We start from the raw sequence: 115343 nt of genomic DNA, 5'->3' as shown, positions 1-115343 counted from the left end.
AAGCGGCACCTGGGAACGTAACAGACCTTCTAAGAATTGCTTTAACCCGCAGAACAACTTCACGCGGACTAAAAGGCTTCACTATGTAATCATCAGCTCCAGACTCAAAACCAGTTACTCTGTCTGACTCTTCGCCTTTTGCCGTCAGCATCATGACAGGCGTCATAATTTTCTTTTCTCTCAGTTCTTCTAGCACTTCTAATCCATCTTTTTCAGGCATCATTAAATCGAGTAAAATACAATCATAGTTATTCACAAGCGCTTTTTCGAGTGCATCCGCGCCATCGACAGCCTCTTCGACTTCATACCCTTCACGAGTAAGATACATATTTAACAGACGACGGATTCTTTCCTCGTCGTCTACTACTAACAACGTCACTTTTTCTTCCATAAATGATTACCCCTTTCAACTAGCTACTATCTTCATTGTACAAGTCGTTGTGCAAAAAAGAAACAGAAAAGCCGTAGCGACGTTCTTAAGCGCAACTTCAAAATGGCGAACCGGTGTCTAGTTAGATCAAAAGTGAACACACAACCAAGCATATACTTTCGCCAACCGACCATAATCGACGCACACCGAGCATATAACCTTGCCAACCGATCATAAACCCCACATGAACGAGCATATAACCTTGCAACCGATCATAAACGGCGTACGAACGAGCATATACCCTTGACTACCGATCATAATCGATACACACCAAGCATATACCCTTACCAACCGATCATAAACGACGCACACCGAGCATATAACCTTGCCAACCGATCATAATCGACACACACCAACCATATACCCTTACCAACCGATCATAAATGGCCCCAAGCACTTGACTTGAAACCTAGAAGTTACAACACATTGACATTACCGAATCTTATAATTCCCCTTTATATATGTTAAGCCAATGTATAGCATAAACTAAGCACCGAAGTAGATTTGAAGGGATTTTTTATTTCCACTTATAAAACAAAAAAACTGCCTAGTAGTTAGCTAACTACTAGGCAGTTTTCGATTAAGCGTATGAATGCAACCCTGCGATGATCAAATTCACGGCAATCAAGTTAAACATAATGATGACGAAACCGATAACCGCAAGCCATGCCGATTTTTCGCCATCCCAACCGCGTGATAAACGCACGTGAAGGAATGCAGCATAGAATAACCATGTGATAAGGGCCCATACTTCTTTTGGATCCCATCCCCAGAACCTTGACCACGCTTCGTGAGCCCAGATCATTGCGAAAATGAGAGCACCTAGTGTAAAGATAGGGAAACCAATCATAACCGCACGGTATCCAATTTCATCCATTAGTTGCGAATTCGCTTTTTTAGCGAATGGCTGCAACAATGCCGCAATTGGACGACGGAAAATGAGTCTAAGAATCAAGTAGAGAATGATTCCGCTTGCGATTGACCAGACGAACGTCGTCAGTGTCTTCGCATTGACGATTGGTGGCATTTCAGCCCAAGGCGTCATCGCGTCCGGTGTTAGCGATTCATAGCCAGACATACCGAAAAGTGGTGGATAATTGTACTCAATTTTAGCAGCTTGTTCATTTTTATCAATATAAGTGAAATGTGCTTCATAGCCAGTCAATTTAAACGTTGACGAAGATAATACGAAACCGACTACTAAGATAAGCGTGAAAATAACCGCCTCTAGCCAGAACCGCTGTTTCGACTTTTTCGTCAAATCGATATTCTTCAATAAATAGATTAACCCAGCTACGGCACTAATCGCGAGGATCGATTCACCAAGTGCAGCTGTAATTACATGAACTGTCAACCAGTAACTTTTCAGTGCTGGAATAAGTGGTGTAATTTCCTTCGGGAACATACTTGCATAGCCGATAATAATAATCGCAATCGGCAAAGCAAACAAGCCGAGTGATGGTGTTCTATATAAGTAATATAGAAGAATGAATGCCCCAACGAGCATCATACCAAAGGCAGTCGTAAATTCGAACATATTACTTACTGGTGCGTGACCTGATGCAATCCAGCGTGTGATGAAGTAACCTACATGGGTAATGAATCCGATGACCGTGATGGTAATCGCAATTTTTCCCCAACGGTTATTTTTATAAGATGCTTCAGATTTAGCGCCTTTCACCGCGCCGCCAAAAAATAGCGTCGCGACGAGGTAAGCGATAAATGAAACTAACAGCAAGTTAGCGCTTAACGATGCAAGTCCCATTATACTTTGTCCACTTCCTTATCTCGCAAGATAGATTCCTTGTCCTGTCTGTCTTCATAGGACGGTAAATTAGCAACGTCTTTCACTTGATCTAACTCTTTTTTCAAGGAGAACCAGTTTTTATTTGTATGTCCTGCAACTAGTAGCTCGCCATTAGGTCCTTTTTGAATCCAGATTCGTCGATGATTCCAGTAAGATCCTTGCGAAACACCAATCATAAAGATAATTCCTCCTAGTAAAAGGAGATATAATGTTTTATCTTTGCGTACTGTCAGCCCAGATATATCACGGGTTTCTGCACTAACGAATTTCACCTTATAATCGTTGACTTCCGTTTCAAGCGTTTGTTTGATGGCGACGAAACTCATCTCGCCGTCCGGCTTGGCTGGGGTCACCATTTTAAAGATGAATGCTGGATTATTCGGTACTGGAGATTTCGATTTCGGTTCTCCGTCTTCAATCCCGTCATAATCCGGATAATAATCGCTCAAAATAACGCGCGCGCCATTATCAAGTTCATATTCACGTTCCGGATTAGTAAGATCGACTGTAAACTCCCCAAGTGAAGATTCCGTAGCTTTTTCAGTTAATTGGAATGTCATCGATTTTAATTCATCTAAACGAAAATCCATTTGGAAAACGTTGAATCCATCAAATTTCAATGGCTTATTAACAATGATAGAGTATTCTTTAACGAAGTCCATTTCATCAGATCCTGGAAGACCGCCTTCAGGTGTCTGATATAGAGCGACATCCGTCTGATAGTTTTTCGCAATCATGCCGACACGTTCAAGCGCATCGCCGAATACCTCATCAGCTTCCTCTTTCGTGTAGTTTTCCATAATGAAATTTTTGCTTTCCAAATAATAACCTTCTGCACCTGGAATAGAGCGTGTTTCCCCTTCGCGAATCCACATTGTTTCATCAACATAAAACCCAGGGATACCGCGCAGTAGAATACCAAATAGAAAAATGATAAGTCCTAAATGATTGACGTACGGACCCCATCTTGAAAAACGATTTTTCTCTGCAAGCAAAGCTCCGTCTTCAATTTTCACATTGTAACGAAGTTCCTTCAATTTCCCCTCAGCTTTTAGAAGTGCAGCTTCTGGGTCTTCCGACGGTCCTTCACCATAGACTCGTTGTTTTTTCATGAATGAAGGATGGCGTTTTGTACGTTGCCTTTTCAATGATTTATAAAGCGGTATAACTCGGTCGACACTGGCAATAATGATGGAAGTTCCAAGCATCCCGACCAACGTGATGAACCACCAGCTATTATACATGTCATGAAAACCAAGTTTGTAATAAATCGTGCCTGCCAATCCATAAAGCCGTTCGTAGTAAGCTGCATACTCCGCCTCAGTTGACGCGGCTACATACAGTTTCTGTGGAAAAATAGTGCCTATCGCAGCTGTCGCGAGAACGGCAACGATAATACTAATTCCAATTTTCACACTCGAAAAGAAATTCCATATTTTATCGATGATCGACCGTTTATATGTCTGCGATCTTCTTGCCGCACCTTCGTAACGCATGTCGACAAGTTTGCTTTCTTTCGCTTCTTCAGTTTGCGGTCTACCACATCGCTCACAAAGCACTGTGCCAAATGGATTATCATGACCGCACTGGCATTTGATTTTGCTCATTTTGGATTTACTCCTTATTAGGGTTGAATGCTTTCCATGAATGTAACAATCTCATTTTCAGTCATTTCCCTGGTTATGATTTGTTCTATTCTGCCATCTTTATTAATGAGGTATGTCGCCGGAAGTATCCCGACATTATAGACCCCCATGACACTCTTACCTTTATCAATCACAATTGGGAATGTCATTCCATACTGGTCCCTGAACGTCTCAACTTTCAACCGTGATTCCGCGATGTTAACGCTCAATACATGGACGCCTTTTCCCTCAAAAGCTTTGTGTTGTCTTTCAATATAGGGCATTTCTTTTTTACAAGGGGGACACCAAGTTCCCCAAAAATTCAAGAAAACTCCCTCACCTTTATAATCAGAAAGTCGTTGTTTGTTACCTTCCAAATCGACAAGCTCAAAATCGGGTGCTTTATCTCCAACTGCTAATACCTTCACTTTATCTTTTGAAGCGATTGTATAGACAACTGCCGAGACGAGGATTAACAGGACGATTGTCCTTATAATAAGACGTGTTTTCTTTTGATCCGCCTTAGCCATACGTAATGCCTCCTTACAATAAATAAGTTCTGCCTTTAATTATAACAAATAGACCTTTGTATAAACGCATCATAATTGAAGGGATTGTGAACAATTGCCGTAATCAGCAGAAGTCTCATGCTGATTACGGCAAGCCCCAGGCGGATGTCACAAATTTTGAAAGGAGTTTGGGAAGATAACCTGAGTTCGCCGCGTCCTGCGGCCACAAGCGCAATTCAAAATTTAGACGCAATTAAATCGAGGCGCAATTGACTCACAATCAGCCTATTTTACCTGTTTCCGCGAGTACACGTAGCTGTTTCACTTCATGTTTTGTTAATTCCCGAGCTTCTCCAGCATTCATTCCGTGAGTTGTTACGTTACCAAATGATTCCCTGCGAAGTTTTTGGACCGGACATCCAATTGCATCGAACATACGGCGTACTTGACGATTTCTTCCTTCATGGATCGTAATCTCAATAAGCGCAGTTTCAGTTTTTTTATCTACTGACTGCATTTTTATATGTGCAGGGGCAGTTTTGCCGTCTTCTAGGTCAATTCCAGTCTCAAGTTTGCGCAGCGCTTCACGACTAGGGATTCCTTTTACTTTTGCAATATACTTTTTCTTAATACCGAATTTCGGATGCGTCATTAAGTAAGAGAAATCGCCATCATTCGTCATGATAATAACACCGGATGTATCATAGTCAAGTCGTCCAACCGGAAAAATCCGTTGTTCGATTTGCGGGAATAGGTCTAACACCGTCTTCCTGCCTTTCTCGTCATCCACTGTCGAAATAATTCCTCTTGGTTTATATAATAAGAAGTAGACGTAAGTCTCTTTAACAAGCTGAACGCCTTCAACTTCTACACGATCCGAACTAGATACCTTTGTTCCAAGCTCTGTTACGACGACACCGTTCACCTTCACTTTTCCTGCAACAATTAGTGTTTCTGATTTTCTACGTGATGCCACACCTGCTTGTGCCAACACTTTCTGTAATCTTTCCATTAAGTCACCCCATCTTCATTCTGTAAGAAAAGCGGCTGGCGCCTGAAGTCTAGACACTGGTCCATGTCAAGAAACTTATACTTTCTTACCTTTGAAAAAATTATGTCACACTTTGTAGCAAATGAAAAGAAGACTGACCTATATGGCGTCAGTCTTCCCCAAACCGTCACAATTGCATATTTTCGATTAATATTCGCTTGAAGTTTGCTGTGTTTTTTGCCACTGGTAACAAGTTCATTGTTTTATAAGTACTTCCGTCGTAATAAGTGGCTCATTACTGAGTGACACGGTCCAATGCCCTGTACTTTTTTCATTTTTTCCACGAGGGATAATTATAACATTTGATAGTTGCGATTTCTCCCCTTTTTTCAATAACAAACGGATTGGCTTGGCCAGTTCTGCTTCTACACCGGGAAGAATATCATATACCCCTTTTTTAGCAACAGTCACCAACTTGAATGAGGAAAACACGCTATTGGCCAAACTTCTATGTGTATTCCAATCGTCACCATCGTTCAGAGTGACAACGATGATGTTTTTGCCGTCTTTCTCGAAATAAGTTGCAAGCGTTCTGCCCGCGGCTTTTGTAAAACCAGTCTTTCCTGCAATCGCAGTCGATTCGGAATGTAGGAGGCGGTGTTTGTTACGCCAGCTATAGGCTTGATCCTTCCCCTGATAGCTAAAATTCTTTGTGGTAGCAATAGTACGAAACTGTTCATTTCCCATAGCATAATGTAGCATGAGCGCTGTCTCGTATGCAGTAGACAAGTGACGTTCATCATGCAGACCTGAAGGATTCGAAAAGACAGTATCATTCAATCCATACAACAGTGCCTTGTCGTTCATCAGGTCCACAAATCCGTCCATTGAACCACCCGCGTGTTCTGCTAACGCACGCGCTGCATCGTTGCCTGACCGTAGCATTAGACCGGTTAGCAGGGCATCTGCTTCAATCTTCATCCCTTGCGGTAAATAAAGGGACGAACCTTCGGCCGAAGCAGCTTGTGGCGAAATTATGACGTCTCCGGGCTCTGTAACACTTTCAAGGAACGTAAACGCCGTCCAGATTTTTGTTAGACTGGCTATCGGCAGTCTAACGTTTTCATTATGACCTTCCAACAATCTGCCTGTATCAGCGTCAATAACGGCCCATGCTTGGCCGGACGCAGCGACTTCTTTCAAACCTCCGCCAACAAGTAACGTGAAAAATAGGACAACGATTATCGCCCGTTTCAAGAAATGCTTCCTCCTCCGTCATTTTCCATCGCAAACGCTTCTTGGAACTTTGTCATGAACAAGTCTGTTTCAACTGTTTCGCCTTCTTCTTCCTGCGAAAGGGGTGGCAATCCATTTAGTGATGCCAAACCGAAACGGTCCAGGAACAAGTCTGTTGTGCCAAAGAGAATCGCTCGTCCACTTCCTTCCGATCGACCTTTTTCCATTATGAGTCCCTTAGCAATTAGCGTATTGATAGGTCCCTCGGATTTAACACCCCGAAGATCGTCAATTTCAACACGTGTCACAGGTTGCCTATATGCGATAATTGCCAATACTTCAAGTGATGCCTGGGTCATAGATTTCGGAGATGGATTTTCCAACAACCGTTTTATATCTTCCGCGAAGTCAGCTTTCGTCACAAGACGATATGCCCCTCCAAACTGCTTCAGCATAATGCCGCTCTCTTTGCGCTCTTCATAACTCACACGTAGCCAGTCAATTGCCTCAGTAACCTCTGATTCTTTACGCTCAGCTAGAGATGTTAACTGTTTAATCGTTAACCCTTCATCCCCTACTATGAATAAAAAACTTTCGATCATCCCAGGCAAACGGTCTTTAAATTCCATTTCACTCATCCTCCCGTCGGTACGATACTGTCAAATCGTCAAAATTACCTTCCTGATTGACAATGATGTCCCGCCGTTTCATCAATTCAAGCAACGATAAAAAAGTTACGACAAGATCTGTTGTTTCACCTTTGTCGAATAAGGAGTAGAAATCACATTTCCCGCCGCCCTTTTCTAGTATTGCCATAATTTCATCCATCTTTTCACTGATAGAAACTTCCGTCTTAGATATACTTGCTATCATAGGTGCCTTCAAACGTTTTCTGTTAAGCATCTTTTGAAATGCGCCAATTAAATCGAAAACGTTCAAACTTTCATCTGATTCACTCGCCACAATTTCACCAAACTCCGTAAGATCTTCGGGTGGTTTGGTAAAATGACCGGATCGCTCATCTGCAGACTCTTTCAGACTAATTGCTGCCTCTTTATATTTTTTGTATTCAATCAGGCGCGCAACTAACTCGTCACGTGGATCGTCTTCCATATCAAAATCAAAGTCGTCATCAAACTCATCTCCTTCGTGGACTGGTAGAAGCATTTTGCTCTTAATTTCAATCAGCGTCGCAGCGAGGACAAGGTATTCACTTAACTCATCTAATTGCAGTACTCGCATCGCTTGGAGGTGTTCTATGTACTGCGCTGTCAGTTCCGCCATCGGGATATCATATATATCAATTTCAAGTCGGTTGATTAAATGCAATAATAGATCTAGTGGCCCTTCAAAAGCCTCTAATTTTACTTGATATGTCATTCGTGACACCTACCTATCTTTCAGACTATGGAAAGGGCTGATTACATGCATCCGTATCATCATCCGCTATTCGTAAATTTTATTGTTTATTTCAATGGCAATCAAGACTATTTTGAATGCCACGAAGTACTAGAGGAGTATTGGAAGTCTATTCCTGACAGCGATAAAGATCACCCGTTGACAGCCTATATCCTCCTTGCGACAGGAATGTATCATTGGCGTAGAGGCAATGAGCCGGGAGCATCCCGTACACTTAACAAAGCAATGACAAAGTTTCCGACTTTCCTTGCTAACTACCCTCAATACACGGAAGAAATTGATTTTGACCAATTAGTTTACGATGTTACAAAAGCAGTCAACCGTTTGGAGCAAGATCTGCCATTCGAATCGTTCCCCATCACTATCCTATCAGCTAACGTTACTGACCTGGCTAGTAAGTTGGAACAATCTATGACACTTCTACCATTCGGCAGTGATGCTGTCATTCATAAACATATGCTCAGAGACCGTAGTGATATTCTTCGGGAACGCGAAGAAAAGAAGAAGGGCAGACGTTAATTAGTCTGAACCTTCTTCTTTAGGCTTACATTTCTGTATGAATAAATCAGTTTCTTCAGTTCCAATACATGTTTTATCAGGGAAGAGCGCTTGCAGCTTCATGACCATTTCTTGACCAATTCCTTCACCACGGAAAGATGGATTGACAGAGAGATGCTGTAAAGTGTAGTCTTCTTCCCCTAATTCGATGCCTATCAAACCGATGAAGTCCTCATCTTTTTTCAAAAGATATAGTTGCCAACTATCATCTGTTTCATATCGTTGAATCCATTCCTGCAATTTCTTGACGGTTTTATCGCCGGGCATATAAGAAAGCAGCCCCATCGCAATTTTTTCGTACGTTTTCTTATAACGCAAAAGTATCAATTGAATCCCTTCTTTTCTGAAAACACTTTGGTCATTGGATAGAACTAACTACGTTTTCCAATGATAAGCAGTTTCCTTTATCGCGCAGTAATGGGCAGTAAGAGCCCATTTAAGGCCTATATATATTGACATAGAGAAATCCCATCGAATTCGCCGCGGCGCTAGGGGATTCCTTCCGCCATCAGTCAGGCAGCTGCGCAGCCATTCTTTTGGCTTCTGCTCCCCCTTAAAAGGCCGCCTTCGCTCAGTTTATATAGGTATTCATTTGTTCAATATATATAGTGATTTAACACATTAAGTGGAGGACCCACTTCCGGAAAAGCCAGATCAATCGGAACATAATCCCTGTGGCCGCAACTAACAATCAGTGGAAGAAAAGCCCCCTACTGATTGAAGTTTCACTTTATCGCGGATCAATGATTGGCATGACGAACTTCCAGTATACCGCTCCCCACATAATAGCTGCAACTACAATGAAGATGAAAAGGAGGATGTTGCGTTTTCTCAAATCCTCTCCTCCCGTCTTACTAGTTGCAACGGAATGTCTAATCTGACAATATCTTCATAAGTTTCCCTGCGGACGACAAGCTGATGTTGTCCATTTTCACAGAATACAACTGCCGGTTTTGGAAGACGGTTGTAATTACTAGCCATTGAGTAGCCATAAGCACCTGTGCAGAAAACAGCGATGATGTCTCCTTCAGTTGGATCAGCGAGTTGAGCCTCTTCAATAAGCTTATCACCGGATTCACAACATTTCCCTGCAATCGTCACTTTATCGACGTGAGGTTCGTTCATACGATTTGCCGAAACGGCAGTATATTTTGCACCGTACAATGCCGGTCGAATATTATCCGACATTCCACCGTCAACTGCGACATATTTCCGAATACCAGGAACTTCTTTTGAGCTGCCAGCAGTATACAGAGTTGTACCTGCATCTCCGACTAGCGATCTGCCGGGTTCAATCCAAATTTCTGGCAATGGGTAGTTATGGCTCCGCGTCATTGAAAGAACAACCGTCGCCATTTCTTCGACGTATACTGACGGTTCAAGCGGTTTGTCTTCTTCAGTATAACGAATACCAAATCCACCACCCAAGTTCAGAACAGTGCAGATGAATTCATAATTATCGCGCCAGGCGACCATCTTATTCATAAGCACCTCTGCCGCTAAACGAAAAGCATCTGTTTCGAATATTTGAGAACCAATATGGCAATGCATACCTAACAAATTGATGTAAGGATGATTGTATAACTGAAGGAAAGCCTCATCCGTCTGGCCATTTTTCAAATCAAAACCAAACTTCGAATCTTCCTGGCCTGTCGTAATATAATCATGTGTGGAAGCTTCAACTCCCGGTGTTACACGGATAAGTACGTTCATAGACTCTTTACGAGATTCTGCGATTTCCTTAACCAGTTCGATTTCTGAAAAATTGTCAATAACAATACACCCTATTTTTTCATCAAAAGCATATTGTAATTCGGTAAAGCTTTTATTGTTACCGTGGAAATGAATTCGATTACGCGGGAAGTCCGCAGACACCGCTGTAAACAATTCCCCTCCAGAAACAACATCTAGAGAAAGTCCTTGCTGTTCGGCGATTTCGTAGATAGCAATAGACGAAAATGCCTTACTCGCATAAGCGACTTGCGCACGGATGCCCATCGATTCAAATGTTTTCTTAAAGGCGCTTGCCCGTTCACGGAACAAGGCAATATCATAGACGTTAAGTGGTGTTCCATAAGTATGTGCGAGATCAACCGTATCTGTGCCACCAATTGTCAGATGGCCACGTTCGTTGACTGATTGTGTTCCATATAAATGCATGTTGCCTGCCCCTCTCGAATTAGATAACTAAAATTTTATCATATAAAGAAGGGTTGAGGCAATGATCTAAGAGACACGGTCTCGATCAGGAGAATCCGTTATAAACGGTCTAGGTGCATCGGCAGTCATTGGAAACCTAATAAGAACACGTAACATTGCCTTTGGAAAAAATGGTACAGCGGGCCACAAATACGGTACCCCCATTGGCTTCAATGCACATAAGTAATAGAAAAGTACGGTGATGGACAAGAAAAATCCAGGTGCTCCTAATAATGCAGTCGACAACAGAATACAAATCCTGAAGATTTTTGTCGTAAGACTTAATTCGTAAGAAGGTATTGAGAATGTGAAAATTGCACTTACCGCCACATATAAAACAACTTCTGGGGTGAAAAGACCAACGTCTATCGCTACTTGTCCAATGACAATCGCTGCAACAAGCCCCATCGCGGTCGACATCGGTGTCGGTGTATGAATAGCCGCCATTCGAAGTATTTCGATTCCGCCATCTGCGATAAGAAGCTGAACAAGTAATGGGATTTCCCCGATATCTTTCGGTCCTATATAACTGAGGAAATCGGGTAAGTAGTGTTGGTTCGTTGCGAGCAAGTACCAAAATGGTAAAAGAACAAGACTCATGGTAGCTGCAAACAAACGCATAATCCTGACAAATGTTCCAATAAGCGGGGCTTGACGGTATTCTTCAGCATGTTGTAAATGATGAAATAGTGGAGCCGGAACAAGTATAACAGAAGGTGATGTATCAACGATGATAGCGACATGCCCTTCCAATAAATGCGCCGCGCATATATCAGGACGCTCTGTAAAACGAACGAAAGGCATTGGATGAAACCGCTGTTTGAACAAAAATTCTTCAAGCGACTTATCCGTCATTGTCAGCCCATCATGGTGAATAGCATCCAGTCTTTCACGAATATAATCAAGATGTTCTTTACTTGCTGCTCCTTGCATGTAGGTGATTGTTACATCTGTTTTCCCATTCATCGTCACTTTATGCATTTCAAATCGTAAATCCTCAGTACGAAGCCGCCTTCTAATTAGCGCGGTATTTTGAATAAGATTCTCCGTAAATCCGTCTCTCGATCCTCTGACGACTTTTTCATTGTCAGGCTCTTCAGGTTGCCTGCCTGGATAAGACCGAATATCAATGGTAAACACATAGCCATCAGGCGTGATGAAGGCTGCCTGTCCACTTAATATTGAAGTAAGTAATTCGTCCCTATCTTTCACATTGGAAACGGCGTGATACGGGAAAAAGGAGAGGAATCGTCCCCCTCCATCCTCCTGGTTTTCGTCCTCTTTTCCTCTAGCCCCTTGCATTTCAGTCAATAAAGTCGTGATTGTTTCACTGTCTATGAGTCCATTAATATAAAGCAACAGAGCAGGCATATCCCAAAGATGCAATGATCTGGCAGTAGCATCGAACGTCTTGTCTTTACCGAAACAGGTATAGAACCACTCTTCCCCTTCATTCACCGATTGGAATAGCTTTTCCATTAGTTCAATCCGTCCTCACATTTAGTATAATTTCTTCCGAATCAACGCCCATCCATAATTTCAATTGGGCTAAAATTTTCTTTTCAAGCCGTGACACCTGGACTTGTGATATGCCAATTCTTTCTGCAATATCACTTTGCGTGCAATCCAAATAGTAACGCATATAAATGATTGTTTGATCTCGTTTATTTAATTTAGAAATGACATCCCGAAGTGGGATATGGTCGAACACTCTTTCAGACCGATCATCTCGCAACTGATCCATCAGCGTTAAGCTATCCCCTTCGCTTTCATATAGCTGTTCATGAAGTGATGCAGGATCACGTAAAGCATCAGATGCGAGAACAATATCGTCGACGGATACCTCCAAGACTGCTGCAACCTCTGAAATCGATGGCGATTTTCCATGCAATTTAATATAATCATCAGTTGCATGCCGGATTTTGAAACTAAGTTCACGGATGGATCGACTCACTTTCACCATTCCATCATCCCTTAGAAAACGCTGAATTTCTCCGACAATCATAGGTACCGCATAAGTAGAAAATTTCACTTCATACGACAAATCGAATTTATCAATTGATTTCATAAGCCCAATACAACCAATTTGGAACAAATCCTCGGGATCTGCGCCACGGGAAGCAAACCGCTGGACAATAGACCAGACAAGCCGCGTATTTCCCTCCACCATCATTCTTCTCGCTTCTTTATCACCTTCTTGAGAAACTTTAATGAGTTCTCTCATCTTTTCTTGGGTCAACAATGCAGGTTTCACTTCAACGGATGCGTCCATGGGTCACCTCATTCTGCTTGCTTCCGGGACCGGAGAAAACGTTTTCTCGAACTTGACGATTGTTCCATTTCCCAATACTGATTCGACGGACAAACTGTCGGCAAAGCTTTCCATTATCGTAAATCCCATTCCTGAACGCTCCATGAAGGGGCGTGTCGTAAACATCGGTTCCATCGCCTGTTCTACGTCAAAAATACCCATTCCTTCATCGCGGACCGTCATTGTAACTTTGTTTTCTTCAATCACAGCGCGGACTGTGACAAGACTCTTCCCATCACATTCGTAGCCATGAATAATTGCATTCGTCACGGCTTCAGACACAATGGTCTTAAATTCTGAAATTTCTTCAATAGTCGGGTCCAACGGCGTTATAAAACAAGTCATTGCCATCCTTGCCAGTGCTTCGTTTTCCTCAATTGCGACGAATGATAACGTCATTTCATTGTTCATGTAATACCCCTCCGATTTCACCGATCGCTAAATCGACCGTACTATGTCTTATATTTGGTCCAAGACCGGAAAATGTGAATATCTTCTCCATTGTCGTGGACGGATTCAAAATGAGCGTTTCCCCTTCCACAGGTGCTAAATCGCGCATCCTTCCAAGAATGAGCCCGATTCCTGCGCTATCCATGAAACCAAGCCTCGACAAATCCCAAATAATCGCTCGGACTTGTCCGCTATAAATAGATGAAGAAATGTGGGACCGGATTCGATTTGCCTCATGATTGTCCAATTCCCCTTGCAGTGTTGCAATTAAAATCCCATTGTCAATAATTTCGATGTCAGCCATGCTGAACCCCCTCCTTCCTGCGAAATATTCCACATTTGGAGGCCGAAACCCTTTCGCCTGACAGAACTAGTCACAGTCAGCGTAAAGTTCTTATGTTTCGACATTGCCCACTACTGATGAAAGTATGTACGTCTTCCATACGATTTACACATCCGATAAAAAAAAGAAATGTTTGGGGGAAGATATGCTCGGGTGGGCTGCGGGTTTGATTGCGTGGGGACGGATATGCTCGGTTGGCTGTGGGTTTGATCGGGTGGGCTCGGATATGCTCGGTTGGCTGCAGGTTTGATCGGTTTGGGACGGTTATGATCGGTTGGCTGCGGGTATGATTGGCTTGGGCCGGATATGCTCGGTTGGGTTGCGGGTATGATCGGTTTGGCTCCGATATGCTCGGTTGGGCTGCAGGTATGATCGGTTTGGCTCCGATATGCTCGGTCGGGCTGCGGGTATGATCGGTTTGGGACGGTTATGATCGGTTTGGGACGGATATGCTCGGTTGGCTGCAGGTATGATCGGTTTGGGACGGATATGCTCGGTTGGGCTGAAGGTATGATCGGTTTGGCTCGGATATGCTCGGTTGGCTGCGGGTTTGATTGCGTGGGGCCGGATATGCTCGGTCGGGCTGAGGGTAGGATCGGGTGGGCTCCGATATGCTCGGTCGGGCTGAGGGTAGGATCGGTTTGGATCGGATATGCTCGGTTGGCTGCGGGTAGGATCGGTTTGGGCCGGATATGCTCGGTTGGCTGCAGGTATGATCGGTTTGGGACGATTATGATCGGGTGGGCTGCAGGTATGATTGATTTGGCTCGGATATGCTCGGTCGGGCTGCGGGTGTGATTAATTTCAAAAAGCTACCCTACCAACCAAATTCGGTTGATAGGGTAGCTTTTATTTTCAACTACTATTTAGCCCGTAATCATGTCGCCTATAAGGCGCGGGCTTTCCACTGCTTCTTTTCCAATCGTTATATGTTTCTGGATCAGTGTCATGGATTGTTCTACAGCTTCAGTATTCGAATGGATAATGGCAAGTGGTTCTCCCTCTTGCACAGCATCTCCGATTTTTTTAGTAAGCACAATACCTACCGCAAGATCGATTTCATCATCTTTTGTTGCTCTACCCGCGCCAAGAAGCATAGCGGCAACACCAATGTCATCCGCTTCCATCTTCGTTACATAACCCGATGAAAGTGCAGGTACTTCAATCTGATATTTCGCTGTCGGTAATAGAGATGTATCATGAATGATTGCCCCATTTCCGCCTTGCGCTTCAATCAGTTTACCAAACAGTTCAAGTGCTGAACCGTCAGTAATGACCGCTTTTAACATTTCCCTAGCTTCCTCAACTGAAGTAGCTTTTTCGCCTGCAACAATCATCTTGCTACCAAGAACTAGACATAGTTCCGTCAAGTCTTCAGGACCATTCCCTTTTAGCGTTTCAACCGCTTCAATCACTTCAAGCGAGTTCCCAATTGCAAACCCAAGCGGCTGGCTCATATCCGAAATAACCGCCATCGTATTTCTACCGACTTGTTTACCAATCGCCACCATCGAATGAGCCAGTGCTCTTGCGTCTGCCTCTGTCTTCATGAATGCACCGTCACCCGTTTTAACATCAAGGACAATCGCATCTGCACCCGCCGCAATTTTCTTACTCATAATTGAGCTGGCAATTAGCGGGATACTGTCAACAGTTGCTGTCACATCGCGCAATGAATAGAGTTTTTTATCAGCAGGCGTCAAGTTGCCACTTTGGCCGATGACCGCTAATTTCAAATCATTCACTTGCTTGACGAACTGCTCTTCTGTCAATTCGATATGGAACCCTTCTATAGCCCCCAGCTTGTCGAGTGTCCCGCCTGTATGACCAAGACCCCTACCACTCATTTTCGCGACAGGAACGCCACACGCCGCGACAAGGGGGACGAGAATTAACGTAGTCGTATCGCCAACTCCGCCCGTAGAATGCTTATCGACTTTAATCCCTTCGATTGCGGATAAGTCAATCTGATCTCCAGATTCGACCATCGCCATCGTCAAATATCCCTGTTCTTCTGCAGTCATCCCTTTAAAGTAAATTGCCATAAGGAATGCACTCGCTTGATAGTCCGGAATCGAACCAACTGTATAGCCGTTCACAAAAAAGGTGATTTCTTCTTTTGTAAGGACTTCACCGTTTCGTTTTTTCTCAATTACATCTACCATTCTGAACAATTTCATCACACCTTTTCTTTTAATAAACGTAAGAAACTCTTACCAAACTCAGGCATTTTCACCTCAAAGTTTTCCGCAATCGTAGCACCAATATCTGAGAAAGTCTCGTTCAGTGGCATTTCCTCACCAGTTTTGAATGAAGGCGAGTAGACTACGAGTGGGACATATTCACGGGTATGATCCGTTCCAGGATAAGTTGGATCATTACCGTGATCAGCTGTAATAATAAGTAGATCGTCATCACGCAGTGATTCTAAAATTTCTGGCAACCTGACATCAAATTCTTGTAGTGCATTGCCGTAACCAAGCGGATCTCTCCGATGTCCAAATAACGCATCAAAATCAACGAGATTCGTGAAACTGAGACCCTTGAAATCTTTTTTCATAACATCAAGTAATTTGTCGACGCCGTCCATATTACTCACAGTGCGAACGGATTCTGTAATGCCTTCACCGTTAAAGATATCAGCAATTTTGCCAATCGCCATAACATCATAATCCGCAGACACCAATTCATTCATCACTGTACGATTAAATGGTTTAAGTGCATAATCATGTCGATTTGTTGTTCGTGTAAAGTTGCCCGGTTCTCCAATAAATGGACGTGCAATGACGCGACCAACTAAATATTCTGGTTCCAATGTCAACTCACGTGCGATTTCACAAATCCGGTATTGTTCTTCAATCGGGATGATCCCCTCGTGCGCCGCGATTTGTAGCACAGGATCTGCAGACGTATAGACAATAATTGCGCCCGTCTCCATATGTTCCTGTCCAAATTCATCAATGACTGCGGTGCCACTAGCCGGTTTATTGCCGATCACTTTACGTCCTATTCTTTGTTCAAGTTCCGCGATCAATTCCTGTGGAAAGCCGTTTGGATATACTTTAAATGGCGTGTCAATGTTAAGACCCATGATCTCCCAATGCCCCGTCATCGTATCTTTCCCTACAGAAGCTTCCTGCATTTTACCGTAAAAAGCAAGTGGTTCTTCTGCAACTGGAATACCTTTAATTTCACTAATATTAGAAAGACCTAGTTTGCCCATGTTCGGCATATGCAGGCCCCCCATTGCTTCCCCGATGTGTCCCAGCGTATCAGCACCTTCATCGCCGAATGCAGAAGCATCCGGTGATTCTCCGATGCCCACAGAGTCGAGCACGATTAGATGGATACGTTTGAATTGTTGTTTCCCCATAAGTTAGTCCTCCTTAAAAATAATCTTTCTTGTAGAATTCTATGCTCTTGGATGGAATTTCACATAGACCTCTTTCAACCTTGAACGGCTGACATGTGTATAAATTTGCGTAGTGGAAATATCGGCGTGTCCGAGCATTTCTTGTACTGCCCGCAGATCCGCCCCGTTTTCGATGAGGTGAGTAGCAAAAGTATGACGCAATATATGTGGCGTCAACTCTTTCTGTATACCCGCTTTTAGGGCATGTCCATTCAACAGTTTCCAACAACCCTGTCTCGTAAGTCTTGTTCCCCTCATGTTGACAAATAATGCCTCGGCACCTTTTTGTTTTTCTATAAAAATTGGACGTGCTTCTTCGATATAACGCTTACACGCCGTAATTGATTTCCCCCCGAGAGGGATAATTCTTTCTTTCCCACCTTTACCGAATACACGGACGAACCCCATCGAGAGATGAATATCATCCATATTAAGTCCAATCAGTTCACTTACACGCATACCTGTCCCATACAAAATTTCAAGCAATGCAGTATCTCTGACGCCCTGTGGCTTTGAACGATCTGGCGCCTCGATTAGTCTGTCTACTTCCTCCATTGATAAAACACGTGGTAATTTCTGCTCAAGTTTCGGTAGTTCCAAATGGACTGTTGGATCCTGGGTCGTGATCTTTTCCCGAAGAAGGAATTGATGAAATGAACGGATTGATGAAATATGTCTAGATATGGTCCTAGCCGATTTCCCGCCTTCTTTCAATTTATGTAAATGCCCCACTATAACAGGACGATCTACATCATCCAATGATTCGTAACCCGCCTGTTCCATATAGTCTAGATATTCGGCAAGGTCACGCTTATATGAAATAATTGTATTTCCTGACAACTGCCGCTCCACTTGTAAAAAGTGCATGTAATCTTCAAGCGCAAAACGGATGTCTTTCATAACAAGCGGGAAACAGAAAAACCGTTTCCATTTGCCTTTAATTTGAACAAATCCCTTCCCCCCTTCGATTGTTACAGGTTTATGTCCAAGACAAAAGTGCTGGAGTCTGAACGTGGAATAGCTTTTCCGCGGGTTTTCTACAGGCCTAGAATTTTATAATTTCCTATCCAACGACAAAAGGGACAGCATTATGCCATCCCTCTTCTCACTTCTCACTTTCATCTACATCCGATTTACACCTTTTGCAAATACCGTGAAACGTTAACCAATGGTCCTTAATAGCGAATTCAAAGCGACTTTCAACAATCTTTTCGACATCTCCGAGAAGATCTTCTTGAATTTCATCCACTGTTCCACATTCGATACAAATAAGATGATGATGGAAATGGGCAGCACCTTCCTGCCGCAGATCATACCTCGATACTCCGTCACCAAAATTGATTTTATCGACTACCTTAAGATCTGTCAGCAATTCCAACGTACGATACACGGTAGCAAGCCCGATTTCCGGTGCTTTCTCTTTGACTAGCAAAAATACATCTTCAGCACTCAGATGATCTTCCTCATGCTCAAGGAGGACCAAAACCGTCGCTTCGCGCTGAGGTGTCAGCTTGTAGCTGGCCCCATGCAATTGTTTTTTTATCCGATCGATTCGGCTCTCCATACGACGCCCCCCTCAAACTGTATCCATTATAACAAATGGGCTTTCCTTATGACAACAGAAAGGGAGCAGACAGATAATTAAAGACGAAAATATTCTACTTTAAAATGAATTGAAAGACGATAATTTCGATAGCAAGTATGGCAATCGACATGCCGACAATCATCGGTAATGCGCGTGTATTAGGGCCTTTCCCCATCGTTGAACGCATAAAATAAGGTGGACTTAGGATTGCGCAATACACTAAAAACAGAAAACAAATAAGAAACTGAAACGGAAACCACCAAATTGAATAAGCCATTATTTTCGTGCCTGAAGCTAGTAAATAGGAAGAAGACAATCCGAAAAGAACACATTTCACTGCTCCGAAAAGTAATACGGTGAATCTTGTTTTCCTAAACATCGCCAGTATAAACGCAATGATAAAAAAGAGTGCTGCCATACCCACAGGTTTTATATAACCTGCATCATGACCTAGAACGACCCGAGCATCATAAAATGTAACTACCCTCTCTACCGCAGTTGTAGGCATCTCGCGAAATAAGAGCGCTCCACCGATAAAGCCAATTGCAAGAATGACAAATAAGTGGATGAACGATAAAGAACGGACCAAAGCTTCACCTCCGCATAGTTTATCCTGCATTAACGGTGACGGACAAGCCGACTAGAAACACCACTTCCTGTGGCATCATCGGCAGTAGTACGTCAAAAGAACCCCATTTAAGTTTTGGCGTAAGAATAAACGTAAATGGGGGTCAACTGTCCGTAAAAGCCCGATTGGTTCGGGCCAACGAGGAGGAATTGCACTTCATTCCTCCCTGTCGGTCACTCAGAAGAGAGGGATTGAAATTCATCCCTCCTTTTTGCCATAGAACACGGCGTAATAAGTCTGAGTCCTGCCTCAATCCGCGGGGGGATAAGACTTCCCCCATCGATTGAAGTGTCACCTTATACAACATATGCTTGTCCGTTCAAAATTAGGTCACTTTGTTAAAAGGTTTTTGGCATAAAGAACAGCGAACGCAGTTTTTGCATCGAAAATTTCTCCTGACACAACCATTTCTTGCGCTTCTTCGAGTGTCACTTCTAGTAGTCCAATGAATTCATCTTCATCTCCCGCTGCCGGGTTTTCGATTTTATATAGATCTTGTGCTAAATACATATGAATTACTTCATCTGCAAAACCAGGGGACGTTGCAAAGGACTGGATATAAGTAAATTCTTTCGCGCCGTATCCCGTTTCTTCTTCCAGTTCGCGGACCGCCGTCACTGCCGGTTCCTCTCCCGGATCAATTTTCCCCGCTGGAATTTCAATCAGCGTACGTTCCAGCGCTTTTCTATATTGTTCAACGAGTACAATTTTTCCATCAGCAGTAATCGGAATGATGGAAACTGCCCCCGGATGTTTGATCAATTCACGTGTCGCTTTCTTACCATCCGGAAGTTCCACTTCCTCAACACGCAGTGTGATAATTTTACCTTCATAAAGTGTTTCACCTGAAATTGTTTTTTCTTCATATTTATTCATCGTTTCCGACTCCTTTTTATGGATAATAGTGTGACGTCATTGTACCATGAACAAAACAGGGGGTGCTTTCATGAAGAAAAGAGAATTGGGTAAAAGCGGTCTATACATTTCCGAAATCGGACTCGGATGTATGTCACTGCCAGATGATTTAACCGAATCGAAAAACATCGTCGACGCTGCGATTCACTCAGGCATCAATTACTTTGATACAGCCGATTTGTATAATGGCGGTAAAAATGAAGAACTTCTGGGGTCTTCGTTAAAAGGAAGACGGAATGATATTATCCTTGCGACGAAAGCCGGCAATAAGATGAATCCGGATGGTGAAGGATGGACATGGGATTCTTCAAAAGAGCATATTATGGAGGCAGTCAAACAGAGTCTATTTCGCCTCGACACAGATTATATCGATGTCTACCAGCTTCATGGCGGGACAATGGAAGACAATGTGGAGGAGACAATTGATGCATTTGAAAGCTTAAAAAAAGATGGACTTATTCGTCAATATGGCATTTCTTCGATTCGTCCGAATGTTATTAAGCGATTCTTGGATACTAGTTCAGCAGTCTCTGTCATGATGCAATATAACCTGCTTGACCGCAGACCAGAAGAATGGTTTCCAACGATCCACGAGGCCGGTGCCTCTGTTATTACGCGTGGAACCATTGCCAAAGGTTTTTTGACATCTGAAGGTTTATCAAGAGCTGCAAAAGCGAATGGATTTGTCGAATATAATGCGAGTGAATTAACACATACAGTCCAAGCGCTGAGTGAACAATCAGAAGACCTTCACGCGGCGGCAATTGCTTTCGCCCTTCATGATAAAACAGTAGCGTCAGCCCTCGTTGGTGCGCGCACAACTGAGCAATTGCTCGATTCAATCATCGCTTACGAGAAAAAAACGACTGACGAAGAAATCACTCAGTTAGGGCATATCGCAAAAATACACAATTACAAAGAGCATCGCGTTTGATTCACTCCTGAAGGAACAAACAATTAACTAAATACGTTACTGCACCTCAGATTCAAGGCATTTCTTGCTGTAAAAGCGACCGGCCATCTGATTATGACCGGCATAGAGCTCGTTATGCTCGCCATAGGCACACTTATGACCGTCATCTGCCGTATTATCACCGCCACGGGTTACCTACACAAAAAAGGAGCTATAAACCGCTATGGTTTTAGCTCCTTTTTACTGTTCAATAAATATCTCTCATTTAATAGCATCAACAAACCTTTTTGTAATATCCATAGGTCTTGTTATTGCTGTTCCAACAACAGCAGAGTAAGCCCCTAGTTCGAACACGCGCTTAAGTTGTTCTGGTGTCCAAATACCGCCTTCTGCGATAATCGGGATAGGAAAATCCTTCACTAGCCTCTCAATTAACTTTAAATCCGGCAAACTTGTCCCTCGCGTATAGTCGGTATAGCCACTAAGTGTTGTTCCTAGGCAATCAAATCCTAATGCATAAGCTTCTTTCGCTTCTTCATACGTTGAGCAATCAGCCATGAATAGTTGATCACTATATTTTTCGCGAATAGTAGGGAAAACCTCGCTTATGAGTTTACCATCCGGCCTGATTCTATTAGTTGCATCTAACGCAATAATGTCCACACCTTCTCGATAAAGTAAATCTATTTCTTTTAGGGTTGGTGTGATGAAAACATCAGATCCCTCGTAAACACTTTTAATGATGCCAATGATCGGCAATTCCACATTTTTTTTAATCTCTTTAATATCTTCAACGCTATTCGCTCTAATTCCTTTAGCCCCGCCCTTCATTGCGGAATATGCCATTTTCCCCATTATAAATGGACTGTGCATTGGTTCTTCTGGAAGTGCCTGACAAGAAACAATTAGTTCATGTTCTATAGCAGTAAAAGTTTCCGCTTTAGTTTTCAGTTAGATACACCTCCACTAACCTTGCTTTCATTTAAAAAATTCCTTAAACTCATTTGCAAAATTATGCCCCATCAGCTTATAGCCTTCTGCATTCGGATGAAGTTCGTCCGGTAGTAAGCCGGCGTGGTCTTCCCCAAGGATATCCAACCCGTTCACATAAAAAAGATGATTATCACCATTTCTTCTAAATATCTCTACAATTTCTTGTATTTGTTGTCTCATCTTAATAAGCGTAAAGCCGACTAGATTAGGAGTTCCCTCTCTAAATGCTCCATAAATAGGAGAACTTAAAACAATTGGAACAGTCGACTGTTTTTCACGAATAATTTTTATGAATCCAATGATAATCGCTTGAAATGTTCGTTCATTGTAACTGTTTGCACCGTATATATTTATGCCCGCACAAAGGGAAATGAAGTCAACAGGCGTATCCCTAATCGTCCTAGCGATCATCGGCTCAAACTGACATTGTCCACTGAATCCTAGGCAAGTTAAATCCATATCTAATTCGGCCGCAGAAATAGCCGGCCATGTCTGTGAAGGGCTTTCTGCCGCCTGGCATTGAGTGATGGAACTCCCATAAGCCAGCCATTTCCTCCTTAAAGAAGGGTGAGCGTTCCAATTCGCTTCTTCAGCAATATAAACATTCCTTACGGCCATTTTTTGTCGTTGCGATAAATAAATTTCAACAACTTTATTACTTGCTAAAAGACCATCTACTGTAAAAGACGTATCCTTAGGATTAACGATTATCGTTTTCACTAATTCCCTATCAATCACAACATCGAATTCTACTTCAACTTCAGATGCTGCAAATTCCACTTTAATCGTTGGGGAGTTTGTTTCAAACGTTATTCGAACGCCAGCAGGTATCTCTGCTGTTCGGTTAAGTTGATTTGGCGTATAAAAATCTTTATCTTCATGAAAAATTCTCCAAGGACTAATAAGACCTCCACTTTTTTCAAGTGATATAGCGCCCAAAATCGTTTCTGAATTCAATACAATTGGTTTCATTTGTCCACCGCCAACATTTTAATTTTGAGTCTGATAGTTCATTATTACTTCGTCAATCCTAGTCTTAATACCTTCAACTTTCTCAATATCGTCTCCAGATACCGGCTCTAATGGGCCTCTAACGCTACCAATATTTACACCTCTTAGTTTATAGATTTCTTTAATAACGGAATACATTGAACCATTCAATGAACATAATGCCATAATGATATCATTAATGTCATGTTGAATTTTCCGCGCTTCTGAGAAATTCCCGGCTGATACAAATTCTTCCGCTTTCAGGAACAACTCCGGCATCACACCATAAGTTCCGCCAATCCCGCTATCCGCACCAATTAACCTTCCGGATACATATTGTTCGTCTGGACCATTAAAAACAATAAAGTCTTCATGTGCTGCCGCTTTAAATCTTTCAATATCCATGACTGGCATCGAAGAGTTTTTCACACCAATTAGCTTGTCGTTCTGCACTAACTTCTTGAGTAAATTAATGGAAAGATTGTATCCGGTCGTTTGAGGGATGTTGTAAATAATAAACGGCAGGTCCGTTGAATCCATAATTTCCGTCCAGTATTTTTCAATTGCACTTTCAGGCAGTTGAAAATAAATTGGCGGTATAGCAGACAACGCATCATACCCTAATTCTTCCGCGTACTTCGCTAATTCAACGCTTTCGTTTGTTGATGGTGCACCAATATGGGCGATCAACGTAAGTTGCCCTTTCAGGCTTTCGGCAACATATTTCAATGTCGCCTTTCTCTCCTCAAGATTTTGATAAATACACTCCCCCGAACTGCCACCAACGTAGAGACCTTGTACTCCTTTTTCATAAAGATGAATCGCTAACGCTTTAATTCTCTCTGGTGATATTTCTCCTGCTTCATCATAACAAGCATAGAATGCTGGAATAATTCCTTTATACTTATCAAGTAACATATTCTTTTCTCCCCTCTTGACTATCTATGTAAACTGAGCGAAGGCGCTCTACAAGAGGCAGCCTTTCGCCGAGCGACGAAGCGGGTGTTTATTTGACTGAGCCCATCGTAATTCCTTGTGTAAAGGACTTTTGGAACAATGCGAATATGACAATCATCGGTACAGATGCAAGTGCTGCTCCAGCCATCATGACCCCATAATCAGTCTTATGCTCACCCTGCATCGTAGCAATACCTAGTGGTAGGGTCATCATTTCCGTCGAACGAGTGATAACAAGTTGACTGAAATAATCGTTCCAACTTAACATGAACGTAAAGATTGCTAAAGCACCTAGAGCTGGTTTAAGCATCGGAAGAACAATATGCCAAAACGTACGAATTTCACCACAGCCATCTATTTTTGCAGCTTCCAACAGTTCATTGGGTATCGTTTGAGAAAACTGTTTCATAAGGAATACACCGAATGGCCAGCCGATTGCCGGAATGATTAACCCTTTATATGTATCTACCCATCCGAAATCCGCTAGCATTGTGAACAATGGAACAAGAATAACTTGTTTAGGTAGTGCCATTGCAGCAATTAGTACAATAAAGATCAGCTTGCGCCCAGGAAATACTTTTTTAGCTAGAACAAAGCCCGCTGTAGCGCTTACAAAACAGACTGCAATCATTTCACTGCTTGCAATAAAAAAACTATTAAATGTCCAGCGCCAAACCGGATTACTAAATAGTGTTACCCAGTTATCCAATATTGGTTTTAGTGGAAACCATTCTGGTGGTATCGTTATCGCAACAACTTGAGCTTTGAATGCCCCCGTGATAATCCAATAAAACGGAAAAACAAAGAATAGTGCAGAGAGAATCAGTAATAGAGTAGCTATTATTTTGAATGCGCTTAATTCACGAAACCATTTTTTATTACTAGATCGATTAAACTTTTTCTTCATGTTTAACTGGGATTGTACTTTCACGACGTTTCCCTCCCCCTAATACTCAACATCATTGCCTAAGTATTTAAATTGAATGATAGAAATCACTCCAATTACTAAAGCTAGAATGACACCCATTGCAGAAGCTAAGCCAAAATTACCAAGTAGGAATGCTTGTTGATATACGCCATACATCACGGTCGATGTACTATATATTGGACCTCCAGAGGTTAGCAATTGGATGAGAGCGAAACACTGAAACGAATTAATTGTCGTAATGACAATCACATATAAACTTGTCGGCATTAGTAACGGCCATATAATCTTCCGAAAAATTTGCCACGGTGTTGCTCGATCAATCTGGGCTGCTTCAATATAAGTAGTTGGAATGTTACCTAGTGAAGCAACGTACAGAATAATTGGCTGTCCAACGGAAGTCGTGATTAATATAACTGTAATCGCCATCAAAGCTGTTTTAGGATCTCCCAGCCAGGAGACCGGCTCTATTCCAAAAAAACTAGTAATATAATTTAGGATTCCAAAGTTAGGATGATAGATCCAACCCCATACGACAGTAACACTCACCACTGAGGTTACAGCAGGTAGATAGAATATCCCCCTACAAAATGATCTTATAAATTCACTTTTCTTATAGATGGACATCGCTACAAAAATAGAAAAACCAATAACGATAGGAACAGCAACTGCAACAAGTACAATTGTATTAATCATAGATTTATGGAACGTTTTATCATGATAAAGAGTTACATAATTATCCCATCCAATAAATTCAAAACTCGTAATGTTGTAATCGAAAAAACTCATGTATATTCCTCGCAGCATGGGATACACAACGAAAATGAGGAAAAATGTTAATGCAGGTAATAAAAACAAATAACTCATCATCCAATCACGTAATTTGTTTTTGTTTGGTTTACGAATGGTAGCTAACAATTGTTTCACCCCAATCTAATTCTTTATGGAAAGGAGCAGCGAATAAATAATGCTGCTCCTCTTCACTTTATTTATTCGCTGCTTTCGCTTTCTCAATCGCGGCATTGGACTTCTCCGCAAATTCATCTAACGCTTCTTTGGCTGATTTCGTTTCAAGGATTGCTTCTTGCAGTGCTGGGAACCAGAAAGTACGCACTTCTGCATAGCCGTCTGCAATCGTTGGTGGATCTGTAATGAATTTACGTGCCAGCTCTGAATACTCATACTCAGACCCTTCATAAAGGCCTGTAACTGAGTTCCGCGCTGACAAACCTCCTGTTTGAATCAAGTTTTTCTCGCCCCATTCAGGATCGTTCACGATGAAGTCAACTAATTTCTTTGCTGCTTCAGCTTTTTTATCGTCATCATTATTAAAGACTGCTAGACCACCAAGAAATGGTTCAAGCTTCGGATCAGATCCATCCGGTGTTGGATAAGGAAGTAAAACATCCTCAAAGTCCTCTGTTTTATTTGGAGCAAAAAGTGATTTAAGTACAGCAGAATAGTTAATAGCAAATGCCATTTTACCTTGCAAGAATAAATCATTATGATCCCCAGCGTCTAATGAAGCAGCGCCCGGTGCCACCAGTCCATCTCTTGAAGCTTGAACAACCCATTCAAGCCCTTTAATCCCGCTTTCTGAGTTAATCGCAACAGCGCTATAGTCTTCATTCAAAAACCGACTAGTTCCTAGATTAGTAATATATCCTCGTGTCCCTTGGTCTCCCGCAACGCTTTTTGCATAGAAACCAGATGGAATGATACCCGGAGCCTTTTCTTTAACTGCATGTAACGCTTTCTCATATTCCGCTACAGTCCATGTCCGATCTGGTCGATCTAATGGTAGCAAATCAAGTTCGCCAATGTCCTCAAATAAAGTCTTGTTGACAGCCATCATGAATGGCCCTGTATTGAATGGATACATATAAATCTGATCTCCAACCATCGATTGTTTCATTAACGCTGGAGATATATCATTTTTCACATCATCTGGCATCATGTCATTTAGTGGTGCAAGTAACCCTTTCTTACCCCAATCAATGATCCGCCCTGGAGCGTCGTAGATCATATCTGGTGCTGTGTTCGTAGCGATTGCTACATTCAGCTTTTCAGGTCCACCTTCAAAAGTAAGCATCTCTAACTTCACTTTAATGTCTGGATTTTTTTCATTGAAAGCGGCAATAATTTCTTTCTCATACTTACCTACTTCTCCATCTAAAGCTTGGAAGTTCGGGAAATTCCACCACGTTATTTCCACCTGTTTTTCGTTACTTGGATTTTTGTCTGTGTCTTTGCCACCTTCGCTTTCCTTAGCTGTATCTTGACTACAAGCGGCCAAAAATAGTGATAATACAAGAGCCATTATAACTAACAAGACAGAAACCTTTTTCGAACCTCGCATAATATCTCCCCCTCCTTTTATATCCGGAAATAGTGGTGAAGCGCTTTCATTTCCTGTTTTAAGCATAAAGTCAATAACCAGACATGACAATCCCATGAACTTTACATTCATAGCCCTATTCTGACATAAATGCTCCATACCCCTTAAAATTATTTAATAATTCCAACTTCACTACGCCACCATTAAAGATTAACCTCCACACCTGTTTGAATCTTCTCCCAATTTATTGTTGGGGAAACTTTTTTTATCGTGTACACTTAAAATAGATTCACAAAATGGCTGTTTAAGTAAGTAATAGAAATTTAGAGGTCTTTTAACACATTCCTAAAAAACAACAACTACTATCAAATCATTTTTGGGGGAATACGATGTACAAATTGATGATTGTTGAGGATGAACCTCTCATACGTTCTGGATTAAAACAGTACTTCGATTGGAAAGAGTTAGGGGTCCATACAATTATTGAGGCGGAAAACGGGAAAGACGGAGTGGATAGAGCTTTAATCGAGCTCCCCCACTTGGTGATTACAGACATTCGTATGCCTGTAATGGATGGACTTGAAATGATTGGACAGCTCCGATCAAAACTGCCCGATACCCTTTTTATTATCTTGACTGGCCACAATGAATTCGAGTACGCGCAAAAAGCCATTCATTATGGCGGTGTATATGATTATTTACTAAAACCATTGCAATACGAAAAAAGTTTTTCAGTTATTGTAAATTGCTTAGAAAAAATACGCCTAAAGCAGCTGATGCCACAATCTTTTGAACGGCTGACAGATCCAGGTACAAATCAAGGGGTTGGAATTGCGCCCGAAGAAGGCCTTCAACTTTTCGAAAAAATAGAGTCCTATATCAAACTGCATTTGGATCAAGAATTAACACTCAATATGGTTGCCGAACATTTCTTTTATCATCCTTCTTATTTAAGTCGGCTATTCAAAACAAAATTAAATAAAAACTACATGACTTTTGTAAGCGAAATAAGAATTAATTATGCGCTACAATGCCTGAAGGTGTCGCAACATTCCATCGCCGACGTGGCAAGTTTATGTGGGTATAAAAGTTATAAACATTTCGTAAAAGTATTTAAAAGTGTTACCCAAATGACACCAACAGAATATAGAAAACAGTTAAGGCTATGATATTATGAAACAATTGAAGCGCTTCTTACCATTTTTCCAATTTAAACATGTGAATCATCAAATTTTTGTCCTTATGATTTTGACGATTACCATCCCGCTGCTGATTTTATCCGTAATGATTTACATGTTTTCAATTCAATCAGCTAAAAAAGAGTATCAAAATAGTTCGAATCTCATTCTTAATAATCTATCTTTTAATTTCGATCAATATTTGCAGAGCATCGAGATGGGGGCGCTTACTGCACAGATGGACAGTAAACTACAAAATGCGCTTGAAAATTGGCAAGGAGATGACTCAGAACGAGACTATGTTCAAATTTTAGAATACGAAAATGCGATTGAACATTTTATCAGTACAATTGAAATAACCATTGAGAATGTCGACAGCGTCCAAATTTATATAGGTGACCATGTATTTTATTCGACACTTAAAAAATCCGTTTACGATGTGAGTAACTTAACAAACGAAGAATGGTATAAACAAACCATTGATCAAAAAGGTAGAATCGTCTTATTTGGTACTCACCAACCATTTAATAGGGTAAATTCCAATGAATCAGTGATATCAATCGCAAGGGTAATTAATAAAAATGGAAGCAGACAACCGTTAGGTGTTTTGCTTATTGATATCCGTTTAGATTCATTACGTAACATCCTAAATTTATCAGAAAATCATAATCGGAATTTCGTTATTTTGGATCCTCTTGGCAGTGTTATTTACGCTTCTGACCTAGATCAAATCGACTCCAATATGACATTTAAACCCGCTATCCAGCCTTTCCTTTCCGATTCAAATAAGGAATCCGGAAATTTTTACGCACCGGTAGACGGGGTTAATTCATTTTTTAATTTTGTCACTTCTCCCTACTCAGACTGGACAGTTATTCAATATATAGAAGAACAGGAAATGACTAAGCATGCGGAAATGCTTCGCAAAGTTATTTTAGGGTTAGCTTTCTTTTCGATTGGTATGGCTATGTTATTTATGGTGATCTTATACATACGTGTAACTGAACCAATTATCTTTTTAAGTAGGCAAGTGAAAATAATCGGTCGCGGAAAATTCGATGTTAACTTGACTAGCAAACGTCAGGATGAATTTGGCGGACTTTATCAGGGAATTAGCAAAATGGTCACGGACATACAAGATTACATTGAACGGTCCTCTGTGTTAAAAGCTCAACAAAAGCTAGCACATTACCGCGCGCTAAAAAGTCAAATCAATCCGCACTTTTTAGCTAACGCACTTGAATCGATTCAAATGAAAGCGGTGTTAAACAAACAACGGGATATTGCTGAAATGATTGGGGTACTCGGACAGTTATTTCGAATTAATATCCAAAGTGGGAAAGAAACAATCACATTGGAAGAAGAATTGACCCACATTCGCCTGTATATCCAAGTACAACAAATGCGATTCGGAGATAAAATTCAGTACGTCGAAAACTTAGCTCCAACTAGTGAATCTATACGACTTTTGCATTTCTCCCTTCAGCCTCTTGTCGAAAATGGTATTGTCCATGGGTTAGAGCGTAAATATGGAGCTGGAATACTTGAAGTTTCATCTGTTTTTTCCGGCCAGGATATGCTAATAACGGTGAGTGACAATGGGGTCGGTATTGATGAAGAACAACTACAATACTTGAAAAATCGCCTTGCACAATCCTCCAGTACATTAACCGAAGAACATATCGGGCTTAAAAATGTCCATGATCAAATACGGTACTATTTTGGTGATCAATATGGCATTGAGATTGATAGCTCGCTCGGAGTAGGCACGACGGTAACCATACGAATTCCAGCAAGAACATGAAGTTACTAGTTAGGAAACAGGACTCTAATTACTATGCTTCTTTCACCTATCTGAAAAATCTAAATGATTCACACGATAAAATGTGGGTATTACAAGAACATGCACCATTCATCTTAGACATACTCTTGGAGGAGATTTAAATGGATTTAAAACTTAAAGGCGAAAAGAAATGGTTAAAGCTAGGAGCGGCAACATTGCTCTCAGTCGGAATGCTTGCTGCATGTGGCGATGGGGATGACGACGATGTTGACGTGGATGTTAACGAACCTGTAGAAGATGTCAATCCTGAGGATGGAACAAATACGGATGTAGATTTAGATACTGATGATGAAACAGATAAAGATGTTGAGGTTGATGACGATGGCGTCGTTGATGATAAGAAAGATGACGACCATATCGAAGATGGTAGCGACGGTTAATTAGATAATCTGCTGTAGCACTTAAACCAATAAGGACTGGATGGCATCGTAGCCGTCCAGTCCTTTTTGGAATTCAAATTTTCATTTTCAAATGAACATCCCTGCAATAGCGGCACTCAATAACGAGGCTAACATCCCAGCTGCCACCGCACGAACACCCAGTCTTGCAATGTCAGGACGTCGACTTGGTGCAAGAGAACCTAATCCGCCAAGAAGAATTGCCAGTGAACTTAAGTTCGCAAAGCCACAAAGTGCAAAGCTCACGACGATGACTGTTTTAGGGCTGAGTGATGCAATTTCAGGTGCGAATGATGCATACGCGACAAACTCATTCAACACAAGTTTTTGACCAATGAATCCACCTGCTGTTACTGCCTCTGACCAAGGAACACCGATGGCGAATGCGAGCGGTGCAAATAGAATGCCGAGAATCCCCTCAACGGTCAACGATTCAAAGCCAAACACCCATTTACCGATTCCGCCTAACATGCCATTCATCATAGCGATAAGCGCAATGAACGCCAATAGCATGGCACCGACATTCAAGGCAAGTTTTAATCCATCTCCTGCCCCACGTGCTGCTGCATCAATAACGTTCACAGATTCCTGATCCTTACCCATCTCAAAATCTTCAACTTCTGACTTCTCCGTTTCCGGTATAAATATTTTCGCCATAATCAATCCTGCAGGTGCAGCCATGAAGCTTGCTGCAATTAAATACTCAAGTGGAACACCCAGGAGTGCATAACCCGCGAGAACAGAACCAGCAATAGATGCAAGTCCTCCTGTCATGACTGCAAAAAGCTCTGACTTCGTCATGTTTGCCAAAAAAGGTCGGATGACAAGTGGAGCTTCCGTCTGTCCGACGAATATATTCGCGGCCGCAGAAACCGATTCTGCTTTACTCGTGCCAAGCAGTTTCGATAATGCGCCTCCGATCAGTTTGATAACCACCTGCATAATCCCAAGATAATATAGCACGGAAATCAAGGAAGAAAAGAAAATGATGATCGTCAACACTTGGAATGCAAAGACGAAACCGAATTCATTAACATCCGCTGCTGGACCAAAAAGAAATGCAACTCCTTCACCAGCGTAGTCAATGACATTTTGCACGAGTCCAGAAAACCATATTAATCCAGCTCTACCCGCCTCCCATTTCAAGACGACGAATGCAAATGTCACTTGGATGATTAAACCAACAACGATAGTCCGGTAATTAATCGATTTCTTTCCATTAGATAAAAGAAATGCAATTCCTAATACCACAACTATCCCCAAAAGCCCCCACAATAAATTCAACTAGTACACCTCTTCATATGGAAGTTTTCCATTTATAATTTTGTTACTAATACGCCAATTCGCACTATGGAAAGCTCATTTTCGTTGTCTGACGTCATACAACTAAATGAGTTTAGCAAACGAAATGACATAAGTAAATAAATTGTGCGGAAAATAGGAAAAACTATGTTTTCCAAATGATTCAGCAGTTAGTATTCCACATTTATCCGAAATTACTCGTCGTTTTTTGAATACGCTCACATTTTAAGACAACAAAAAAAAGACTACCCTTTAAGTCAATACAGCTGACCTATAAGAAAGTCTTAGTACAATCATCTTCTATATCCTGTTACCAATGTCTATTTTTACGAAGAAAAGAAACAACTGTAATCAAAAAAATGGATTAAACGATGGTAAGCAATTGGTCTTAGAATGACTTTCAAAAAATTACCCATCCTATAAAAAAGGAGATGTCATCAATTATGAGAAAAACATTTATTGCACTTGGAATTATTATTACAGTTAATTCAGCACCAACATATATCCCAACCATTGCTCATACACCACCAGAAATTCCAGCTTACGCTAAGTGGGGTAAACTCGCTATAAAAGAAACACAATCAAAATATCCCAATGCAACTATTGTTGACTACCTTCATGAAGGAAGCGAATCTAAAAAGGATTCAACAATTGAAAAGTTTAAGTTATGGTTAAAAGATGGTAACCACGAATTCGGCGTTTTTATAAGAATTGAGTATATTACCGAAACTGAAAAAGTAGTTACTATTGAATTTGAAGAAACTTCTAGGTAAAACATCACAGTCGTGGCCATTCTATTGAAGTTTGATAAACCCCATTTTTCGAAGAATATTATTTTTAAATCCAAATAATCAAGAGGCTTAATTAAATGGAAAAACTATGCCCTTACCTAAATTACTGAGACAATATAAAACACCTACGTAATTGACACACTTATTAAAAGTGCATCTATCGTAGGCGTTTTTTCATTAAGTAATCCTATTCAACTATTATCAACACCAAAGGAAGTTACCTCACCATCATTCTATCATTGCTCCCAAAGGCTCTAAAACAAATTTTTCGATTGCATGGAGCACTCCTTCTTCATTGTTCGTCAGTGAGATATAATCCGCAAGGTCTTTCAATTCCTGGACCCCGTTACCCATCGCGATACCTAAACCAGCCGTCTTAATCAGTTCAATATCATTGTGATTGTCGCCTATAGCGATAATTTCTGTACGATCGATACCAAGATTACTCGCTAGGTGCAATAAAGCACTTCCTTTGTTAGCTTCCGGATGCGTCACTTCAAGATAGTTTACTAGAGACTTGGCGATATGTGCACTCCCTCCAAACAATGCCCGCAATTCATCTTGTAAGGTTGCAAGGTAGGCAGGCTCTTCGATAAAGAGAGCTTTCGTAAATCCTAGTTTCGCAAGTTTGCCAAGATCCGGTTCTATTTTATACGGGACTTTCGATTTTTTGGAGTACTCAATAATCTTGTCATTTTCTGATGCAGCATAAAGAATATCATCTTGATAAACTTGCAAATGTATTTTTTTATCACGAGCAATCTCAACTAATTTTTGTGCCATGTTAGGAGGTATAAGTCGTTCATATATCACTTCATCGTCATCAATGCTTTTAATGATTGCACCCTGATACGTAATAACTGGTACATTGATGCCAAGTTGCTGTGCAAATAATTTCGCAGATGGAAACATACGCCCTGTCGCAATCGTGACAACTGTTCCTAATTCCACCGCTTTTTGAATAGCCTGGATTGTTCTTGGCGTAATCAGTAATTCATCCGTAAGTAATGTCCCATCAAGGTCAATCGCAATTAGTTTATACATGGAATTCCCCCTTTACTTAATGCTATCTAGTTATCGTCGCATGTTGTTGCTTACACTGTCTAGTGAAGATACTTTTCATCTCGCAAAAATTATATGTTTAAATTGAGAGTTGGAAAACAAAATAGTTATGTCACTAACTTACAGGCGTTTTTTGTGGCTACCTCGAGTCACGATACGCAAACCTTCGATCCGATTGCCTAACTCCACTTCCCAGAAGCTAATCTTCGCAAAAAAGATGTAATTTATCAGCTTAGCATCCCCTTGGCTTTCACTTGAAGTAACCAGTCTGGAAACTCTGTAAGCAACTTATCATACAGCTCTTCATCGGAAACCTTTGCAATATTACTGATTTTAAAGAAATCTGCATTGTCTACATACCTGTCTTTAAGGTCGTCTAACTTTTGCAAGAAAGCAAATTTTTCTTTACCAATCCCAACAAACTGCCAGAAAATAGGTTGATTTGCGCTTTCACGCACAATCCGTGTTGCCTCACTTTTATCAGAGTTATTCCCATCCGTTATAAAGAGTACAAAAGTAGGATGTTCAGGCTTAATAGGGACCTTTATTGCTTTCTTACTGAATAAACCACCAAACAAACTTTTCTTAGCAGGTTCTTGATTCCCACTCAGTGCAGTTCCATATTTACTCACTATCAATTCCATAACTGGAGCATATTTCGTTCCACCACTTACAGTCATTTTAGTGTCCTTTACAAATGTTGCATGGTTCGCTTCTGTTGCTGTACCAACAAAATTTGCACCGTTATTGAATTGAAATACATCAATTTCTTTATTAGCGTCCATGTTCATACCAATGGCTAGTAAACGCTCTACAATCTGCTGTACAGTCCCATTCTTATATAGTGAACTCATTGAGCCCGATTGATCGATTGCTAATATGATTTCTGCTTTAACGCCAGTTAGTTTCTTCTTCTCTAATACAATACCTGCTTTTTTAGTTAAATCTATTAAGTTTGTCATTTAATCATGCTCCTTATCGTTTTTTAATAGTTAATTTATGCCACACAAAGTTATTATTTTCTCATTAAAAAATCTGAAGTCGTAAAAAGCACTAGCATCTAAATATTCGCATTAATCCATCAACAATTACAACTGATTGTACCATAAGTTTATGGATAGCAAGATGGTGTCGCTGATTAACTTCCGCTTTTCAAGAAATAAATGTAGTTGTTTGTTTTTCTTATTTACTTCTCTCAGATGCATTATTTTTCACACAAAAAATGTCGCTCCTTAATCTAAATGATTAAAGAGCGACATACATCATAGTCCATATCAAAACATGTGGACTATTTTATTCAGTTTTAAATTTCTTCTTACGTGAAGGCAACATATTAAAGAGTATATTCAACACAATCGCAGTGACACTTCCCGCGACAATACCGTTACTCGTTAATATTTTAAGATCTGAAGGGAATTGTGCAAAGAGTTCAGGTACGACTGTCACACCAAGTCCTATCCCGATTGCGCAAGCAATGATCATAGAATTCTCTTGAGAATCACTAATGATTTTGCTTAACATTTTAATACCTTGGGAAACGACCATTCCGAACATTGCAATCATCGCGCCGCCTAAAACAGCATTTGGAATAATTGTTGTGAAAGCTGCGATTTTTGGAACAAAACCGAGCGTAACCAACATAATACCCGCGATTAAAATGATTTTTCGTGATCTGACACCTGACATTTGAATTAAACCGACATTTTGTGAAAACGTCGTATACGGAAATGCATTGAAAATACCGCCTAGTAAGACGGCGATGCCTTCCGCACGATACCCTTTTTCAAGATCTTTTCTCTTTATATCGCGCTCACAAATATCACCTAGCGCAAAGTAAACGCCTGTTGATTCAACAAGGGATACCATTGCCACTAAGATCATTATAAAGATAGCAGACCATTCGAAAGTCGGCATACCGAAGTAGAAAGGCTCAACCATATGGAAATAGGCTGCATCCCGAACGGCCGAGAAGTCAACTTTCCCCATAAACGTAGCAACAACAGTCCCGACAACCAAGCCGAGTAAGATGGAAATAGCCCGCATAAAACCAGTGGAAAACTTGAAGACTAGGAGGATAAAAAGCAACGTTCCGAAAGACAATGCTATATTTGACAATGAACCGAAATCACTTGCACCTTGTCCCCCACCCATATTGTTAATAGCTACGGGTATCAACGTAATACCGATAATCGTAACGACAGAACCTGTTACAACTGGAGGGAAAAATCGTACAAGCATACCGAAGAAACGGCTAATAACAATGACGAAAAGTCCCGATACGATAATTGCCCCATAAATAGCGGGAATTCCAGACTCGGTGCCAATCGCAATCATCGGTCCTACCGCTGTAAACGAACAGCCTAATACAACGGGCAATCCGATTCCGAAGAAACGGTTATTCATAATTTGTAAAATCGTTGCAATCCCACACATTAAAATGTCGATGGAAACAAGATAAGTCAGTTGTGTAGAAGTTAGGCCCAGTGCATTACCGACGATTAATGGTACGAGGACCGCCCCCGCATACATCGCCAAAACATGTTGGAGCCCTAAAGCAGTTGACTTAAGTGGATTGCTCACTTGGAAGTTTCCTCCTCAATAAATGTCACTTGCCCATTTTCGAGTGAAGCAATATTCGCAAGTGACTCTACACGGATGCCGCGTTCACGGATTAGCGCCCCACCAGGTTGGAAACCTTTTTCGATAACAATACCAACGCCTGCCAACTTCGCTCCAGCTTGCTCAATGATATCTAGCAAGCCAAGTACAGCTTGTCCGTTTGCAAGGAAGTCATCGATGAGTAAGACTGTATCTTGTGCTGTAATGAAATCTTTTGAAACGGAAATATCATTTGTTTCGTTTTTTGTGAATGAATGGACACTCGCCGTATACAAATGGTCCACTAACGTTAGTGATTTCCTTTTACGTGCAAAAGTTACCGGTACCCCTAGTATCAAGCCCGCCATCATTGATGGAGCAATACCCGACGATTCAATCGTTAGAATTTTTGTTATTCCCGCATCTTTAAATCGTGTTGCAAATTCTTCCCCAACCGCCTGCATAAGAGGTGGATCGATTTGATGATTCAAAAATGAATCTACTTTTAGCACCTGATTCGATAATACTTTACCGTCTTTTACAATTTTATCTTTTAACAATTTCATTTTATTTTTCCTCCTTCTTGTTTTCACAATCAAGAGCCACAAAAATAAGCCCTATGACCATGCATCCAATCAAACCATGAGAGGAGCAATGTCATTCAGGCTTATTTGCTGAATGGAAAAGAAAGAGACATACCCAATTAAATGAGTACGACTTTTTCAATTCGTTGCTTCTCATAGTCGATTTATTTACGGTAAATCGGTAGATACTTGCGGGCCATATTCCCGCTATTATATGAGCGAATGCTATTAGAATGTTATTAGTATAGCACGGGAATTTCAGATTTCAACAAACTCAAAAGTTAAATAATGATTCATTCAATTCAATGAACGTACTATGTGCGGTGAATGTGTTATTGTAGATGAAATAAGTAGACTTTGGGGGCATTATCTTGACCAATCCACATTCCATGAATACAAATAAAAAATTAAAATTCACACGAAATACATGGTTTCTTCTTATCGGAATCATTTTCATCGCGTCCACACTTCGGTCGCCTTTAACATCTGTCGGACCATTAATCTCTTCCATTAGAGACAGTTTGGCCATTTCAAATGTATTAGCGGGATTCCTAACGACCATTCCTCTGCTCGCGTTTGCACTTATTTCACCGTTCGCTCCGAAAATTGCACGTCGCTTCGGAATGGAACTGACATTATTCGTATCACTCATATTATTGACAGCAGGTATTATTACTCGTTCTCTAGGCACAACACCTAATTTGCTCATTGGCACTTTCCTAATAGGACTTGCCATTGCATTTGGAAATGTCTTATTACCAGGTCTAATAAAACTCAACTTTCCACTGCATATGGGTCTCATTACCGGTATTTATTCGGTCTCTATGAATTTATCCGCAGCCATCGCGGTTGGCGTCAGTGCACCACTTTCTCATAATACACAGTTTGGATGGAGAGGCGCATTAGGAGTTTGGGCGCTGCTAGCATTTATCGCTCTACTCGTCTGGCTCCCGCAACTTAAAAACAAGAAATCACCAAATTCATTGGATGTTCATTTGGAAAAGGCCAAATCACCCTCTTTATGGCGTTCCCCATTGGCTTGGAGTGTTACCTTCTTTATGGGGTTCCAATCTTTGATATTTTATACAACTTCCGCATGGATGCCTGAGGTGTTAAAAACGCAAGGAATAAGTCCAGATAGTGCTGGATGGATGGTTTCCCTCTTGCAATTTGCGCAATTACCAATGACATTCATAGTTCCGATTCTAGCAGGAAAAGTAAAAGATCAGCGCTGGATTGTAGCGGGTGTCGCACTATTATACCTCTTGGGCTATGGCGGTATCATGGCAGGCACAACTGCACTGGTTCCACTCTTTATGATTTTGATTGGAGTTGCAGGTGGCGCAGCATTTGGACTTTCAATGATGTTCTTCTCATTACGCACACGGACACCACATGAAGCTGCAGATTTATCAGGTATGGCACAGTCCTTCGGCTATTTACTTGCAGCAGTTGGACCAGTACTCTTCGGATTATTACACGATTTCACATCAGGTTGGACAGTGCCCATGCTGATTATTATCATTGCATCTTTAATTGTCCTCCTATCAGGCTTGAAAGCAGGGAAAAACACCTTCGTTACTCCAGAGTAGGTGCTTAGAAATCTTCTACTACCTAAAAAGTGCTGTAAACCAATATTGGTTTACAGCCTTTTTCAAGTTATCATTTTTTTACTCGGCTACAACATCCGTTTTGACCTTCTCCTCTTTATTCTACTGGGCTATCAAAAGAACCTCTCTATCAAAATGGCAGTTAATACTAACCCAACTATAAATCATATACAGACAACTCCCCTAGAGTTCTTGCCGTTTCTACGAGGCAAATGGATAAAGTTCTCTTTCATTCTTTTCATTTTTGCATCAGTTGCTACTAATCAAATGGGTTCAACAGGTAATCGTTAACGTGAATTCAATATGCTTCAGCAGCAAATTGCGGATAGGTTTTATTATTTGAAAGCTGGGTATTTTAAAGACTAGCACTAACACTATAAAAATCTTAGGAGGCAATTTGAAATGGCTGACAAAAAGTTTGTAGGTACATTCCATAATGAAACCCAAGTCTTGAATAAGATTGATGAGTTAAAAGCGCAAGGTTATACTGAAAACGATATTTATATTGTGACGAATGATGCAGATACATTATCGATTATCCGAGGAGAAACTGATGTGGATCTCCGATCGCCTGAAGGTAACTGGATGGACAAGTTCATCGCTTTCCTGAGCGGAGATGAACCCGTCAAAGGTGCATTCACTAACATGGGATTCACCGACGAAGAATCCAACCGTTATTTCAATGAAGTCAAAGCTGGCGGAATTCTTCTATACGTGGACCAGGAATACGGTAATCTCTATGGAAATCAAGGGATGGAATATCAAGCAGGTTATACAGATCCTAATATCGGCTCAAATCTTGTTGTTGATGATTATGATAATCCCAATCTAGCAATGAACAGCCAAGGGTTAGGGTTAGGAACAGATGCAGAACAGGAAGAACATCTAAGATTGCACGAAGAGAAGCTCAATGTCGACAAAGAACGCTATCAGGCGGGTGAAGTGAACGTCAGTAAGCACATTGTCGAAGAGACACAAACGGTAGAAGTGCCCGTCACACGTGAAGAAGTGTACATTGAACGACGCGCAGTAACTGAAGAGACTGCTGCCGGAGAAGTGTTTGATGATGGTGAAAATATTCATATACCTGTTATGGAAGAGCGGGTTGAAGTGACAAAACGTCCTGTCGTTAGTGAAGAAATCGTCGTTGGCAAACGTGAAGTTCATGATACAGAAACGGTTAACGAAACCCTACGCCGTGAAGAAGCGGATATCGACCGGACCGATTCAGTACTAGATGAACGTGATGGGACGGCCATACATTCATTGGATACAAATCCATTTGAGCGGAATGAATTAAATAATGATTCTTTAATCGACCGGAAACGATTTTAATAATTAAGAAAACCGTAAGGCGCCTGGAGTCTCGACACTGCTCCAGATTGAAAAACAGATATTTTCTTATTCCTTTAAAAAGGAGCTTGCTTAAGTATGATTTACTTAGGCAAGCTCCTTTTCCTTTTCCGGATTGACTTCCATCACTTTTTTGGATAGTTCAATTGCCAGGAGACGCCGAATTTATCTCCTTCCAACCAAACTTGTCACTGACAATGAAGTGGAAGGAGTGAATGTGAATTCTTGGTTGATAGAACTGTCGATGCACATGAACGCCTGTCCTTTTATTGTGAATGTGGCGTGCATGATCATGCCGTTTTCTTGATGGACTACATTTAGAATTTCCGATTCCTCAAAACGGCTGTGTAAAAATTCATGGCATTTTATGCATTTCCTTCAAACATAAGCAAAGATAAGAAACGTCGTTATTTTTGGTCGGTAGTCCCTATAAGTTATTTCCCCTAACATCTTTATTTATAAATCAATTTCTAAAACGATCGGACAATGGTCGCTGCCGAGTATATGTGGATGGATGGTAGCATCTTTCAATAGAGATTCCAATTGTTTGGAGGCTATGAAATAATCAATCCGCCATCCAATATTCCGCTCCCTAACCTTACTCATGTACGACCACCAAGTATATGCTCCTTCTAGATTTGGATTGAAATACCGATACGTATCGATGAATCCTTCCCCTAATAGCTCCGTCATCTTTCCGCGTTCCTCACTGGTGAAGCCCGAATTACCGATGTTCGATTTCACATTTCGTACATCTATTTCCTGATGTGCGACATTCAAATCACCACATAGAATGACTGGTTTCATATCATTCAGTTTCTTTAAGTAATCACGCATGTCGTTTTCCCATTCCAAGCGAAATGGCAATCGTGCCAAATCCCGCTGCGAATTTGGCGTATAGACGTTTACTAAATAAAACTGCGCGAACTCAAGCGTAAGAATCCGTCCCTCTTCTTGAGCATCTAAATCGCCTACACCGTATTTCACAGTCAATGGTTTTTCTTTCGTGAATACAGCCGTACCTGAATAGCCCTTTTTTAGTGCGTAATTCCAATATTGATGATAACCATCCAACTGTAAATCAATTTGACCTTCTTGCAGTTTTATCTCCTGTACACAGAAGATGTCTGCATCCACCGTTTCAAAGTATTCTAAGAAACCTTTACTAACACATGCCCTTAATCCGTTGACGTTCCATGATACTAATTTCATATAGATTGACTCCTTTGATTAACCTCTGCGAATTCTCTTTCCATTCCTACTATAGCACAAAAGAACATACGTTCAATTTTTCGCCTCTTAAAAATGAAACTCCTGCTACAGCTAGCCTAGTTGATTCATTCATCGCCAAAAAATTCCGATTAGAACGATTGCTCCTAATAGAAATTTGCCAATCTGCCCGATTTGTTCCGAGGTGATAAATGGTTTTGGCACAAGAAATTCCATTTCCTTGATTTCATTCTCCAAATGATCTATTTTGGCTTTCAGCGCTATCATTTCTTTGTCCAGATTGGTTTCCCATTCATCTTGTCCATTCATATGTATTCCTCCCATTTTTTGATTTAACTTACTATACGTTACTTACTCAAATTGGTTTCATTTTTTCATTAATAAACAAATCTCAACGGCTTTGTTCGGGATCTATAAACCTCGTTTATTGAACTCCCCTATGTTCTCCAGTATCTCGCTATGGACACTAATATTCTATGTTACAAAGACGATAAGACTTACTACATATCACACCTCTTGATTATCCAAAAAATAACCAGTGAAAAACATGATCACCTACTGGGCGCTACATGTATAGTTGACTTTGGATTGCTTTGGATAGAATGACTTCTATACGATTACCTAGATGTCTGGATATGTAGGGATGCGACTTTGTCGCATCCCTACATATTTTTTCGTTAATCGTATGGTGGCCCTTCATCCGTCGCGCTCCAAATACATCAGTACACGAAGTGATAAATCTTTTTGAGACGAAAGAATAGAGGGGCATCTACCTGGATAAAAGCCGCCAAAGATGCAATTTTGGCGGCTGAAACTCTCTTTAGGGCTTGCTCTTTTTGACTAGTAAAGAAGTGTCACTTTATATAAAGGACCACATGACTACATGCATACTCTTTGCTAAAAGTAAGTAAAGGAACACATTGTACAACGTGAAAGAGTGCCCGAAATTGCATCTTCGGGCACTTACACTCCCTATAGAAAGTCATCTATTCTTTTCTTTCCAAGCAACTGCATTATTCACTTGAATATTGTAGGAACGCGACAGGCAACTATTCGCAACAGGATTAACGAAAATAGTGTGGCTAGAAGTGACGGAGTCACTTCTAGCCACACATGCCTCTCGATAAATGTGTCGTGAATATTTCGCCGAAAGCGGACCGGAAATGATCCCGTGAAAATGGATTTCCCCAACCCCTACTCACCATTATTTTTTTGCAAATAAATGGATAACAAAAAGTCATGCCTACATATAATTGTACGAACCAGTTAAAGGTTTTTCTTTGTCTTGCAGCTGATTGAAATATGTATGCAAATAATCCGATAAATAACGAGATTATTATCAAATCGGATTGCCATATACGCTCTGCTGAATTAACAGGAATCATTACCTCTTGTAAGATTTGTATAGTGTTATCATCATTAATTTGTATATTATATTTTTCTTTGTTGAAAAAACCTTCTTCAATCGTTATGAAAGATGCACTTTCATCTAAATTATAATGATAGCCAATCAAATTAAAATTAGTTAGTATTGTGAACGCTAACGCTAACAATAGCATCATCACAGGTATAAAAATGAACCCAAGCGGCTCTTTTTACAGGCTTTAACATAATTATCCCCCCTCCCGTAATTATCGTTTGTTATTCTATTTTATTCACAATAGTTGTGGGAATACCTCTTTAATTTGGAAAATAATTCGCAATACGAAAAATGCCTGTACTGAACACAACTTCAAATTGTGTTTAGCACAGGCAAGGAAGCATTAATTTAAAGAGAAGAATGTTTACATTTTTCTCTTGGAGCGGTGTCTTGACTTCAGCACTATTCTTACTTCATCTGGTCTGTTACAGTATCAACAAGTAACAAAGGATCTACCGTATATACCTCGTAAACGACTTCCTCTTCCTGCCACATAAAGCTATTCGCAGCTGCCCCCTCACTATTCATATCAAACATTGCAGCCCCGATCTTTTGTGGCGCTGGTAATAATTGATTTTCCAACTTTGCGACAATCTCTTTTGCCAAATCGTTCATTTTCGCACTTCCTGCTTCGCTATTCCGATTACGCATAGAAAATGACCAGCGCCCCTCATGCCATGTAAGGAAAGTACTCCCTGCACCGGCATCTTGGTATCCCGTAATGCCATTTCCCAAATCAACTTTTTGAGCGCCATCATTAATGGGTTGGTAATTGATTTTCGCTTTAGCACTAGCCGCTGAATCATACCTTGTCCCATTAACAATCATATAAGGGTGTGCATCGTACAAGGTAGGATCATTTACAGGAATCGGTACATTTGTGACATAATAATTTACTTCGTAATTATTTTTGCTCGATGCAGTAGTCGCCGTCAGATAACCTTCCCCTACAAAAATATCCTCTGGCAACATCAATTTCACATCAGTTTCTATAGCAGATGTTACCTGCGCTAAGATTTCTTCATGTGTTTGCTCTGGATTAGTTTCGGGGCTTTCTATTTGTTTATCGGGTGTATCCGTTTCGGTAATATTTGGTGTCTCTACAACTTGATCCGCGCTTGATGAACATCCACCCAGTATGAATAAAGCGCTAATGACAATTACGCTAACTCTTTTTGATTTCATATAGTTCTCTCCTTATATAAACCACAAAAAATACTCGATTTTATTCGTATTCCCCTTTTTCTTACTTGTTAATCCTTTTTTTAAGCACGATGCGAGAAATAAACAGGTTTAACTGTCCATTAGCGAGAACTTGAAGTGTAATTCCGAAAATAGTTTATTCATCAAAAAAACTCATCATTCATTGGAAGAATGATGAGCCTTTTATTGAATAGCCAGTTGAAACGGATAGCTTAATGGGCGTCAGGAAATACTCGCTTCATCGCATCTGAAAACTCTTCAAAGAATCCTTCCACTGGTTTGTCTTCTCTAATCTTAGTTCCATATTCGTCCATTTGTTTTACAAAATCGGGATTCATCGATACATAAACATTTTTAAAGTTAGCATCAGTCGACCTGACCTCATCCGCAATCTTATTCTCAGTCACCTCTGAACCATCTGCTCCTTCTTTTAGCACGACTGCCACATAAGCATTTGTGTCAGTTACGATGACATTGGCGCTTTCCACTTCTTCCATTTCCACTATTTTATCAGCAACATCATCAGCGACCGTCAGCTCTTGATTACCTTCACTATTTGGATTGGTATCCGTTGCCGAGTCGTTTGTAGTACCGTTGGTGGTAGTATCGTTTACATCCGTTTCTGTTTCTGTACCCACTGCATTGTCCTTCACTTCTTCATTTTTCTTCGTTCCACAACCCATCAAAGAAAAAATGACGAGCAAAGTAGCCAAAACACGCAACATCTTAGTCATTGATAATCCTCCTTCAAATTTGTCAGTAACGATAGCATGGTCTGTTTGTCTTTTTTTATGTAGTCGTTTTAAAATTTTATGCCAAAAAAATTCTCAAGCTGAAAAACGGCTTGAGAATGAAGTAAATTATAGTAATACATTCAGGCGACTGTTACTCAGCTTTGATTGCACTTACAACTTTATACAACTCAAGGTCTATGTCAACCGGTTCATTCATTGCTAATTTTGCTAGTTGTTTTCCTAAGAAAGGTCCGACAGTTAGTCCTGAAGCACCCAATCCATTCGCTAGTAAAATTCCTTTTGCTCCAGGAACTTCTCCTATAATCGGGAGGAAACCTGGGGTAAACGGACGGTAACCTACACGTACCTCGGTAAAAGCGCTGTCTGCTAATCCTGGCGCGACTGCTAGAGCCTTACCTAATACCTCATGCAAGCCTCCAGCAGTAACGCGCATATCAAACTGTTTATCATCTTCATGCGTTGCTCCAATGACTACTTTTCCATCATCAAAGGCAAGAATGTATTGGTCAGTTGGTGGCATGACGACTGGCCATTCGGTGGTTTGTGTTTTTTCAAGTTGTAGATGGACGATTTGTGCTTTTTGAGCACTCACTTGTAGATGAATGCCTAACGGCTCAACTAATTCTGCCGCCCATGCACCGGCAGTGACTATGACTTTATCCGCTAAAAACTGTTGATTTTCTACTTGAACTCCCGTGACAACTTTGTCTGTAGCAATAAGTGCTGCAGACCCATTTACGAACACTGCACCATGTTTTTTTGCGGCACTGACCAACGCATTTCGTAAAGCTCGCCCGTTTACACGAGCCGCTCCACTAATTTGAATAGATTCATATTCCCCAGAAAGCGGCGGAAATAAAGCCGATGTTTCACTTGCATTCAATTGACGGATATCGCCAATTTCAGGTGCATCTTCTCGTCTTTTTACCGCACGTTCTTTCATTTTCTCGAGTTTGACAGCATCCGTGTGCAAGCTAACCGCACCAACGCGTCGGTACCCCGTTTCCGTTTCTCCGTCTTCTTCAAGCTGTTGGATGAGTGACGTATAATATGCCGCCCCGCCTTTCGCAAGGGCGTACCAAGCTTTATTTCTCCGTTGGGATAGCCATGGACAGATAATGCCCGCTGCCGCATCCGTCGCCTGCCCCGCGTCCTGACGATCTATAACTGTCACTTTAACTCCAGATTTGGCTAAATGATACGCTGTCGACGCTCCTAAAATTCCTGAGCCTATGATGATAAATTTCTTCATTATAAAACACCTTTTCCACTTTGAGTTTATTCTAATCATACCAGTTCTTATACTGAATTTTGACCGATTAACATTGTTTTGTCGAATTTACCCGCAACTCCATAAAAAACACCACAACCATGTCGAGTTGTGGTGTTTTATCCTTATTCACTTCACACAGATAACAACGCGGCATCACTGTTTAACTTTTCACCGCGAATGCGTTGGAATTCGGCCATTAACTTTTCGATCGTCAACTGCTTCTTTTCCTCAGCTTCAACTTCCAAAATGATTTGCCCTTTATCCATCATAATGAGCCTATTGCCTAAATCCATTGCTTGCTGCATATTATGTGTGACCATCAGCGTTGTCAATTGATCCTTTTCTACAAGATGTTTCGTTAGATTCGTGATCAATTCCGCCCTTGATGGGTCAAGGGCCGCTGTATGTTCATCAAGAAGCAAAATGGACGGTTGTGTAAAAGTAGCCATTAACAAAGAGAGTGCTTGACGCTCCCCACCTGATAGCATACCTACCTTGGCATTCAATCGATCCTCTAGGTTCAAATGAAGTGTTTCTAGTGATTCCCGGAATAGTTCACGACGTTTCTTGTGAACACCTTTACGTAATCCGCGTGTTTTATTGCGCGAGTACGCCATTGCTAGGTTTTCTTCAATTGTCATAGAAGGAGCGGTTCCTGCCATTGGATCTTGGAATACTCTGCCGATCATTACCGAACGTTTATATTCAGGCAGTTTCACAACATTTTTACCCGCGATTTCAATGACACCGAAATCAGGCGTAAGTGCTCCAGAAATCATATTCATCATTGTTGATTTCCCCGCACCATTACTGCCGATGACAGTTACAAAATCTCCTTTTTTCAAATGTAAGTTGATTTGATCAAGTGCGATTTTTTCATCGGGAGTCGCTTCGTTAAATACTTTATTTATCTGTTGGAGTTTCAGCAATTGCATTCCCTCCCTTGTTTAATACATGATCATAAGTTGTTAATCGTTCGGCATGACGTTTCGCTTTCCTCTTATTTTCCCGTCTTTTATCAATGTATTGCGGTAAAATAAGTGCAGCTATAACAATAACGGCGGTGATTAACTTCATGTCTCCTGTATCGAGAAATTCTACTCGAAGTGCAAGACCCAATACGATTCTATAAATAATAGCACCTGCAATCACTGCAAGTGTTGTTCGCATAATTGTTTTTGTACCAAAGATTGCTTCACCAATAATAACAGAAGCTAGTCCGATAATAATCATACCGATACCCATACCGATATCGGAAAACTTCGAGTACTGAGCAATCAATGCACCAGAAAAAGCGACAAGCCCATTAGATAGGCCTAACCCTAGGATTACAAGAGTATCTGTATTCGCTGAAAAGCTGCGAATCATTTTCTTATTATCACCAGTTGCCCGTATTGCAAGCCCGATTTCTGTTTGTAAAAACCAATCTACAACGACTTTAATAAGCAATGTAGCTATAATCATTAAAAATAACGTTCCCCATGTAGAAGGTAAGTATGTAACGCCTAGCATGCTGAAGAATTGATTGATTGACTCATCAATGCCAAGCGTACTCCAAAATACATAGAATTTACTAAACAACGTCTCTGCATTTAACAAAGGAATATTGGGACGTCCAACAGAACTATCCGACGTCATCCCCATAATCCTTAAATTGATAGAGTACAAGGCAATCATCATCAAGATACCCGCAAGTAATGGATTAATCTTTCCTTTAGTATGTAAAAGACCCGTAATACAACCGGCAATAAATCCAATAACAATGGCGACTCCTGTTGCGAATAACGGATGATACCCAAAGACAATCATCGTGGCTGCAACCGCTGCCCCTGTTACGAAACTTCCGTCAACCGTTAGATCGGGAAAATCTAGCACCCGGAATGTGATGTACACACCGAGTGCCATGATTGCATAGATGATTCCTTGCTCCACAGAGCCGAATATAGCACTAAACATACAGAATCATCTCCTAATTTATTCGCTTAATTCAGCTTTCCATTCGTCCTTGATATCAAGACCAAGTGTATCAGCTGTAGCTTTATTTATAACAAATTTTAAGTTCTGAGGAATTTGAACGGGCAAGTCAGCCGGTTTACTTTCGCCTTTTAAGATCTTAACAGCCATTTGACCTGCTTCAAAACCTATATCGTAAAATTCAAATCCATATGCGCCTAAACCACCGCGTTTTACGGAGTCGAACTCACCGACTAACAACGGAATCTTATTGGCATTCGCAACATCTATCACCGATTCAAGTGCTGACACAACCGTATTATCTGTAATAATGTAGAAAGCATCTACTTTACCAATCAATGATTCAGTAGCTTGCTTCACATCCGCGGATGTTGCAACTGGCGCTTCCTTTACAGTCATATCCATATCTTTCAATATTTCTTTAACCGCATCAACTTGTGAACGTGAGTTTTGCTCTCCAGCGTTAAAGACCATTCCAACATTTTTAACGCCTAATTCTTCTTTCATGAACTTCATCGTTGATGGAATTGCTTCAGGATGATTATCAATTGTCCCAGTCACATTGCCGCCTGGACTTTCCATTGAAGCAACTAGTTCAGCACTTACAGCATCAGTTACCGATGTAAATACAATTGGAATTTCTTGTGTCGCTACTGCGACTGCTTGTGCACTAGGCGTCGAGTTCGCAAAAATTAAATCAACGCCTGAACTGACTAAGTTATTAGCTATCGTTGTATTAGAGCTATTATCATTCTGAGCATTTTGCTCAACGTATTCCACGTCAAGACCTGCATCAGCCAAGGCTTTTTTAAATCCGTCTGCCGCAGCATTCAAAGATGGATGCTCGACAATTTGAGTCATACCAATTTTATATTTCTTCGTTTCTTCATTAGTTCCTTGCTCTTTTTCATCATTTGATGGCTTGGATGCATTCTCTGCTTTGTTTTCTCCACATGCCGCAAGGATGAAAATAACGCTAAATAATGCCACTGCATACTTTAACCAATTTGTTTTCATTTTTGTTCCCCCTTTTTCATTATCGCCTTCTTTAATAGACTTGTCTTTACGACGATAATTATTCGTAACAATACACTGTTTGCAAATGTTAGTCAATGGAATTTTAAGTATTCTAAACATTGAAGCGCTTACATTTTCTAAATAGTGTTTTTTGTTTTTTAATTATTAACGATTCATTTTAATGTATAAAAACTCAACGAATTACTTGGTTCATTTTTACGTACAAAAAAACGACCAATACCCGCCGAAGGAGTTTTGACCGTTTTTCTACACAATTAGGGATAATCCGCATTTGAGCTGAGTAATTACTTCATTTATTACGATACTTTTTCTTGATATCTATTAATTAACTCATCCAATTCTTGACTACACGCGACAACAAGGGGATGCGTATATCCGAAAGTTTTTGCTTTTCTATACATGACTTTTCTCTTAATCCCAATTTGAAACAACAACGCCTTTTCATTCAGTAGCCTTTTCACAAATCTTCCTCCATATAATATATTCGGCTTCAAATTATGCGCTCTTTATCTAGTAGGTTCGGAAGCAACTAGTTCATCGTACAACATGATGTTTAAAAAAAATGTCGTATTAAGTCAAGATTACATTAATTCATAAATTTGTCACAAGTCATAGGAATATAAGTCGTATTAGTTGATTCTTAACGCTTTAAACATGTTTTCATTTGTAAATTGGTTGTATTTTTAACTATTTCACTTAAAATGGTTTACATCATATTCAACTGGGTATAGATAGATTACAAGGTGAAACAACCTGAAGAAGCTATTCGTAGACGAGTAACCTACAAGTAACTTCTAAGGATGAAATGCACAGCCTTGGCGGAAAATTTGCTTTACTGGCGACTAGTTACATTCGATGAGAACCACCTGATTTAGAGTTAAGTTGTGTAACACTTAGCTATTCATCCGCAGTATGGATGAATAATTAAGGCTTTAACTAAGTAATACAGGTTAATCACGAAGTGTTAGACCAAGCAGTAAGCGTTACGTTTTTTGTTTAAGTGCAATTTGAATACTGACAGCTTTGCCAAAAGTGGCGGCGCACGTCAGGCTTATCAAGCTGAAAGACGAGTATTAAATAATCGTCAGTAAAAACAGTTTGTATCATTGAAAAAACAAATTTTCCGAGTGCACCCCTTTCATAGGGGAATGAAAAAGCATGGTCCTTCATGGATCATGCTTTTTTCGTCTCAATAAATTTCTTCATAGCTAATACGAATTGAAATCGGTTTTGAAGCCATATTAACGTAGAATACACTTATTGAAATGGAGGGTTTATTATGACAAAAGATAATCCAAAAGGAACTACCAACAAATCAACCCCATCGAAACATCAAAAATTAAAATCGAATACAATGAAAGAAGAAATTTCGCTTGAGTTAGCCGAACTCGGAAACTTAAATCCGAAGCATGAACCGATGACACAAAACGACAGACAAAAGAGTGAATCGGAAAAGACTTATAAATAATAGAAGATATTTACTGAAAACCACTAGGAGTAACCAACCCTAGTGGTTATTTTTTCGAAGTACCCTACGGCAAAAACAAAACTGTTGAGGAAATTCCATCAATATGTTCCTTATCCGCCCATAATATAAAGTAATTATAAGATATTCCATCAATCATTATTGGACTCGGATAATTTGCGATAAAGGCTGCCTGCCCCTTCATTTCAGCTGGTTGATCGGCAGAAGGTAAAATAGTGCATGACTGTTCATATGGGTTTTGTGATTTTATTATTCGAGGCGTCGAGCCATAGGGCATTAGTTTTTGAAAAGCTTCGTCATGGCATACCTTGTCGATCGAATCGGATCCCAAAAGAGCTGAAATCTGAAAAAAGCCATCATCGCCTTCATATCTTTCATTGTTTACCCTATGCCAACTTGCGGGATATTGAAAGTTAACGTCAAAAGTCTCGTTCGTAAATTCCGCTTTTGACAAATCCATAATCGGTGTTGGCGACCATTGCACTGACGTGATAGTCACGTCTTCAATGAGCCTAATTGGGACAGGATGGGTTAGTTCAAGCACCCACAGCTCATTGGCAAATTCCTGCTCTTTACACCCAGAAAGGTATGCAATTTTTCTTCCGTCAGGCGACCAAGTAACTGGTGTCGAAAAGCAATTCGAAATTGCCCATATCCGATCATCATTCCCAAGTCGCTCCACAGTTCTTATTTGCGTAAAATAGCCTCTATCATCAGATGCGGTCGCACTATACGCGATTCGTAAAGAATCAGGTGACCATTCCGGGAAATAGTTTTTCCCATCTGGTCCCCCTTTCACTTCATGCACAACACCTGTAGCAAGCTCCACAGTGTAAATAATTGAAACACTTGCACCTGGTGTTGTATAGAGAGCAAAGCTACCATCGGGTGATAGACTCGCATCATGAAGAGGACCGTTCGTATTTCTAGTAATTTGCTTTTTAGCCATTCCATTTGTATCACTGCTGAATAGCTGACTTATACCTGATGCATCCAGAGCTTGAAACATTAATTCCGTGCCACTCGGAAACCAGCTCACTTCTGATGCACCAGGTTGCCTGATCGTCTTCGCTGCATGCAACGTGGCGTTATACAGTATAATCATTCCTCGGGTCGCATAAGCTAAACTTGAACTGTCTGGAGACCAATCCAGACTGAAATCTCCCCCTTCTTCCAACTGATCAATACCAGCGATTAAACCCGTTGCTGTATAAATAACATAGATAATCCTATCCTTCCCAACAAATGCGATTCGGCTGCTATCCGGCGACCAAATTGGTTGCGAGCGTGCATCGCCTAAACCACTTGTAAGTTGTCTATTTTTCCCGGTCCGCGGATTATACACCCAAATATCATACTGCCCTCCGCGATTAGATGTATAAGCAAGAAATCCTCGATCAGCGGTAGGTGCGAAAGGAATACTTAATTTCATTCCAGGAGTTAGAGCTGTGGATGGCAGTTCGTTGGTCGTCTGTAAATACTTAGGATTACTTTGACCACCTGTTGTCACGTTGAAACGCTTGGCAATCTGAACCAATGTGTCCCGAGGTTGAACGATGTAATAAGCTACACCAGGTGGGATTTCAAGTAACTGACCTACCTGTAAGGCATATGGTGGCCTTAGCCTATTTGTTTCGACAATCAAAGAAACAGGAACACCATACATTTGAGAAATCCGGTACACGGAATCTCCCGACTTAACGCGGTATTTATTGACGCCAGGTGGAATTGACAACTGTTGCCCGATAGTGATTCTATATGGTTGCGTTAAATTATTTGCGGCAATAAGGGATTTCACTGGAAGTTCCCACCGCTTAGCTATGTTATTTAATGTGTCGCCAGTCCTAACTACATAAAAAAGTTGCATCGCTAACACATCCTTCCATTTTGACAACATCGTAATTTCCCACGTTAAATGTGAACAGAATTCAATTGCTCTACCCACACCTAGGTTATTCGTCTAGCGGGCGGTATGTTCTAACTATGACATTCATTCAAAGTAGAAAGCACAAAAAAACGAACGGCTCTTTTTAAAAAAGAGCCGTTCGTTTTTCTAATTTCGCTTATCTACTTTTCAAAGACTTGGTGAAGCACATCACTCGGTTTACTGTTATTCAAGTTTTTATAAATGCAGCTTGCTGGTTTTTCACGCAATGTTTCGGCGAAAGCGTTCGCTAAATCAGCTTCACCCGACACATGTATTTCTTGCCAGCCACGTTCCTTTTTCAACTTCCCAACAATTTCACCCATGCCTTTATAGAACCGCTGAAGATTTTCCCTCAAACGTGGTTCTATAGCGTCGTCACGAGTACTCCCAGTTAGTGTTTCGTTAGCGTCTTTTTTCCCCTTTTTACCCCACCCTTCCAAATTTGGGTCGAATACATAGGTCGCTTCACCAATAACAGCTCCCATTGCAGTATCTAAAATACGGACTTCCCCAAAGCTCGGTAAGATAATCCCGGCTTCCGGATATGCTTTGTACATATATTCCATCTCTTCAGTAACTGGGTGACTTTCCCAGTGGAAACTTGTTTTCACAGGGACTTGAACATAGTGAACTGCCCATAATTCTGGGTTTAATGATGCAAAAATCACGACGCCTTTGCTTAGATCATTCTTATTATCCTCGACTTCTTTTTCAATTTTCTTTCTAAGTTCAGTAAAATCATTCAATTCCTTTTCATCATTGGAAGCTTTAATATATTCATCAATCCGCTTCAATCCACTCTTCAAATGAATTCTCCATGCCCCGTTTAGTTGATCAGGATCACCGGGATTAGTGTTTAAATAGACACTCAATACACAACGGTCATCACAGTGAAAGTCTTTTAAGGTTTTAAGTTCTTTGCTTAATGACATAATTACATTAACCTCCTTAATTTTCGATTCACTATTAGCATACCCTCACGTGCTTAGTCTAAAACGAATTGTGAGTACACTTACATTTACAAGTTAATAATGGATTAGAAAAAGCTGTTTTCAAAATCCTCTGCACATGGACTTTGAAGACAGCTTTTCATTTCATTAAATAAATAAGCTAAGTAGTAATACAACACCAAGACCAACAATCGAGTTCGTGAATAAAAGAAGGCCCCATGTTTTGAATGTGTCTTTAATGGATAAGTTGAAGTACTCTTTAAACAACCAAAACGATGCGTCATTTACATGAGTAATCGTGTTACTTCCTGCGGCTGTTGCTAAAACCATTAATACAGGATTCACATCAAACGTATGAATAAGCGGACCTACGATTCCAGCAGCGGTTATCGCAGAAACAACGCCTGTCCCTGTTGCAATACGAAGCATTGCCGTGATGACCCATGCCATAATTAACGGAGATACACTTGTATTTTCCATCATTCCAGCGATAAAGTCACCAATTCCTGTATCTAAAATGATTTGTTTGAATGCACCACCGGCACCAACAATGAATACAATCATCGCAATACCCTCGATTGCCCCGGAAAAAGAAGTCATGATTTCCGGCATTGTTCGACCTCTTCGTGTACCGAATACGTAAATCGCAACTAATACCGCAAGTAACATACTAATTTCGGCACTGCCAAGGAAATTAATAATTTGGTAGAACATCGTTCCTTTTTCAATAAATAGATCCATCACAGTAGCTGTCGTTATAATGATTGCTGGCAACAATGGAACAATTATACTGATTGCAAAACCAGGCATTTCATCTTCTGTGAATTCTTTCGACTTTTTCAACAATGGTGGCACAGGACGATCTAAATTACGTAGCATTCTAGGTAAAATAATACCCGCGGCAATAACAGATGGGATGACAACAACCAATCCCAATATATATACCATACCCATGTCTGCACCGTATGCCTGAACAAGTGCAGTTGGACCCGGTTGTGGAGGGAATATACTATGCGCCATTGTCGCGGAGGCAACCATAGTAATCCCTAAACGTAAATAAGGAATTTTTGCTTCTACAGCAATACTAATTACTAGTGGAGCCAAAATGATGAAAGCAACTTCGTAAAAAACCGAAATACCGAAAATTGCTCCAACAATTAATATTGCCCACTCAACGTTTTTCACTCCAAATTTGTTTAACAAGGTAGAAGCTACGCGTTGAGCAGCCCCGGAGTCAACCATCAATTTACCAAGTACAGCACCCATACCGATAATGATTGCCAAACTTCCAAGCGTGCCGCCAAAACCTGTTTTGATCGACAGGACAACTGCATCTAGTGTTAAACCATTTAAAATACCTACCAGTATCGCGACGATCAAAAGAGCAAGTACACTGTTTAGTTTTACAACAATGTTCAAATAAAGCAGTAAAGCTACTCCTAGAGCTACCCAAATAATAGGCAAATAATTTATAATCCATTCCATATTCATTTCCCCCAAGCTTATTTTCTCCCACAATATGTATATTTTTTAATTATTCGTGTTCTATTTACGCAATGATTGTATATCTGGAGCTGTATAGGTTAGCTTAAAAGCCGCCTTCAATAGCAGTTTTTGTCGATTGGATAATTTCTTCTGCATCATTTTCCCGGATAGTGGCAACATCTTTAGTTTCAGTGAGTTGAGTAAGAAGCGAGTATTTCGATATCTTCATTTGTCCTCTTTAGTTATGATTCGGGATAGTTTACTGCTTAATTTCAAATTCCCCACTCAATGTATACGCTTTCAATAACATTTTCAAATGAAAATATCTTACCGGGACCCTCCCCACGAATTTCTTTATCAGCGAAAGTTCTCGGGTAACCTTCTACAAAACGCACATCGCCCATGTCGATACTTTTGCTACGAGAAAAGTTTAAACTAACACATTCGAATTGGTGATAAATTTGACATGAAAAGCGTAAGGCTCCCACCCTAGAAGGATTAAACGTAATCAGAGCTTCGCCTTGCGTAAAAATACTAGATAAATATATGGCAACACAAACTCCCCTTTCCGATAGTAAATATCCTATTTTTTAATAGTAGTTTTAATAAATCGGTTTAGTAAACCGATTTAGTATTCTAATTATATAGTGAAATCGCATTCAAAATCAATCATTAATTCTGAATAGCCTATTTCCTCTTCGTGATTTCCCTCTTTTGTCCTTCCAACATCTAGCTTTGAGACGCTTTTTACTTATTAGGAATTTCCCTAGAACTGGATCAATACTGCCTAGTATTATTTTAGAATGGCCTTTCAATTTAAGAAATCACTATATTTTTAGGTAGGAATATTATAGTGAGACTTCTTAAAGCACCCTGCTGTTATTAAATTATCCGCCGTTTTTTTCTACAAAATAAAACCGATTGCACTATATGCAATCGGCCTCATTTTATACGCTAATAAGCAAATTTGAACATGGAACTAAAAAACAACTAAAAATATGAAAAATAACCAACTATCTATTCACTAAGTTCAGCTTTCCACTCTTCTTTAATCTCAAGACCAATTTTAGATGCAGTATCTTCATTAACAACAAATTTTAATTTTTTCGGAACTTGAACGGGTAATTCAGACGGCTTGCTTTCTCCTTTTAATATCTTCACAGCCATTTGGCCTGTTTCATAACCCAGATCATGATAACTAAAGCCGTATGCTGCTAAACCACCTCGTTTTACGGAGTCTAGTTCACCGACCATCATGGGTAGTTTATTGTCGAACGCAACTGAAGTGACAGTTTCAAGCGCCGAAACAACCGTGTTATCTTTAATGATATACAAAGAATCGACTTTACCAATCAATGAGTCAACCGCTTGTTTTACATCCGCTGATGTGGCAACAGGAGCTTCAACAATAGTCAAATCCATATCTTTTACTACTTCATGAATCTTATCCACTTGAACGCGTGCATTTTGCTCCCCCGCGTTATAAATAATGCCTACATTTTTCGCACCTAATTGTTCTTGTTGGAACTTCAATGTTTGTGGAATTACATCAGGATGCAAATCAATAGTACCTGTTACATTACCACCCGGACTTTCCAATGACTCTACTAATTCAGCACCAACAGCATCTGTAACTGATGTGAAAACGATTGGAATTTCTTGAGTCGCACTTGCTACAGCTTGTGCACTGGGTGTCGAATTTGCAAAGATCAAGTCTACACCCGAGTTAACAAGATTTGTAGCAATCGTTGTGTTAGCACTATTGTCATTTTGTGCATTCTGAACTACATATTCTACGTCAAGCCCTGCATCTTCCAATGCCTTTTTAAAGCCATCATAAGCGGCATTCAACGAGGGATGTTCTACAATTTGTGTGACACCTATTTTATATTTCTTTGTGTCCCCATTAGCACTCGACTCTTTTTTCTCTCCTTCTCCACATGCCGCAAGTAGTAATGCAGCACCAAAAATGACAACCGCCATTTTCTTCAAATAAATCTTCATTCTTTTTCCTCCTTTAATTAAACCTGCATATTTTGTAAAAATTTGATTCTAACAGTTAATTTTTCATAATGCTACACTGCCTGTGATTGATAGTCAATAAGGTTCCAAACATTATGAATATTTAAGCGCTTACATTAGATTATTTCGCATTGGATAGTTCCCAGCATGTCCAAATTGGATCCGGTTGAAGCTACAATTTAATTTGGAGATTTTCTTATCGTTTCGTAATCGCTAGTTCATTCCAACACAAAAAAACACCCACGAAAAAGTTAACAGGTACATTTTCGTAGGTGTTTCATATTGTTCTATAGGTTAGTTCAGTACTTAAGCCATAATTTTTGGTTGTCTTTGTGCTAATAACGGTTCTTGACACTCTATTTCTTCACCCGTTTCAATATCAATGAACGTACTTGTTTCATTAAACCAACAATCCGGTGCTTTGTGACCCCAGAATGTTTGGCGAAGTGGATCATTTAAATCCCAGCGTTTCGGCTTTAAATCTGGGTCGCTTGTTAAATAATCGCCCGTATAAAGTTCAATGCGGTGGCCATCTGGATCTCTTAAATAGAGGAAGAAGGCGTTGGATAATCCATGGCGGCCGGGTCCGCGTTCAATTGAATCTGCATAGCCCATACTCGCTAAAATATCACAACAATCGAGCACGCTTAGTCGATCTGTTAATGAGTAAGCAAAATGATGCAATTTTGGTCCAGGACCGCTCATGAATGCTTGATCATGAACAGTCGGCTTTCGATAAAGCCATGCTGCCCACAAGTCCCCATCCTCAGTATCCGTATACTCTGAACACGAGAATCCTAAGTGATCAACATAAAAATCAAAGGCTTTTTGAACATCTGGTACTGCACAGTTTACGTGGTCAATCCTTTGAATTTTCGCTCCTCGATAAAGATCATAACGCTGCAACATCCGGTCAACGATAGTCATTTCTGCAAAAAACTCTAATGGAATTCCTGAGATATCATGCACTCGAAGGGTTCTTCCAATTGCATGTTGTACCCCTTTCGCTACCCATTTTGTTTTCAGACCCAGTGAGATGAAAAGCTTTTCAATTTCATCGAGATCCTGTTCTTTTTCCACTTTGTAACTAAGTACCTCAACAACGGCTTTGTCTGCTTTTTTCAATAGTAAACTGTGATGCGAATGTTCTTCTAAACCTCTTAAGTAAATATGATTTTCATCACTTTCTGTTTCAATCATGCCTAATCCCTCAACATAGAACTTACGAGACGCCTGCAAATCTACTACATGAAGAACCGTTCTCGCGATCCGTATGATTGAAAAATCCATCGTGTTCACCATACCTTCCACTATTTTTTCCCGAACTGCTGAATACGATGATCAGCAATTGAAACATGAATAATTTTCTGTTCAGTATAAAAATTGAAGCCGTAATGGCCACCTTCACGACCGATTCCAGAAGATTTCGAACCTCCAAAAGGTGTTCTTAAGTCACGAACGTTCTGAGCATTCACCCAAAGCATTCCTGCTTCAACTTTTTGCGCAACACGGTGACCTCGTTTAATATCGTTCGTCCAAACATAACCCGCAAGTCCGTATTCAATACTGTTTGCCAACCTAATGACTTCTTCTTCATCTTTAAATGTCATCACGGTTAGTACTGGACCAAAAATTTCTTCTTGTGCAACGCGCATATGATTTTCAGCATTTAGTATAAGTGTCGGTGCCACAAAGTTTCCTTTAACTAATTCAATTGGGATGTCTCCATTAACCACTTCGGTACCTTCTTCTTTCGCAATTTCCAAATAGCTTTTGACCTTATTATAATGCCCTTTATCGATTAGTGGTCCCACCTCCGTATATGCGTCGAGGGGGTCACCAACTTTAATATTCGTAACACGTATCTTTAAAGCTTCGATAAATTTATCTTTAATCTCTTCTTGCACAAACAAGCGTGAGTTTGCCGTACATCGTTCACCGTTAAAAGAGTATATTCCCCAGACACAAGCATCTAAAGCACGATCGAAATCAGCATCTTCAAAGACGATAATTGGTGATTTTCCACCAAGTTCCATCGAGCAACTTTTCAGTGTATCCGCACTATTTTTTATGATCGTTGTACCCGTCGTTGTTTCGCCAGTAAATGAAATAAGCTGGACATCAGGATGCTTGACTAGCGCATCCCCCGCTGTCTCGCCGTAGCCATGAACAACGTTGAAAACACCTTTTGGAAGATCCGCTTTATGAATCACTTCAGCTAATAGATTTGCCGAAAGTGGCGAAAGTTCTGCTGGCTTTAAAACAACTGTGTTACCAGTAGCAAGTGCTGGCGCAACTTTCCATGTTTCTAACATGAAGGGGGCATTCCATGGCGTGATTAATCCTGCAACTCCTACAGGCGCATGAATCGTGTAGTTGATAAATTCATCATCTACTTGATAGGCATCTCCAACAAGACGGCTTTCTACCATACGTGCATAAAATCGAAAGTTTTCTGAAGCACGGCTTACCATATTTCGAGTTTGACTAATTGGAAGTCCCGTATCAAGTGATTCCAAGTAAGCGATTCTCTCTATATCTTCGTCAATCAAATCTGCAATTCGATAAATATAGGCCATTCTTTTTTTTAGCTTCATCGTTTTCCATGGACCATGATCAAAGGCTTCCCGCGCAGCTGCCACTGCTTTATTAATATCATCAGATTGCCCTTCAGCAACTTCATTGATTTGTTCATTAGTAAACGGATTCATATTTTTGATCGTCGTCCCACTTAAAGCGGGAGTGAACTCTCCATTTATATAGAGTGAAATATTCTGTTGTGTTTCATGTTTATAAGAAACTACCCCATGGGTTGACACCATACTTATCACCTATTTCCTTCTTATATATGTTGAAATAAGGAATCCCATCTAATTCGCTTTGGCCTGCAGGATGCAGGTCATGCAGTCGTTGCGACATGACGCCACGAACTTAGACTTCCTTCCTTTGCCCCCCTGTAATGCGCCTTCACTCAGTTTATATAGGCATTCATTTGTTCAACATATATATTATTTTTTTAATCATTTCGCAGTAACTTCCTTAGGTAAAATAGCAAGCTCAATTAGTGATTCACGAACTTCTTGTTGGATTACAGCTGTTGGTAATCCTAGAGGTAAGCGAAGCTTCGGCGTAATTTTCCCCATCATACCAAGTGCTACTTTAACGGGGGCTGGATTGGTATCTTTGAAGAGTGCATCATTTAATGGCATTAATTCGAAGTGAAGATCTTGTGCTCTCGCAACGTCTCCAGCAACCCAAGCATTGTAAAGTTCGGCTACTTTAGTTGGTTCAACATTTGCTGTGGCACTAATAAATCCAGCTCCGCCAATTGCCAGCATTGGATAGCAAAGCAGTTCGATTCCTGAGAATAACAGGAAGTCTCTTCCACAATTTAGAAGTACACGATTTACATGTTCAAAGTCTTTGTTTGCTTCTTTTACACCGATAATGTTGGGACAGTCCTCAACTAAGCGTTTCATCGTGCTAACTTCCATATTGACGGCGGATCGACCTGGGATATTGTAAATAATGATTGGCGTTGTAACTGAATCAGCAACCGTTTTAAAGTGCTGATAAAGTGCTTCCTGGTTCGGTCTATTGTAGTAAGGCACAATAACCATTGCAGCATCTGCACCTAGTTCTTCTGCATATTTCGTTAACTCCATTGTTTCATCATGATTAGTAGACCCTGTACCAGGTGCAAAAAATACGCGTCCAGCAATTGTTTCTTTTGCTAATTCCATAACTCGTTTTCTTTCAGCAATTGTTAAAGAACTCGGTTCACCACTCGTTCCTGTAACAGAAATCCCATGACTTCCGCTGTCAATTTGCCAATTAATCAGCTCGATGAATGCATCTTCATCAATCGCACCACTTTCAGTAAATGGTGTAACAACAGGACAAATTGAACCTCTTAACTTCATTTTGGCTTCATCGTATATCAAAAGAATCCACTCCTTCTAAATTATTAAATATCTGTTTCAAGAAAAGTATTCCAGCTGTATAACTCGCCTACTCGACTCTCTGTCACACCACGAATAAGGTAAACTGGCACACTCATTATTCTTCGAGTTCTTTTAGTTCACGGTACTTTCCTTGACTAAATAGTAATGGTTCTTTTTGTTCAAGTTTAACGCCAGTAACATGACCAATAAAAACCGTATGATCTCCTACTACGTATTCGCTATATAATTTGCATGTAACAATGGCTAACGCATCTTCTAGAATTGGCAATCCTTTATAGGTGGCAAATGTAATTTTAGATTCTCCATTAAGCTGACCCGAAAATTGCTTTGACACATTTTGTTGGTCAGACGATAATATGTTAATCGCGAATTGATTAGCATCTTTGATATGCTGATGCATTTTTGCATTTTCTCCAATACTAATTGCGACTAGCTTCGGGTTGAGAGATATGGACATAAAAGCATTTGCTGTCATGCCATGTACCTCTTTAGCAACTTCCGTTGTAATAACCGTTACACCCGTTGCAAAACTGCCCATAGCATTTCTAAATAAACGATCATCAATCTCGTGATCTACTTGCTGCATAATATATTCTCCTTTCCACTTTCAATTCACCTGTTTAATTATTTCGAGCTAAGAAAGTATAAGTTATTCGACACCGTACAGCGTCTAGGCTTTAGGCGGCCATACGTTTTTCTATTCAAAATACTATTCCAGCTTCTTTTTTAGTTTTATTTAAAAAGTTTGTCACCATGTCTTTATAAGGTTGCTTATCAAATCCATCATAATAGGCATTCGACATTCTCACTGGATCTCCAAAGAAATAATATTCATAGAGAGCTTGTCGGTTACCGAACGCACTAATAGAAATATCCCATGCTAAACGGAATAGCTGTACTTTTTCTTCGCCGTTAATATTCGCACCTTGTGTGTATCGATGAACTAACGGTCCAACATCCGTATTGCTAAAGTCTGCTTCAGTTGGAAGCGCCATTAATCCGGAAGCGCCTAGAATTTTAATGATTTCATTCATACGCTGATACATTTTCGGGAACCAATTACGTGCTGCATTAAGTGGTTCAAAGTCCGGCGTCATATTACCGTATTGATCGATTTTTGCATTGTGCTCCGATTTGAATAAGTGGGAACGCATCACTTCTAAAATAACCATGATTTCACTCGCTTTTTCTTTAACATGCATGAATTTATCAATACCGATTGCTTCCATCATACTGATGACAACACCAAGGATGAACTCTGTTTTGACAACATTTTTTGCAATAACTTGATGCGTCATATGTATAACCGCATTTGTCTCGGTATACGTACGATTACATATATCTGTACTTTCACTTACAAAAACTCTTTCCCATGGAACAAATACATCTTCAAATGAAATGATTGCATCACTCTCATCAAACCTAGCACCTAATGGATGATCCCATTTGCTTTTACCATAGTCGAATGATTCACGGGATAGGAATTTTAAACCTTTTGTATTATTTGGGATCGCAAATGCAAATGCGAAGGGGTCATCTGTAGTACCTGGCGTTCTGTTTATAGTGGAAGGAAATACGACGAGTTCATCAGTGATGCCGCCTAATGTTGCCAAGAGACGACAACCGTTCACAATAATTCCGTCTGAAGTCTTTTTCGTAATACGTGCGGAGAGAAATGGATCTTTTTGCTCTGCTTGCGTTAGCATCGACCTGTTTACCTGTGGATGAATTAATGTGTGTGTTAAACTAATGTCATTTTCACGTGCATATTCATAGTAATCTGCTGCATTTTTTGCGAATTGATCACTACCACCACCTTCCTGCGCAAAGAATTGACTGGCTGTACCGAATGCCATAATGCTAGTGTTCAGGTAGTCTGGGGAACGTCCCATCATGCCGCCGGAAAAAGTTGCCCACTCCGTATGCATTTCACGTCTTTTGAACAAATCTTCTTTCGTTTTAGGAGCGATAAAAGAAAGCCCAACTTTTTTCCCAGATGTCGGTGATGTATAAAGCATTTTTTCAGGCTTCTCATGTTGTAAATCATAAAGACCTGCAACGCTCTCCACCACATTTTTAAATGCTGGATGTATGGTAACGTCGTTTACTTTCTCACCATGTATCCATACTTCCGTGTTCCGTTCTTTAATACCTTTAATATATTCTTTCCCCGTTCGTGCGCCCATTCTATTTCCTCCTTATTTTTGGATAAAGTGAAATTTCAATATGACAAGCGACATTTTCAGTTCATTCTATACTGTATTGAAATAAAGAATTTTCGTTGAATCCGCTGCGGCGCTTGGGGATGCCTCTCGCCCTAAGCCAAGCAGCTTCGCTGCCAGTCTTAGGGCTTCGGCTACCCCTTTAAGGCGCCTACGCTAAATTTACACAGGTAAGGAAATTACTAGTACAATGAAGAAAAATGTATTGTTCCAGTTACTGACACTGCACACTGAGTAGAAAAGGCCACACCAAACAATCTCAAAGAGCGTAAGGACATAAATAATTCAGATGTGCAGTCCATATATATATTTGGCACTACTTATTTAGAATTAACTAGGTAGTATAGCTCCCCCGTATAACGAGCAAATCTAGCGAAGGAGCGACAAGTGTGAGCCGGAGCAGTAAGACCGACAGTAATCTTCTGGCGGGCTTATTGCGTGAGGCCATCACCAAGCGACAAAGCGGTGTTAGAAAAAATCTATTTGTTAAGTGCCGACTATATAGTCATTTTTTACTTCTTTTTAAATCTCGCATGAATATTATTTTGTTTATAAGTACCCGCTTCACTAAATTCGATTACTTCCATTGACAATGCTAAATAGCGTTTGGACATTACTTGCGAGAAATGTTCTTTCATGACTTCAAATAGCGCATCACAAACTTCTTTTATTATTTCTTCTGAGCGTCCAGCCCCTATTTTTAACTTGGCATGGACAAAAGCGTCATCCTTAACACCATCTGCCACCCGATACTCCTTTAATTCAATCGCTCTTGAGCGGATTCCCCCTATCGGAAAAATCGTATCTCGTGCAATCAAGACTTTATGAATCTCTTCAAATAGCTTTGCAATATTCGCTTCATCTTTAATATTGTCCGTGTACTCTACAATAAAATGTGGCAAGCAGATTCTTCTCCTCCTTTTACTATCGATTGATAAAGTTAATCTTCAATCAGAGGGGGTTTTCTTCATCCCCAACTGATTGTTTAAAGAACTTAGGCTAAGTGCGCCACGTCCTGTGGCAAAGCCTAAGTAACCAACAGGGAGGAATGAACTGCAATTCCTCCTCGTTGACCTTAACCATTCGGGCTTTTACGGGAAGTTGATCCCCCACTTATTCTTCTTATGTCCTTGAAGACTTGAAGTGGGGGTCTTACTGCCCGTTAATGCGGGATAAAAGATTCATCTCCGATAATGGTATTTACTAACCGTCCGATTCCCTCAACTTCCGTGACGACAACATCTCCGACGGCAGTATTGACAGAACCTTTAGGGGTTCCTGTAAGAATGACGTCATTTTCACTCAATGTCATGAAACTACTTAAGTATTCAATAAGTGTGGGAATATCGAAGATCATATCCGCTGTAGTTCCTTCTTGAACGAGTTTGTTATTGACATGCGTCGTCAATTTTAAATTCATTGGGTCCGCAACATCTGCCGCCTCAACAATCCACGGCCCGAATGGTGTCCCAGTATCACGATTCTTCACGCGCAAGTTGGGACGGTAATAATTTTCCAAATAATCTCTAATCGCATAATCATTAGCGACACTATAGCCTTTAACATAGTTATAGGCGTCTTCTTTTTTGACGTTTCGAGCTGTATCACCGATGATGACGGCCAATTCACACTCATAGTGCATATAAGTAACGTCTGAGGGACGACGAGTATATGCTTGGTGCCCGATAAATGTATTCGGTCCTTTTAAAAAGACAAGTGGTTCAGATGGAGCGGCAAATGCAAGTTCTGCTGCATGATCCGCATAGTTAAGGCCTAACGCAAATACCGTACGTGGCTCTATCGGCGTAAGCCAAGTTACTTTGCTCTCTTCTACTAGTCGACCATCATTTAATTTGAGTTGCCCTTCCCATTCAATTGCTTCATGGATGGCACCCCCATATGCTATTCGTGCTTTTTTCATATCGTCCCCCTCCATTTTGATTCTTTTTCGTCAACTATAAAATTTTCTAAACTGCCAATACCCGCTATTTCGATTCGAACTTTATCGCCTATCTTGGCTTGCGGTGCTTCTTCGGGGACCCCTACGAGTAGCACATCTCCTCGATTCAACGTCATGAACTCGGTTACATCGGCGAGTAACCGAGAGACCGAACGAATCAAATTTGATGTTGAATTTTCCTGCTGGAGTTTATCATTGATGAATACGCGGATAGTTAAATCATCTGGGGTATCCACTTCTTGACGGTCGATAATCCATGGCCCGATAGGACAAAACCCATCACGTGCTTTGTGCCGGACAGCTGGACGGTATACGCTATCATGTGGCACGCTGACATCATTGATAATCGTATAGCCCGCCACATAAGCCAGCGCATTTTCTTCATCCACAGCAACGGCTTGCTTTCCTATGACCAATCCGAGTGCCGCACCCATTTCCAGCCTTGAAAGCCCAGCTGGCATAGGGATTTCTGCACCGTAACGGTTGAAAGTATTTGCCGGTTTAATATAAAGAACTGGGGCAATTGGTGGTGCACTATATGGTTTGTCATTTACAGCATCACCAAGTCTTTTAAGTGCCCCTTTATAGTTCAGCAGTGTACCAAAAACCGTTCCTGTTATCGGGATGTCGAGTTGTATTTCATTAGCACTTACCACGCAGTCCTCTATCGTGATTGTACTCGTAACTATATTCACATCCACTGAAACTAATTCATTTGCCCCAAACACTTTAATCCTTGCTCTACTCATCCATTCCACTCCTTTGCAACAAACAAAGAAAACAAATTACTATACTGATAACAATGCTTTATCGCTCGTTAACTTTTCACCGCGAATGCGTTGGAATTCATCCATCAGTTTAGGAATGGTTAATTTCCTCTTCTCATCTGCCTCTATTTCCAAAATGATTTGCCCTTTATCCATCATAATAAGCCTGTTCCCTAGGTCGAGTGCTTGCTGCATATTATGAGTGATCATCAGCGTTGTGAGCTGATCTTTTTCAACAAGTTGCTTTGTTAATTTTGTAATTAATTCGGCTCGTGCTGGATCTAGTGCAGCAGTGTGTTCATCAAGTAGCAAAATAGATGGTTGTGTAAAGGTAGCCATCAACAGTGAAAGTGCTTGCCTCTCCCCACCAGAAAGCATTCCTACTTTTGCATTCAATCGGTTTTCAAGGTTTAAATGAAGGGCTTCAAGAGATACGCGGAATAATTCACGCCGTTTCTTATCAACAGCCTTTTTTAATACACGTTTTTTGTTTCGTGAATAGGCCATTGCGAGGTTTTCCTCAATCGTCATTGTAGGAGCTGTCCCCGCCATTGGATCTTGAAATACCCTTCCAATCATTTGTGAGCGCTTGTATTCAGGCATTTTTGTCACATCATTAGAAGCAATTTCAATAACACCAAAATCAGGAGAAAGAGCACCTGAAATCATATTTAACATCGTCGATTTACCGGCACCGTTGCTTCCAATCACAGTCATAAAATCTCCTGGATTTAATGTTAGATTAATTTGATCCAAAGCTACTTTTTCATCAGGTGTTGCTTCATTAAATAATTTATTAATCTGACTGAGCTTTAGCAACGGGATTTCCCTCCCTCATCAGCAACTGTTCATGCTCTACTAGCCTCTCAGCATGGCGTTTAGCTTTCCTGCTTTTTTCTCGCTTTTTTTCAAAGAACTGCGGTAATATCAACGCACCAATTACAATAACTGCTGTAATTAATTTCATATCACCCGTATCGAGAAAGTCCACTCTAAGTGCAAGTCCAAGTACAATTCTATAAATAATGGCTCCTGCAATTACAGCAAACGTCGTTCGCATAATCGTTTTCGTACCGAAAATTGCTTCACCAATAATAACGGAAGCTAGCCCGATGATAATCATTCCGATTCCCATTCCGATGTCAGCAAACTTTGAATACTGAGCAATCAATGCTCCCGAAAAGGCAACGAGTGCATTTGAAAAGCCAAGACCTACAATAACGAGTGTGTCTGTATTGGCTGATAAACTACGAATCATTTTCTTATTATCACCAGTAGCCCTTATCGCAAGCCCGACTTCGGTTTTCAAAAACCAATCGACGACAAATTTGATTAGCAAAACGATAATAATCATGATGAACAATGTACCCCAGGTTGAAGGCAAGTGTTGGAATCCTAGCATGCTAAAAAAATTACTAATCGCTGTGTCGATACCTAAAGGGCTCCAAAATGTTTTGAACTGAACAAACAAAGTTTCGGCATTTAGCAATGGGATATTCGGACGACCAATCGAATTCTCAGATGTCAGTCCCATTATGCGTAAATTTATGGAATACAAGGCAATCATCATTAATATTCCAGATAGAAGTGCATTGATTTTCCCTTTTGTGTGCAGAAGGCCGGTTACACATCCTGCAAGAAAACCGATAACAATGGCTACTACTGTAGCCGCCACCGGGTGATATCCGAAGATAATCATCGTGGCGGCAACTCCAGCTCCTGTAACAAAACTTCCGTCAACCGTTAAATCTGGAAAATCCAAAACTCGGAATGAAATATACACGCCAAGTGCCATAATTGCATAGATGATTCCTTGCTCTACAGAGCCAAATACAGCTGAAAACATGTAGAATCACCCTCCTATCTATTCACTAAATTCAGCTTTCCATTCGTCTTTAATGTCGAGTCCTAGAGTAGATGCGGTGTCTTTATTCATAATCAATTTCAACTTTTGTGGAATTTGAACTGGTAAGTCAGCTGGTTTACTTTCACCTTTTAAGATTTTCACAGCCATTTGTCCTGCTTCATAACCGATGTCAAAGTATTCAAATCCATATGCTGCTAAGCCGCCTCGTTTTACAGAGTCGAATTCGCCAACCATCATCGGAATTTTATTGTCATTGGCGACTGAAATTACAGATTCAAGCGCCGAAACAACCGTGTTATCTGTGATGATGTACATAGAATCTACTTTGCCAAGCAAGGATTCAGTCGCTTGTTTCACATCTGCGGATGTAGCAACAGACGCTTCGACAACAGTCATATCCATATCTTTCAGCATTTCTTTAACTGCATCTACTTGAGCACGAGAGTTTTGCTCTCCAGAGTTAAACACCATTCCAACATTTTTTGCTCCCAATTCTTCTTTAAGGAACTTCATTGTATTGGTAATTGCATCAGGATGCGCATCAATTGTTCCTGTAACGTTGCCTCCAGGGCTTTCCATTGAGTCAACGAGTTCCGCCCCAACCGCATCTGTTACCGATGTGAAAATGATTGGAATTTCCGTTGTAGCGCTAGCAGCTGCCTGAGCACTAGGAGTTGAGTTCGCGAATATTAGATCGACATCTGCGCTGACAAGATTTGTCGCTATCGTTGTGTTTACACTGTTATCGCCTTGAGCAATTTGAACATCATATTCCACATCAATCCCTGCATCTTCTAAAGCCTTTTTAAAGCCGTCATAAGCTGCATTGAGGGAGGGATGTTCAACAATTTGACTGACACCTATTTTATATTTCTTCGAAGAAGTTTTCTTATCCTTAACTTCCCCGCTATTCCCACATGCTGCAAGTAGTAATACTGCGCTGAAAATAATAGCCAACATTTTTTTCGAACCGTTCTTCATTACAATGCCCCCTTTTTATGCTAGTATATTTACTATTTATTTGAATCCTAGGAATCAGTGTGGGATGCGTTTGGTTTGCCTAGTTGAATTGATGAACTAAGCGCCAAAACGGGTTGAATGAGATTTTTATTTCCTTTACTCCTTTTTAGATGCGTTAGATCGTCAACATGTCTTTTCTTTTTATCGGCGCAGCATGAATCGCTTGTCCGATTAGCCCCTCAACCGCTTCAAGTAGTCCTTCATTGAACCCTGGATGTGCATAGTGCGGGAATTTAATATCTTCTTCTTTCGCAGCCATTTCAAGCAACTGCACAAACGAACCTGACATTTCAACGGCCCCTTCACCAATCATGTGAATGCCTTGAATGATTTCAGTTGTTGCATCAGAAATAACTTTAATAAACCCATCCTTTTTACCAGTAATTGTTGCATAGCCATTGCCACCAAGTGCAAATTGACTGACACGAATAGCCAATCCAAAATCGCGCGCACTTTGTTCTGTAAGCCCTACAGAAACGATTGGTGGAATTGTATGTGCCACAACCGGCATAAATGTCAGATTGACTTCAGTTTGTTCTCCTGCAATTGATGCTACGGCAGCTTTTCCTTGTTTAATTGCTTTCACAGCCGATAGGGGACCTTCTGTTACATCACCAATTGCATATATAGAAGGTATCGATGATTGCATATTTCCATCTACTTTTATGAAACCCTCGGCTGTTTGTACAATTCCGAAGCGGCTTATGCCGAGAGCCTCCAAATTGGGTCTCCTAGTTCCAGAAACGAATAGATATGATCCCCTAATTGTCTCTTCTACGTTTTTATCCGTTTGAAATGTTAGCGTAATTCCGTCTTCCGTTTCATGTGTTGATATGAGTTCAAGTTCTTTATAGACTTTCATTTTTCGCTTTTTAAATAAACGATTTAATTCCTTATTAATAGATTCGTCAAATGGAAAACCTGCTTGATCGTCAATTACAATACTTACTTGCGCTCCTAATGCTGTAAAACTTGAAGCTGCTTCGAGTGCAATGGTATCTTGACCTCTAACAATAAGATGCTTAGGTATCTCTTCCAGTTTAAATAGTTCATGAGGCAATAAAATCCTTTCCCCTTTTTCTTGAATTGTTGGTGGCATAGTTGGGGAACTTCCTGTTGCGATAATGACTTGCTCAAATTCAAAAATGTCGAATTGATGGCCATTTTCTACACCGATTTTGTCTACTGCGAGGAAAGTAACTTTGCCACGGATTATTTCAATTTTGTTTTCATTACATAGACTCTCTACGCCAGACCTGAGCTGTTTGATAACTTTGTCTTTATAGGTAACCAGCTTTTTAATATCAACTAGCTTTTCCATATTCCCAATTCCAAGTTCTTGCAAATGGGCTATATCTGAGCGCATAGCTGCTGCATGTGTAAATATTTTAGATGGGATACATCCTTCATTCAAACAAACACCACCCAATTCTGCCTGTTCAATTAGCGTCACTGAGAGACCAAGCTGTGCACCACGTATAGCAGCAGAGTAGCCGCCCGGTCCCCCTCCTATGATAATGAGATTTCTTTCCTGACTGATTTCTCCAACAACCATTTTAAATCATCTCCATCATCAGCTTGTGAGGCTGTTCAATTAGGCTTGCAAAACGATTCGTGAATGCAATGGCTGTCGCACCATCAGCGACACGATGGTCAAACGCCATTGACAGTGTCATGATATGACCGATAACAATTTCATCATGCTCATTGACAATCGGTTGTTTTTTCGTTTTGTGGAAAGCAATAAGAGCTGTTTCAGGGTAGTTGATAATTGGTGTGGCACCCATACCACCCAGAGGCCCAACGTTACTCACCGTAAATGTGCTGTTTTTCGTTTCAAACGGTTGCAATTTGCCCGCGATTGCTTTTGCTGTCAAACTTCTGACATTTGCATTAATCTCTTTGATGGATTGTTTATCAACATCATGTAAAACAGGAACAATTAGACCGCTATCGGTATTTGTTGCGATACCGATATGATAGTTTTTCTTGAGTAGTATCCGGCTATTTTCTTCATCAAGTTCAGCATTGAATATCGGGAAATCCTTCAACGAAATAACGAGTGCCTTTATAAGAAATGCTGATACACTAACTGATTCACCATCAGCTTTCAATTGCTCTCTCATTTTAAATAAGTTCGTCATATTGACCTCGTCAAAATGAGTAACATGCGGAATTGTAAAGAGTGATTTCGTCATTTTTTCTGCGATTTTTCTTCGGATTCCTCTAAAAGGAATTTCATCAGGAATCCCATGACCGACCTCTGCATGCTTACTATCCTTCTTTCGTTCCGTGTCGGTTTGTTGTCCTTTTAAGAATCGTAAAACATCTTCTTCGCTTATTCTTCCAGAGGGATCACTAGCATGGACATCTTCAATATTTATGTTGTTATCCCGAGCAATCTTGCGTGTGTATGGTGCAGCTAGTATTCGATTAAAAGGCATATGAGGGGATTTCTCTTCTAGTTTAATTGTCGGGATTGCTTGCTCCTCAGCAATTGACTTCGTTTCTACGTATGATTTTTGTACAGCTCGAACAGCTTCATCAATTTCAATATAAAGTAGACTTGTTCCGACCTGAACGGTTTCCCCTGCTTCAATACGTATTTCTTTCACGATACCTGAGCAGGGTGAAGTAAGTTCAGCGACCATTTTGTCTGTTTGTACCTCAACAAGCGGTTGATCTGTCATAACCGAATCCCCAACTTTGACTAAATAATGGAGCACTTCCCCTTCGGTCATTCCTTCCCCGACATCATGTAACTTTACTTCGAGCATTCCATTTCCTCCTTAAAAATGAAGCACTTTTTCTATTCCTTCAACGACACGTGCCGTAGTTGGAAGATAATGTTCTTCTAATGTAAAGAATGGAACCGGTACGTCGAATCCCGTCACGCGTTCAATTGGAGCTCGTAGATAAAGGAAAGCGGTATCGTTTATAATCGAAACAATATCATTGCCGAGCCCTCCGGTATTATGCGCCTCATGAATGATGACCGCTCTCGTTGTCTTCTGCACAGATTGAGTAATGATGTCCCGATCGATTGGATACAATGTTCGCAGATCGATAATTTCGCAACTAATCCCCTTTTTCCCGGCCATTTCGGCTGCTTTTTCTGCGATTGAAATCATAGCTCCCCAAGCAATAAGTGTGACATCCGAACCTTCACGCACGATCTTCCCTTTACCAATTTCCACAGTATACTTTCCAACAGGTACTTCTTCTCTCTTCGAACGGTAGTTTTTCATAGGCTCCAAAACTAGAACAGGGTCAGGATCTTCCATCGCCGCAATCAATAACCCTTTAGCATCGTATGGATTAGACGGACAGACTACCTTGATGCCAGGCATATGTGTGAATAAAATTTCTGTACTATCAGAATGTATTTCGGGCGCACGAATTCCTGCCCCGTATGGTGCTCGAATGACTATAGGCACAGTAAAACGAGACATCGACCGCATTCTAATCCTTGAAACATGTGTCATAATCTGTTCGTACGCAGGATAGATAAAACCAAGGAATTGGATTTCTGCAACCGGTCGAAAACCGTTTACTGCAAGACCTATTGATGTGCCAATAATTCCTGCCTCTGAAAGCGGAGTATCGACTACCCGGTCATCCCCAAACTGCTCCTGAAGTCCTTCTGTCGCACGGAACACTCCACCGTTTTTACCGATATCTTCACCGAGTATGATGGTTCGATCATCCTCGTCTAGCATCAAACGCATGCCATCATTAATCGCTTGGATTAGTGTCATTTGTTTTGTCGTTTCGTTTTTTGGATCCGACTCTTTCAGTTGTGTCATCAACTATTGCCTCCCTAAATGTGCAAGGTACGCTTCTTTTTGTTCAGCGAGTTGTGCTGGCATTTCAGCGTATACATGATCGAAAACGTCAGCTACATTCGGCGGCGGAAACTTTTCCATTTCTTCTACTGCTGCTTCAACTTCACTAGTCGTTTCTTCTTTAGTCGCTTGGATCCACTCATCATTCCAGTAGCCGTAATTCTTCATGAATAATTCTAATCGGATAAGAGGGTCAACAAAATTCTCTCCTTGTTTTTCAGGACGATATTTAGACGGATCATCAGCAGTCGTATGGGCCCCTTTTCGCCAAGTAACCGCTTCTATTAATGTCGGGCCATTTCCACACCGGGCATAGTCAAAGGCCTTTTTCGTTTCAAAATAAACTGCAAAACAATCATTACCATCAATTCGATACCCTGGCATACCATAGGCAACTGATTTTTGTGCGATTGTTGCAGAATTCATCTGTTTTTCAATCGGAACCGAAATCGCATACCCATTATTTTGATTGAAAAAGACGACTGGTACTTTGAATACGCTTGCAAAATTCAATCCTTCATGAAAATCCCCTTCCGAGGTAGCACCGTCGCCGAAATAGGCAATTGCAACATTTTGTGTTCCTCTTCTCTTTTCAGCCCATGCAGCTCCTGCGGCATGGGGGAGTTGAGTCGCAATTGGAACAGCTGGCGGGAATATATTTCTATCCGCTGGAGCTACACAACCTTCTACTCTCCCATTCCAATACAAAAATGTTCTGGCCATACTTTTCCCGAACGTTATCGTCGCACCATGATCACGATACGTCGGGAACACCCAGTCGTCGGCATTTAGTGCGAGTGCGCTACCAACTTGAGCAGCTTCCTGTCCTTCAAAAGGCGCATAAGTACCTAGACGTCCCTGTCGTTGCAAATTAATTGCTTTTCTATCAAATGTACGAACTCGTAACATGTGATAGTACAAATTTTTAACCAATTGCTCATCTATCTGCTTTTCAAAGCTTGTATCAACAAGAAAGCCTTTATTATCTACTATTCTTTTTATAGGATAGTTATGTTCCACTTAACTTGCCTCCAATCAGGAATGATTGCGAAACGACCGCTTTGGTTTAGCTGGTGCTGAGTAAAAGCTATTCCTTCTTCCTCGATCCGCTATTCTTTTCTCGCACATTGCATTAGCGGATTCCTCTGTTGTTTTTCCACTATTCGCAGCTTCCTCATAAACTTCCAAAATTGCATCGTATATATGTTTCGTTTTCACAAGTACCCGCTCATGGTTAATGCCGTACAATTCATCTGCTACTTGAATAAGCCCACCAGAATTGACGATATAATCCGGTGCATATAATATCCCTTTATCTCGTAATAATTTACCGTGTCTATCATCTAATAACTGATTATTAGCCGAACCTACAATCGCTCTTACTTTAAACTGAGGAATTGTAGCGTCGTTAATAATTCCACCAAATGCACACGGAACAAATATATCCGCTTCCTGCGAATAAATAGCTTCATTTGCAACAATTTGTACGTTACCAGTAGTTTTTGTTGCAACTTCTTCAATTGCCCGCAGACTCTCTTCATTAATATCCGTTACGAAAATGCGAGCTCCTGCTTCAAGCAATCCACTTGCAACTTTGAATCCAACTTTTCCAAGACCTTGAATCGCGTATATATGTTGGCCTAAATCGTCATTTCCATAGAGCATCTGATTGGTCGCTTTTATACCGTACAAAACACCTGCAGCTGTTGGAATTGATGAGTCTCCGCCACCCCCATATACCTCAGGGAGACCATTGACGAAATTGGTTTCTTTCATTGCGTGAACGAAATCATCCATCGTCGTTCCCATATCCGTTCCCGTATAAAAACGGCCGCCCAGTGAATTCACAAATTGACCGAACGCACGAAATAATTCCGGTGATTTATCTGTTTTCGGATCACCGATAATAACTGCTTTCCCACCCCCGAAATCGACATCGGCTGCCGCACATTTATAGGTCATTCCTTTTGAAAGGCGAAGAACATCTTCTAATGCTTCTTCCACACTGCTATAAGGTTGCATGCGACATCCGCCGAGCGCTGGTCCAAGCGTTGTGTCATGAATTGCAATAATCGCACGCAAACCTGTTGAAGAGTCATTACAAAAAACGACTTGCTCATGCTCACTCATTCGATCGAAGAGTTCAAATTCCTTTGTCATTGACGTTCTTTCAGCTAGCATTACTCGATTCTCCCCTTTAAGATTGGTCATGAAAACCTCTTTTTTCAGGATGAAGCTTCATTCAGCTTTTCCGCAATTTTTTCCTTTAACAATATAACTTGGATCACTTCACCTTTTCCGATAAGCCCTAGATGATTTTCTGCAGTGACTTTTGTCACAACCCTATTGTCACGAAACTCAATTAAATTGGCTGTCAAGGTAACTCTAGAGCCAAGTGGAGACGCAGCAAGATGCTTTAGTTGGACTGATGCACCCATTCCCTCTTCATGCTCTTCCAAAAATGGAAGAATAATTTTTCGAGAAACCCACTCCATATGATATGTCATTGCTACTGTTGAATAGACGGGATGTACAACTTTCCCCTCAAAAGAAGCAAACATATCCTCTGTCACAATTATTTCGATCGTCTCTTCTCTACCAATGTTTAGCCCACTCTTCATCCGCTATCCCTACTTAAGTTATAGTTTAAATTACTCATTTTTTCTTATGTCCTTAATTTCTTCTATCGATTTATTCAGTTGATTTTCTGCTTCTTCCATCATGCTATCAAGTAGATCCTTCACAGTCGGGATGTTTTCAATTAATCCTGCAATCTGGCCGCTATTGACAAAACCATTTTCCATATCGCCGTCGATCGCACCCAAGACATGTTGTTGTTCCGACGTCATTTCACTATATTGTTCCAATGACATTCCCGCTTTTTCTAAGCAATATAGCTTCATTGCATAAGGCGTTTTTAATATCCGCCTCAGCCGCCCTACACTACGTCCAATAAGTAACGTTTCGGTATCACTTGCATTCACAAGGTTGTGCTTGTACGTGTCATGAAATGGAGCTTCCATTGTCGCTATTAAACGGGTACCCATTTGCACACCACTCGCCCCTAATGTCAGCGCAGCTGCCAAACCTTTACCATCACCGATTCCCCCCGCAGCAATTACCGGCACGTTTACATTCTTCACTATTTGCGGTAGTAGCGTAAATGTCGTCAGTTCCAGGTTAGAGTTGACGCCAGCTGCTTCAAACCCTTCTGCCACGAGAATATCTGCCCCCGCTTCCTCAGCTTTAAGTGCGTGTTTTACTGAGGCTACAAGCGCAATGACTGTCACGCCTTGTTCATGTAGTAGGGGAATATAAGGTGCTGGATTTCCTGCTGATAGCGAAACAACTGATATATTATGTTTAATGACAAGATTAATCAGCTCTGTTACGTATGGTGAAATACTGATTGCGATGTTGATTGCGAAACTCTTGTTTGTCAGTTTTTTCGTTTCAACTATTATTTTTTCTACTTCATCCGGAGTCATTGTTCCGCATCCAATTGTGCCGAGTCCCCCTGCCTCTGAAACAGCCGCTGTCAGTTTTGCGTTACTGATATTCCCCATTCCACCTTGTATAATTGGAAGAGTGATTTGAAGCACTTTACAAACGTATATCATTTTTCGTCCACCCCTGTGCAATTATGTTATGCTAAGAAGAGTTAAAAGATAATTAAGATTAGTAAACTAATTTGAGGGGGAATAGTTTTGTTAATCACATTTAAAGGAAAAAGTCCTGTTCTTGATCCTTCAGTTTTCGTCGCTCCGGGTGCAAAAATAATTGGAGATGTTCAAGTTGGGGCAGAATCTACTATTTGGTTTAACACGGTCTTGCGGGGAGATGAAGGGCCGATTACAATCGGTAATAAATGCAGTATCCAGGATAATTCAACAATTCACTTATATGAAGATGCTCCAGTCGTTATAGAAGATGAAGTTACCGTTGGGCATAACGTTATCCTGCATGGCTGCAAAGTTGGAAAGCGATCGATTATTGGAATGGGTTCTACAATTCTGGACCACGCAGAAATTGGTGAAGAATGTATTATTGGCGCCAACACATTAATCCCACCAGGCAAGAAAATCCCCCCTCGTTCATTGGTTGTCGGTTCTCTAGGTAAAGTAGTAAGGGAATTGAACGACAAAGACTTCGAAATCATTCAATTATCGATCGATTCATATGTTCAAAAAGGCTATGACTATCGGGAGATTTTTAAAAAAGAAGAACAATAACACTTCTGTTAATCAACCATTTACTTGCGTAAAACACTAATGAGAAGGGCTTGAACACCCCCATTTTCACTGGATTATTTTCGGTCCGCTTTCGGCGAAATATTCATAACAACATATTTACCCATGGGCAAGTGTGGCTAGGAATGACTTCGTCGTTCCTAGCCACACAATTTCTGGTAATCCTATTGCGAATAGTTGTCTGTCGCGTCCCTACAAAGTGAAAAATGCATTTGCTTTAGAAAAAAAGATTAGATGACTTTTTATAACTGTTGTAAGTGCCCGAAGATACAATTTCGGGCACTCTAGCACTTTGTACAATGCGTTCCTTACTTGATTACAACCAATGAAATGTACCATCCTTGACATATTTTTCGCCAATGATGACAGACTGTTTACCACTTCATACCTTTTGAATGATTAAAGATAAGAAACCATATTTCGAAAACGATAATGTTATACAAATTCGGCTGATTTTCAATAAGATCAATCTTCCGTAAACGGGCCAGATAATAGCGAAAAATGATTAAGGAGTTAACAAAAATGAATGCATTTATGCTAGAAGGTTGGACTCCCATATTACTTCTGGGTGCTATATTTATTGTTGGCATTTACTTCATATCTCGTAAGGTATCACGAAAAGCCTTATATACAGTTTCGTTAGTATTGAGCTTGATTTGTTTCGGCTTAGTCATATACAGCATATTTGTTGTTGGTGGATGGGAAGGTATGGGACTAGGATTCGTTGCGATTAGCGTTCTATTAGGAACATGGATAGGCACTATAATTGGCATTTCCAGTAAAAATATAAATGCGTAATTTATACCGGAATCGGGCGCGATTGCGGAGTATCATAAGCCTAATTCCTCATTCAAGATAAGGAGGGGGTAGGCTTTTTTATCTTTCAAAATCCTTAACGTTGTAAATTTGCACTTTCTTGACACTACCTCATTGGCAACGAGTGGTAAATCTTGCGGAAATCGCTGGTAAAAAACATGGCAGAAGTGGTACATTCTTATCGCCGTAATCGTTACTTACTTTAAGTATTATTTACGCCTTTGATCATGCGATGGTCTATAAGAAAGTGACACTTCCTAAAATTTTAAAAAGACAAAACTATTGAGAATGCTTCAGCAGCCAAAATTGTATCTTTGGCTGCTTTTATCAAGACATCTCGGTAATCGTATAGAAGTCGTTCGATCCAAAGCAATAAAAAATAATGTACACGAAGCGCCTAGTGTTTGATTAAGTTATTTCCTGGTTAATTTTAGTTAATCAAAACACATGATTTATTAACGACAAAAAAACGCTGAACTATTCAAGTTCAACGGTTTGAATGCAGTTCAATATCACCGGCTTAGGAACTGGTGGTTCTTAATTCGCTCGACACTCTCTGGCAGTCCGCACTTTTAGTACCCTAGCTCTTTTTCATCAAAGTACTCGGCTTAATCTTCAACATTTCCACCTTGTACTCTCAGCCCAGGAACTAAAAATATGGAATGTGGTAACAATTCTCTGACCTTTTTTGCATCAGGTGGATAGGTTGCTCCGACGACTGCAAATTTACAACAAATAAGCATAACAATTAGCTATGCTTTTAAAAATTATTAATGTCATCTATTACACTTTTTAAAACCTCAATTGATTCGACTGTGTTATGTTCGTATTCCAAGCTATGATTGACATTAGGAATGAGTCTCGCAACCATTTTTGGGTTGTTTGTCAATTGATTAAATCTTTCCTCTGTGTAACAATGGTCATTATCTCCGATGAAACATAACCCCCTATTAGTACTGCTAACCATTGCATCGAAAACATCATCCCTTTGAATCAACGGAGTTAACCATACTGCTTTAGCTTCTTCGAAGATATCCCTCCTTAACTCTGAGCTCATAGCAATTGTTCCAAGAGATTTGCCGATTATATAAAAGTTTTCATACGAAGTTTCCTTTAAAACAGTATCAATTACTGTTCTCACATCGTATTTAATTGCTTCGCTTAATTCTTCCATACTAAATTCTGCATAGACTCTGTCATTGTATTGATAATTAACTTGTAATACATCAAAGCCTTTATTTAAGAATATATCTGTTGAGTAATGAAAAAGAGGACTCCGAATGGTATATCCTGCACCCGGAAGAAAGATGGTCAAATTTCCCGAGTTTTCTTCGGCTCTCAACAACGTATAAGAAATATTTATTTCTTTATATCCCTTAACGCTTTCTGTATTTGTTTTCAACATTGATATCTCCCCCATTCCTTATCAATTATACATATTGCCCCAAACTTAATATATAAATATTTAAATTTATCAGTTTTTTGTGTCCGCGTTTTTTTATTCAATTCAACTGCCTTTCAACAATCGAACTACCACACCTTAGAAAATACAAAAACAAAAATGCACAACAATAAGTAATTACCACCGAAAAAAGTCTTTAAGAATGCTACTTGTTACGGACAGATACATAATACTATTTACATCCACCTTCGTTTTAAACACTTCTCCCAATTCCACAGTCTTTCTGATTCTATTGTTTTGTCATGCGCTGACCTATAGTTAGTCTGGAATATACCTTCAAATTTTGATTCGAAAAATTCGTGATGTAATAATAGCTTGAAAAACTGAAGGAACGGCAAGTGGTAGCCCAAGTAAAATGAACGAATTGCGTTGCCGCCTTCGCCTTTCAACGAATCTTCCATCGCAACGAGTCCTTGAACCGCTCGATCGATGGTTTCCATTTCGTTACTTAGACGATCAAGCATCGTTGTAGGCTGACCATTCACACCCATATTGACAGGAAGACTAGCCATAGCTGCGCTATATTGTGAAAAGCACCTGGTTACAAAATAATCCTGAATTATTTTGCAATAACCTTTTTCCAATGTTATGTTAGGGATTTTCACCGTTAAGTATTTTTTTATCAAACCCACAAAAGACGGCTATCAAAATAATAGCCGTCTTTTGGTTTAATGCTGTTAAATTAGTACACAAAATCTGTTCCCTAAATGAATATATAGATTATCTTTATTATCTATTTTGAATACCTCCCACTCTTCATATTCTCCCTTATCAAGATAAGCAATATATGTCTCCCAGTCGTCTCTACTTTCTGTTATCTCATCTTTGTTAAACACCCATTCATTTTCAATACAATTATAAAAAGTTGTTTGCTGATGTTCTAATTTTTGAGAAAGTGCGATGGTATTCTTTTCAACTGAATTTAGTAGACTTGAAATATCATTAATTTGTTCTGTTCCTCTAGCCGAAATCATCCATATTAGTTTTAATTCATTAGTACTTATATTTTTTATTATTTCTAAGTCATCTTTCGCTTCATATTTTAAGAATATCCATAATTCTTTGAACTGATGCGTAGTAAAAATTATAGTTTTGTATTTATAATATGAATCTAAAGGGAATTTCGGTATCCATACTATATAATCACCATATTTCCTAGCGATTACCGAAGAAGTATTCTGCATTCCAAAATTTAGATTCATCTCTAAATTACCGGTTACAGATGTTATTAAATCATCAGTATATCCCTCATATATTACTTGCGAGTCATACTGTAGTGTTAATGATTCATTTGTAAATTCTCCATGCGTTTTATATTCAAGTTTTTTCAAGTGTTTCTACCTCCTTTTTTATGGAGTGACCTTGGGTGGTAACTCCCAACGGTTAGAATACCGCTTCCAATCACTTTGTGGAATAAACGAACGATGTTCTATTACATTGTTTCTACGTGTAATATGATAGACACCTTGTTGACCATTGATAGTTCCTGTGTGTAAGTATTCTGCACGTCCATCAGATCTAACAATTGTTGGTTTGTTGGATAGTATCGTATTATCAAAGGATGTAGGGAAGTTATGATGTGTACCTGTATCTTCTTCTATTCTTTTCAAAACTCTGTCATCGTATTTAACATCAACATCACCCACAGGAGATTTAGTCGGCTCTTGAATCTTACCCGTATCCTTAACATCAACAGTCCTCACGGATTCTTTCGAGCCTAGCCCTTTTACGCCTCCCACTGCTAAGGTCGCAGCCCCAAAGCTGTTTTCCCAATGTTCCTTGGAAAATGGATCCTCCGGCATTAATGCGCTTTTTACCATTCCCGTAATACCCAACGTCGCGAAATCGAAAAAGTCTTCTGGTGAATCTGACAACTTACTCGTTCTACTTTTCGATCCCGAAATAAGCGCATCTGAAGCACCTATTGTTACATAATTCGCAAAATCATATGGAGAATCGAGTGCTTTACCGGTTCGTGTTTTTACTCCGTCTACAAAGTCGGTTCCCATTCCCTTAAAACTATTGAAAGATTTCACGAAAGGATTGGGATTGCTAGTAGACGTGGGAGCGGGAACAGTGCAGACTTTTCCGCTATACATTTCGTAATTTCTCGCGGTTGAATCATTCGACCAATCCATTGGTCCGGCATGCGTCGCCATACCTGGAAGCGTTAAAATACTCGACCCATAAAGAGTTCTCGTTCCATCCACTAATCCATAGCTAAACTCAACCGGATCTTCACCAGCTAACAGCGCTCCAAGCATCGTTGTCGGCTGACCATTCATGCCCATCCTGACAGGAAGACCAGCCACAGCTACTGTATGTTGCGCTAATTCAGACTTTAGCGTATTTTTTGACGACAATGCAGCCCATTGATCCGCTGAGAAATTAACGGCAGTAACTCCGTCCGTAAACAGCCCTTCAATATCCGAAATCCATGTTTCCATTGTCAGTAAATCCTGCGCAATTGGCGCCAAAGCAGTCGTCTGATTCGCATCGAACTCATGCAATTGTGTGAGCGTAGTTTCTCGTTTAATTGTAGCAGTGTGAACGCCTTCCTGCACTTCGTTATCCTTGAGATGCGGAAGGGCAACGATGTCCGCAACTTGATTCATGATGCTGTTCGCTTCATCCGTTAGACTCTCCGTTAGTTGCGCAATGTTCTTCAACCCACGTTCGATTTCTACATCTAGGAAATGCTCACGAATGAAACCTGACGAATCTGGTTCGAGTCCATCAAGGGCAGCGTCCATCTGTTTTAGGACGTGTGTGAAACGGCTCTGGAATAGCTTGAAAAACTGAAGGAACGGCAAGTGGCAAGCCGCGTAAAATGCAAGGATTGCGTTTCCCCCTTCGCCTTTCAACGAATCTTCCATCGCAACAAGTCCTTGAACCGCTCGATCGATGGTTTCCATCTCGTTGCCTAGACGGTCAAGCATGGTGATATTCCGATGGAGTCCATCCTTTAATGGATGAACATCAAGTACCTTCAAAAAGTATCCCCCCCGATTATTCGGCAACAATGACAATTACTTTCAACTGTAGATTTAAAATAAAGATTGATCATTTGTAATAAAGTCCGATAATTTGTAAAAAGGTTTGATACAATTGCATTGACAAGATGGATTATGACAATTCAACAAACGAGCCATTTTGCGGAACAAGGTTTAGAAATCACAGGGGAAAAAGAGTTAGCATTGGTGAATATTTTGTGTAACCTATTTCGAGATTCATGGAAATGATGTTTGGAATTTTTTAGGCCATGTGTAGTAGTGGCTTGTCTTAGGAGAGGAGAGGAAAAAAAATGATTGAATTACGAAAGATAACCGGGGATAACATAGATGAAATAATAGCACTTGAAGTTGAAGAAGGACAGGAAGACTTAATAGAAACTACTAACCTCAGAAGCTTTGCAGATGCTCATATGTTGAACGCAGACGGTATACCAGCAACTCCCTTTGCCATTTATGCCGATGAAGTTGCGGTTGGATTTTTGATGTATATTTATGATACGTTGGATCATGAATCATTTGAAAATGAAGTTTTTTATGGGAAGAAGAGCTATTTCATTTGGCATATTATGATTGAAAAGAGTTACCAGGGGAAAGGTTATGGCAAGCTTGCTTTTGAAAAAATGTTGATGGATATTGAAACTACGCCAGATGGAGAAGCAGAATATGTAGCCCTCTTTTATCGAACAAGTAATGTCATAGCTAAAACATTATACGCTTCATTTGGTTTCGTAGATACAGGTATCATTCAGGATAATTCGATGTTGGCGATTAAAAATCTAGATGGGAAAATAACAGAATCCTTAGTAGAATAGGATCTCCCTCAAAGAAATGTAAGCTATCAACGTCTTGACCCATAGTAGACACAAATATCCAGAAGAGAAATCCGATTTTTTTAACTCTGTCTTAGCAAAAATATAATATTTATACCGCAATCGGGCCCGATTGTTTTAGAATTACTAGGTAGAAAATAATCATGCTTTATTATAAAAATCGCATAGTATTTCACAAAGAATTAACCCGTTTTGATCAATCATTTTTCAAAACGAGTTCTTATCATTTAACTTAAAATATGGATTTTGGGGATATTTCAGATCAAATTTTATTCCAAACCAACATCAACTGCTCCAAATCTCTTTTAGTAGCAAATAATCCCCTAACGATAAACATCCCTCTCCACGCCGCATTCAAAAATCTGATGAATGAAAACATTTACCTATTATGTCATACGAATATAAAGAGGAATAATTTTCCCATTTGAGAAAAAACGCTCCATAAGACTTATTTTTTCCGATATTTTCATTACTAAAGTTACGAAGGCATAAGGCAAGCGCTCTTTATAGCCGAGATGCAGGATTATATAAGAAAAAAAATAAAAGCACCGCTAAATGCGATGCTAATTGATACTCTAAAAGCGTGCTAATAGGGACACCGTTTGATCTGTTTAATGACCTTTTATCAGCCGAACAGAACCCGTGACTTTGTGCAGTCAGTTACTTTTTAGTTTGTTAAGTAGTCACTAATAAGCGGGTGGTCATCTGCGTCATACGTTTTATCTTTCCTGCGCATGTCGTTGTCTTCTTGGAATACTCCTTCGAAAAAACGGCTTGCTGATTGAGCGAGCAATTTATAATATTGCTCATATAACAGAGTGGCGTGATTACCACTCCACACTTCAGGCAGCAGCTCTTTTGGGAGACCTGGATCTGTAAAGAGAAACTTTCGGTATTCGTGCACAAGGTTGGTGCGCTCCACGAAACACTCTGCATCCGTCATTTTACCTTTGTTTATGATACTTTGGTGGACAATGTATTTTTTGCTGTACGTCGCAATGAATTCTTGATATTTCCCTTCAATTTCTTGAAGTGGCCAGCTTTTTTCAACGAGCAACTTGTCCGCTTGCGGTCCTTTGTAGTCACATACAAAGAAATCCACGTAAAACTGAATATCATACTTTTCAATAAGAAGGTTCACTTCTTTTTCGAGATCAATTGGCGAAATCCAGCATCCATTTGAAAAACTTCCGAATCCGCTCCATAATAACTCTTTTCGAAGTTCATCACGAATTTGTCTTTTTTCTTCCGGAATCGTATACATAAGCATACGCCATCTCCCGTCCCACTCAGTTGGGTTTAATTTGAAAATACGAATTGCCGCTTCTTCAATCCGTGCTTCCCCTCGCACCGTCAAGAAGTAATAACTTTTGTTGCCTTGTTTTTCGGATTGAATCCATCCTTGTTTCATCATTCTTGAGACAGCTACTCGAACCGATTGTTCATTATGACCAAATTCCTTCAATAACCGAATCAAGCTGCCAATCCATACCTTGTTGCCGTAATGACGGATATAATCACCGTAGATTGTAAAAATCATTGATTGTGTATTTGCCATGATACTCACTCTTTCTTTTTTCGTTCCTTATCGATGTATCACGATTCGACAGTTTTTTATTATTCCGAGACATTCTCAACAATTGCCGCAATTCCCTGGCCTACCCCGATACACATTGTTGCGAGTCCATATTGAACATTCCGTCTTTTCATTTCATATAAGAGTGTCGTTAAAATTCGGGCACCGCTTGCGCCTAAAGGGTGTCCAAAAGCGATTGCTCCACCATTGACGTTTACTTTTTTAACGTCCAACTCTAACTGTCTAATACACTCGAGTGATTGGGAAGCAAAGGCTTCATTCAATTCGACGAGTCCTATATCATTCATCGTCAGTCCCGCACGTACTAGCGCTTTTTTTGAAGCAATAATCGGACCAAGCCCCATAACAGCCGGTTCAAGCCCCGCCGTTGCCCCCGTAACATATTTTGCTAAAGGTTTAAGATTTAGTTCCTTTGCTTTTTCGGCACTCATAAGAAGCAATGCACACGCGCCATCATTAACACCTGATGCGTTGCCTGCTGTAACTGTACCGCCATCAAATAATGGTTTTAATTGTGCCAGTTTCTCAAGCGTAATGTCCGGCCGCGGATGTTCATCTTGATCTACAGTGATTTCATTGCCTTTTCTATCCGTATAAACAACTGGAACAATTTCTTCGAAAAATCTGTTAGCTTCTATTGCTGCCTTTGCACGTTGTTGGCTTTCATACGCAAACAAATCCTGATTTTCTCGCGTTATCGTGTATCGCTGCGCGACGTTTTCAGCGGTACGCGGCATCGAATCCGTTCCGTACATTTCTTGCAGTTTTTCATTTGTAAAGCGCCAGCCAATTGTTGTATCTTGTAATTCCATATTACCTCGTGGATTTGCCTTATCCGGCTTCGCCATAACAAACGGGGCACGTGTCATACTTTCCGTTCCGCCTGCAATGAAAATATCACCATCCCCAACTGCAATTGCTCTTGCAGCGTAAATGACAGCGTCTATGCCTGAACCACAAAGACGGTTAATCGTCGTGCCCCCCACCTCGACTGGAAGACCCGCCAACAAACCTGCCATACGTGCAACATTGCGGTTATCTTCTCCAGCCTGATTGGCGTTTCCAAGAACGACCTCTTCGATCTGCTCTGCGGGAAGATTAGGATTTCGATCAATAAGTGCCTTAATAACGACAGCTCCTAAATCATCCGGACGTACGTCTTTTAACGCGCCATTGTACCTGCCAATAGGTGTACGAACAGCATCTACTATGACTACTTCTCTCATTTCGTAATCAACTCTTCTCCAAGTGTATAATCGTAGACACCTTTGCCGCTTTTCCGTCCAAGACGCCCCGCTTTTACATATTGTTCTAGGAGAGGCGCTGGACGGTACTTTTCTCCAAGCTTGTCATATAAATAGTTCAAGTTGTTCAAACGTGTGTCAAGACCCACTAAATCCACGAGCTCGAATGGACCCATGGGGTAATTTAAGCCGAGCTTAATCGCTTTATCAATTTCTTCTGCTGTTCCAAGTCCCTCTTGCAGCATATAAAATGCTTCATTGCCGACTAGTGCGCTAATCCGACTCGTAACAAACCCAGGAAATTCATTAATAACAACCATTTCCTTCCCCATATTAACAGCAACTTGTTTAATCGTCTCTACCGTTTCATCACTCGTTTCCAAGCCCCGGACAATTTCAACAAGAGTCATTTTATGTACGGGATTGAAAAAGTGCATGGCGATTGTTTTCTCTGGGCGTTTACCAAAAGAAGCAATTTCTGTCGGACTCATCGTCGATGTATTCGTTGCAAAATAACAATGTGCTGGTGCATATTCTTCAATCGTTTCAAATACTTGTTTTTTAATGGCAGCTTTTTCAGGTACAGCTTCAATGATTAAATCTGCATTCCCTGCTGCTTTAGCCAAGTCACTTTCATAACTTAAATTACGATGCGCTTGTTCAGCCTGATTTGCTGATATCTTTCCGCGTGCGAGACCTTTTTCAAAGAGACTATCAATATCTAGTTGCGCATTTTCCAATGCAGATTCATTAATGTCGACAATTGTAACTGTATATCCTCCAATCGCTCCGACATAGGCAATACCTCTGCCCATCAAACCGGAACCGACAACAACTATTTGATTAATCATAAGTGATCCTCCTTTTTATGATGAAAGAATACGGACAGGAGATCATACATCCCTGTCCGTATTCTTTCATCTATATATTCGGCACTACTTATTTAGAATTAATTAGGTGATATACCTCACCCGTATAACGAACAAATCTAGCGAAGGAGCGACACTAATGAAAGGCAGCCCAATTTCGCCGCGTCATGCGGCAAAGGCTGCACACCCGCATCCTGCAGGCGCCGGAGCAATAAGACCAAGGAGGGAAGCAGTTCAATCCCTCCCAAGTGATCTTCTGACGGGCTTATTGCGTGAGGCCATCACCAAGCGACTAAGCGGTGTTGGAAGAACATACTATTTGTTAAGTGCCGACTATTTATTACGCTTTTCTTTGTGTCTAGCTCCAGGCGCCAGCCCCTCGGGTCATAAGCCGTTTTGCTGTGGTGGCTGAAGTACGCCTCCTACGTGCCTGCAAGGATGCAGGTATGTAGTCGTTGCGACAGGATGTCGCGATCCTAGACTGCCTTCCCATTATGTCTTATGCCTGTCGGGGCTAGACGGCGCCTTGCGCTTTTCTTTGTGTCTAGCTCCAGGCGCCAGCCCCTCGGGTCATAAGCCATTTTGCTGTGGGGGCTGAAGTACGCCTCCTCGCAAAACGTCTTATGCCTGTCGGGGCTAGACGGCGCCTTGCGCTTTTCATAGTCCAAATGGATTTACTGGACGACTGCCAAAGTACGACATAATGCTTTTCGTTTCAGTGTAAAGATCAAGCGATCCGATTGCTAACTCACGGCCAAATCCAGATTGTTTATAGCCACCGAATGGTGTACCTGGGAATGCAGAGAATGGCGTATTGATCATAACGATTCCCGCTTGAATTTGGTTCGCAACACGTGTTGTAGTTGCAGTATTTGTTGACCAAATAGAAGAAGCTAGCCCAAAATCTGAGTCATTTGCTAATGCAATTGCCTCTTTTTCATTTTTAAACTTCGATACGACGACAACTGGTCCAAAGATTTCTTCACGAACAACTTTCATGTCTTGTGTTACGTTTCCGATTATTGTCGGCGCATACCAAAATCCGTTTTCAAAGCCTTCTGGTTTTAATTCTTTACCACCAGTAAGGATTTCAGCACCTTCATCAATTGCAGATTGAACATACATTTTCACTGTGTCCAACTGGCACTGATCGATAACTGCGCCCATATGTGTTGCTTTATCAAACGGATCCCCAATCGTAAGTTTTTCAGTTTTTGCAATAAATTTCTCAACGAACTCATCGTACACATTTTCATGAATATAGATGCGTGTACGCGCATCACACGATTGACCTGTGTTATTGAAAGCTCCGTAGAGTGAACCATCAACGGCTGCGTCAATATCTGCATCTTCAAAAACAAGGCTTGGGGATTTTCCACCAAGTTCTAGTGTTACACGTTTTACTGTTCCTGCTGCTTTTGCCATAATGTCTTTTCCAATTGGTGTAGAACCCGTGAATGCAACTTTATTCACTAGTTCATGTTCTACCAAGTAGTTACCGATTTCAGATCCAGATCCTGGCAAAATGTTAACGACGCCTGCTGGAACCCCTGCTTCGTAGCAAATTTCTCCAAGAATAATAGCTGTAAGTGGCGTGAGAGACGCTGGCTTAATAACGACGGAGCACCCTGCTGCAATAGCTGGAGCAATCTTCCAAGCAGCCATCATAAGTGGATAGTTCCACGGAATAATTTGCGCGCATACACCAAGTGGTTCTTTTTCTGTGTAATTATGGAATTGACCAGGTACATTATTCACAGAACCCCCATGTCCAACAATAGCGCCCGCATAAAATTCAAAGTCTTCAATGGCTTGTGAAATCTGCCCTTTAGCAGCTGCAAGTGATTTACCCGTATTCAAAATTTCTAGTTCTACAAGTTCATTAAAGCGTGAACCCATAATTGCTGCAATTTTGTTTAGTACACGTGCACGCCGTCCTGCAGGAGTTATTTTCCATTTGCCATTATCAAATGAATCCCTGGCAGCTTGAACAGCTTTTTCAGCGTCTTCTTTCGTTGCTTTCGCTACTTCAGCAAGTAGTTCACCCGTCGCCGGATTATAAATCTTTGTGCGCTCGCCACTGCTACTTTCGACTTGTTCACCGTTGATAAAAAGTTTGTAGAAATCACGCTTCATCGTTTCTTGTTCGATTTCGATTTCATGGGTTTTTGTCATATGGTTTACTTCCCCCTATTGGCCTGTAAAAACAGGTTTTCTTTTTTTCATAAATGCGTTGATGCCTTCGCGATGATCTTTTGTTAAACCAGCTATTCGCTGTCCTTGGGCTTCATGTTCAAGATATTCTTCAAAAGAAAGTTCTGATATCGTCATCAATGAGCCTTTGATTAATCCGATTGCTTTTGTTGGTAAAGCGGCAAGTCGTGTTGCAAATGCAGATACATCCTCTTCCCATGTTTCTGATGGAATCAGTCGGTTTGCAAGACCCATTGCAACCGCCTCTGTAGCTGACACTTTTTCTCCTAAAATGGCTAATTCTGCAGCTTTAGATTGTCCGACTAATTGTGTTAAATAATAAAGATTACCTGAATCCGGAATAAGCCCCACATGGATGAATGCATTTAATAAACTGGCACGCTCAGACATTAGTCTAAAGTCACAAGCAAGCGCAAGGCTAAACCCCGCCCCTGCTGCTACACCATTTACTGCCGCAATGATCGGTTTTTCACATTTTCTGATTTGCTGGATCATCGGTCCATAATGATCTCTTAACACTTGACCATGATCCATAAATTCATCAATTTCTGATAAATCTTGTCCGGAACAAAATGCCCGGCCTTCACCTGTAATGACAACACAGCGCACTTGTTCATCATATGATGCCGCTTTGATTGCATCTTTTACTTCACGATTCATCTGCGAGATAAAAGCATTCAGTTTGTCAGGTCTATTTAAGATGAGCCACGCAATTCCATCTTTGACATCGTAACGAATTGTCTCAAACATTTAGCACACTCCTTACTTTCCTTGATAATCCGGCCTTCTTTTCTCAACAAATGCGCTCATACCTTCTTTTTGATCCTGTGATGCGAAAAGAAGGTAGAAATTTTTCCGTTCATACTGCATTCCTTCATACAAGGGATAATCCACTGCTTTATTAACCGAATCTTTAATAAGGCGCAGTGAGAGCGGTGGTTGTTTGGATAGTCGATTTGCAAACTTCAGCGTTTCTTCCATTAATAGTTCAGGAGCAACAACTTTGTTAATGACTCCATGTTTGAGTGCTGTTTCCGCGGAAATACGCTCTCCTGTCCAAAGCCATTCGAGCGCTTTTGTACGTCCGACAAGTTTCGTTAACCGCTGTGTCCCTCCTGCACCCGGCATGACGCCGAGGCCTGCTTCCGGGAATGAAAATTCTGTACCGCTTGCTGCAATTAAAATATCACAGCACAATGCAAGCTCAAATCCCCCTCCTAAAACAAAGCCTTTTACTGCACCAATGATTGGCTTTTTAATAAGTGTAAAACGGTCCCAATCAGCAAATTGGTTCAAGAGTTCAAGGCTGACTGGGTCATCTCCAGTCATTTCATCAATATCAGCCCCAGCTGAAAATGAACGGCCTTTTCCAGTAAGGACGATAATGCGAACTTCTTCTTCTCGATCAAACATTTCCATTGCAGTAACGATTTCACAAACCATTTTCCGATTCAAGGAATTTAACTGGCGAGGACGATTCAGTTCAATCACCGCGATGTTTCCCGTTACTGTCGTTTCAATGAATTCAAAACTGTACACTAGGCATCCTCACCAATCATTAATGTGACAAGATTACCCGCAAACCCCATCAAGTCTTTGCCTGATGCCTTTCCTTCAGCTGTGCGCAAACCTGCCTGTAACGCTTCTAGATTGTCATACTTCATCTCACATGTGAGGTAATATTTCCCTTCACCTCCCATTGGAGATCCTGATATTTTTGTTACCTTCATTTCACGGAGACCAGGGATTTTTGCTGTTAGTGGTGAATGTACATTGAAATAATGATCATCAAAAGCCTCTTTGTTTTCAGGGTGTTTGTACAAAGCAATTAGTTTAGCCATTTTTTCTTCTCCTCACTTTACATTAATGTAGACACAGGTTTCATTGCCTCAAATACGTTTTTACAGCTTTTGCAATACAAAATACTTCTGCAAGCCGTCGGTCCAAAAATATTTTCCATTGATACATAGCCAGATCCGCAATAGGCACAATCCACATGCCATGATCCATCTTCCTCAAAATAGCGGGGCGGTGGAGCAATCCCAAACTTTTTCAGATTCACATGACCTTGTTCCGTTATACGGTCTGATGTCCATGGCGGATGAAAGACGAATTCTACTTCAATCGTTTCAACTTCAGGTAGTTTTTTTACAGCATTTACTGTATTCGTTTTAATAAATTCAAGTGCAGGACATCCCAAAAAAGTCGGTAGAAGTGTGATTTTCACGTTATTTCCTTCGGTTGTGACTTCGCCTACCATTCCAAGATCAATAATACTCACTGAGTCAATTTCCGGATCTTTCACATTCATAAGTACTTCAAAAATACGCTCAGTTGAAACATCTACAGAAGCAGTCATATTATTCACCTCTTTCCTGGTACCGCTTACCAGACAGCTGCCGAGTCAAGTTTGTAAACTTCGGAAAGCGTGCCTAGTGCTTCATCCAAGTCTTTTGTGTGCTCGCCGTTTCGTCCGTTCATCACGGGATGATTCGGGATCAACGGTACTTCCATTTGAAGGGTTTCGAACACCGGACCGATGATAGCTTGCCATTGTTTCTTCATTTCTTCCTCACTGTCTATTAAGTTACTGCTTTCAATCTTTTGTTTCTGATTTCCAAAAGAAAATACATCTCCAAAATCATTCAAAACAAGCGTAATTGCATCATTCATTTTCTTTTTTGCCACATCCGTAGAATTCATTAACTGCTTAAACCACGTTTCCCAGTGCAACTTGTGATAATAAAGTTCCATTTTCACTTTTATCGCCACTTCAGCAATAGGTTTGTATGAGCTTTCACATAACGAATCCATTTTTACCTTTTTCGCTTGTATATAAAAATAACTCCTTACGACTTGATAGGCCCAGTCATAATTGGGTGTTTCCATATAATAACCTTCGCCGTTCACCCGTTCCGTCAAAATGCTGTTCTTTCTTTCATCTGTCGGACGTAAATGGGCCAAGTCATCCGCTTTTCCAGCTCCAAGCTCTTCAAGTAATTTGTAGTACATCGCCGCATGCCCCATACTGTCTTGGCTAATGGATGAGGAAGCTACGTCTTCTTCAATGTGAGGAGCGAGTCCGAGCCATTCAGATCCGCGGAATGCGTACAGAAAATCATCATCTGCTAATTGGAACAACAAACTAGTGATTGCTTCTTTATATTCCATGCTCATGCCATTGTCTGTTATGCTCATTTCCGCTCCCCTCCCCATGACAAAATTTCTTTTTCATCAAGCACTTGCTGTTCATATTGACGCCATTTTTTCTTTAAGTAACCATAGCCTTTTGTCGTCCTGTATTCTTTATTGTCAAGCCTGGTGAGCGTCATCTTCTCTTCGGCATTCATTTTCCTAACATTCTTTCGATTTATAATCCAAATGTCTGCAACTGGCTCACGGCGCATGAAGTTTTCCTGTGCCAAAATAAGTGCCATATCTTCATTTGGAGCCAGTAAGCTGAATTGGTGTTGGAATGCCGAGCTCGGTGTCCGCTTACTGAACACTTCATATTCTTGATAAAATGTTTTTTCTCCAGTCATTTTACTGACTCCTTCCATTAATTAACGACTGCACTTAAAGCATCTCGCACCCATGTGTTATTTTCATAGGATGTACGACGCAGGTTCAGGCGTGCCTGAGAACGAGGTCCTTCATTTCTAATAATTTTCTTGAATTCATTCCAATCCGGTTGTTTGTACGTCCATATTTTGCTTTCAGCATCGAATTTTATGGTCGGATCTGGAATTGTTAGTCCAAGAGATAAAATACGCGGGATATATTTATCAAAAAAGATTTGCCTGAACTCTTCGTTTGTTTTTGTCCGGATTTTATATTTAATAGTCAAATCTTGTTTCGAAGATCCTGTTGTTTCTTTACTCGCAGGTCCGAAGAACATTAACAGAGATTCCCACCAATAATTGATTGAATCCTGAATCATCGATTTTTGATCATTTGTACCTTCCGCAAGTGCCATAATAATAGATTCACCATGCTGTGCATGAAACACTTCTTCAGCGCAAATACGCTGTAACGCTCTCCCGTATGGCCCATAAGAAGCCCCAAGCATATTTGTTTGTGTAATAATTGCAGCCCCATCAACGAGCCAACCGATTATTCCAGCATCTGCCCATGTAGTTGTTTTCATGTGAAATACATTATGAAATTTCAAGTCTCCATTGAATAAGTCCTGCATTAAATCTCCGCGATTCTTGCCATATGGTTTAAGTAAATCTTCAGTTACGCGAAGAAGCAGTTGACCGTGACCCATTTCGTCTTGCACCTTGGCCATAATGCCTAACTTACGAGAAAGGGACGGGGCTTTCGGTACCCATTCTTTCTCTGGGAGAGCCCCCATTATTTCGCTCATTCCATGCATGGAAATCAATTTAATCAATGTCACCCTATATTCTTCAGGCATCCAATCATCAGCTTCAATTTTGTCACCTGCTTCAATCCTCTGCGTAAAGTGAGCTAACTTCTCTACTTCCGAATTGTATAAACCCGTCATTTCACAGCCCCCTAGTTTAAGGTATGTGTTTCCGACTAAACATATAACACTTACATAACGTTAATCTAAAACTCAGTTATATTTATAGACATACGAATCCGATAATACCGTATCTCTTTTCCATAAACAGTCTCTTTACTTAATTCTTGGTCGCCCACTTTAATAGAATCTGTCGGACATCCGACTTATGCATCTTCTAAATCTTCAAGAAGATGTTCAGGTACTTCTGCTGTTCCTTCTTGCTATACTTTGAATACCTTCTGGGACAATTCCCAAAAACAAAAAAACACCGGCAAAATTCTGCCGATGTCCATTTTTAATACGTAAATCAATTGCTCATGCTATTTTTCTCGATGCTTTCAATGTCTTGAATGATCTCACCATTTTCCACTTTTTCTCCATTCTCCATGTTTATAAACAACTTTCCTTCCGCCATTTTACGCGCTTCGTTTTTGAAGTTGTCAATAACTTTTGCTTCAATACGCGCTCCGTCAGCAGTGACGCCAAACGGTACTGTCCAATAACCTACATAGTGACCTGGTGATGTCTCACTAAATGGAAGTTCGGTGGCATTTGTCACTTCGTTTCCTACATTTGTCAGTGGCATGTGGATTACAAAACTAGCTTTTAGTCCTGGGGCACTGTCAAATTCTATTTTTACACTTTTGCCTGTTGTTAAGTAGACATCATTAGTTGGTGTTAAATTTTCGATTGATGGTGCATTATATTGAGCTGTTACTACCACCGTCTTCGAAGTTTGGTTATTCGCTTTATCACTTGCAACAACCGTTATTTCGTTTTCACCATTATCAAGCAAAATACGTTTGGAATAGTTTCCATTTACGACTTCCGCATTTTGGCCGTTTACTTTTACCCAATCAAGGTTAGCATCAGAAACCGTCCCTTCAACCATAACCGTTTCACGATTCGATTTATCACCGTTTTTCGGGTTATCGATTGTCAGTTCAGGGTTTTCAGTATCTAATGTCACTGTAACTGGAGCAGATTCGCCTGTCACTTTGCCATTAAGCGTGGAAACTGCCTTGAACTCATTTACTCCTTCTGCAAGCTCAGTTTCGATTGTAAATTTGCCGTCTTCTCCAACCACTGCCGTACCTGCATCTTCTCCGTTATTTTTCAGCTGGATTGTTGTCGTCGGAGATGCTGTCCCTTCGATCGTAATACTTGATTCATTTGTCGTGAAGTTCTCTGCAGGTGAAGTAATAATTGGTGCATGGACTTCATAGCTGACACGTGCACGAATCATGTAATTCCCTTCCGCCGCAGGTGCTGCTGACCACGCGCCCGATACATATTGATAACTTCTTCCCGCGTTCGTTCCAGTTTCATCTGTCGCGAGACCAGGTGAATTTGGACTTGGATCTTTCTGGATGTAAACCATGTAAAAGTCACCGCTGACAACTATGTTGTGCTCAGTTAAATCTACAACTGTCCACTCTCCGTTACGCAGAGCCTGTGCATCGATTGGTCCTGCAAGTTTCTTGCCAGGAGTTCCGTCAGCACCCGTTGCATCCCATACTTCTACTGCAAAAGCCGTCCCTCCTGGAACTGGCCATTCCGTATCCCAGAAGCGGAGTACGCCGTCTGTGACAATTCCGGATTCTTTACCTTCTGGAAGAGACATTTTCACTCCCCAGCCATTACCTGCATCGTAGAATGCACGCGCATTCTCGCCTGTGCCGTCGTCATACCCAATTTCGCCGCCTGGATATGTGTAAAATGGTTCTAGTGCGAAATCTTTTTCAGTCGTGCCGTCGCCAATTGTGATAGCCGCTTCTTGACTATGGTAGCCACGTGCAATCACCTTCAACGTGTAGTCGCCTTCATAAGCGGTGATGGAATAATTCCCATTTCCATCTGTTTCGACAGGTGTAATGTTTGCATCTTCGATTAGCAGCAATGTTGCTCCACCAATTGCTTCACCTGTTGACTGATCAGTAATCGTTCCGCTTACCGTGGATTGTGTAATTTCATTTAGCGTGAAATTAACTTTCGTTGAACTGTCTGCTTCAATTGTTACGGATTGCTCTTCAGATTGGAATCCGTATGCTTCCGCTTTCGCCGTAAATGTTCCTGCTCCATGCGTCAGTGAATATTTTCCATCAGCAGGGTTCGAATAGACCGAACGCCCTGTTTCAAGCACACTGACTTGTGCACTTAAAGGAAGCAGTGTAGGATTTGCCTTTTCGTCTTGGACTGGCGGTTGTTCTTTCTTAGGAACTACCGGGTGAATTTTTGTCGGATCGATAGGTTCTTTGAATGCATCTTTTTCTTTTTCTTTAATAATACCGAGGTCTTTACCAGATTCGGTTTTAATAGCTTCAAGATTTTTACCGCTATTTCCCTCTTTGTTTCCGTTACTATCTTGTGTAGTTCCTTTTTGCATTTTGCCCGTTTTTGAAGTAGTTGTCAGTGCTACATCATCAATATACCAGCCATCTTTTACAACGCTAGCATCGGAAAATGCATTGAAACCGATGTAAACACGTTGACCGCTATATTCCGACAAGTCAACTTCACCGTCAATCCAACCGTCCGATTGACCTTGAACCATGAGTAGTTGGCTCCATTCCACCTGATCTGTGGAAATGAATACATGACCGTAATCCCATGCTCTGCCGGCCGAAGATTGCTCAAAGTTATGCCATTGTTTAAATTGCAAGAAGGAATCCCCTTCTGGCAAGTCAACTGGAGGCATGACAAGTGTTGCGTTCATATTGGTTTCATATGTGCCTGCAAGATTTGTCGCATATACTTTTTCACCTGAAGAGGCGCTATTTGGGCCAGATATTGGTACGCCCCACTCCCAGCTGTTCTTCTCGCCAAATGAAGTCCAACCAATCGGCGTTGTTTCAAAGTCTTCTGAGAAGCCGATTGTGATGCCCGGCTTCACTTGAATCGTGTATTCTTCACTTGTCACTTCATTATTCCCAAAATCATTGATTGTCCATTTGTAAGTGAATGTATTGCCTGCGATACTTTCGCCCGCAATCGTTGCTCCAAATTCACCTGACTGGTAATTACCCGACTTACGGCTAGCTTCCACCGCTTGCCACTTGTTAGCTGCGTCCTTATAGTTCAATGTGACAGACGCGATACTAATATTATCTGTCGCTTGAACCCTCAAATCTAAATCCATTCCCGCGTATGTTTCTGCAGGCGCATCATGCTTGTATGTTGGTGCTTCATGATCGTCACCTTGTTTTGAAACTTGACCATCAATTTTCCCAAGGCCACTAGCGATTGATGAAACAGCTTCGTAAGCATCGACAAGTCCATATCCATAGCCGTGGTTCGGAGACTGTGGATATACTGCGTCAGTCAACGGTGTCGCTGTATCAAGTAAAATCTGTTCCATTTCATCGACTGTTAAGTTGGCGTTTACTTGGCGAAGTAGCGCTGCCACGCCCGATACAGCCGGTCCTGCCATTGATGTTCCATTCCAGCCGCCTTCATAACCGCTGCCTGGAACGGATGAACGAATATTCACACCCGGTGCAGAAATGTCGGGTTTAATTTCTGCATATGGAGATGGACCACGTAGAGAAAAGCTGCCTACTTTGTTATTAATGTCCGTTGCGCCAGTTGCAAAAGATTCAGGGTAATTCGATGGAGCTGCAACTGATCCGGGTCCGCCTGGATTTGATAGCGTCGTGTTTCCTGCAGAAAACTCTGGGAAGATTTCTGCTGCTCGCCAGTTTTTGACAACATCACGATACCATTCATCAAGTCCTGGTCCACCTCCCCATGAATTATTCACGACATCTGGCGCTAGATCGACGCGTACATTACCGTTGGCGTCTGTCGGTGCCAAAATCCATTGAGCTGCAGCCAGTAAATCTCTATCTGACCCACCAGCCGTAGTGAATGCTTTAACAGCGATCCACTTAGCACCTGGAGCAACACCGATTTGGTTAGATCCATTCGGTTCGCTACCGACCATTGTGCCAGTAACATGTGTTCCATGACCGACATCATCATATGGTGTAGCTTGTCCTACAGTTGCGTCAAACCAATTGAAATCATGGTTCACATCACCTGATGCCGCATTGTACCCTCGATATTGTTCTTTCAATGCGGGATGGTTCCATTGAACACCTGTATCGATGCTCGCAACAACCGTACCGGAACCGTCAATGCCCATGTCCCAAACTTGCGGTGCATTGACACGCTCAACGTTCCATTCCACATTTGCAATTTTAGATTCAGGAGCAACTGCATTTTCAGTTTTTGTTGCAAAAAGTTCGCGCGTTTCATTGGGTAGCACTTTTTCAACCTCTGCGAATGTCGCTACCTTTTGCGCGACTTCCTTCGTGCCCGTAACAGCCATACCGTTTACGATAAAGTAAGAGGTAATGTCTTTAGCGTTTCCGGCTTTAACTTGCTGTTCAAGATACTGTTTAACATTTTGTTGTGTTTCGATAGATGTTGTTTTCAGCTCGGATACGACAGCCGATCGTTGCATAAGTTCCGCTTTTTGTGCCGATAAATTTGCATTAATTGCATGTTGCTTTGCTTCACTCGCTACTTTTTCCGTATCCGTTTTTTCTTTAAATTTTATCAAAAAAGTGACGGTGTCAGCTTTTCCGAAGCTTTCCAGCAAGCGATCACTTACTTTGTCCTTTGAAATCACATTAGAATTATTTACAGATTCGTGGAGTTTTTTATTCGGCTCTGCGTTCGCAACTCCAGGTGTGACCAGGGAAAACACCATGAGTAACGATGCAATAATGCTGAACATTCTTATTCGACTACGCTTCTTCAATTTCATTCCTCCCTCCGATTTTTACAACGATTGAACTACATTTTTTCAACTCAATAAAAAACACCCCTTGCCCCCTTCCTAAAAGTTAGTGTAGGTACCCGACGGTGTCGCTTGTGAAAATCTAGTTGATACTACTAAACATACACGGATACTAAATCTCTTTTTGTCGAATATTGACAGAACTTTACCAATTGATAGTTTTTATCTACTCTAACCCTATTTATTCCAGTAGAAAAGTTCTATGGAAATAATTAGCACTTCGACAAATGAGTATGCTACGCCCTTGGTATCATTGCGTTTTCTTGATGACTTGAATTGAAGATAGATTACCATTTTTTTGCATCATAATTAATAAATACATAGATATGACTAGGTATGATAAATTAATGCCAATTTCCAATTATACAGATAGGAATAAATAGGTATTTGTAACTTGTATAAATATAAACAAAGCATGCATAAAGAACTAATACGATCATATTTCATCGATTTAATTCCTACTTTCAGTAATGTAGATACTCAGAGTTGAATTTTCATTTTAGGGGGGATTTCACCACTTAAAGGATTTGAAGTTCTGGAGAAAGATAAAAAAATAGTAATGGAGAGTTATTTATTGACTATAAAAGCACAAAAAAACCGGGTTCTAGAATGATCCCGGCATAACTTTTTACTCGGTTATAAAATAGTTTAAACCCATTTCATTATCTAGCGCCCTTCATTTTTTCATCAACGAAAATCTCACTAATAACGTCGTGGCACAAAGCAACAACAATCCGAAGATCCCAACCGCAATACCCGTGTTTTGTAATGTTAGGGTCGATGCAGGCAAACCGCAAAGCGTCGGATCGAAAGAGATAGCACCTACCATCGTCCCCATGATTGCTGCTACTCCTCCATTAAAAAAACCGGCAAGAACCGATTGTTTCTTTACCACCGAACTAAATTGAGTGCCTATTACAATGCCAATCCATAGGTTAATCGTACAGATAACCGTAAAATCCATCGGAAAAACCAAATATAATGTGATCGCGATGACAAAACTGGTAATCTGCCCCGCGGCTAAGGTAACTGTAAATCTGAGACGGTCGCTGATTCCAAAACGTAACTTATAGAATAATGCATACATATAAACGCCCAACAAACTACTTAACACGAGCAAAAATAATCCAAATAAGATCATCGTATGCCTCTCCTTATGTTTTTCGAGAAGACTTTGTCGCTTTAAACAACATCATAAATGAGCACAAGACGAATAATTCCATCATGATGGCAAACGGAATACTATATGACGCAGCAGCTCCAATCATTGGTGCCATCATTCCCGTCATAAGCCCGCTAATATATCCGGTGAGCAACGTTTGATTGTCAAAAATTCCTCCGAACAAACTCCCCACTAGCATCCCTGTTAATGCAGCTACTACGGTCACTTCCATATAATAGACCGGGAATTCATAAATCAAGAGGACGCCCGTTCCAAGAGCCAGTCCTCCGCCCGCTACCATGGCGATATTCATGCCCAGATGAAAATCAATCAACTTTCTTCGCCTGTATAAAAACTGATAAGTGACACCAGCAAGTAGAAATTGAAAAATTAACAAGCTCCAAATCCATGCCGACAAACGGATTCCCTCCTCACGACATTGTATGAAAACGGGGAGTAAAAGAATCAAAAAAATGCCAAGCACCAACACAATTTAAAATTGCGTTGGTACTTGGCACCGATTTATTCTGATGAATGGTTTGTTAGTCATTTATCAACCAAAAGATATCACTTCATCGCATGGCAGTGAAAACACCCCACTATTATTTCAGTTAACTAATCGCAATTGAAACATACTGCGACTCTAAGAAAGCCTCAATCCCTTCACGTCCGCCTTCACGTCCAACACCGCTTTCTTTCATACCTCCGAAGGGAGCTTGTACTGCAGAAGGAGTGCCATCATTCCAACCCACAATACCAAAGTTAAGTTGTTCGATTAAACGTGTCCCTATAGCAATGCTATCCGTAAATACATAAGCAGCCAAACCGTATGGTGTATCATTTGCTAATACGATTGCTTCTTCTATTGTTTCCACTTTCTGTATAGGAGCCACAGGTCCAAATGTTTCTTCTTTCATAATAACCATGGACGGATCCGCATTGCTAAGGACTGTAGGGGCATAGAAAGTCCCCCCATCTTTTGTAATTAGCTCGCCTCCTGTCATAAGGGTAGCGCCTTTAGACAGTGCATCCTCAACATGATGTGACACCTTCTCAAGACTTGCGCGATTTACTAATGGTCCAATATCTACATTTACATCCGTACCATTTCCTACTTTCAACTGGCTAACTGCTTCAGAAAACTTTTCTACAAACTCATCATGAATACCTGACTGTACATAAATACGATTAGCACAAACGCAAGTTTGACCAGCATTCCTGAATGCTGACGCAATCGTACCTTTCACTGCTAGATCTACATTGGCGTCATTTAATACAATCAAAGGAGCATGACCACCGAGTTCGAGTGATAATCGTTTTACCTGATGAGCACTTTGTTCAATTAAAATTTTACCGACTTCGGTAGATCCAGTAAAGGTTACTTTTCGAATTTTTTCATTTTCCATGATTGCTTTCCCTATTTTGCTTGAAGATCCAGTCACCAAGTTAATGACACCTTTAGGGAACCCAGCTTTTTCACATAACTCGATCATTTTAATGGCTGTCAGCGGACTTTCACTTGAAGGTTTAATAACAATGGTACACCCCGCCGCTAAAGCCGGCCCCATTTTCCTCGCTAACATAGCAGCTGGGAAATTCCAAGGAGTGATAGCGGCTACAACGCCAACTGGTTTTTTCCATACTTGCAAACGTTTGCTCGTCGTATGTGTAGGCAAGATTTCACCGTAAACGCGCTTGCCTTCCTCAGCAAACCATTCTAGAAATGCAGCGGCGCTTGTCACTTCTCCTATGGATTCATTAATTGGTTTGCCCATTTCCATCGTCATCGTTTGAGCCAAATCATCACGATGTTCTATCATCAGTTCATAGAGCTTTTTCAAATAGATCGCACGCTCATAAGCCGTCGTTTGTGACCACGTTTGAAATGCATCATAAGCAGCGTCAATAGCCACATGTGCTTCTTCTTCCCCACCAATTGGCACACTACCTACGATTTGACCATTAGCTGGATTGATAACATTTAATTTTTCTAGATTTCCCCCAAGCCATTCACCGTTTATATACATTAAATGATGTTTCATTTCCTATTACCTCCACTCTCTATTTATTCAACAAACCTATCTATTTCTTTACTACCCTATTTATTCCCTAAGTATACGCTTTATTTCTTACTCCATCTCTTCATGGGACTTCGCAGTTCCATATCACTACCTACTAGCCCCATCCTAGTTTGATGATTCTTAAAAGTCAAACTAATAGTGTTTTTTTCGAATGAAGAGCAGCCCCACAGTAAAAATGCCCCTGATGGAAATAGAATCAATCCAACTAAAAAGAGCCACCTACAAAGACAAGAGATTGTAAAGCAAAATCTCGTCTTTATAAATGGCTACTAGCTCACATCTATTGATTAACCAAAAGTAACCAGTGAATATCATAATTTCCTACTAGACGCTACTTGTATAGTTGCATTTTCGAGTGCTCCGGATTGAATGACTTCTATACAATTACTCGCATCCCTACACAGTTTTTTCGGTAATCGTATGGTGGTCCTTCATCCATCGCGCTCTAAATGCATAAGTACTCGTAGTGCTGAAACTTTTTTTGACGAAAGAATAGCTGTCTTCTTAACTGGAAATAAGCCACCAAAGATGCAATTTTGGCGGCTTATGCTTTCTATAAGACATCACATGAGTCTGATGCATAATCTTTACTAAAAGTAAGCAAGGAACACATTGTACAAAGTGCTAGAGTGCCCGAAATTGTATCTTCGGGCACTTACACTCTCTGTAGAAAGTCATCTACTCATTTCTTTCAAAGCAACTGCATTTTTCACTTGAATAGTGTAGAAACGCGATAGGCAACTATTCGCAACACTCTTTCAGTAAATCTATCATGAATAGTTTGTCGAAAGCGGGCCGAAAATAGTGCAGTGAAAATGTAGGTCATCAAACCCGACTCACCAGTATTTTATGCAAAAAACTGGGTAATCAACAGAAGTGCTGCTACCTATTATATATGTTGTAATAAAGTTTCCTGCCAACAACACTCGGCGCTAGGGGATGCCTCCCACAATAAGCCTGACAGAAAATTATATAGTTGTATTATAAGGTTAATCTATTACCTAATCAAAAGTCATCGTACTCAATTAGATTGTTATAATTTATAGTCCATTATAATCGTTTTCTTCAATTGTTTTAAGTGGCGTTTTTCATGCAATCCGACAAAAGGAAACCACTGAATCAATGGCACTCGCCCAAAAATTGGGTGTTTGAATGATTTTTCACGAAGTACGTCCTTTGTACTTGATTCATATACATCTAATAAAAAGAGGCGCGAATCATAGAGTGCATTTTTCATCTCTATTTTTGATTTGTACTCTTTCGTTGGTGCAGTATAGCCTGGAGCTTCCACTTTTATGAAACGAATCGTGGAAAGTGCAATTGGTTTCTTCATCGATTTCGGGCTATCAGGATTTGTTAGTTCTTTGGCTATATTTGTCGCTATGACTGTCTCCATACGTACAAGGTGTTCAAATATTTGTTTCGGAGACCATCCGCCATTTGAAGGTATTTTATTGAATTGTTCATCCGTTAACCCTTCAATTGCTTTAAATAACTCTTTTCGGATGATAGTATTTTTTCCTAAAATCATTTAAATATCTCCTTTGATAACCTCAGAAATCTTTTCCGTTGTTGTTGTTTGCAAGTGGTACGTTTTACATGATAGTACAGTTACTGTGTACGCCTATTTGATAGTGTAGGAACTGATTTAGTCATCTTTTTGTTTCCCTACCTACAATAGAAGCTTTTCTCTTTTTTCGCAAGTAATTTAGTGAAAAACACTTTTGCTAAAGACATTTTTATGTCGTTTAAAATGAGGGATTATTCAATTCATTTTTTTAGTAATTATCCAGATAAAGTTAATCTTCAATCAGAGGGGGGTCCTTACAGCCCGTTAATGCGGGTTAAATACTAGGACATCGACTACTCGAATACACTCAATCTTTAAAAAGTATTCCTCTCGTTATCGATGAAAAGTTCCCTAATTCTTTTCAGAATTCGCGAACCAGTATGCCGCCCCAACGAACACAGCTCCACCAATTATATTGCCAATTGTTACTGGTACTAAGTTTGCCGTCATCCCGGCCAATGAAACAGTGTCCGGGTGAGGGATCATCAACGAGAGGGAAAGCAAGGTCATATTTGCGATACTATGTTCAAACCCCGAAGTGATAAAAGCAAATAAGCACCAAAAAATCATAATCAATTTTGCTGTTTCATCCTTAAGTTTAAATGCGCACCAAACAGCCAGACAAACGAGTATATTACACAGAATTCCACGCATAAGCAACTCTACAAATGGCGTATTCATCTTGGCGCTTGCCGCTGAATTGATATAGTCCGCCGTCCCACCTATGGCCAGTCCCGAATAGACAAAAAGTGCCGCAACGAGAATAGAGCCTGCAAAGTTGCCAACATAGCTGAATGTCCAAATTTGTATGGTTTCATACCAAGTCGTTTTCTTCGTCAATATACCAATCGTCATGATCATATTATTACTTGTGAAAAGGTCTGCCCCTGCCATTAACACTAAACTTAACGCAATCCCAAATGTAACGCCCATAATAATTTTCGTTCCTGCAAAATCAGTTGGTCCTAACAAACCACCAATCGTAAAAATAAGTATGATTCCAAATCCAACGAAAACCCCAGCCATCATTGTCAATGTTAGGTATCTACTTTTACTCGTATGTAATTGATTCACTTTCGAAATGGCTGTATCACCCAACACAGCGATTGTTACTTTCATTTTTTTCCCTCCAACTACCATTAGCATGACTTTTTGGATGCCTAGTATCTTTTTTTACCCAAGTATATATTCTATCTCTAACGACTATACTACTAATCACAGATATACGGTACTTCCGACGAAAAACGGATGATAATACAACGACCAATCCGAGATATGGGGTTGGTTTTTCGTCATTCAGACAGTACACCCGGTAAACTAAACCTTCTACTAAGACAACAGTCATGGCACTGGGTAACGCCAACAGACCTTTTCGTAATTCAAGTGTATGATTGTCATGTATACTAGGCATAGTCCTAAACCCATTGTCCTATCATTAAGGGGTACTTAAAATCATTTGAGGTGTCTATCTATGAAAAAAACACGCTATGAAAATACGGATAAAAATGTATCACTTGCCACGTTTAAAGATTTACTACAGTGGCGCAAAGAAAGAAAAGGCAAACTGAAAGATTTATCATTCCAAGTGCCACTAGTAGATAAAACGGAAACTGCGTTCTTGCAATCAAATCGGACGATTCCAACAATCACTTGGATTGGCCATTCCACATTTTTAATCCAACTAAATGGACTGAATATCCTAACAGATCCAGTCTGGGCAAATCGTCTTGGCACAGATAAACGGCTGACACCACCAGGACTGCCAATTAAGGAATTACCGCCAATCGATATGGTCCTAATTTCACATAGCCATTACGATCACCTGAGCTATGGTTCTATTAAAAGGCTAAAAGGTGATCCAACTTTTTTTGTACCAATTGGACTTGGTAACTGGTTTAAAAGAAAAGGATTCAACAAAACCGTGGAATTTAACTGGTGGGATGAGCAACAAATAAGCGGATTAATGATTTCCTTTGTTCCAGCTCAGCACTGGTCAAAAAGAACACCGACGGATACAAATCACTCACATTGGGGGGGATGGATTATCCAAAATCCAAATCAAACACTCTATTTCGTAGGAGACAGCGGCTATTTCGAAGGCTTTCACACTATCGGAGAAAAGTATGCCATTGATTATTGCTTGATGCCGATTGGCGCATATGAGCCGGAATGGTTCATGGCTGCTCAACACGTAAACCCTGAAGATGCTGTCAAAGCTTTCATCAATACGCGGTCGAAAGTGATGATTCCGATGCATTACGGCGCTTATAGGTTAGCCGACGACACACCTAAAGAAGCACTTGATAGATTACAAGCTGAATGGGAGAAAAGAAAGTTAGATGGCAAGAAGTTAACTGTTTTGAAACTTGGGGAAACTATTCAGATGGAGACTCCAACTACTTGAGCTAAAAAAGAGCGAATTCCCTATACTTTCAAGGGGTTCGCTCTTTTTATGGGCTAACGATCAAGTTAAATTTCAATAATGACTGGAAGAATCATCGGTCTTCTTTTTGTCCGTGTATATAAAAGTGTTTCAACCGATTTTTTTATGTGTTGTCTGAGATTAATTCGTTGGTTTCCACTTTCGCCTCGCGAGTTGTTAATGGTCGTAATGACTAACTGATTCACTTCATTCAAAAGTGCATGTGCATCATTCCTATAGACGAATCCACGTGAAATTGTATCCGGATCGGAAATTAACTGACCATCTGTTTTACTTAGCGTTAAAACAATAACGAGCATGCCCTCCTCAGAAAGCAATTTCCGGTCACGTAACACGATGTTTCCAACATCACCAATGCCCAATCCATCTACGAAAATGTTCCCTGATTGGACTTTTCGTGTTTGGCGGGCAATGCGGTTGTTAATATCAACAACATCACCATTGTTAATTACGAAAATATTTTCTCTTTCCACACCTACGGATTCTGCTAATAAACGATGCTGATAAAGCATTCTAAACTCACCATGAATGGGAATGAAATACTTCGGCTTCATTAAGGTTAGCATTAGTTTCAATTCTTCCTGACAGGCATGTCCTGAAACATGCATACCCGTAACAGTCCCCGAGCCATAGATCACCTTGGCTCCCAAAAGATATAAATTATCAATAATACGTGATACACTTTTTTCATTTCCAGGAATTGGCGATGAAGCAAAGATAACCGTATCATCAGGGTGGACTTCTACCTCACGGAAGTTTGAACTGGATAGACGTGACAGAGCCGCCATAGGTTCTCCTTGACTTCCCGTGCAAAGAATAGCAACCTTCTCCGGATCCATTCCCCTAACTTCATTTTTATCAATTAACATTCCTTCAGGGATAGTCAAATATCCGAGTTCTGAAGCAACCGCTACTACATTCACCATACTTCGGCCAAGCAATGCAAGCTTGCGGTTCGTTTTTTGCGCGGCATCTACTACTTGCTGTACACGATGAACGTTAGAAGCGAAAGTAGAAATAAATACTTTCCGACGGGCTTTGCGGAATGCTTCTTCAATATGTCCGCCTATAAGTATCTCAGACGGATTAAAACCAGGACGTTCCGCATTGGTACTTTCTGATAACAATAGCAACACACCATCACTGCCGATTTTAGCCATTTTATGAATATCCGGATAGTCATTATTGACAGGCGTTAAATCGAACTTGAAATCACCAGTATGCACAACCGCCCCCTCTGGCGTATGAAATACAACACCTAAACAATCAGGAATGCTGTGGTTTGTTTTGAAAAATGTTACTTTCACTGTTCCAAACTCCAAATCTGAATCAGAATCAATCAGAACTAACTCAGTTTGCCTAAAAAGTCCGTGTTCTTTTAACTTAAGCCCAATTAAACCTAGCGTTAATCGTGTCGCATAAATCGGCATATTTAATTGCTTTAATACGTACGGAATGCCTCCAATATGATCTTCATGTCCATGAGTGATAACTAACGCCCGAATCTTATCCTTATTTTCCTGTAAGTATGAAATATCCTGGATAATCAAATCAATTCCTAATAAACTTTCATCTGGAAACTTAGCACCACAGTCAATCACAACGATATCGTCTTCATATTGTAAGACATACATATTTTTCCCAATTTCATTAATACCACCTAGTGCAAAAACTGATAATTTATTTTCAGTTTTAATCAAATTTAATAGCCTCCTACTTTTGAAATAATACTCAAAGTATGCCCGTAAAAAGTTCTTTTATGATTTAAGCTTCTTAAGAGAACATTCGAGTAGCAGTTTGGCTGATGATAAGTTCGTCTGTCATTCTTTTAAGAGCTACCTCTTCCAACTATCTGCAGACTTTAAAGTAAATAAAAACCGATTCCCATAATCAGATAAGCGGCGAAAAGGACCAGACCTTCAAACCAATTCGATTCACCATCATTGCATAGAGTAATGACAAGGAATGTCGCGGATACCATCGCCACCAGCTCTGGCACAGTGAAAACAAGGGCCATTGGTTCCGACATTGTTAGTGAAATGAGTACGAGGATTGGCGCAACGAACATGGCAACCTGCAACGTGGAACCTACTGCAATTTCCACAGCTACATCCATCTTATTCTTGACCGCCATTGTGATTGCGGACACATGTTCCGCCGCATTTCCAACAATCGCAACGATAATGACGCCAATGAACAATTCGGTCCATCCAAACTTTTCACCAAGCATTTCAAATGTATGAACCAGCTGCTCTGATACGAAAGCAACCGTTAGCGTCGCTAAAAATAGCACAAGAATCGACTTACGCTTTGTCCATTCCGGCGTTTCCTGCTCCTCCACTACCTTATCTGAAGAGGCGAAGACGCCACGGTGCGTCACCAGTTTGAAGAACAGCCCCGCAAGATAAAGGGCAATTAGTATTACCGCGATGCCGATACTCAAGTTAAATGTCGTTTGTGTATCCATTGACATGGAGAAAATCTCTGGGATGACAAATGCCACAATGACAGCAAAAATTAGCAATCCCGAATTGTATTGTGCATCATGGAGACTGAAATTTTGACGTTTGAATTTGATGCCCCCTGCGAAGAAGGAAAGCCCAAGCACCAGCAACAGATTCCCAAGTACAGAGCCTGTAAGCGAAGCCAAGACGATGCCCACCATTCCTGCCTTCAATGTAAAAATGGAAATGATGAGTTCGACTGCGTTGCCAAATGTCGCATTCAACAACCCACCAATCCTCGGTCCACTAACAATAGCAAGGCTTTCTGTAGCCCGACCTATGTATCCTGAAAGCCCTATGATGCTTATACAGCAAAGGATGAACATCATGATGTCCGACCAATTTAGGAATGCACCAGCAATCACGAGTGGGACACCGGTGATAACAAGGATGGCAAATAACCGATTCAACAGAATCACCTCTTGGGATAATTGAAATCTTCTCCCTATCTTTCCCTTATGAAGATAAAACAAACTTAAAAATGTGTTCATAACTTATTTTGATGCAGCCATATCGTAATGCAATGATAGTTCAAAAAACCAACCGGATTACTGTCGGTTGGTTCGTAGTTTTTCTTATGCATTTGTAAATTGTTTACCAACTAACTTCATGCACCCGACGTCAATCCCAGATCTTTTTATCCAATACTTAACGTCTTTCTGTTTTCTACTATCACGCCCGTTGACTTGGCTTATGACGGGAGGAATCCCCAAGCGAATTCAATGGGGGGTTTTATTTCAACCTATATATCATGACATTTCCATTAACTTGATTTTAGGTGCTCTTGAGCATGCAAACAATCTATAAGTTCTTTTACGGCAACTTCACCTGCATGAATCCACCTATTTTTATCAACGATTTCCCCATCTGGATCAATCGGTTTTTGGAATTGGCTAAAACCAGTTGCATTTAACAATGAACTTTCATCACTATCTAGACCAACATGCACGACATGCTTAATCACATAAGGTGTTTCAAATTCTATGGAAGCATTATATTCATCAAGTTCTCCGTCCGTTACGAAAAATGGAATTCGCACATAAATAGTTTCACCGCCTTCGCGGCATAAAATATGGTCAAAACATCCTTTATGATAATCCCAGTTTCCACCTAAGTGATAGCCGAGCCCTTGAATACAATCACTCACAACACCAAATGAAGCCCTTTGCCCATCAAGCTCAGTTTGTAATTTCAACATTGTTTTTCCTCCTTGTAAATTGCTCTATAAACAGCATTCACAAAAGAAGGCGGAAAAATACTACCAACATTTACAAGGACAACAAAAGAAAAAATGTAGCAAGCAGTCTCTTTATTCCCTTCCCTATCCGCATCAAATTCATAGTGCGTTAGATTATTTCCAAACCGTTCGACTATTTGATTGCCTACGAGGCATTTCCTATAATGTCCCCATTTCAGAACGTTAATTCTCCATTTCTTTTGCTAACATTGAGAGCTTGTAGATTGTTTTCCAATTCCGCATCGTTGAAGGAACCTTTAGTCTTTGTAAATTATTCGCAAGCTTAGCGTTTCGAACACCACGCCGTAACAACAGATAAACTTCCCGCCCTTCGATCATATACTCATCATTGTCACTTTTATAAGTGGCCAATCGATCGATTCCTTCTTGTGAAGGTTTGTCCTGCAATAAAGAAACGTAAAGGCTTTCTCCTTCTGAAGTAAGTTTTGCTTCTGCTACAGCTTCCTCAGTAAACGGACAATTCTTAGTAATCCATTCCAACTCTGCAGCCGTTCTGATTACAACATTGATCGAAAATCCGAAGACCTTCTCAATCTCCCCTTGAATACACTTGATTAGGGATTGCTCACTTTCATCTGATTCGAACAAAACGTTACCACTTTGAATATAGGTCTGCACCCGGCTAAAGCCCAGCATTTCAAATAGCTGTCGTAGTTCTACCATTTTTATTTTATTATGCCCACCCACGTTAATGCCGCGTAGTAATGCAATATTAATTCTCATCCCAATATCCCGCCTTTCTATTAGTAACAACCATTCATTCAAACAAAAGGTGTCTATCTTCTCTACCCAATCTATTAGTAAATTCCACTCATTTAGCCTAATTCCTCTAGCGTGTCATTACAATACGGTTTCGATTAAGTCACGCTGTGCGTTTTTTCGCGTGTTAAAGGATATCATTACCATGAAATGGGTTATGACCGTCTTGAAGCACATTATGACCGCCACACACGAGTTTATGCTCGCCATGCCCTTTTTCTCCATAAAAAAAATTGATTGTCTCCTAAAAAAGAGCCAATCAATTTCCATTGAATATTTATCCCAATATATCAATCACTCGCTTCACATATGGTCTCTTATCATAGGAACGATATAATTCACACGAAAGTTTAATAGGATCGCCAAAGAAAAATCGTTCATATAACGTTTCGCGAGTACCAAAAGAGCTCATCGTTAAATCCCATGCTAAACGAAATATTTTGACGCGATCCTCTGCATTTTTGGATTTAGCCTGCAAATATTGATCTAAATCTTTTCTAACACTTGATTGAAAAGCTTTTTCCGTTGGAATGGACATCAAGCCACTTGCACCTAAAAGCTGAATAATTTCAGTAAATCTCGGGTAAACCCGTGGAAATATATTAATCGCGATTTGCAGTGTTGTTCGATTGGGTCGCATGAATCCCCATTCATCGATTTCAGCTTCAATTTCTGATTTCAATACCAATGCCTTCATTGTTTCTAAAGCTACAATAATTTCAGAAGCCTTTTCTTGAACATGCTGATATTCACCGATATTAATGGTCTCGATGATTGACTGAACTATTCCCAATACAAATTCCGTTTTGACAATTTGTCTAGAAACAACTTGATGCAATGTAAATGGTAAGAACGAACTCAAAGCCACGAAACTGTTCGATACTTCTATGTTGTCGTAGTAAAACACGCGCTCCCATGGGACCAATACATTGTCGAAAACAACGATCGTATCCATTTCCTCATACCGCGAACTTAATGGATAGTTAAATGTAGAGTCGCCCCCAACAAATGATTCTCTGCAGACAAACTTTAGACCATGACTATTACTAGGGATAGAAAACGCAAATCCATACGCTTTATCATCAACCCCACCCGCTGAAATCACCATGATTTCATCCGTTATGCCGCCCTGTGTTGCCAGCAACCGCGCACCTTTTATAATGATTCCCGCTTCGTTTCTATCCATCACTTTGGCAGCAATCGGCTCATCTGAATCTTCAAAATAGAATTGCCCCCGGTTTACTTGTGGGTCAATAAATGTATGTGTCATGGACAAATCATTTTCACGTGCATATTCATAGAACGCAAGTATGTTTTCCGGGAAACAATTTTCTTTTCCTTCCAATAAACCCACAGACGATGCAAGAGCCATTAACACAGTATTCATATAATCTGGACTTCTTCCCATCATACCATTGTTCGATTTAGCCCACTGTTGAACCATTGCCCGCCTTTTAACTAAATCCTCTTTTGATTTCGGCTGCAAATAAGACAGACCTATTGAATCTCCAGTTGATGGCGATGGATAGGTCATGACGTCTTTACATGTCGCATCATATTGCAAATCATATAGCGCTGCCTGGCTTTCCATGACACCTTTGAATGCAGGATGTTTAGAAATATTGTCCGTTACAAGTTTACCATCTATCCATACATTCGTTTGTAGCCGATCAATTCGTTCAAGATAATCGTTTCCTGTAATCGCTGGCATAGACACACCCCTAACTAATAGTAGCGGATTGTTTTAGCATCCATCTATTTCTTTAGTTGTATACTATTATTATGTTCTTTCGGTTGTTACAAGGTCGTATCTATGCCCATGCGTATTATCAGCAAATCTTACTTAAAAGCGATAGCAGCTTTGACTGCTTTTTGCCACCCAGCGTATAAGTCTTCGCGTTGTTGCTGCTCCATTTTCGGTTCGAAAGGTCGGTCTAGATTCCAATGAGCGGAGATTTCTGAGCGATCCGTCCAAAAACCAACGGCAAGACCTGCTAAGTAAGCAGCTCCTAGTGCAGTTGTTTCACTAATCAGTGGACGCTCGACAGGTACATTTAATAAGTCTGCTTGAAATTGCATAAGGAAATCGTTTTCAACTGCGCCGCCGTCTACACGTAACGTTTTTAAAGAGATTCCAGAATCTGCTTCCATTGCATCAAGTACATCCTTTGTTTGATATGCAAGTGATTCCAATGTTGCACGGATAAGATGTTCTTTCTCTGTGCCACGTGTCAATCCGAAAATGGCACCTCTTACATCGCTATCCCAGTAAGGTGTTCCAAGGCCGACAAATGCTGGCACAACGTAAACGCCTTCTGTCGATTCAACGCGTTTAGCATATTCTTCACTTTCAGATGAATTACGGAACATTCTAAGTCCATCACGCAACCACTGAATGGCAGATCCTGCAACGAAAATACTACCTTCGAGTGCATACTCTACTTTTCCGTCGATCCCCCACGCAAGGGTTGTCAATAGACCATGTTCTGACTTGACTGCTTTATCCCCCGTATTCATCAGCATGAAGCAACCAGTTCCATATGTGTTTTTTACCATGCCACTTTCAAAACAAGCTTGTCCGAACAATGCGGCTTGTTGATCACCGGCGATTCCAGCAATCGGAGCAGCATGACCAAAGAAGTGACTTTTTTCCGTATGCGCATAAATCTCAGAAGAGGGACGGACCTCTGGTAGCATTGATGCAGGGACGTCTAAGATAGAAAGCAATTCCTCATCCCATTTTAATTCGTGAATATTGTACATAAGTGTTCTCGAAGCATTGGAATAGTCGGTTACATGCCTTTTCCCGCCAGATAATTTCCATACAATCCATGTATCAATTGTTCCAAATAGAAGATCTCCACGCTCCGCCTTTTCTCTTGCCCCTTGTACATTGTCCAAAATCCATTTCACTTTTGTGCCTGAGAAATACGCATCGATAAGTAAGCCAGTTTTATCTCGAAACAGATCATTGTAACCGCTCTCTTTCAGTTCGTCGCATATTTCGGCAGTTTGACGTGATTGCCAAACAATGGCATTGTAAATGGGTTTTCCTGTATTTTTATCCCATACTACTGTTGTTTCGCGCTGATTTGTTATGCCAATGCCTTCGATTTGTTCAGCTGCAATATTCTTTTCTGACAATACACCTGCAATCACAGCTAAAACGGAGCTCCAGATTTCGTCTGCATTATGTTCGACCCATCCAGATTGAGGAAAGTATTGAGTGAATTCCTGTTGGACTGTATGTAAAATCTTACCGCTTTTATCGAATAGAATTGCCCGCGAACTTGTTGTGCCTTGGTCAAGAGCCATTATATATTTTTTAGTCATTAGTTAGTCCCCCATATAGTGAGTTTTTATTACATAATGTATGAATCTTCTTAGCTATTCTGTAACACTTTGTTTTGCGACTTGTGCCGACTCTTTTCTTAATGAATACTGTGCACCTAACAATACCGCTAACACAATACTACCAACAATCCAAAATGCAATGCTAGTAACACCTTCAAACACTTGTTGATAAAACAGCGCTCCAAATGTTCCGCCCAATAACGGACCTACGACAGGTATCCATGCGTAACTCCAATCCGACTTCCCTTTCCCAGGAATCGGCAAAAAGAAATGGGCTATACGCGGGCCTAGATCACGGGCTGGGTTAATGGCATAGCCAGTTGTTCCACCCAATGAGACCCCAATGGCAACAATCAACGCACCTACAATTAGTGGATTCAGGCCTTCCGTAAACTCATTTGCACCGATTGCTAGTAAACCAAGCAGTAAAATGAACGTACCAATTATTTCACTCGTTAAATTGGAGAGTGGATGACGTATTGCCGGAATTGTAGCGAATACAGATAACTTCGCCGCTTCGTCTTCAGTTTCCTTCCAGTGAGGCAAGTAATGGAAATAAACAATGATTGCTCCACAAATCGCTCCAAGTATTTGAGCTAGCATATACACGGGGACATCAGCCCATGGGAATTCACCAATGGAAGCCATTCCGAGGGTCACCGCGGGATTCAAGTGTGCACCGCTGACACCACCAACTGCATATACCCCCATTGCAACGGCGAGTCCCCATCCAATTGTGATTACAATCCAACCAGAGTCTTGGGCTTTCGACTTCTTCATCAAAACACCACCGACGACTCCAGCTCCGAAAACAATTAAAATCATTGTCCCAACTAGCTCTGCTATAAAGGGTGTCATTTTTAATCCACCTTCGTTTCTATTTTGTAGTGGTTGATTTTAGACATGAAAAAGCCCACGTTTAAACACCTACATTACGTAGGGTTCAAACGTGGACTCCTTAGCTCAACCACTTACTATTGACTTGCTATTAGTATATTCTTATTAAAAAAGACTGTCAATCTTTGATGAATGAATCCCACAGCTCATGGTCTGATGTTGTTACTGCGACAGCACCCGCATCCAATGCATCTTGGACATGTTTTTTTGTCCGAATCAAGCCTCCATTAATAATTGGAATTCCTGTTCTATCATACACTTCGCTAATGAGTTCTGGTATTACCCCCGGCAACATTTCAATATAGTCAGGAACTGTCTGATCAATCAAGGAATAACTTTTTTCCAAAGCGATTGTATCTAAGAGAAACATGCGTTGAATAGCGATAATTCCTTTGGCTTTCGCTTTCATGATCATATTGGACCTCGTCGAAATAATGCCAGCTGGTCTAATGTCATTGCATAGAAAATCGGCAGCAAAATTATCCGTTTTCAATCCTTGAATCAAATCGGCATGGATGATTACTTTTTTCCCATATTTCTCTGCTTCTGTTTTGAGCGTTTTAAGATTGCCAACATGCACTTCTAAAAGAACAATGTATTCAAATGGGCTTTTTAGCAACTGTTCAAACTGCTTTAAGCTTCGCGCAGCGGGCAATATCTTTTGATCGTGAAAAGGCATCTTTTGCACTGCCTCCTTTCATGCTTCCTGTCTCCAATATAGCATGTTACAACACTGTTGTTGCAATTGTCAGCTCATCAGCCAGTTCTTTTTCGTATTGCTGACGCTCTGCATCTGTCCACTCGAAAATGAATGCCATTTCATCTAGCACATCTTTTTTCCCTGCTTTAACGTTGTCAATATTGAAGAACATATCCCCAGTTCTCCGAACAAAGAAATCAGTTGGTTTGGCAACCATTTCAGATTCGATTGCATAGCGTAATTTCACATAAAGAATACGTGGAATTGCTGTGTGTGCTTCAAAGGGTATCGCAAATACTTGGTCAACATTGGTGCCATAAAG

The 115343-nt window shown here is 40.6% G+C and carries 107 protein-coding genes and 1 riboswitch (2 of these 108 cut by a window edge); of the genes, 13 read left to right on the top strand and 94 right to left on the bottom strand.

Features of this window, described 5'->3' with window-relative positions:
• The 8 genes from MKZ26_RS01005 to MKZ26_RS00970 all read right to left on the bottom strand — a co-directional run.
• Positions 1–391: the 5' portion of a response regulator transcription factor gene (locus tag MKZ26_RS01005; protein ID WP_067210448.1), read on the bottom strand. It extends 329 nt beyond the left edge of the window; the window shows 391 of its 720 coding nt (coding positions 1–391); the start codon lies at positions 389–391; its stop codon lies off the left edge, out of view.
• 619 nt (positions 392–1010) lie between these two features.
• Positions 1011–2195 (bottom strand): c-type cytochrome biogenesis protein CcsB, encoded by a 1185-nt coding sequence (gene ccsB, locus MKZ26_RS01000; RefSeq protein WP_067210451.1) that lies wholly within the window; start codon positions 2193–2195, stop codon positions 1011–1013.
• A complete protein-coding gene (gene resB / locus MKZ26_RS00995) occupies positions 2195–3844 on the bottom strand; it encodes a cytochrome c biogenesis protein ResB (RefSeq protein WP_340763899.1) in 1650 nt (549 codons plus the stop codon). The genes ccsB and resB overlap by 1 nt, the downstream gene beginning before the upstream one ends.
• 17 nt (positions 3845–3861) lie before the next feature.
• Positions 3862–4392, bottom strand: coding sequence for a thiol-disulfide oxidoreductase ResA (gene resA / locus MKZ26_RS00990; RefSeq protein ID WP_340763897.1), 531 nt, complete (start codon positions 4390–4392; stop codon positions 3862–3864).
• Between the two features lie 259 nt (positions 4393–4651).
• Positions 4652–5383 (bottom strand): pseudouridine synthase, encoded by a 732-nt coding sequence (locus MKZ26_RS00985; protein ID WP_067210459.1) that lies wholly within the window; start codon positions 5381–5383, stop codon positions 4652–4654.
• 234 nt (positions 5384–5617) lie between these two features.
• Positions 5618–6619, bottom strand: a complete 1002-nt coding sequence (locus tag MKZ26_RS00980) for a D-alanyl-D-alanine carboxypeptidase family protein (RefSeq protein ID WP_340763895.1) — start codon at positions 6617–6619, stop codon at positions 5618–5620.
• A complete protein-coding gene (gene scpB / locus MKZ26_RS00975) occupies positions 6616–7227 on the bottom strand; it encodes an SMC-Scp complex subunit ScpB (RefSeq protein ID WP_340763893.1) in 612 nt (203 codons plus the stop codon). The genes MKZ26_RS00980 and scpB overlap by 4 nt, the downstream gene beginning before the upstream one ends.
• 1 nt (position 7228) lies before the next feature.
• A complete protein-coding gene (locus tag MKZ26_RS00970) occupies positions 7229–7978 on the bottom strand; it encodes a segregation/condensation protein A (RefSeq protein WP_187045150.1) in 750 nt (249 codons plus the stop codon).
• A gap of 45 nt (positions 7979–8023) precedes the next feature.
• Here MKZ26_RS00970 and MKZ26_RS00965 point away from each other — a divergent pair, with 45 nt between their 5' ends.
• The gene (locus MKZ26_RS00965) at positions 8024–8536 is read left to right on the top strand and encodes a DUF309 domain-containing protein (RefSeq protein ID WP_340763890.1); all 513 of its coding nucleotides are present in this window, start codon (positions 8024–8026) and stop codon (positions 8534–8536) included.
• On the opposite strand, the gene MKZ26_RS00960 is transcribed toward MKZ26_RS00965, so the two are convergent.
• The 12 genes from MKZ26_RS00960 to MKZ26_RS00905 all read right to left on the bottom strand — a co-directional run bounded on the left by MKZ26_RS00960 (position 8537) and on the right by MKZ26_RS00905 (position 20379).
• The gene (locus MKZ26_RS00960) at positions 8537–8902 is read right to left on the bottom strand and encodes a GNAT family N-acetyltransferase (RefSeq protein WP_335339500.1); all 366 of its coding nucleotides are present in this window, start codon (positions 8900–8902) and stop codon (positions 8537–8539) included. It abuts the gene before it with no gap.
• A gap of 504 nt (positions 8903–9406) precedes the next feature.
• Positions 9407–10735 (bottom strand): diaminopimelate decarboxylase, encoded by a 1329-nt coding sequence (gene lysA / locus MKZ26_RS00955; protein WP_338656323.1) that lies wholly within the window; start codon positions 10733–10735, stop codon positions 9407–9409.
• A gap of 66 nt (positions 10736–10801) precedes the next feature.
• On the bottom strand, positions 10802–12253 hold the full coding sequence (locus MKZ26_RS00950; RefSeq protein WP_340763888.1) for a spore germination protein: 1452 nt from the start codon (positions 12251–12253) through the stop codon (positions 10802–10804).
• Positions 12254–12257: 4 nt separating this feature from the next.
• The gene (locus MKZ26_RS00945) at positions 12258–13046 is read right to left on the bottom strand and encodes a SigF/SigG family RNA polymerase sporulation sigma factor (protein WP_067210478.1); all 789 of its coding nucleotides are present in this window, start codon (positions 13044–13046) and stop codon (positions 12258–12260) included.
• 3 nt (positions 13047–13049) lie between these two features.
• Positions 13050–13496 (bottom strand): anti-sigma F factor, encoded by a 447-nt coding sequence (spoIIAB, locus tag MKZ26_RS00940; protein WP_067210481.1) that lies wholly within the window; start codon positions 13494–13496, stop codon positions 13050–13052.
• Positions 13486–13839 (bottom strand): anti-sigma factor antagonist, encoded by a 354-nt coding sequence (locus MKZ26_RS00935; RefSeq protein WP_067210483.1) that lies wholly within the window; start codon positions 13837–13839, stop codon positions 13486–13488. Before MKZ26_RS00935 ends, spoIIAB begins: the two co-directional genes overlap by 11 nt.
• Positions 13840–14744: 905 nt before the next feature.
• Positions 14745–16058: a pyrimidine-nucleoside phosphorylase gene (locus MKZ26_RS00930; RefSeq protein WP_445683393.1), complete on the bottom strand. Its 1314-nt coding sequence runs from the start codon at positions 16056–16058 to the stop codon at positions 14745–14747.
• Positions 16058–17251 (bottom strand): phosphopentomutase, encoded by a 1194-nt coding sequence (deoB, locus tag MKZ26_RS00925; RefSeq protein WP_340763886.1) that lies wholly within the window; start codon positions 17249–17251, stop codon positions 16058–16060. Before deoB ends, MKZ26_RS00930 begins: the two co-directional genes overlap by 1 nt.
• Positions 17252–17290: 39 nt before the next feature.
• A complete protein-coding gene (gene xerD / locus MKZ26_RS00920) occupies positions 17291–18190 on the bottom strand; it encodes a site-specific tyrosine recombinase XerD (protein ID WP_340763884.1) in 900 nt (299 codons plus the stop codon).
• A gap of 205 nt (positions 18191–18395) precedes the next feature.
• Positions 18396–18854 carry a ferric iron uptake transcriptional regulator gene (gene fur, locus MKZ26_RS00915; RefSeq protein ID WP_207151760.1) on the bottom strand — a complete coding sequence of 153 codons (459 nt, stop codon included), beginning with the start codon at positions 18852–18854 and terminating at the stop codon, positions 18396–18398.
• Between the two features lie 94 nt (positions 18855–18948).
• Complete coding sequence (locus MKZ26_RS00910) at positions 18949–19464, bottom strand: hypothetical protein (protein WP_067210496.1); 516 nt, start codon at positions 19462–19464, stop codon at positions 18949–18951.
• Between the two features lie 369 nt (positions 19465–19833).
• Positions 19834–20379: an NUDIX hydrolase gene (locus MKZ26_RS00905; RefSeq protein WP_340763880.1), complete on the bottom strand. Its 546-nt coding sequence runs from the start codon at positions 20377–20379 to the stop codon at positions 19834–19836.
• A 70-nt stretch (positions 20380–20449) separates the two neighbouring features.
• On the opposite strand from MKZ26_RS00905, the gene MKZ26_RS00900 reads away from it, so the two are divergent.
• Positions 20450–21352, top strand: coding sequence for an aldo/keto reductase (locus tag MKZ26_RS00900; RefSeq protein WP_340763878.1), 903 nt, complete (start codon positions 20450–20452; stop codon positions 21350–21352).
• A gap of 240 nt (positions 21353–21592) precedes the next feature.
• On the opposite strand, the gene MKZ26_RS00895 is transcribed toward MKZ26_RS00900, so the two are convergent.
• From MKZ26_RS00895 to MKZ26_RS00870, 6 genes are all read right to left on the bottom strand, one after another.
• Positions 21593–22282, bottom strand: coding sequence for an N-acetylmannosamine-6-phosphate 2-epimerase (locus MKZ26_RS00895; RefSeq protein ID WP_340767587.1), 690 nt, complete (start codon positions 22280–22282; stop codon positions 21593–21595).
• Positions 22283–22309: 27 nt separating this feature from the next.
• The gene (locus tag MKZ26_RS00890) at positions 22310–23296 is read right to left on the bottom strand and encodes an SGNH/GDSL hydrolase family protein (protein ID WP_340763877.1); all 987 of its coding nucleotides are present in this window, start codon (positions 23294–23296) and stop codon (positions 22310–22312) included.
• 18 nt (positions 23297–23314) lie between these two features.
• A complete protein-coding gene (locus MKZ26_RS00885; RefSeq protein ID WP_340763875.1) occupies positions 23315–24232 on the bottom strand; it encodes a dihydrodipicolinate synthase family protein in 918 nt (305 codons plus the stop codon).
• A gap of 88 nt (positions 24233–24320) precedes the next feature.
• Positions 24321–25202, bottom strand: coding sequence for a carbohydrate ABC transporter permease (locus tag MKZ26_RS00880; protein ID WP_340763873.1), 882 nt, complete (start codon positions 25200–25202; stop codon positions 24321–24323).
• A gap of 15 nt (positions 25203–25217) precedes the next feature.
• Complete coding sequence (locus MKZ26_RS00875) at positions 25218–26114, bottom strand: carbohydrate ABC transporter permease (protein ID WP_445683392.1); 897 nt, start codon at positions 26112–26114, stop codon at positions 25218–25220.
• 67 nt (positions 26115–26181) lie between these two features.
• Positions 26182–27555: an ABC transporter substrate-binding protein gene (locus MKZ26_RS00870; RefSeq protein WP_340763871.1), complete on the bottom strand. Its 1374-nt coding sequence runs from the start codon at positions 27553–27555 to the stop codon at positions 26182–26184.
• A gap of 368 nt (positions 27556–27923) precedes the next feature.
• Here MKZ26_RS00870 and MKZ26_RS00865 point away from each other — a divergent pair, with 368 nt between their 5' ends.
• The 3 genes from MKZ26_RS00865 to MKZ26_RS00855 all read left to right on the top strand — a co-directional run bounded on the left by MKZ26_RS00865 (position 27924) and on the right by MKZ26_RS00855 (position 30935).
• Complete coding sequence (locus MKZ26_RS00865; protein WP_340763869.1) at positions 27924–28703, top strand: response regulator transcription factor; 780 nt, start codon at positions 27924–27926, stop codon at positions 28701–28703.
• 4 nt (positions 28704–28707) lie between these two features.
• Positions 28708–30516, top strand: coding sequence for a cache domain-containing sensor histidine kinase (locus MKZ26_RS00860; RefSeq protein ID WP_340763867.1), 1809 nt, complete (start codon positions 28708–28710; stop codon positions 30514–30516).
• A gap of 140 nt (positions 30517–30656) precedes the next feature.
• A complete protein-coding gene (locus MKZ26_RS00855; protein ID WP_338656303.1) occupies positions 30657–30935 on the top strand; it encodes a DNA primase in 279 nt (92 codons plus the stop codon).
• An 87-nt stretch (positions 30936–31022) separates the two neighbouring features.
• Here MKZ26_RS00855 and MKZ26_RS00850 read toward each other — a convergent pair whose 3' ends face one another.
• On the bottom strand, positions 31023–32237 hold the full coding sequence (locus MKZ26_RS00850) for a NupC/NupG family nucleoside CNT transporter (protein ID WP_067210518.1): 1215 nt from the start codon (positions 32235–32237) through the stop codon (positions 31023–31025).
• A 461-nt stretch (positions 32238–32698) separates the two neighbouring features.
• On the opposite strand from MKZ26_RS00850, the gene MKZ26_RS00845 reads away from it, so the two are divergent.
• The gene (locus MKZ26_RS00845; protein ID WP_340763865.1) at positions 32699–33028 is read left to right on the top strand and encodes a DUF3889 domain-containing protein; all 330 of its coding nucleotides are present in this window, start codon (positions 32699–32701) and stop codon (positions 33026–33028) included.
• Between the two features lie 246 nt (positions 33029–33274).
• Here the strand turns inward: MKZ26_RS00845 and MKZ26_RS00840 are convergent, their stop codons facing one another.
• The 4 genes from MKZ26_RS00840 to MKZ26_RS00825 form a co-directional block, all read right to left on the bottom strand.
• Entirely contained in the window at positions 33275–34090 is an 816-nt protein-coding gene (locus MKZ26_RS00840; RefSeq protein WP_340763863.1) for a Cof-type HAD-IIB family hydrolase, read from the bottom strand.
• Between the two features lie 245 nt (positions 34091–34335).
• Entirely contained in the window at positions 34336–35070 is a 735-nt protein-coding gene (locus MKZ26_RS00835; protein WP_340763862.1) for a VWA domain-containing protein, read from the bottom strand.
• 331 nt (positions 35071–35401) lie between these two features.
• Positions 35402–36688, bottom strand: coding sequence for a nucleobase:cation symporter-2 family protein (locus MKZ26_RS00830; RefSeq protein ID WP_340763861.1), 1287 nt, complete (start codon positions 36686–36688; stop codon positions 35402–35404).
• Entirely contained in the window at positions 36685–37272 is a 588-nt protein-coding gene (locus tag MKZ26_RS00825; protein WP_340763859.1) for a xanthine phosphoribosyltransferase, read from the bottom strand. The genes MKZ26_RS00830 and MKZ26_RS00825 overlap by 4 nt, the downstream gene beginning before the upstream one ends.
• 154 nt (positions 37273–37426) lie before the next feature.
• A riboswitch (purine riboswitch) is annotated at positions 37427–37528 on the bottom strand.
• A gap of 151 nt (positions 37529–37679) precedes the next feature.
• Here MKZ26_RS00825 and MKZ26_RS00820 point away from each other — a divergent pair.
• On the top strand, positions 37680–38882 hold the full coding sequence (locus tag MKZ26_RS00820) for a CynX/NimT family MFS transporter (protein ID WP_340767586.1): 1203 nt from the start codon (positions 37680–37682) through the stop codon (positions 38880–38882).
• Between the two features lie 420 nt (positions 38883–39302).
• Positions 39303–40235 (top strand): YsnF/AvaK domain-containing protein, encoded by a 933-nt coding sequence (locus MKZ26_RS00815; protein WP_340763857.1) that lies wholly within the window; start codon positions 39303–39305, stop codon positions 40233–40235.
• A gap of 183 nt (positions 40236–40418) precedes the next feature.
• Here MKZ26_RS00815 and MKZ26_RS00810 read toward each other — a convergent pair whose 3' ends face one another.
• From MKZ26_RS00810 to MKZ26_RS00765, 10 genes are all read right to left on the bottom strand, one after another.
• The gene (locus tag MKZ26_RS00810; protein ID WP_445683445.1) at positions 40419–40622 is read right to left on the bottom strand and encodes a VOC family protein; all 204 of its coding nucleotides are present in this window, start codon (positions 40620–40622) and stop codon (positions 40419–40421) included.
• 87 nt (positions 40623–40709) lie between these two features.
• The gene (locus tag MKZ26_RS00805) at positions 40710–41465 is read right to left on the bottom strand and encodes an exodeoxyribonuclease III (RefSeq protein ID WP_067210531.1); all 756 of its coding nucleotides are present in this window, start codon (positions 41463–41465) and stop codon (positions 40710–40712) included.
• Positions 41466–41594: 129 nt separating this feature from the next.
• Positions 41595–41792 (bottom strand): hypothetical protein, encoded by a 198-nt coding sequence (locus tag MKZ26_RS00800; RefSeq protein WP_067210533.1) that lies wholly within the window; start codon positions 41790–41792, stop codon positions 41595–41597.
• A 1519-nt stretch (positions 41793–43311) separates the two neighbouring features.
• Positions 43312–44088 (bottom strand): hypothetical protein, encoded by a 777-nt coding sequence (locus MKZ26_RS00795; RefSeq protein WP_340763855.1) that lies wholly within the window; start codon positions 44086–44088, stop codon positions 43312–43314.
• Between the two features lie 230 nt (positions 44089–44318).
• A complete protein-coding gene (locus MKZ26_RS00790) occupies positions 44319–44840 on the bottom strand; it encodes a YhcN/YlaJ family sporulation lipoprotein (protein WP_067210541.1) in 522 nt (173 codons plus the stop codon).
• 151 nt (positions 44841–44991) lie between these two features.
• The gene (locus tag MKZ26_RS00785) at positions 44992–46113 is read right to left on the bottom strand and encodes an NAD(P)/FAD-dependent oxidoreductase (protein WP_340763852.1); all 1122 of its coding nucleotides are present in this window, start codon (positions 46111–46113) and stop codon (positions 44992–44994) included.
• A 152-nt stretch (positions 46114–46265) separates the two neighbouring features.
• On the bottom strand, positions 46266–47063 hold the full coding sequence (locus MKZ26_RS00780; RefSeq protein ID WP_340763850.1) for an ABC transporter ATP-binding protein: 798 nt from the start codon (positions 47061–47063) through the stop codon (positions 46266–46268).
• Positions 47038–48090, bottom strand: coding sequence for an ABC transporter permease (locus MKZ26_RS00775; RefSeq protein ID WP_067210548.1), 1053 nt, complete (start codon positions 48088–48090; stop codon positions 47038–47040). The genes MKZ26_RS00780 and MKZ26_RS00775 overlap by 26 nt, the downstream gene beginning before the upstream one ends.
• Before the next feature lie 18 nt (positions 48091–48108).
• Positions 48109–49125, bottom strand: coding sequence for an ABC transporter substrate-binding protein (locus MKZ26_RS00770; RefSeq protein ID WP_187045167.1), 1017 nt, complete (start codon positions 49123–49125; stop codon positions 48109–48111).
• Between the two features lie 317 nt (positions 49126–49442).
• Positions 49443–49607 carry an aspartyl-phosphate phosphatase Spo0E family protein gene (locus tag MKZ26_RS00765; protein ID WP_067210553.1) on the bottom strand — a complete coding sequence of 55 codons (165 nt, stop codon included), beginning with the start codon at positions 49605–49607 and terminating at the stop codon, positions 49443–49445.
• An 818-nt stretch (positions 49608–50425) separates the two neighbouring features.
• Here MKZ26_RS00765 and MKZ26_RS00760 point away from each other — a divergent pair.
• Positions 50426–50614 (top strand): hypothetical protein, encoded by a 189-nt coding sequence (locus tag MKZ26_RS00760; protein WP_187045168.1) that lies wholly within the window; start codon positions 50426–50428, stop codon positions 50612–50614.
• A gap of 64 nt (positions 50615–50678) precedes the next feature.
• On the opposite strand, the gene MKZ26_RS00755 is transcribed toward MKZ26_RS00760, so the two are convergent.
• From MKZ26_RS00755 to MKZ26_RS00645, 23 genes are all read right to left on the bottom strand, one after another.
• Positions 50679–52499: a LysM peptidoglycan-binding domain-containing protein gene (locus MKZ26_RS00755; RefSeq protein ID WP_340763847.1), complete on the bottom strand. Its 1821-nt coding sequence runs from the start codon at positions 52497–52499 to the stop codon at positions 50679–50681.
• Positions 52500–52699: 200 nt separating this feature from the next.
• Positions 52700–53491, bottom strand: coding sequence for a VLRF1 family aeRF1-type release factor (locus MKZ26_RS00750; RefSeq protein ID WP_338656250.1), 792 nt, complete (start codon positions 53489–53491; stop codon positions 52700–52702).
• A 165-nt stretch (positions 53492–53656) separates the two neighbouring features.
• Positions 53657–54994: a gluconate:H+ symporter gene (locus tag MKZ26_RS00745; RefSeq protein WP_067210563.1), complete on the bottom strand. Its 1338-nt coding sequence runs from the start codon at positions 54992–54994 to the stop codon at positions 53657–53659.
• A 103-nt stretch (positions 54995–55097) separates the two neighbouring features.
• Positions 55098–55223 carry a hypothetical protein gene (locus tag MKZ26_RS00740; RefSeq protein WP_340763845.1) on the bottom strand — a complete coding sequence of 42 codons (126 nt, stop codon included), beginning with the start codon at positions 55221–55223 and terminating at the stop codon, positions 55098–55100.
• A 788-nt stretch (positions 55224–56011) separates the two neighbouring features.
• On the bottom strand, positions 56012–56998 hold the full coding sequence (locus tag MKZ26_RS00735) for an ABC transporter substrate-binding protein (protein ID WP_340763843.1): 987 nt from the start codon (positions 56996–56998) through the stop codon (positions 56012–56014).
• A gap of 324 nt (positions 56999–57322) precedes the next feature.
• Entirely contained in the window at positions 57323–58306 is a 984-nt protein-coding gene (gene hpaD, locus MKZ26_RS00730) for a 3,4-dihydroxyphenylacetate 2,3-dioxygenase (RefSeq protein WP_338656243.1), read from the bottom strand.
• Between the two features lie 20 nt (positions 58307–58326).
• On the bottom strand, positions 58327–59838 hold the full coding sequence (hpaE, locus tag MKZ26_RS00725; protein ID WP_340763840.1) for a 5-carboxymethyl-2-hydroxymuconate semialdehyde dehydrogenase: 1512 nt from the start codon (positions 59836–59838) through the stop codon (positions 58327–58329).
• A gap of 198 nt (positions 59839–60036) precedes the next feature.
• Positions 60037–60960, bottom strand: a complete 924-nt coding sequence (gene hpaI, locus MKZ26_RS00720; protein WP_340763838.1) for a 2,4-dihydroxyhept-2-ene-1,7-dioic acid aldolase — start codon at positions 60958–60960, stop codon at positions 60037–60039.
• Positions 60961–61075: 115 nt separating this feature from the next.
• Positions 61076–61567, bottom strand: a complete 492-nt coding sequence (locus MKZ26_RS00715; protein ID WP_340763836.1) for a flavin reductase family protein — start codon at positions 61565–61567, stop codon at positions 61076–61078.
• A 115-nt stretch (positions 61568–61682) separates the two neighbouring features.
• Positions 61683–63167 carry a 4-hydroxyphenylacetate 3-monooxygenase, oxygenase component gene (hpaB, locus tag MKZ26_RS00710; protein WP_340763835.1) on the bottom strand — a complete coding sequence of 495 codons (1485 nt, stop codon included), beginning with the start codon at positions 63165–63167 and terminating at the stop codon, positions 61683–61685.
• A 548-nt stretch (positions 63168–63715) separates the two neighbouring features.
• A complete protein-coding gene (locus MKZ26_RS00705; protein ID WP_340763833.1) occupies positions 63716–64105 on the bottom strand; it encodes a 5-carboxymethyl-2-hydroxymuconate Delta-isomerase in 390 nt (129 codons plus the stop codon).
• Positions 64106–64365: 260 nt separating this feature from the next.
• The gene (locus tag MKZ26_RS00700; RefSeq protein WP_340763831.1) at positions 64366–65124 is read right to left on the bottom strand and encodes a fumarylacetoacetate hydrolase family protein; all 759 of its coding nucleotides are present in this window, start codon (positions 65122–65124) and stop codon (positions 64366–64368) included.
• A complete protein-coding gene (locus tag MKZ26_RS00695; RefSeq protein WP_340763829.1) occupies positions 65121–65912 on the bottom strand; it encodes a fumarylacetoacetate hydrolase family protein in 792 nt (263 codons plus the stop codon). Before MKZ26_RS00695 ends, MKZ26_RS00700 begins: the two co-directional genes overlap by 4 nt.
• A gap of 39 nt (positions 65913–65951) precedes the next feature.
• Entirely contained in the window at positions 65952–66749 is a 798-nt protein-coding gene (locus MKZ26_RS00690; protein ID WP_067210581.1) for an ABC transporter ATP-binding protein, read from the bottom strand.
• Positions 66727–67776 (bottom strand): ABC transporter permease, encoded by a 1050-nt coding sequence (locus MKZ26_RS00685; protein WP_340763826.1) that lies wholly within the window; start codon positions 67774–67776, stop codon positions 66727–66729. The genes MKZ26_RS00690 and MKZ26_RS00685 overlap by 23 nt, the downstream gene beginning before the upstream one ends.
• Positions 67777–67794: 18 nt before the next feature.
• Positions 67795–68778, bottom strand: a complete 984-nt coding sequence (locus tag MKZ26_RS00680; RefSeq protein ID WP_340763823.1) for an ABC transporter substrate-binding protein — start codon at positions 68776–68778, stop codon at positions 67795–67797.
• Positions 68779–68932: 154 nt separating this feature from the next.
• Positions 68933–70372 (bottom strand): dihydrolipoyl dehydrogenase family protein, encoded by a 1440-nt coding sequence (locus MKZ26_RS00675; RefSeq protein ID WP_340763821.1) that lies wholly within the window; start codon positions 70370–70372, stop codon positions 68933–68935.
• A 1-nt stretch (position 70373) separates the two neighbouring features.
• Positions 70374–71594: a dihydrolipoamide acetyltransferase family protein gene (locus MKZ26_RS00670; protein ID WP_340763819.1), complete on the bottom strand. Its 1221-nt coding sequence runs from the start codon at positions 71592–71594 to the stop codon at positions 70374–70376.
• 12 nt (positions 71595–71606) lie between these two features.
• Positions 71607–72623: an alpha-ketoacid dehydrogenase subunit beta gene (locus MKZ26_RS00665; RefSeq protein WP_340763818.1), complete on the bottom strand. Its 1017-nt coding sequence runs from the start codon at positions 72621–72623 to the stop codon at positions 71607–71609.
• Between the two features lie 3 nt (positions 72624–72626).
• Positions 72627–73682 carry a pyruvate dehydrogenase (acetyl-transferring) E1 component subunit alpha gene (gene pdhA / locus MKZ26_RS00660; protein ID WP_340763816.1) on the bottom strand — a complete coding sequence of 352 codons (1056 nt, stop codon included), beginning with the start codon at positions 73680–73682 and terminating at the stop codon, positions 72627–72629.
• A gap of 15 nt (positions 73683–73697) precedes the next feature.
• Positions 73698–74843 carry a Leu/Phe/Val dehydrogenase gene (locus tag MKZ26_RS00655; RefSeq protein ID WP_187047916.1) on the bottom strand — a complete coding sequence of 382 codons (1146 nt, stop codon included), beginning with the start codon at positions 74841–74843 and terminating at the stop codon, positions 73698–73700.
• A 44-nt stretch (positions 74844–74887) separates the two neighbouring features.
• Positions 74888–75283 carry a thioesterase family protein gene (locus MKZ26_RS00650; protein WP_340763815.1) on the bottom strand — a complete coding sequence of 132 codons (396 nt, stop codon included), beginning with the start codon at positions 75281–75283 and terminating at the stop codon, positions 74888–74890.
• Positions 75284–75313: 30 nt separating this feature from the next.
• Complete coding sequence (locus MKZ26_RS00645) at positions 75314–76282, bottom strand: NAD(P)H-dependent flavin oxidoreductase (RefSeq protein WP_340763814.1); 969 nt, start codon at positions 76280–76282, stop codon at positions 75314–75316.
• 87 nt (positions 76283–76369) lie between these two features.
• Here MKZ26_RS00645 and MKZ26_RS00640 point away from each other — a divergent pair, with 87 nt between their 5' ends.
• The gene (locus MKZ26_RS00640; RefSeq protein ID WP_340763812.1) at positions 76370–76894 is read left to right on the top strand and encodes a gamma carbonic anhydrase family protein; all 525 of its coding nucleotides are present in this window, start codon (positions 76370–76372) and stop codon (positions 76892–76894) included.
• Positions 76895–77434: 540 nt separating this feature from the next.
• Positions 77435–77710 carry a YesK family protein gene (locus MKZ26_RS00635; RefSeq protein ID WP_340763811.1) on the top strand — a complete coding sequence of 92 codons (276 nt, stop codon included), beginning with the start codon at positions 77435–77437 and terminating at the stop codon, positions 77708–77710.
• A 778-nt stretch (positions 77711–78488) separates the two neighbouring features.
• Here the strand turns inward: MKZ26_RS00635 and MKZ26_RS00630 are convergent.
• From MKZ26_RS00630 to MKZ26_RS00615, 4 genes are all read right to left on the bottom strand, one after another.
• Positions 78489–79133 (bottom strand): alpha/beta family hydrolase, encoded by a 645-nt coding sequence (locus MKZ26_RS00630; RefSeq protein WP_340763810.1) that lies wholly within the window; start codon positions 79131–79133, stop codon positions 78489–78491.
• A 233-nt stretch (positions 79134–79366) separates the two neighbouring features.
• Complete coding sequence (locus MKZ26_RS00625) at positions 79367–79702, bottom strand: T7SS effector LXG polymorphic toxin (protein ID WP_340763808.1); 336 nt, start codon at positions 79700–79702, stop codon at positions 79367–79369.
• A gap of 165 nt (positions 79703–79867) precedes the next feature.
• Positions 79868–80521: a hypothetical protein gene (locus MKZ26_RS00620; protein ID WP_340763806.1), complete on the bottom strand. Its 654-nt coding sequence runs from the start codon at positions 80519–80521 to the stop codon at positions 79868–79870.
• An 18-nt stretch (positions 80522–80539) separates the two neighbouring features.
• On the bottom strand, positions 80540–82183 hold the full coding sequence (locus tag MKZ26_RS00615) for a ribonuclease YeeF family protein (RefSeq protein WP_340763805.1): 1644 nt from the start codon (positions 82181–82183) through the stop codon (positions 80540–80542).
• 311 nt (positions 82184–82494) lie between these two features.
• Between MKZ26_RS00615 and MKZ26_RS00610 the strand changes: the two genes are divergently transcribed.
• Complete coding sequence (locus tag MKZ26_RS00610; RefSeq protein ID WP_340763803.1) at positions 82495–83016, top strand: GNAT family N-acetyltransferase; 522 nt, start codon at positions 82495–82497, stop codon at positions 83014–83016.
• Positions 83017–83701: 685 nt separating this feature from the next.
• On the opposite strand, the gene paaX is transcribed toward MKZ26_RS00610, so the two are convergent.
• The 17 genes from paaX to MKZ26_RS00525 form a co-directional block, all read right to left on the bottom strand.
• Entirely contained in the window at positions 83702–84592 is an 891-nt protein-coding gene (paaX, locus tag MKZ26_RS00605; RefSeq protein ID WP_340763802.1) for a phenylacetic acid degradation operon negative regulatory protein PaaX, read from the bottom strand.
• Between the two features lie 59 nt (positions 84593–84651).
• The gene (locus MKZ26_RS00600) at positions 84652–85857 is read right to left on the bottom strand and encodes a thiolase family protein (protein ID WP_340763800.1); all 1206 of its coding nucleotides are present in this window, start codon (positions 85855–85857) and stop codon (positions 84652–84654) included.
• Positions 85854–86726: a 3-hydroxyacyl-CoA dehydrogenase gene (locus tag MKZ26_RS00595; protein WP_340763799.1), complete on the bottom strand. Its 873-nt coding sequence runs from the start codon at positions 86724–86726 to the stop codon at positions 85854–85856. Before MKZ26_RS00595 ends, MKZ26_RS00600 begins: the two co-directional genes overlap by 4 nt.
• A gap of 675 nt (positions 86727–87401) precedes the next feature.
• Entirely contained in the window at positions 87402–88919 is a 1518-nt protein-coding gene (locus MKZ26_RS00590) for an aldehyde dehydrogenase family protein (protein ID WP_340763797.1), read from the bottom strand.
• A gap of 15 nt (positions 88920–88934) precedes the next feature.
• Positions 88935–89708: an enoyl-CoA hydratase-related protein gene (locus tag MKZ26_RS00585; protein ID WP_340763796.1), complete on the bottom strand. Its 774-nt coding sequence runs from the start codon at positions 89706–89708 to the stop codon at positions 88935–88937.
• Between the two features lie 12 nt (positions 89709–89720).
• Positions 89721–90497 (bottom strand): enoyl-CoA hydratase/isomerase family protein, encoded by a 777-nt coding sequence (locus MKZ26_RS00580; RefSeq protein WP_340763794.1) that lies wholly within the window; start codon positions 90495–90497, stop codon positions 89721–89723.
• The gene (locus tag MKZ26_RS00575) at positions 90497–90799 is read right to left on the bottom strand and encodes an EthD family reductase (protein ID WP_340763792.1); all 303 of its coding nucleotides are present in this window, start codon (positions 90797–90799) and stop codon (positions 90497–90499) included. Before MKZ26_RS00575 ends, MKZ26_RS00580 begins: the two co-directional genes overlap by 1 nt.
• Positions 90800–90816: 17 nt before the next feature.
• Complete coding sequence (gene paaD / locus MKZ26_RS00570; protein WP_067210631.1) at positions 90817–91317, bottom strand: 1,2-phenylacetyl-CoA epoxidase subunit PaaD; 501 nt, start codon at positions 91315–91317, stop codon at positions 90817–90819.
• Between the two features lie 26 nt (positions 91318–91343).
• Positions 91344–92156, bottom strand: a complete 813-nt coding sequence (gene paaC, locus MKZ26_RS00565) for a 1,2-phenylacetyl-CoA epoxidase subunit PaaC (RefSeq protein WP_340763789.1) — start codon at positions 92154–92156, stop codon at positions 91344–91346.
• Positions 92153–92500, bottom strand: a complete 348-nt coding sequence (gene paaB / locus MKZ26_RS00560; protein ID WP_067210636.1) for a 1,2-phenylacetyl-CoA epoxidase subunit PaaB — start codon at positions 92498–92500, stop codon at positions 92153–92155. The genes paaC and paaB overlap by 4 nt, the downstream gene beginning before the upstream one ends.
• A 17-nt stretch (positions 92501–92517) precedes the next feature.
• A complete protein-coding gene (paaA, locus tag MKZ26_RS00555; protein ID WP_340763787.1) occupies positions 92518–93468 on the bottom strand; it encodes a 1,2-phenylacetyl-CoA epoxidase subunit PaaA in 951 nt (316 codons plus the stop codon).
• A gap of 328 nt (positions 93469–93796) precedes the next feature.
• Positions 93797–98260 (bottom strand): S8 family serine peptidase, encoded by a 4464-nt coding sequence (locus MKZ26_RS00550; RefSeq protein ID WP_340763785.1) that lies wholly within the window; start codon positions 98258–98260, stop codon positions 93797–93799.
• Positions 98261–98969: 709 nt separating this feature from the next.
• Positions 98970–99434, bottom strand: a complete 465-nt coding sequence (locus tag MKZ26_RS00545; protein WP_340763783.1) for a hypothetical protein — start codon at positions 99432–99434, stop codon at positions 98970–98972.
• A 13-nt stretch (positions 99435–99447) separates the two neighbouring features.
• On the bottom strand, positions 99448–99873 hold the full coding sequence (locus tag MKZ26_RS00540) for a hypothetical protein (protein ID WP_231885679.1): 426 nt from the start codon (positions 99871–99873) through the stop codon (positions 99448–99450).
• A 193-nt stretch (positions 99874–100066) separates the two neighbouring features.
• Complete coding sequence (locus MKZ26_RS00535; RefSeq protein WP_340763781.1) at positions 100067–101497, bottom strand: NAD-dependent succinate-semialdehyde dehydrogenase; 1431 nt, start codon at positions 101495–101497, stop codon at positions 100067–100069.
• A 1072-nt stretch (positions 101498–102569) separates the two neighbouring features.
• Complete coding sequence (locus tag MKZ26_RS00530) at positions 102570–103067, bottom strand: DinB family protein (protein WP_340763779.1); 498 nt, start codon at positions 103065–103067, stop codon at positions 102570–102572.
• A gap of 390 nt (positions 103068–103457) precedes the next feature.
• Entirely contained in the window at positions 103458–104225 is a 768-nt protein-coding gene (locus MKZ26_RS00525) for a formate/nitrite transporter family protein (protein ID WP_340763777.1), read from the bottom strand.
• Positions 104226–104577: 352 nt separating this feature from the next.
• Between MKZ26_RS00525 and MKZ26_RS00520 the strand changes: the two genes are divergently transcribed.
• Positions 104578–105510 (top strand): MBL fold metallo-hydrolase, encoded by a 933-nt coding sequence (locus tag MKZ26_RS00520; protein ID WP_340763775.1) that lies wholly within the window; start codon positions 104578–104580, stop codon positions 105508–105510.
• Positions 105511–105575: 65 nt separating this feature from the next.
• On the opposite strand, the gene MKZ26_RS00515 is transcribed toward MKZ26_RS00520, so the two are convergent.
• The 9 genes from MKZ26_RS00515 to MKZ26_RS00475 form a co-directional block, all read right to left on the bottom strand.
• The gene (locus MKZ26_RS00515; protein ID WP_340763773.1) at positions 105576–107249 is read right to left on the bottom strand and encodes a ribonuclease J; all 1674 of its coding nucleotides are present in this window, start codon (positions 107247–107249) and stop codon (positions 105576–105578) included.
• A 161-nt stretch (positions 107250–107410) separates the two neighbouring features.
• Positions 107411–108544 (bottom strand): calcium/proton exchanger, encoded by a 1134-nt coding sequence (gene cax / locus MKZ26_RS00510; RefSeq protein ID WP_445683391.1) that lies wholly within the window; start codon positions 108542–108544, stop codon positions 107411–107413.
• Between the two features lie 272 nt (positions 108545–108816).
• Complete coding sequence (locus MKZ26_RS00505) at positions 108817–109251, bottom strand: YugN family protein (RefSeq protein WP_340763771.1); 435 nt, start codon at positions 109249–109251, stop codon at positions 108817–108819.
• A 222-nt stretch (positions 109252–109473) separates the two neighbouring features.
• Complete coding sequence (locus tag MKZ26_RS00500; RefSeq protein WP_340763770.1) at positions 109474–110034, bottom strand: DUF1697 domain-containing protein; 561 nt, start codon at positions 110032–110034, stop codon at positions 109474–109476.
• A gap of 313 nt (positions 110035–110347) precedes the next feature.
• Positions 110348–111781: a 4-hydroxyphenylacetate 3-monooxygenase, oxygenase component gene (gene hpaB, locus MKZ26_RS00495; protein ID WP_340763768.1), complete on the bottom strand. Its 1434-nt coding sequence runs from the start codon at positions 111779–111781 to the stop codon at positions 110348–110350.
• Positions 111782–111909: 128 nt separating this feature from the next.
• Complete coding sequence (gene glpK / locus MKZ26_RS00490; protein ID WP_340763766.1) at positions 111910–113403, bottom strand: glycerol kinase GlpK; 1494 nt, start codon at positions 113401–113403, stop codon at positions 111910–111912.
• A 54-nt stretch (positions 113404–113457) separates the two neighbouring features.
• A complete protein-coding gene (locus MKZ26_RS00485; RefSeq protein WP_340763764.1) occupies positions 113458–114282 on the bottom strand; it encodes an MIP/aquaporin family protein in 825 nt (274 codons plus the stop codon).
• A 157-nt stretch (positions 114283–114439) separates the two neighbouring features.
• Entirely contained in the window at positions 114440–115000 is a 561-nt protein-coding gene (locus MKZ26_RS00480; protein WP_067210665.1) for a glycerol-3-phosphate responsive antiterminator, read from the bottom strand.
• A 46-nt stretch (positions 115001–115046) separates the two neighbouring features.
• Positions 115047–115343, bottom strand: partial view of a glycerol-3-phosphate dehydrogenase/oxidase gene (locus MKZ26_RS00475; RefSeq protein ID WP_340763762.1) — the 3' portion only. Its footprint extends 1350 nt past the window's final position; only the last 297 of its 1647 coding nucleotides appear in the window; its start codon lies beyond the right edge, outside the window; it ends in the stop codon at positions 115047–115049.

Origin of the sequence: Sporosarcina sp. FSL K6-6792 (assembly GCF_038004885.1) — a bacterium.
GTDB classification, from domain to species: Bacteria; Bacillota; Bacilli; order Bacillales_A; family Planococcaceae; genus Sporosarcina; species Sporosarcina psychrophila.
This window is presented reverse-complemented; position numbering and strand designations above follow the sequence as displayed.

Coding starts and splice junctions, on each gene's coding strand:
- ccsB (WP_067210451.1), bottom strand. CDS start 2,195: ATGGGACTTGCATCGTTAAGCGCTAACTTGCTGTTAGTTTCATTTATC.
- resB (WP_340763899.1), bottom strand. CDS start 3,844: ATGAGCAAAATCAAATGCCAGTGCGGTCATGATAATCCATTTGGCACA.
- resA (WP_340763897.1), bottom strand. CDS start 4,392: ATGGCTAAGGCGGATCAAAAGAAAACACGTCTTATTATAAGGACAATC.
- MKZ26_RS00985 (WP_067210459.1), bottom strand. CDS start 5,383: ATGGAAAGATTACAGAAAGTGTTGGCACAAGCAGGTGTGGCATCACGT.
- scpB (WP_340763893.1), bottom strand. CDS start 7,227: ATGGAATTTAAAGACCGTTTGCCTGGGATGATCGAAAGTTTTTTATTC.
- MKZ26_RS00970 (WP_187045150.1), bottom strand. CDS start 7,978: ATGACATATCAAGTAAAATTAGAGGCTTTTGAAGGGCCACTAGATCTA.
- MKZ26_RS00965 (WP_340763890.1), top strand. CDS start 8,024: ATGCATCCGTATCATCATCCGCTATTCGTAAATTTTATTGTTTATTTC.
- lysA (WP_338656323.1), bottom strand. CDS start 10,735: ATGCATTTATATGGAACACAATCAGTCAACGAACGTGGCCATCTGACA.
- MKZ26_RS00950 (WP_340763888.1), bottom strand. CDS start 12,253: ATGGAAAAGCTATTCCAATCGGTGAATGAAGGGGAAGAGTGGTTCTAT.
- MKZ26_RS00945 (WP_067210478.1), bottom strand. CDS start 13,046: ATGGACGCATCCGTTGAAGTGAAACCTGCATTGTTGACCCAAGAAAAG.
- spoIIAB (WP_067210481.1), bottom strand. CDS start 13,496: ATGAACAATGAAATGACGTTATCATTCGTCGCAATTGAGGAAAACGAA.
- MKZ26_RS00935 (WP_067210483.1), bottom strand. CDS start 13,839: ATGGCTGACATCGAAATTATTGACAATGGGATTTTAATTGCAACACTG.
- MKZ26_RS00930 (WP_445683393.1), bottom strand. CDS start 16,058: ATGAAATTGTTCAGAATGGTAGATGTAATTGAGAAAAAACGAAACGGT.
- deoB (WP_340763886.1), bottom strand. CDS start 17,251: ATGGGGAAACAACAATTCAAACGTATCCATCTAATCGTGCTCGACTCT.
- xerD (WP_340763884.1), bottom strand. CDS start 18,190: ATGAAAGACATCCGTTTTGCGCTTGAAGATTACATGCACTTTTTACAA.
- fur (WP_207151760.1), bottom strand. CDS start 18,854: ATGGAGAGCCGAATCGATCGGATAAAAAAACAATTGCATGGGGCCAGC.
- MKZ26_RS00905 (WP_340763880.1), bottom strand. CDS start 20,379: ATGAATAAATATGAAGAAAAAACAATTTCAGGTGAAACACTTTATGAA.
- MKZ26_RS00900 (WP_340763878.1), top strand. CDS start 20,450: ATGAAGAAAAGAGAATTGGGTAAAAGCGGTCTATACATTTCCGAAATC.
- MKZ26_RS00890 (WP_340763877.1), bottom strand. CDS start 23,296: ATGAAACCAATTGTATTGAATTCAGAAACGATTTTGGGCGCTATATCA.
- MKZ26_RS00885 (WP_340763875.1), bottom strand. CDS start 24,232: ATGTTACTTGATAAGTATAAAGGAATTATTCCAGCATTCTATGCTTGT.
- MKZ26_RS00870 (WP_340763871.1), bottom strand. CDS start 27,555: ATGCGAGGTTCGAAAAAGGTTTCTGTCTTGTTAGTTATAATGGCTCTT.
- MKZ26_RS00865 (WP_340763869.1), top strand. CDS start 27,924: ATGTACAAATTGATGATTGTTGAGGATGAACCTCTCATACGTTCTGGA.
- MKZ26_RS00860 (WP_340763867.1), top strand. CDS start 28,708: ATGAAACAATTGAAGCGCTTCTTACCATTTTTCCAATTTAAACATGTG.
- MKZ26_RS00855 (WP_338656303.1), top strand. CDS start 30,657: ATGGATTTAAAACTTAAAGGCGAAAAGAAATGGTTAAAGCTAGGAGCG.
- MKZ26_RS00845 (WP_340763865.1), top strand. CDS start 32,699: ATGAGAAAAACATTTATTGCACTTGGAATTATTATTACAGTTAATTCA.
- MKZ26_RS00840 (WP_340763863.1), bottom strand. CDS start 34,090: ATGTATAAACTAATTGCGATTGACCTTGATGGGACATTACTTACGGAT.
- MKZ26_RS00835 (WP_340763862.1), bottom strand. CDS start 35,070: ATGACAAACTTAATAGATTTAACTAAAAAAGCAGGTATTGTATTAGAG.
- MKZ26_RS00825 (WP_340763859.1), bottom strand. CDS start 37,272: ATGAAATTGTTAAAAGATAAAATTGTAAAAGACGGTAAAGTATTATCG.
- MKZ26_RS00820 (WP_340767586.1), top strand. CDS start 37,680: ATGAATACAAATAAAAAATTAAAATTCACACGAAATACATGGTTTCTT.
- MKZ26_RS00815 (WP_340763857.1), top strand. CDS start 39,303: ATGGCTGACAAAAAGTTTGTAGGTACATTCCATAATGAAACCCAAGTC.
- MKZ26_RS00805 (WP_067210531.1), bottom strand. CDS start 41,465: ATGAAATTAGTATCATGGAACGTCAACGGATTAAGGGCATGTGTTAGT.
- MKZ26_RS00800 (WP_067210533.1), bottom strand. CDS start 41,792: ATGAATGGACAAGATGAATGGGAAACCAATCTGGACAAAGAAATGATA.
- MKZ26_RS00795 (WP_340763855.1), bottom strand. CDS start 44,088: ATGAAATCAAAAAGAGTTAGCGTAATTGTCATTAGCGCTTTATTCATA.
- MKZ26_RS00790 (WP_067210541.1), bottom strand. CDS start 44,840: ATGACTAAGATGTTGCGTGTTTTGGCTACTTTGCTCGTCATTTTTTCT.
- MKZ26_RS00785 (WP_340763852.1), bottom strand. CDS start 46,113: ATGAAGAAATTTATCATCATAGGCTCAGGAATTTTAGGAGCGTCGACA.
- MKZ26_RS00775 (WP_067210548.1), bottom strand. CDS start 48,090: ATGTTTAGTGCTATATTCGGCTCTGTGGAGCAAGGAATCATCTATGCA.
- MKZ26_RS00770 (WP_187045167.1), bottom strand. CDS start 49,125: ATGAAAACAAATTGGTTAAAGTATGCAGTGGCATTATTTAGCGTTATT.
- MKZ26_RS00760 (WP_187045168.1), top strand. CDS start 50,426: ATGACAAAAGATAATCCAAAAGGAACTACCAACAAATCAACCCCATCG.
- MKZ26_RS00755 (WP_340763847.1), bottom strand. CDS start 52,499: ATGCAACTTTTTTATGTAGTTAGGACTGGCGACACATTAAATAACATA.
- MKZ26_RS00750 (WP_338656250.1), bottom strand. CDS start 53,491: ATGTCATTAAGCAAAGAACTTAAAACCTTAAAAGACTTTCACTGTGAT.
- MKZ26_RS00745 (WP_067210563.1), bottom strand. CDS start 54,994: ATGGAATGGATTATAAATTATTTGCCTATTATTTGGGTAGCTCTAGGA.
- MKZ26_RS00740 (WP_340763845.1), bottom strand. CDS start 55,223: ATGAAGATATCGAAATACTCGCTTCTTACTCAACTCACTGAAACTAAA.
- MKZ26_RS00735 (WP_340763843.1), bottom strand. CDS start 56,998: ATGAAGATTTATTTGAAGAAAATGGCGGTTGTCATTTTTGGTGCTGCA.
- hpaD (WP_338656243.1), bottom strand. CDS start 58,306: ATGGATTTTTCAATCATACGGATCGCGAGAACGGTTCTTCATGTAGTA.
- hpaE (WP_340763840.1), bottom strand. CDS start 59,838: ATGGTGTCAACCCATGGGGTAGTTTCTTATAAACATGAAACACAACAG.
- MKZ26_RS00715 (WP_340763836.1), bottom strand. CDS start 61,567: ATGCAGCAAGTAGATCACGAGATTGATGATCGTTTATTTAGAAATGCT.
- hpaB (WP_340763835.1), bottom strand. CDS start 63,167: ATGGGCGCACGAACGGGGAAAGAATATATTAAAGGTATTAAAGAACGG.
- MKZ26_RS00700 (WP_340763831.1), bottom strand. CDS start 65,124: ATGAAAAAAGCACGAATAGCATATGGGGGTGCCATCCATGAAGCAATT.
- MKZ26_RS00695 (WP_340763829.1), bottom strand. CDS start 65,912: ATGAGTAGAGCAAGGATTAAAGTGTTTGGGGCAAATGAATTAGTTTCA.
- MKZ26_RS00685 (WP_340763826.1), bottom strand. CDS start 67,776: ATGTTTTCAGCTGTATTTGGCTCTGTAGAGCAAGGAATCATCTATGCA.
- MKZ26_RS00680 (WP_340763823.1), bottom strand. CDS start 68,778: ATGAAGAACGGTTCGAAAAAAATGTTGGCTATTATTTTCAGCGCAGTA.
- MKZ26_RS00675 (WP_340763821.1), bottom strand. CDS start 70,372: ATGGTTGTTGGAGAAATCAGTCAGGAAAGAAATCTCATTATCATAGGA.
- MKZ26_RS00670 (WP_340763819.1), bottom strand. CDS start 71,594: ATGCTCGAAGTAAAGTTACATGATGTCGGGGAAGGAATGACCGAAGGG.
- MKZ26_RS00665 (WP_340763818.1), bottom strand. CDS start 72,623: ATGACACAACTGAAAGAGTCGGATCCAAAAAACGAAACGACAAAACAA.
- MKZ26_RS00655 (WP_187047916.1), bottom strand. CDS start 74,843: ATGCTAGCTGAAAGAACGTCAATGACAAAGGAATTTGAACTCTTCGAT.
- MKZ26_RS00650 (WP_340763815.1), bottom strand. CDS start 75,283: ATGAAGAGTGGGCTAAACATTGGTAGAGAAGAGACGATCGAAATAATT.
- MKZ26_RS00645 (WP_340763814.1), bottom strand. CDS start 76,282: ATGATATACGTTTGTAAAGTGCTTCAAATCACTCTTCCAATTATACAA.
- MKZ26_RS00635 (WP_340763811.1), top strand. CDS start 77,435: ATGAATGCATTTATGCTAGAAGGTTGGACTCCCATATTACTTCTGGGT.
- MKZ26_RS00630 (WP_340763810.1), bottom strand. CDS start 79,133: ATGTTGAAAACAAATACAGAAAGCGTTAAGGGATATAAAGAAATAAAT.
- MKZ26_RS00625 (WP_340763808.1), bottom strand. CDS start 79,702: ATGGCTAGTCTTCCTGTCAATATGGGTGTGAATGGTCAGCCTACAACG.
- MKZ26_RS00610 (WP_340763803.1), top strand. CDS start 82,495: ATGATTGAATTACGAAAGATAACCGGGGATAACATAGATGAAATAATA.
- paaX (WP_340763802.1), bottom strand. CDS start 84,592: ATGGCAAATACACAATCAATGATTTTTACAATCTACGGTGATTATATC.
- MKZ26_RS00600 (WP_340763800.1), bottom strand. CDS start 85,857: ATGAGAGAAGTAGTCATAGTAGATGCTGTTCGTACACCTATTGGCAGG.
- MKZ26_RS00595 (WP_340763799.1), bottom strand. CDS start 86,726: ATGATTAATCAAATAGTTGTTGTCGGTTCCGGTTTGATGGGCAGAGGT.
- MKZ26_RS00590 (WP_340763797.1), bottom strand. CDS start 88,919: ATGACAAAAACCCATGAAATCGAAATCGAACAAGAAACGATGAAGCGT.
- MKZ26_RS00585 (WP_340763796.1), bottom strand. CDS start 89,708: ATGTTTGAGACAATTCGTTACGATGTCAAAGATGGAATTGCGTGGCTC.
- MKZ26_RS00575 (WP_340763792.1), bottom strand. CDS start 90,799: ATGGCTAAACTAATTGCTTTGTACAAACACCCTGAAAACAAAGAGGCT.
- paaD (WP_067210631.1), bottom strand. CDS start 91,317: ATGACTGCTTCTGTAGATGTTTCAACTGAGCGTATTTTTGAAGTACTT.
- paaC (WP_340763789.1), bottom strand. CDS start 92,156: ATGAGCATAACAGACAATGGCATGAGCATGGAATATAAAGAAGCAATC.
- paaB (WP_067210636.1), bottom strand. CDS start 92,500: ATGACTGGAGAAAAAACATTTTATCAAGAATATGAAGTGTTCAGTAAG.
- paaA (WP_340763787.1), bottom strand. CDS start 93,468: ATGACGGGTTTATACAATTCGGAAGTAGAGAAGTTAGCTCACTTTACG.
- MKZ26_RS00550 (WP_340763785.1), bottom strand. CDS start 98,260: ATGAAATTGAAGAAGCGTAGTCGAATAAGAATGTTCAGCATTATTGCA.
- MKZ26_RS00545 (WP_340763783.1), bottom strand. CDS start 99,434: ATGATCTTATTTGGATTATTTTTGCTCGTGTTAAGTAGTTTGTTGGGC.
- MKZ26_RS00535 (WP_340763781.1), bottom strand. CDS start 101,497: ATGAAACATCATTTAATGTATATAAACGGTGAATGGCTTGGGGGAAAT.
- MKZ26_RS00530 (WP_340763779.1), bottom strand. CDS start 103,067: ATGATTTTAGGAAAAAATACTATCATCCGAAAAGAGTTATTTAAAGCA.
- MKZ26_RS00525 (WP_340763777.1), bottom strand. CDS start 104,225: ATGAAAGTAACAATCGCTGTGTTGGGTGATACAGCCATTTCGAAAGTG.
- MKZ26_RS00520 (WP_340763775.1), top strand. CDS start 104,578: ATGAAAAAAACACGCTATGAAAATACGGATAAAAATGTATCACTTGCC.
- cax (WP_445683391.1), bottom strand. CDS start 108,544: ATGAACACATTTTTAAGTTTGTTTTATCTTCATAAGGGAAAGATAGGG.
- MKZ26_RS00505 (WP_340763771.1), bottom strand. CDS start 109,251: ATGTTGAAATTACAAACTGAGCTTGATGGGCAAAGGGCTTCATTTGGT.
- MKZ26_RS00500 (WP_340763770.1), bottom strand. CDS start 110,034: ATGAGAATTAATATTGCATTACTACGCGGCATTAACGTGGGTGGGCAT.
- hpaB (WP_340763768.1), bottom strand. CDS start 111,781: ATGCCAGCGATTACAGGAAACGATTATCTTGAACGAATTGATCGGCTA.
- glpK (WP_340763766.1), bottom strand. CDS start 113,403: ATGACTAAAAAATATATAATGGCTCTTGACCAAGGCACAACAAGTTCG.
- MKZ26_RS00485 (WP_340763764.1), bottom strand. CDS start 114,282: ATGACACCCTTTATAGCAGAGCTAGTTGGGACAATGATTTTAATTGTT.
- MKZ26_RS00480 (WP_067210665.1), bottom strand. CDS start 115,000: ATGCCTTTTCACGATCAAAAGATATTGCCCGCTGCGCGAAGCTTAAAG.